Source organism: Bradyrhizobium sp. SZCCHNS3052, assembly GCF_032484495.1.
GTDB lineage: Bacteria > Pseudomonadota > Alphaproteobacteria > Rhizobiales > Xanthobacteraceae > Bradyrhizobium.
Genome location: NZ_JAUETB010000004.1, coordinates 570,241 through 679,758, shown reverse-complemented (window position 1 = coordinate 679,758; position 109,518 = coordinate 570,241). Strand labels below are relative to the sequence as shown.

General features: G+C 65.5%; 98 protein-coding genes and 1 tRNA gene (1 of these 99 only partly in view). 37 read left to right on the top strand and 62 right to left on the bottom strand.

Annotated features, from left to right (window positions below):
* Positions 1-581: 581 nt before the first annotated feature.
* The 5 genes from QX073_RS17965 to QX073_RS17945 all read right to left on the bottom strand — a co-directional run bounded on the left by QX073_RS17965 (position 582) and on the right by QX073_RS17945 (position 4,514).
* The gene (locus QX073_RS17965) at positions 582-1,307 is read right to left on the bottom strand and encodes an alpha/beta hydrolase (RefSeq protein WP_042340409.1); all 726 of its coding nucleotides are present in this window, start codon (positions 1,305-1,307) and stop codon (positions 582-584) included.
* Positions 1,308-1,404: 97 nt separating this feature from the next.
* Positions 1,405-2,295, bottom strand: coding sequence for an alpha/beta hydrolase (locus QX073_RS17960; RefSeq protein WP_316226114.1), 891 nt, complete (start codon positions 2,293-2,295; stop codon positions 1,405-1,407).
* 159 nt (positions 2,296-2,454) lie between these two features.
* Positions 2,455-2,745, bottom strand: a complete 291-nt coding sequence (locus QX073_RS17955) for a putative quinol monooxygenase (protein ID WP_315706373.1) — start codon at positions 2,743-2,745, stop codon at positions 2,455-2,457.
* Positions 2,746-2,815: 70 nt separating this feature from the next.
* Complete coding sequence (locus QX073_RS17950) at positions 2,816-3,487, bottom strand: type 1 glutamine amidotransferase domain-containing protein (RefSeq protein ID WP_015669964.1); 672 nt, start codon at positions 3,485-3,487, stop codon at positions 2,816-2,818.
* A 91-nt stretch (positions 3,488-3,578) separates the two neighbouring features.
* Entirely contained in the window at positions 3,579-4,514 is a 936-nt protein-coding gene (locus tag QX073_RS17945; RefSeq protein WP_015669965.1) for a helix-turn-helix domain-containing protein, read from the bottom strand.
* A 338-nt stretch (positions 4,515-4,852) separates the two neighbouring features.
* On the opposite strand from QX073_RS17945, the gene QX073_RS17940 reads away from it, so the two are divergent.
* From QX073_RS17940 to QX073_RS17915, 6 genes are all read left to right on the top strand, one after another.
* Positions 4,853-5,608 (top strand): alpha/beta fold hydrolase, encoded by a 756-nt coding sequence (locus tag QX073_RS17940; protein ID WP_015669966.1) that lies wholly within the window; start codon positions 4,853-4,855, stop codon positions 5,606-5,608.
* A 55-nt stretch (positions 5,609-5,663) separates the two neighbouring features.
* Positions 5,664-6,671: an aldo/keto reductase gene (locus QX073_RS17935; protein WP_316159289.1), complete on the top strand. Its 1,008-nt coding sequence runs from the start codon at positions 5,664-5,666 to the stop codon at positions 6,669-6,671.
* 202 nt (positions 6,672-6,873) lie between these two features.
* Positions 6,874-9,762 carry an ATP-binding protein gene (locus QX073_RS17930; protein ID WP_315706375.1) on the top strand — a complete coding sequence of 963 codons (2,889 nt, stop codon included), beginning with the start codon at positions 6,874-6,876 and terminating at the stop codon, positions 9,760-9,762.
* A gap of 512 nt (positions 9,763-10,274) precedes the next feature.
* A complete protein-coding gene (locus QX073_RS17925; protein ID WP_083938734.1) occupies positions 10,275-10,505 on the top strand; it encodes a helix-turn-helix domain-containing protein in 231 nt (76 codons plus the stop codon).
* Between the two features lie 73 nt (positions 10,506-10,578).
* Positions 10,579-10,773, top strand: a complete 195-nt coding sequence (locus tag QX073_RS17920; RefSeq protein WP_315752322.1) for a JAB domain-containing protein — start codon at positions 10,579-10,581, stop codon at positions 10,771-10,773.
* Positions 10,774-10,922: 149 nt separating this feature from the next.
* Positions 10,923-11,636, top strand: a complete 714-nt coding sequence (locus QX073_RS17915) for a hypothetical protein (protein WP_315752254.1) — start codon at positions 10,923-10,925, stop codon at positions 11,634-11,636.
* A gap of 11 nt (positions 11,637-11,647) precedes the next feature.
* On the opposite strand, the gene QX073_RS17910 is transcribed toward QX073_RS17915, so the two are convergent.
* Positions 11,648-12,508 (bottom strand): DMT family transporter, encoded by an 861-nt coding sequence (locus tag QX073_RS17910; protein WP_315715304.1) that lies wholly within the window; start codon positions 12,506-12,508, stop codon positions 11,648-11,650.
* An 85-nt stretch (positions 12,509-12,593) separates the two neighbouring features.
* Here QX073_RS17910 and QX073_RS17905 point away from each other — a divergent pair, with 85 nt between their 5' ends.
* The gene (locus QX073_RS17905) at positions 12,594-14,069 is read left to right on the top strand and encodes a PLP-dependent aminotransferase family protein (protein ID WP_315752255.1); all 1,476 of its coding nucleotides are present in this window, start codon (positions 12,594-12,596) and stop codon (positions 14,067-14,069) included.
* Positions 14,070-14,072: 3 nt separating this feature from the next.
* Here QX073_RS17905 and QX073_RS17900 read toward each other — a convergent pair whose 3' ends face one another.
* From QX073_RS17900 to QX073_RS17870, 7 genes are all read right to left on the bottom strand, one after another.
* Positions 14,073-14,402, bottom strand: a complete 330-nt coding sequence (locus tag QX073_RS17900; RefSeq protein ID WP_315715302.1) for a hypothetical protein — start codon at positions 14,400-14,402, stop codon at positions 14,073-14,075.
* Positions 14,403-14,509: 107 nt separating this feature from the next.
* Entirely contained in the window at positions 14,510-16,162 is a 1,653-nt protein-coding gene (locus QX073_RS17895; RefSeq protein WP_316200507.1) for a PAS-domain containing protein, read from the bottom strand.
* Between the two features lie 159 nt (positions 16,163-16,321).
* Entirely contained in the window at positions 16,322-16,918 is a 597-nt protein-coding gene (locus QX073_RS17890) for an AprI/Inh family metalloprotease inhibitor (RefSeq protein ID WP_315715433.1), read from the bottom strand.
* Positions 16,919-17,010: 92 nt separating this feature from the next.
* Positions 17,011-17,994 carry a 2-hydroxyacid dehydrogenase gene (locus QX073_RS17885; protein ID WP_315825482.1) on the bottom strand — a complete coding sequence of 328 codons (984 nt, stop codon included), beginning with the start codon at positions 17,992-17,994 and terminating at the stop codon, positions 17,011-17,013.
* Positions 17,994-18,722, bottom strand: a complete 729-nt coding sequence (locus QX073_RS17880) for an ABC transporter permease (RefSeq protein WP_315715432.1) — start codon at positions 18,720-18,722, stop codon at positions 17,994-17,996. Before QX073_RS17880 ends, QX073_RS17885 begins: the two co-directional genes overlap by 1 nt.
* A gap of 83 nt (positions 18,723-18,805) precedes the next feature.
* Complete coding sequence (locus QX073_RS17875; protein ID WP_315752258.1) at positions 18,806-19,606, bottom strand: ABC transporter ATP-binding protein; 801 nt, start codon at positions 19,604-19,606, stop codon at positions 18,806-18,808.
* 25 nt (positions 19,607-19,631) lie between these two features.
* On the bottom strand, positions 19,632-20,633 hold the full coding sequence (locus QX073_RS17870) for an ABC transporter substrate-binding protein (protein ID WP_315752323.1): 1,002 nt from the start codon (positions 20,631-20,633) through the stop codon (positions 19,632-19,634).
* Positions 20,634-20,755: 122 nt separating this feature from the next.
* On the opposite strand from QX073_RS17870, the gene QX073_RS17865 reads away from it, so the two are divergent.
* From QX073_RS17865 to QX073_RS17840, 6 genes are all read left to right on the top strand, one after another.
* Complete coding sequence (locus QX073_RS17865) at positions 20,756-21,586, top strand: creatininase family protein (RefSeq protein ID WP_316226113.1); 831 nt, start codon at positions 20,756-20,758, stop codon at positions 21,584-21,586.
* A gap of 146 nt (positions 21,587-21,732) precedes the next feature.
* The gene (locus QX073_RS17860; protein ID WP_316226112.1) at positions 21,733-22,014 is read left to right on the top strand and encodes a hypothetical protein; all 282 of its coding nucleotides are present in this window, start codon (positions 21,733-21,735) and stop codon (positions 22,012-22,014) included.
* A 346-nt stretch (positions 22,015-22,360) separates the two neighbouring features.
* Entirely contained in the window at positions 22,361-24,346 is a 1,986-nt protein-coding gene (locus QX073_RS17855) for a carbohydrate porin (protein ID WP_316226111.1), read from the top strand.
* 257 nt (positions 24,347-24,603) lie between these two features.
* Positions 24,604-25,914 carry a hemolysin family protein gene (locus QX073_RS17850; protein ID WP_315752262.1) on the top strand — a complete coding sequence of 437 codons (1,311 nt, stop codon included), beginning with the start codon at positions 24,604-24,606 and terminating at the stop codon, positions 25,912-25,914.
* Between the two features lie 371 nt (positions 25,915-26,285).
* Positions 26,286-28,019, top strand: coding sequence for an ABC transporter permease subunit (locus QX073_RS17845; RefSeq protein ID WP_315825485.1), 1,734 nt, complete (start codon positions 26,286-26,288; stop codon positions 28,017-28,019).
* 15 nt (positions 28,020-28,034) lie between these two features.
* Positions 28,035-29,336 (top strand): nitrate/sulfonate/bicarbonate ABC transporter ATP-binding protein, encoded by a 1,302-nt coding sequence (locus QX073_RS17840; RefSeq protein WP_315752264.1) that lies wholly within the window; start codon positions 28,035-28,037, stop codon positions 29,334-29,336.
* Positions 29,337-29,347: 11 nt separating this feature from the next.
* On the opposite strand, the gene QX073_RS17835 is transcribed toward QX073_RS17840, so the two are convergent.
* The 6 genes from QX073_RS17835 to QX073_RS17810 form a co-directional block, all read right to left on the bottom strand.
* Positions 29,348-29,665, bottom strand: coding sequence for a cupredoxin domain-containing protein (locus QX073_RS17835; protein ID WP_316226110.1), 318 nt, complete (start codon positions 29,663-29,665; stop codon positions 29,348-29,350).
* 9 nt (positions 29,666-29,674) lie between these two features.
* Positions 29,675-30,196, bottom strand: coding sequence for a DUF4142 domain-containing protein (locus QX073_RS17830; RefSeq protein WP_315752265.1), 522 nt, complete (start codon positions 30,194-30,196; stop codon positions 29,675-29,677).
* A gap of 96 nt (positions 30,197-30,292) precedes the next feature.
* On the bottom strand, positions 30,293-30,979 hold the full coding sequence (locus QX073_RS17825; protein ID WP_315752266.1) for an RNA polymerase sigma factor: 687 nt from the start codon (positions 30,977-30,979) through the stop codon (positions 30,293-30,295).
* 81 nt (positions 30,980-31,060) lie between these two features.
* A complete protein-coding gene (locus QX073_RS17820) occupies positions 31,061-32,686 on the bottom strand; it encodes an FMN-binding glutamate synthase family protein (protein ID WP_315752267.1) in 1,626 nt (541 codons plus the stop codon).
* Positions 32,687-32,902: 216 nt separating this feature from the next.
* Positions 32,903-34,468, bottom strand: coding sequence for an acyl-CoA synthetase (locus QX073_RS17815; RefSeq protein ID WP_316226109.1), 1,566 nt, complete (start codon positions 34,466-34,468; stop codon positions 32,903-32,905).
* Between the two features lie 210 nt (positions 34,469-34,678).
* Positions 34,679-35,452: a ferredoxin--NADP reductase gene (locus QX073_RS17810; protein ID WP_315715287.1), complete on the bottom strand. Its 774-nt coding sequence runs from the start codon at positions 35,450-35,452 to the stop codon at positions 34,679-34,681.
* Between the two features lie 288 nt (positions 35,453-35,740).
* Here QX073_RS17810 and QX073_RS17805 point away from each other — a divergent pair, with 288 nt between their 5' ends.
* From QX073_RS17805 to QX073_RS17795, 3 genes are all read left to right on the top strand, one after another.
* Positions 35,741-36,694, top strand: coding sequence for a RimK-like protein (locus tag QX073_RS17805; protein WP_316226108.1), 954 nt, complete (start codon positions 35,741-35,743; stop codon positions 36,692-36,694).
* A 112-nt stretch (positions 36,695-36,806) separates the two neighbouring features.
* A complete protein-coding gene (locus QX073_RS17800; protein ID WP_316226107.1) occupies positions 36,807-37,946 on the top strand; it encodes an FAD-dependent monooxygenase in 1,140 nt (379 codons plus the stop codon).
* Positions 37,943-39,556 (top strand): benzoate-CoA ligase family protein, encoded by a 1,614-nt coding sequence (locus QX073_RS17795; RefSeq protein WP_315715283.1) that lies wholly within the window; start codon positions 37,943-37,945, stop codon positions 39,554-39,556. Before QX073_RS17800 ends, QX073_RS17795 begins: the two co-directional genes overlap by 4 nt.
* Before the next feature lie 38 nt (positions 39,557-39,594).
* On the opposite strand, the gene QX073_RS17790 is transcribed toward QX073_RS17795, so the two are convergent.
* Together QX073_RS17790 and maiA are read right to left on the bottom strand one after the other, a co-directional pair.
* Positions 39,595-40,104: a MarR family transcriptional regulator gene (locus tag QX073_RS17790; RefSeq protein ID WP_315715282.1), complete on the bottom strand. Its 510-nt coding sequence runs from the start codon at positions 40,102-40,104 to the stop codon at positions 39,595-39,597.
* Complete coding sequence (gene maiA / locus QX073_RS17785) at positions 40,094-40,726, bottom strand: maleylacetoacetate isomerase (RefSeq protein WP_316166451.1); 633 nt, start codon at positions 40,724-40,726, stop codon at positions 40,094-40,096. Before maiA ends, QX073_RS17790 begins: the two co-directional genes overlap by 11 nt.
* A 102-nt stretch (positions 40,727-40,828) precedes the next feature.
* Between maiA and gtdA the strand changes: the two genes are divergently transcribed.
* Complete coding sequence (gene gtdA / locus QX073_RS17780) at positions 40,829-41,866, top strand: gentisate 1,2-dioxygenase (RefSeq protein WP_315825491.1); 1,038 nt, start codon at positions 40,829-40,831, stop codon at positions 41,864-41,866.
* A gap of 10 nt (positions 41,867-41,876) precedes the next feature.
* Here gtdA and QX073_RS17775 read toward each other — a convergent pair whose 3' ends face one another.
* The 9 genes from QX073_RS17775 to QX073_RS17735 form a co-directional block, all read right to left on the bottom strand.
* Positions 41,877-42,704: an ABC transporter permease gene (locus tag QX073_RS17775; protein WP_315825492.1), complete on the bottom strand. Its 828-nt coding sequence runs from the start codon at positions 42,702-42,704 to the stop codon at positions 41,877-41,879.
* On the bottom strand, positions 42,697-43,470 hold the full coding sequence (locus QX073_RS17770) for an ABC transporter ATP-binding protein (protein WP_315825493.1): 774 nt from the start codon (positions 43,468-43,470) through the stop codon (positions 42,697-42,699). Before QX073_RS17770 ends, QX073_RS17775 begins: the two co-directional genes overlap by 8 nt.
* Positions 43,471-43,512: 42 nt before the next feature.
* On the bottom strand, positions 43,513-44,514 hold the full coding sequence (locus tag QX073_RS17765) for an ABC transporter substrate-binding protein (RefSeq protein ID WP_315715278.1): 1,002 nt from the start codon (positions 44,512-44,514) through the stop codon (positions 43,513-43,515).
* A gap of 481 nt (positions 44,515-44,995) precedes the next feature.
* Entirely contained in the window at positions 44,996-45,478 is a 483-nt protein-coding gene (locus QX073_RS17760) for a hypothetical protein (RefSeq protein WP_315715276.1), read from the bottom strand.
* A gap of 107 nt (positions 45,479-45,585) precedes the next feature.
* The gene (locus tag QX073_RS17755; protein WP_316226106.1) at positions 45,586-46,278 is read right to left on the bottom strand and encodes an alpha/beta family hydrolase; all 693 of its coding nucleotides are present in this window, start codon (positions 46,276-46,278) and stop codon (positions 45,586-45,588) included.
* A gap of 58 nt (positions 46,279-46,336) precedes the next feature.
* Positions 46,337-48,352 carry a HAMP domain-containing methyl-accepting chemotaxis protein gene (locus QX073_RS17750; protein WP_316226118.1) on the bottom strand — a complete coding sequence of 672 codons (2,016 nt, stop codon included), beginning with the start codon at positions 48,350-48,352 and terminating at the stop codon, positions 46,337-46,339.
* A 35-nt stretch (positions 48,353-48,387) separates the two neighbouring features.
* The gene (locus QX073_RS17745; RefSeq protein WP_409999200.1) at positions 48,388-49,365 is read right to left on the bottom strand and encodes a TRAP transporter substrate-binding protein; all 978 of its coding nucleotides are present in this window, start codon (positions 49,363-49,365) and stop codon (positions 48,388-48,390) included.
* 244 nt (positions 49,366-49,609) lie between these two features.
* A complete protein-coding gene (locus QX073_RS17740) occupies positions 49,610-50,254 on the bottom strand; it encodes a nucleoside-diphosphate sugar epimerase (RefSeq protein WP_316226105.1) in 645 nt (214 codons plus the stop codon).
* A gap of 150 nt (positions 50,255-50,404) precedes the next feature.
* Positions 50,405-52,717 (bottom strand): Tex family protein, encoded by a 2,313-nt coding sequence (locus tag QX073_RS17735; protein ID WP_315752276.1) that lies wholly within the window; start codon positions 52,715-52,717, stop codon positions 50,405-50,407.
* 196 nt (positions 52,718-52,913) lie between these two features.
* Between QX073_RS17735 and QX073_RS17730 the strand changes: the two genes are divergently transcribed.
* Positions 52,914-54,974 (top strand): ATP-dependent helicase, encoded by a 2,061-nt coding sequence (locus QX073_RS17730; protein WP_316226104.1) that lies wholly within the window; start codon positions 52,914-52,916, stop codon positions 54,972-54,974.
* 293 nt (positions 54,975-55,267) lie between these two features.
* Here the strand turns inward: QX073_RS17730 and QX073_RS17725 are convergent, their stop codons facing one another.
* Positions 55,268-56,227 (bottom strand): fatty acid desaturase, encoded by a 960-nt coding sequence (locus tag QX073_RS17725; RefSeq protein ID WP_316226103.1) that lies wholly within the window; start codon positions 56,225-56,227, stop codon positions 55,268-55,270.
* A gap of 14 nt (positions 56,228-56,241) precedes the next feature.
* Positions 56,242-57,273 carry an alpha/beta fold hydrolase gene (locus tag QX073_RS17720; protein ID WP_316226102.1) on the bottom strand — a complete coding sequence of 344 codons (1,032 nt, stop codon included), beginning with the start codon at positions 57,271-57,273 and terminating at the stop codon, positions 56,242-56,244.
* A gap of 543 nt (positions 57,274-57,816) precedes the next feature.
* On the opposite strand from QX073_RS17720, the gene QX073_RS17715 reads away from it, so the two are divergent.
* From QX073_RS17715 to QX073_RS17705, 3 genes are all read left to right on the top strand, one after another.
* On the top strand, positions 57,817-58,053 hold the full coding sequence (locus QX073_RS17715; protein ID WP_315752280.1) for a hypothetical protein: 237 nt from the start codon (positions 57,817-57,819) through the stop codon (positions 58,051-58,053).
* A gap of 147 nt (positions 58,054-58,200) precedes the next feature.
* Positions 58,201-59,238, top strand: a complete 1,038-nt coding sequence (locus QX073_RS17710) for an LLM class flavin-dependent oxidoreductase (protein WP_316226101.1) — start codon at positions 58,201-58,203, stop codon at positions 59,236-59,238.
* A gap of 237 nt (positions 59,239-59,475) precedes the next feature.
* On the top strand, positions 59,476-59,862 hold the full coding sequence (locus QX073_RS17705) for a hypothetical protein (protein ID WP_315752282.1): 387 nt from the start codon (positions 59,476-59,478) through the stop codon (positions 59,860-59,862).
* Between the two features lie 38 nt (positions 59,863-59,900).
* On the opposite strand, the gene QX073_RS17700 is transcribed toward QX073_RS17705, so the two are convergent.
* From QX073_RS17700 to QX073_RS17690, 3 genes are all read right to left on the bottom strand, one after another.
* Positions 59,901-62,006, bottom strand: coding sequence for a tetratricopeptide repeat protein (locus tag QX073_RS17700; RefSeq protein ID WP_316226100.1), 2,106 nt, complete (start codon positions 62,004-62,006; stop codon positions 59,901-59,903).
* Positions 62,007-62,087: 81 nt separating this feature from the next.
* Positions 62,088-62,780, bottom strand: a complete 693-nt coding sequence (locus QX073_RS17695) for a flavin reductase family protein (protein WP_315715264.1) — start codon at positions 62,778-62,780, stop codon at positions 62,088-62,090.
* A 190-nt stretch (positions 62,781-62,970) separates the two neighbouring features.
* Positions 62,971-63,047: transfer RNA gene (locus QX073_RS17690), tRNA-Arg, on the bottom strand.
* A gap of 394 nt (positions 63,048-63,441) precedes the next feature.
* Between QX073_RS17690 and QX073_RS17685 the strand changes: the two genes are divergently transcribed.
* The 3 genes from QX073_RS17685 to QX073_RS17675 are packed head-to-tail and all read left to right on the top strand — an operon-like array spanning position 63,442 to position 65,949.
* The gene (locus QX073_RS17685; RefSeq protein ID WP_315715263.1) at positions 63,442-64,365 is read left to right on the top strand and encodes a fused MFS/spermidine synthase; all 924 of its coding nucleotides are present in this window, start codon (positions 63,442-63,444) and stop codon (positions 64,363-64,365) included.
* On the top strand, positions 64,362-64,979 hold the full coding sequence (locus QX073_RS17680) for a fused MFS/spermidine synthase (protein ID WP_315715262.1): 618 nt from the start codon (positions 64,362-64,364) through the stop codon (positions 64,977-64,979). The genes QX073_RS17685 and QX073_RS17680 overlap by 4 nt, the downstream gene beginning before the upstream one ends.
* Positions 64,980-65,004: 25 nt before the next feature.
* The gene (locus QX073_RS17675) at positions 65,005-65,949 is read left to right on the top strand and encodes a M28 family peptidase (RefSeq protein ID WP_315752285.1); all 945 of its coding nucleotides are present in this window, start codon (positions 65,005-65,007) and stop codon (positions 65,947-65,949) included.
* Between the two features lie 51 nt (positions 65,950-66,000).
* Here QX073_RS17675 and QX073_RS17670 read toward each other — a convergent pair whose 3' ends face one another.
* Positions 66,001-68,103, bottom strand: coding sequence for an NAD(P)/FAD-dependent oxidoreductase (locus tag QX073_RS17670; RefSeq protein WP_316226099.1), 2,103 nt, complete (start codon positions 68,101-68,103; stop codon positions 66,001-66,003).
* A 370-nt stretch (positions 68,104-68,473) separates the two neighbouring features.
* Between QX073_RS17670 and QX073_RS17665 the strand changes: the two genes are divergently transcribed.
* The 3 genes from QX073_RS17665 to QX073_RS17655 all read left to right on the top strand — a co-directional run bounded on the left by QX073_RS17665 (position 68,474) and on the right by QX073_RS17655 (position 70,161).
* Complete coding sequence (locus QX073_RS17665; protein WP_410051881.1) at positions 68,474-69,175, top strand: hypothetical protein; 702 nt, start codon at positions 68,474-68,476, stop codon at positions 69,173-69,175.
* A 100-nt stretch (positions 69,176-69,275) separates the two neighbouring features.
* On the top strand, positions 69,276-69,860 hold the full coding sequence (locus QX073_RS17660; RefSeq protein WP_315752288.1) for a YidB family protein: 585 nt from the start codon (positions 69,276-69,278) through the stop codon (positions 69,858-69,860).
* Between the two features lie 34 nt (positions 69,861-69,894).
* Positions 69,895-70,161: a GlsB/YeaQ/YmgE family stress response membrane protein gene (locus tag QX073_RS17655; RefSeq protein ID WP_315715257.1), complete on the top strand. Its 267-nt coding sequence runs from the start codon at positions 69,895-69,897 to the stop codon at positions 70,159-70,161.
* A 54-nt stretch (positions 70,162-70,215) separates the two neighbouring features.
* Here QX073_RS17655 and QX073_RS17650 read toward each other — a convergent pair whose 3' ends face one another.
* Positions 70,216-70,995, bottom strand: a complete 780-nt coding sequence (locus QX073_RS17650) for an SDR family oxidoreductase (protein WP_315715256.1) — start codon at positions 70,993-70,995, stop codon at positions 70,216-70,218.
* A 233-nt stretch (positions 70,996-71,228) separates the two neighbouring features.
* Here QX073_RS17650 and QX073_RS17645 point away from each other — a divergent pair, with 233 nt between their 5' ends.
* The 3 genes from QX073_RS17645 (at position 71,229) to QX073_RS17635 (ending at position 74,431) form a co-directional block, all read left to right on the top strand.
* Positions 71,229-72,293, top strand: coding sequence for an acyl-CoA dehydrogenase family protein (locus QX073_RS17645; RefSeq protein ID WP_315715255.1), 1,065 nt, complete (start codon positions 71,229-71,231; stop codon positions 72,291-72,293).
* 19 nt (positions 72,294-72,312) lie between these two features.
* Positions 72,313-73,470, top strand: coding sequence for an acyl-CoA dehydrogenase family protein (locus QX073_RS17640; protein ID WP_315752289.1), 1,158 nt, complete (start codon positions 72,313-72,315; stop codon positions 73,468-73,470).
* Positions 73,471-73,624: 154 nt separating this feature from the next.
* Positions 73,625-74,431, top strand: coding sequence for an enoyl-CoA hydratase/isomerase family protein (locus tag QX073_RS17635; protein ID WP_315752290.1), 807 nt, complete (start codon positions 73,625-73,627; stop codon positions 74,429-74,431).
* A gap of 110 nt (positions 74,432-74,541) precedes the next feature.
* On the opposite strand, the gene QX073_RS17630 is transcribed toward QX073_RS17635, so the two are convergent.
* The 3 genes from QX073_RS17630 to QX073_RS17620 form a co-directional block, all read right to left on the bottom strand.
* Positions 74,542-75,315, bottom strand: coding sequence for a hypothetical protein (locus QX073_RS17630; RefSeq protein ID WP_316226098.1), 774 nt, complete (start codon positions 75,313-75,315; stop codon positions 74,542-74,544).
* A 126-nt stretch (positions 75,316-75,441) separates the two neighbouring features.
* A complete protein-coding gene (locus QX073_RS17625) occupies positions 75,442-76,236 on the bottom strand; it encodes an enoyl-CoA hydratase (protein ID WP_315752292.1) in 795 nt (264 codons plus the stop codon).
* A gap of 200 nt (positions 76,237-76,436) precedes the next feature.
* Entirely contained in the window at positions 76,437-77,621 is a 1,185-nt protein-coding gene (locus tag QX073_RS17620) for an ABC transporter substrate-binding protein (protein ID WP_315752326.1), read from the bottom strand.
* A 223-nt stretch (positions 77,622-77,844) separates the two neighbouring features.
* Between QX073_RS17620 and QX073_RS17615 the strand changes: the two genes are divergently transcribed.
* Both QX073_RS17615 and QX073_RS17610 read left to right on the top strand, forming a co-directional pair.
* Complete coding sequence (locus QX073_RS17615; protein WP_315752293.1) at positions 77,845-78,621, top strand: thermonuclease family protein; 777 nt, start codon at positions 77,845-77,847, stop codon at positions 78,619-78,621.
* A gap of 48 nt (positions 78,622-78,669) precedes the next feature.
* The gene (locus QX073_RS17610; RefSeq protein ID WP_315715427.1) at positions 78,670-80,136 is read left to right on the top strand and encodes a M48 family metalloprotease; all 1,467 of its coding nucleotides are present in this window, start codon (positions 78,670-78,672) and stop codon (positions 80,134-80,136) included.
* Between the two features lie 15 nt (positions 80,137-80,151).
* On the opposite strand, the gene QX073_RS17605 is transcribed toward QX073_RS17610, so the two are convergent.
* The 6 genes from QX073_RS17605 to QX073_RS17580 all read right to left on the bottom strand — a co-directional run bounded on the left by QX073_RS17605 (position 80,152) and on the right by QX073_RS17580 (position 87,751).
* The gene (locus QX073_RS17605; protein WP_316193288.1) at positions 80,152-80,565 is read right to left on the bottom strand and encodes a hypothetical protein; all 414 of its coding nucleotides are present in this window, start codon (positions 80,563-80,565) and stop codon (positions 80,152-80,154) included.
* 172 nt (positions 80,566-80,737) lie between these two features.
* Positions 80,738-81,568 carry a CarD family transcriptional regulator gene (locus QX073_RS17600; RefSeq protein WP_315825512.1) on the bottom strand — a complete coding sequence of 277 codons (831 nt, stop codon included), beginning with the start codon at positions 81,566-81,568 and terminating at the stop codon, positions 80,738-80,740.
* 501 nt (positions 81,569-82,069) lie between these two features.
* Positions 82,070-82,408, bottom strand: coding sequence for a ferredoxin FdxA (gene fdxA / locus QX073_RS17595; protein ID WP_315715248.1), 339 nt, complete (start codon positions 82,406-82,408; stop codon positions 82,070-82,072).
* A gap of 114 nt (positions 82,409-82,522) precedes the next feature.
* Positions 82,523-82,828, bottom strand: a complete 306-nt coding sequence (locus QX073_RS17590) for an RNA-binding S4 domain-containing protein (protein ID WP_315752296.1) — start codon at positions 82,826-82,828, stop codon at positions 82,523-82,525.
* Positions 82,829-82,850: 22 nt separating this feature from the next.
* Positions 82,851-86,420: a helicase-related protein gene (locus tag QX073_RS17585; RefSeq protein WP_315825513.1), complete on the bottom strand. Its 3,570-nt coding sequence runs from the start codon at positions 86,418-86,420 to the stop codon at positions 82,851-82,853.
* A gap of 554 nt (positions 86,421-86,974) precedes the next feature.
* Positions 86,975-87,751 carry a DUF3108 domain-containing protein gene (locus tag QX073_RS17580; RefSeq protein ID WP_316166456.1) on the bottom strand — a complete coding sequence of 259 codons (777 nt, stop codon included), beginning with the start codon at positions 87,749-87,751 and terminating at the stop codon, positions 86,975-86,977.
* A gap of 615 nt (positions 87,752-88,366) precedes the next feature.
* Here QX073_RS17580 and rpmB point away from each other — a divergent pair.
* Both rpmB and QX073_RS17570 read left to right on the top strand, forming a co-directional pair.
* Positions 88,367-88,675 carry a 50S ribosomal protein L28 gene (rpmB, locus tag QX073_RS17575; RefSeq protein WP_172114511.1) on the top strand — a complete coding sequence of 103 codons (309 nt, stop codon included), beginning with the start codon at positions 88,367-88,369 and terminating at the stop codon, positions 88,673-88,675.
* Positions 88,676-89,018: 343 nt separating this feature from the next.
* A complete protein-coding gene (locus QX073_RS17570) occupies positions 89,019-90,281 on the top strand; it encodes a DUF2235 domain-containing protein (protein WP_315715245.1) in 1,263 nt (420 codons plus the stop codon).
* Between the two features lie 57 nt (positions 90,282-90,338).
* Here the strand turns inward: QX073_RS17570 and QX073_RS17565 are convergent, their stop codons facing one another.
* The 3 genes from QX073_RS17565 to QX073_RS17555 all read right to left on the bottom strand — a co-directional run bounded on the left by QX073_RS17565 (position 90,339) and on the right by QX073_RS17555 (position 91,325).
* Positions 90,339-90,587 carry a hypothetical protein gene (locus QX073_RS17565; protein WP_315715244.1) on the bottom strand — a complete coding sequence of 83 codons (249 nt, stop codon included), beginning with the start codon at positions 90,585-90,587 and terminating at the stop codon, positions 90,339-90,341.
* Positions 90,588-90,745: 158 nt separating this feature from the next.
* Positions 90,746-90,982 carry a transcriptional regulator gene (locus QX073_RS17560; protein WP_315715243.1) on the bottom strand — a complete coding sequence of 79 codons (237 nt, stop codon included), beginning with the start codon at positions 90,980-90,982 and terminating at the stop codon, positions 90,746-90,748.
* Positions 90,983-91,118: 136 nt separating this feature from the next.
* On the bottom strand, positions 91,119-91,325 hold the full coding sequence (locus tag QX073_RS17555) for a cold-shock protein (RefSeq protein WP_315715242.1): 207 nt from the start codon (positions 91,323-91,325) through the stop codon (positions 91,119-91,121).
* A 458-nt stretch (positions 91,326-91,783) separates the two neighbouring features.
* Here QX073_RS17555 and rpsU point away from each other — a divergent pair, with 458 nt between their 5' ends.
* Positions 91,784-92,107, top strand: a complete 324-nt coding sequence (gene rpsU / locus QX073_RS17550; RefSeq protein ID WP_315715241.1) for a 30S ribosomal protein S21 — start codon at positions 91,784-91,786, stop codon at positions 92,105-92,107.
* A gap of 47 nt (positions 92,108-92,154) precedes the next feature.
* Here rpsU and QX073_RS17545 read toward each other — a convergent pair whose 3' ends face one another.
* From QX073_RS17545 to cobS, 12 genes are all read right to left on the bottom strand, one after another.
* On the bottom strand, positions 92,155-92,343 hold the full coding sequence (locus QX073_RS17545; protein ID WP_315715240.1) for a hypothetical protein: 189 nt from the start codon (positions 92,341-92,343) through the stop codon (positions 92,155-92,157).
* Between the two features lie 259 nt (positions 92,344-92,602).
* Positions 92,603-94,213, bottom strand: coding sequence for an ABC transporter ATP-binding protein (locus QX073_RS17540; protein ID WP_316226097.1), 1,611 nt, complete (start codon positions 94,211-94,213; stop codon positions 92,603-92,605).
* Positions 94,214-94,216: 3 nt separating this feature from the next.
* The gene (locus QX073_RS17535; RefSeq protein WP_316226096.1) at positions 94,217-95,056 is read right to left on the bottom strand and encodes an ABC transporter permease; all 840 of its coding nucleotides are present in this window, start codon (positions 95,054-95,056) and stop codon (positions 94,217-94,219) included.
* The gene (locus QX073_RS17530) at positions 95,053-96,024 is read right to left on the bottom strand and encodes an ABC transporter permease (RefSeq protein ID WP_316226095.1); all 972 of its coding nucleotides are present in this window, start codon (positions 96,022-96,024) and stop codon (positions 95,053-95,055) included. The genes QX073_RS17535 and QX073_RS17530 overlap by 4 nt, the downstream gene beginning before the upstream one ends.
* Before the next feature lie 78 nt (positions 96,025-96,102).
* A complete protein-coding gene (locus QX073_RS17525; protein ID WP_316226094.1) occupies positions 96,103-97,650 on the bottom strand; it encodes an ABC transporter substrate-binding protein in 1,548 nt (515 codons plus the stop codon).
* Positions 97,651-97,972: 322 nt separating this feature from the next.
* On the bottom strand, positions 97,973-98,395 hold the full coding sequence (locus QX073_RS17520) for a hypothetical protein (protein WP_315715425.1): 423 nt from the start codon (positions 98,393-98,395) through the stop codon (positions 97,973-97,975).
* Between the two features lie 181 nt (positions 98,396-98,576).
* Positions 98,577-99,677, bottom strand: a complete 1,101-nt coding sequence (locus QX073_RS17515; RefSeq protein ID WP_316226093.1) for an LLM class flavin-dependent oxidoreductase — start codon at positions 99,675-99,677, stop codon at positions 98,577-98,579.
* Positions 99,678-99,858: 181 nt separating this feature from the next.
* A complete protein-coding gene (locus tag QX073_RS17510) occupies positions 99,859-101,670 on the bottom strand; it encodes a hypothetical protein (RefSeq protein ID WP_316226092.1) in 1,812 nt (603 codons plus the stop codon).
* A gap of 170 nt (positions 101,671-101,840) precedes the next feature.
* Positions 101,841-102,953 carry an NADH:flavin oxidoreductase/NADH oxidase gene (locus QX073_RS17505; protein WP_316203055.1) on the bottom strand — a complete coding sequence of 371 codons (1,113 nt, stop codon included), beginning with the start codon at positions 102,951-102,953 and terminating at the stop codon, positions 101,841-101,843.
* A gap of 103 nt (positions 102,954-103,056) precedes the next feature.
* Entirely contained in the window at positions 103,057-104,133 is a 1,077-nt protein-coding gene (locus QX073_RS17500) for an esterase-like activity of phytase family protein (protein ID WP_316226091.1), read from the bottom strand.
* 66 nt (positions 104,134-104,199) lie between these two features.
* Positions 104,200-106,101: a cobaltochelatase subunit CobT gene (gene cobT / locus QX073_RS17495; RefSeq protein ID WP_316226090.1), complete on the bottom strand. Its 1,902-nt coding sequence runs from the start codon at positions 106,099-106,101 to the stop codon at positions 104,200-104,202.
* Between the two features lie 144 nt (positions 106,102-106,245).
* On the bottom strand, positions 106,246-107,244 hold the full coding sequence (gene cobS / locus QX073_RS17490; protein WP_315715231.1) for a cobaltochelatase subunit CobS: 999 nt from the start codon (positions 107,242-107,244) through the stop codon (positions 106,246-106,248).
* Positions 107,245-107,539: 295 nt separating this feature from the next.
* Between cobS and QX073_RS17485 the strand changes: the two genes are divergently transcribed.
* A complete protein-coding gene (locus tag QX073_RS17485) occupies positions 107,540-108,196 on the top strand; it encodes a DedA family protein (protein WP_316226089.1) in 657 nt (218 codons plus the stop codon).
* A gap of 14 nt (positions 108,197-108,210) precedes the next feature.
* Here QX073_RS17485 and QX073_RS17480 read toward each other — a convergent pair whose 3' ends face one another.
* The gene (locus tag QX073_RS17480; protein WP_316170982.1) at positions 108,211-109,434 is read right to left on the bottom strand and encodes a citrate synthase family protein; all 1,224 of its coding nucleotides are present in this window, start codon (positions 109,432-109,434) and stop codon (positions 108,211-108,213) included.
* A gap of 83 nt (positions 109,435-109,517) precedes the next feature.
* Here QX073_RS17480 and QX073_RS17475 point away from each other — a divergent pair, with 83 nt between their 5' ends.
* Position 109,518 carries a 1-nt sliver of a citrate synthase/methylcitrate synthase gene (locus QX073_RS17475; protein ID WP_316226088.1) on the top strand. The gene runs 1,088 nt beyond the window's last position, so only 1 of the gene's 1,089 nt is visible here; only part of the start codon is in view: it crosses the right edge, with 1 base visible at position 109,518; its stop codon lies off the right edge, out of view.

Sequence of the window (109,518 nt, the reverse complement as noted above, 5' to 3'; positions counted from 1 at the left end):
CACAACGCGCCAATTCGTCCTCGAAACAGATGGCGTTCACGACGAAACTACTGCCGACTTTTTCAACGGAATCGACCCAAAGCCGATCAGCGGCAGCATCCCCGGCGAAAGACTGGTTTTGGTCCAGAGACATCCGCACTTTGTTCAACGGCTCCTTAGCCCACGCGGACGGTATAGAGAAATTTTGGCGAATTAGACCAGCAATCGGTTACTATCACCAGACGATACTGAGCAGCTGCTTCCACACGCTATAGCCGCAACTCGCGAAAGCACTCTGCCAGCGAATGACGCACCCCAGCCTGTTCTAATCAATCCAGTTGCTGAATGTATTTGCAGCGCTGGGCCGAGCATATGCGCGATCAGAATTGCGATCTGTCTGGGCATCGCTGAGAGGACAAACAACCTGCGCCCGCGCTTCGTTGGTTGCGGATAGACGAGCTGTACGACGGGCTTGGCGTACGAAGGCCATAATCCTTCGCGCGCCCCGAGGTTGATGCATCCTGCGCTGACCCATCAGCACACAACCCGCCGTCTTCATTAGCGTCGCTAGGCCTCGAATAAGTTGATCCGTTTTGCGTCGATTACCGGTCGGCAGACTCGATAAACGCGGCCACCTCCCGCGGATGAGACAGCATCACTGCGTGGCTGCTATTTATTTCTTCCACTCGCGCACCGCTTCGCTTAGCCATCTTTCTCTGTGAACTGGGGGTTATCATGCGGTCCTGAGACGGGATCAGGAAGGAACTCGGCTTTGCCTTCCAGCCCACTTTTGTGGTCTTGGCTTCGACGGCTTTCAGTCCCCATGGCACTTGCGCGGCCGCCATGAACTCAGTCAGCGCCGCAGGGGAATCCGCCGCAAAGGAAGTCGGGAACTTCACGGGATCGACCAGCAGGTAACCGTCTTGCGGCGGCAGCAGGGGCGCCTTCGCCTCGCCAGGCTCTGCCGGCCAGTCATTCAGGGATGCGGCAGATTCGCCAGCGTCCGGCGCAAAGGCCGCGATGTAAGCCAGGCTCTTGACCTTCGGATTGTCGCCAGCCTGTGTGATCACCATGCCGCCATACGAGTGGCCAACCAGCACAACAGGGTATTTGGCTGCTGCGATCACGGCTTCCGTGGCGGCGACGTCACCCTCGAGCGTGATGGTCGGATTCTGGACCACCAGCACTTCGTATCCGCCCTTTTTAAGGAGATCGTATACCGCTTGCCAGCCTGAGCCATCGACAAACGCGCCGTGCACAAGGACGACCGATGTCGTTTTCTGTTGCTGAGCTCCCGCGGAGTTCGACGTGATAGCGAGCGCGCACATTGCCAGCAGAGATGCCAAATAGTTCACAGGAATTCCTTTCGTGTTGTGGGGCGTCGTGATAGATCGGCTACCTTTAAGTTCGTGCGAAAGTCTTGCGTCAGGGCCGTTCATTCGTTCGGTCGAGGAAGTCGCTGATCAGCGGCGCCATCACGTCGAGTTGGTCCTCAAGTGCGAAGTGACCGGTGTCGAGGATGTGTAACTCGGCGTCTGGCAAGTCGCGCAAATAGGAATGTGCGCCGGCTTCAGCGAAGACCTTGTCGTTCTTGCCCCAGAGGATTAGAGCGGGCGGCTTCCTTTCGCGGAAAAACGCTTGGAACGCCGGATAAAGCGGGATATTGGTCGCGTGGTCGTAGAGCAGGTCGAGCTGAATGTCCTTATTGCCGGGACGATCCAGCAGCGCTTGGTCTTGCACCCAATTGTCAGGACTTATGCGCGTCAGATCGCGGACGCCATCGGTGTATAGGAATTTAGTCGCGCGGAGAGAGACGAGGGATGAAAGCGCATTCCTCCGCTCCTCCGTTCCTTCCCTCCAATACGCCTTGATCGGGTCCCAAGCTTCCCGCAATCCTTCTTCGTAAGCGTTGCCGTTCTGGATGATGAGGGCAGTCACGCGCTCCGGATGCTTGAGGGCGAGGCGATAGCCGACCGGTGCGCCGTAATCCATGACGTACATGGTGTAGCGTTTCGCTCCGAGTTGATTCAGCAAGGCGTCGATCATCTCGGCATAGTTCGCAAAACTATAGGAAAAGCGGTTGCGATCCGGCGCATCGCTTTGCCCGAAGCCGGGGTAATCCGGCGCGATGATACGGTATCGGTGGGCTAGATTCGGAATCAGATTGCGGAACATGTGTGAGGACGTCGGAAAGCCGTGCAGAAGGAGAACGACGGGCCCATCTGCTGGCCCAGCTTCGCGGTAGAACACGTTCACGCCGCTGATGGCGGCCGTGCGGTAATGAACGGTTAAATCGCCTACGCTGCCGTCGGGCATTGGCCCGCAACGATGAGCGGGCGTTGCCCCCGGTCCACATGCAGAAGCCGTGGACCTCCCGAGCGATGGATGTGCGCTTACAATGGTTAAGGCGATGAGAGTCGCGCAAGAAAGGCGCATGGCAACTCCTTTATACGGTACGTCGTTCCTCAAACCCGATTATCTCACGTCTACGGATTCCGCGATTACTGCCGTACGTTCGGCCAGTTCGGGAACCCTGGCCAAGTAGGCCTGGTAATGTTGCGAGGCGCGATGTGCTTCGACCGCAGTGATATCTCGGTAGAGCTCATCAAGGACGTAACGATGATCGTTCGAAGTGTCGCGCCAAACGTCCCAACGCAGATTACCGGGCTCTGCCCTGCAATGCGGCGCAAGGCCGACCAGAAGTTCTCTCAGCTCATCGCTTTTGCCGGGGTGAGCAACCAGAAGAGCAGTAATCTTCGACGGCATCGCGATCGACCAAAACTTTTCAGAGTGACTGCTGGCTTCAGTTCAGCCAGGCGATGTTCGGCTGCCTGTCTTATAATTTTCTCAGTGCTGCCAGCAGCTCTTTTGCCAGGCGCCCGGCTGAGGCGGGATTCTGGCCGGTGATGAGACGTCCATCGACGACAACGTGAGGTTCCCAGTTTGCCACGGACGTATATTCGGCGCCCTCTGCCCGCAGGGCGTCCTCAAGTTCGTAGGGAACATCTTCGCGCGCGTAGTCGTACTCTTCCTTCTTCGAGAACGAAGTCAGCTTCTTGCCCTGCACGAATGGCTTGCCATCGCCAAGGTCCACCCCGAGAAGCGCGCACGGACCGTGACAAACGGCCGTCACGAATTTTCCCGTGCTCCAGGCGCGCACGACTGCATTTTGAACGATGGGGTTACGCTGGATGTCGACCATCGGCCCGAGCCCGCCGGGCACGAGAATAGCATCAAAATCCGCAGCATCCACCTCGGCAAGTTTGCGGCTGCGATTGAGGCGGCGAAAAGCCTTGCTTTCAAGAAAGGCCTTTTCCGCAGGATCTTTCTCGTCGTAGGCATCGTAGGGCGTCCATCCGCCTCTCAAGGAAGCGAACTCAACGGCGATGCCTGCCTTGTCAAGAACATCGAACGGATGCGCGACCTCGGCGAAAAAGAAGCCCGTCTTACGATTTTGCGGGCCGATCACCGCTGCGTTGCTGACGATAAACAGGACGTGTTGAGTCATGATTCGTTTCCTGGAGGTATCCATAAAGTCGAAGAGCGCCGCAACGACACTACCCGCGCGGCCCAGAACCGTATTTCCGAATCCTGCGGGATCATGAGCAATCCCTGCGGTACTCCGCATCGGAACGATCGGCATTCACCTCGATCTGGCCGCAGCACAACTCGCGATACTGCCCCGGCGTAAGGCTTGCGGCCTTGCGGAAGACGCGCGTGAAGTTTGCTTGCGAGCCAAAACCGAACTCCAGGGCGATTTCGACCAGCGACAGTCGGTTGCGCGCGAGCTCGTGCCGCGCAGCCTGGACGCGCCGATCGGTCACGTATCGGTGCGGTGACAATCCCGTCGCCTCGCGAAACAGCCGGGAGAAATGATAGGGGCTGAGACAGGCCTGAGCCGCCAGATCCTCGAGTCTGATTTCGTCTCCCAGAGACGACTCGATATAATCGAGCACGCGCTGCAGGCGCCGTGGATCGAGCGACGGAGACCTGTCGGGCGCACGCCAGCGGTCGATCGTATAGTTGCCCAGGAGATGCGCTGCAAGCGCGACTTGAATTCCCTCCACGAACAGCGCGTCAGTCGACTGGCGCGGACGATGAAGCAGATCCCGAAGCGGCGAGCAGATGTGGAAGAGCACCTGGTCCGTCAGACCGTGGGCGTAGGCGATCTCGATCCTTGCCGGATCGATATTGAAGTCCGCAAGCGCGCTCTGGTCCAGCAGCGCCGGCGGGAGGTAGAGGTGAAGACACTCCATCCGGTCCGAAAGCTCGAGATGGCTCTCCTGCGTCCCGACCGGAACGAGGTAGCTCATGCCGGGGCGCGCGAGGCTTTTCTGGACTTCACCGTTGCCGGTGCGACACACCATCCCGCCGCCGGACAGTAGCATTACCAGTTCGGTGCAGATAGGCACCGGCGTCGCCTGGCGCCCCGCTTCGAACTTGCGATGTTCGATGCTCAGCCCTGGCCAATCGTTGGCCGCCGCGAGCTTCTCGCTGTTCTGGTACTTCTGATCTCCATGAGTCACGAGTGCCATCACGACCTCCGCAAGTTGCGGCGAATCCCGGCCCCGTATCGCAAGAGAGCGATCATTCCATCCGGTAAATGAGTGCAGCCCCGGCCCGCTGCCACGCCGATCCTGAATTTCTCACAAGGACCGATAGCGAAGTCCAGAGGCGGCACGGTTAAAAGAAGTAAAAGGCAAGCAAAGCAAAAGGTTGGAGCACGCGCACCGCCGCTTCGAAAGCTGCTCTCATCGAAGATGAGCAAGATGCGTCCATCGTCGCGCAGGAATCGGGAATACCGCAACTTCTCAGCTGCGCTAATGAAGCTCATCAAACGGCAATGTCGCCGTATCAAGGATCGGAGCCTGCTATGAAGCCGCTTATTTCCGCGCTTGTTGCAATGTCGATCGCAACGGCCGTCCCCGCGGTGGCCGCCGAGAAGACCGTTTCCATCGTCCTTGTCCACGGCGCTTTCGTCGACGGCTCGGGCTGGAAGGACACCTACGACATTCTCTCGAATGCGGGCTATGAAGTGCTCGTCGTCCAGCAGCCGACGATCTCGCTTCGTGACGATGTCGCGGAGACCGAACGCGTGATCGCCAAGGCGCGGCATCCGGTCATCCTCGTCGGACATTCCTATGGTGGCATGGTCATCACGGAGGCCGGCGACAATCCGAAGGTTCAGAGCCTTGTCTATCTCGCGGCATATGCTCCCGACGCCGGAGAGTCTGTCAGCACGCTGTCGGAAGGCTCAGTGCCCGCCGGCGAGCAAAAGGGTCCGCTCGTCGTCGAAGGCAACTTTATCTTCGTCGACCGCGACAAATTCCCGACCTCTTTCGCCGGCGGCGTCGACGCTGCGACCGCGCGCTTCATGGCTGCGGCGCAATTGCCGTTTGGATTGCAGGCGGTGCAGTCCAAGGTCGACCGCGTGGCCTGGAAGACCAAGCCGACCTATTACATGGTCACGATGGAGGATCACATTATCCCGCCGACCTGGCTGCGCACCATGGCCAAGCGCTCGGGCGCGAAGGTGACGGAGATCAAAAGCGGCCACGCGGTGATGCTGTCGCATCCGCGCGAGGTCGCGGCCTTCATCAGAAGCGCGGATACCTCCGCGACCGAATGAGACGGGCGGCGCCGCGCACGGGCGGACTTGCCTGTCGCAGACGAGGACACGCAACATGGCCCTCAAGAATATTCTGCCGGGAAGATTGGGCTTCGGCGCGGCGCCGCTCGGCAACATGTTTCGCGACATCCCGGAGCAGGAAGCGCTCGCGACGGTGAGTGCGGCCTGGGACGACGGCATCCGCTATTTCGACACCGCGCCCTTCTATGGCGCGGGTCTTGCCGAGATCCGCATGGGCGCCGCGCTCGCCGACCGGCCGCGAAGCGATTATGTCGTCAGCACCAAGGTCGGAAGATTGATCCTGGACGAGATCGAGGATGTCGGCGCCCGCGACCTCGGCGAGAAGGGGGATGTGTTCAAATACGGGCGTCCGAACAAGATTGTGAACGACTATTCCGAAGACGCGACGCTGCGCTCGATCGAAGACAGTCTGAAGCGGCTCGCGACCTCCCACATCGACATCGCCTTCGTGCATGACGTGGCGCAGGACTTCTACGGCGACGAATGGCTTTCGGTGTTCGAAAGCGCACGCAAGGGGGCGTTCAAGGCGCTCGACCGGCTACGCGACGAAGGCGTGATCAAGGCGTGGGGCCTCGGCGTCAACCGGGTCGAGCCGATCGAACTGCTGCTGGCGCTGGAAGAGCCGCGCCCCGACGGCTTCCTTCTCGCGGGCCGCTACACGCTGCTCGACCATGCGAGGGCGCTTCAGCGTGTGATCCCGATGGTTGCGGAGCATGAGCTCGCGATTGTCGTCGGCGGCCCCTACAGTTCGGGCGCGTTCGTCGGCGGCCCGAATTTTGAATATGCGCCGGCGCCCCCGGAAATCATCGACAAGGTGGGGAGGATCAAGGCAATCGCCGACCGCTACGGCATCAGCATGAAGGCGGCGGGCCTCCAGTTCGTGCTGGCTAACCCGGTGGTGGCTGCCGTCATTCCCGGCGCGAGCCGTCCAGGCCGCATTGCCGAGGATCGCGCCGCGCTCGAGGAAGTCGTCCCCGTCGATTTCTGGCGCGAGCTGCGCTCGCAGGCGCTCGTCAACTCCGCAGCTCCGCTCCCCGGTTGAAGTGGGTGTGAGAGGGTGGTTCGCCGAGGTTCCGACCAATGAAGCGTCGAGATTGTGAGCACAGCGGTTCTTCGCAAGCCAAAAAAATAGCCACACCCGCGTGGTTTTGCGCAGCGGTCGTGAAAGTCAGAACGGCTCACTTCAACAAGTTTGCAGTGCATGATAATACCAAGCGATCTCTTCGATCGATTGGCAATGCGAAATGCGGACGGCCAGACGGCAACGGGGCGCACCTCGACAGAAGCTGACATTCAGCTTCGGCCCGTTTCGACTGGTCCCCGGCCGTCAGTTGCTTCTTCTAGACGAGCGCCCCGTCAAGATTGGCGGACGCGCCTTCGAGCTCTTGCGGCTGCTGGTGCAGCGCCGCGGCGAGCTGGTCAGCAAGAACGAGCTGATGGCGGCAGCCTGGCCGGGCACGTTCGTCCACGACAGCAATCTTAAGGTCAATATGTGGAGCTTGCGGCGCTCGCTGGGAGATACCCAGATCGAGCCCATCTACATCGCGACCGTGGCGCGGCGTGGGTACAAGTTCATCGCCGATGTCCGGGTCGGCATCGGCGAGATCGAGGGGGAGCCTGCGCTGGCCGATCCGCTCCCGCTTTCGCATGCGCCATCGCCGCGCGGCATCGTCGGCCGCGAAGCCGATATCGTTGAAATCGCCGATCTGCTCGCCGAGGACAGGCACGTGACCCTGACCGGCGCAGGAGGGATCGGTAAGACGACCGTAGCCCTGGCCGTCGCCCAGGCGTTCGTGTCAAGGTATCGCGACGGCGTCTGCTTCATTGATCTCGCGACAATCTCCGATCCTACTCTGTTCGGCGCGGCGCTCGTGACGGCACTCGGTATCCGAGGCAATACGGACATGGGGCTGGCTGCTGTCCTCGACTATCTGAGGCCGCGGCAGATGCTGCTCATCCTCGACAATTGCGAGCATGTGCTGCCAGCCGCCACGATCTTTGCCAGCAAGTTCATGACGGACACATCGCCATCCCGGCTGCTTGCCACGAGTCGCGAGCCGCTCGGCACCACCACTGAGCACGTCGTGCGGCTTGGCTCTCTATCTGCTCCGAGTTCAGGCCTTGGGCTGTCGGTGGATCAGGCCGTCAGATTCCCGGCGGTGGAGTTGTTCGTTCGACGCGCCGCCGAATGGTCGGATTACGAGTTCGTCGACGAGGATTGCGACGCCATCGCAGCGGTCTGTCATTCGCTGGACGGGCTTCCCCTAGCCATCGAATTGGCTGCCGCCCAGATCGGCAGGTTCACCCCGCGGGAGCTGTTGGTCGTCCTCGATCAGAGGCTTGGCTTTAGCGCGACCGGGGCCGCCGCCGGGCCGCCGCGCCATGAAACCCTGATGGCAACGATCGATTGGAGCTACCGGCTGCTGTCGCAGACGGAAGCCAGGCTCTTCGCCCTGCTGTCAGTGTTCAGTGACGGGTTCGAGCACGAGGATGCGGTCTTCGTCGCGGAAGCGGCAGGTCTCACGCCGATCGACGTCGCGACCGCACTCGGCAGTCTCGTCGCCAAATCACTGTTGAGCGCGCAGGCGCGGGGCGCGAGCCTGCGCTACCGGCTGCTCGATAGCACGCGTCGCTATGCCGCCGAGCGGCGTCGGGGCGATCCGGCGTGCAGCGGGGCGATGCGCCGCCATGCGGAGCGCATGGCTGCGCTGTTCGAGCAATCCGAGGAGGATTGGAAATGGCGCGAGCCGACCGATTGGACCGAGCGCTACCTTGGCCGCATTGCCGATTTGAGAAGTGCGCTTTCATGGTCGTTCGGCGAGCAGGGCGATGACATCCTCGGAATCAGGCTTGCGGTTGCTGCGATCACCCTGTGGTCGGAGACCTCCATCCTGTCGGAGGCGCAAGCGCGGTTGGAGGTCGCACTCGCGTTGGCCAAGCGCGTTCCATGCGACGATCTGTCCAAGGCAAAGCTCGCCTGTGCCCTCGGATGGAGCCTCTTCTACGCCCGCAAGAGTTCGAACGAGAACGAAGTCACCTGGCTTGACGCAATCGCATTCGCAAGGCGTGCTGACAGTGTCGACCTTCAGCAGCGCGCGCTGACGGGTTTTGCGTTCTATCTGCTCCAGATCGGCGAGATCGCACGTGCCATCACTTATCTCGAGGAGGCCACCTCGCTGGCCGACCGAGACCCCGATTCGACGGCGACATCCGAAGCCGACAAGGCCCTGGCCTGGGCCCACGCCTTCGCCGGCGAATTAAGCAAAAGCCGCCCGGTTCTCGATCGTCTCGCGTCAACCCATTCGCTAGTCCGGGGGCGTTCGCGCAAGGATGCGAATGAGGTCTACCGCTTCATCACCGTCCGCACCAACATGCCTTTTGTAGTGTGGATGCAGGGGCAGGCCGACTACGCCGCTCGACTGGCGCGTGAGGCCGTTGATGCTGCGGACCGCGGTGGCCATTGGGTGTCGCAGTCGAACGCACTTGGGCTCGCCGCACTTCCTATCTCGCTTGAAATCGGCGATCTTGACGCGCTCGATATGTTCACGGAACGCCTGCGTCGCAATCTGGAACGCGAGCGCATCTGGCGCTGGGTTTCGGTCGAGCGCTATTTCTCCGCCTGCCTGCGCGAATTGCGCAGCGATCCGCGCGCGGTGGAGGATATTCGGGCCGCGATTGACGAACTGATCGAATGCCGCTTTCTGATGCGGATCGGCAGCTATCTGGCTTTCCTCGCTCGTGCTTATCTGCGGCAAGGGCGGATCGCGCAAGCGCGTGACGCCGTCACGCGCGCCATCGACTATCAGGAAAGGCAGGGCGAGCGCTGGTGCCGCTCGGAACTTCAGCGAGTCAATGCATCTATCCTTCTTGAGGATGGCGAAACAGTCCGCGCTGAAAAGCTATTAAAGGAGGCGCTGGCTGAAGCTCGCGCTATCGGCGCGTTAACTTTCGCGCTTCGGATCGCCACCGACCTCGCCGCTCATTGGGCGGCGACAAACCGCGAGATAGACGCGGTTCAATTGCTCGCTCCGATTTTTGGCGAATTCACCGAAGGGTTTGGTACGCAAGACCTTGTTCGTGCCTCCCGATTGTTGGCTCAGATAGAGAACCGTACAAGTGGCGTAGGACTCTAAAAACATGCCCCCGAGCACAAGTTGGTGCAACTGGCAAGCCATCGGTCAGAAGGGCTACGAGTTCTGATTGGATTTTTACTCGACTTCTGGAGCGCGGCAAATGCCTCGGGCATCCGCTACTCTCGCGGATACTTCCGCTTCTGGTCCATCTCTGACCTTGCCACCGACGCCGGCTGCGTCCGGTGTTGGAGGGAAAGCGGACCAAAACGCGATTGCGCTGTGACGGTCGCTTTTGACCCTAACTCTGTGAAAACGCCGCGGGTCCGAGTTCCGAGCTCGATCCGGGCTGACGAGAAGGATCTTCCGGAGGTCCTTCGGCTCGAGCATGTCCTTCGTGATTTTCACGTGCTCGATCTCGTCGAAATATTCGGCTCGATCTCGGGTTGACGTGGACGATACGCCTTTGCGTGGCCGTTAGCCTTCTCTTTCACTATCGACAATGCATCCAGCTTCCGAGAGCGGTCAGGACCGTGAATTACTGAATTCATGGTCGCGTGATCGGGAGTGCGGCAATGGACGATCGAAAATATCTGACGCCAGAGGAAGTCTCGGAGCGCTACCGTGGCGCGGTCAGCGTCGGGACCCTTCGCAACTGGCGAGCGATGCGCGTCGGACCCGCCTTCGTCAAAATCGGGAAAGCGGTCCTATATCCGGTTGGCGAACTCGATGCTTGGGACAAGAGAAACATGGTGTCCTGCCGTGCGCCAGGACGATCACCGATGACTGGGCCTGATCAGGCGTGATGATCACGATTTGGCGTGCACTACCGTCCCCACTCTCCGTCCCCCGCTTGATGGTCGGCCTGCTAAATCCTTTATTCTTCAATTACATAGCTGCGGCGCTACGCTCATGCACAATCACCCTTCGGGCGATCCGACGCCGTCGCAGGCCGACATCCGGATGACCAAGACGATCGTGGAGATCGCCAAGCCGCTGGGCATCACGGTTCACGACCACATCATCGTCGGAAGGAATGGCCACACCAGCCTGAAGAGCATCGGGGTGATGTGAAGGCGCGACGCCGACGAGACGACGCATGCAGCGTGCTGCGGTCGGAGCTGCCAAAAGATCGCCGCGGGATGGACGAAACGTCGGGCCGGTTTGAACCGGACGTCTTCCCGCGCCGGCTAATGCGGGCGAAGCGTGGAGAGGAATGACGGATGCGCGCGCCCTTCATCGGACTGATCCTGAGCGTCCTGACCGTCACGGCGGCGGCTGCCTACGACGCCAACGATCCCGCCAATTGCAATGGCATCGGCTGGGACGATGCGCGGCCGCTCGTCGTCGCCAAAGTGAGCGGCCAGCCACGCGTGAACTTCGTCAAGAGCCCCTATGACGATGACTTCAAGGCCGCAGGCTGTCCCGCTGCGACCGACGCCTGCCGGAAGAAGGCTTACCTCGTCCGCGACGACCTCGTGCTGATCGGAAGGACCCGCGGCGATTTCGTCTGCGTCAGCTACCAGCAGCCGCATGCGAAGGCCCAGATCTGGACCACCGGCTGGTTGCCGCGCGCAGCCCTCACCGCTGTCGAGCCGATGGCCGCGCCGGCGACGGCCGACTGGTCCGGAAGCTGGGAGCACCCTGGAGGGGGACTGACGATCAGGAAGGAGGCCGGCAACCGGCTCAGGATCGAAGGCGATCAGGTGTTGCCGGCCGGGCGCGAGTTGCGCAACGGATCGCTCGGCGCGACGGCAGAGCCCAAGGGCGGCCTGATCGCCTTCGTCGACGACGGCAGCACACCGTTCGAGCGGCCGAATGCCGGCGACGAGTGCCGCGTGCGCCTGCAGCGAATCGGCGCGCTTCTGCTGGTCGAGGACAACAATGATTGCGGCGGTGCCGGCGTCAGCTTCACTGGACTCTATCATCGCAAATAGCCGCCGACGGCTCATGCCCAGCGGCGCGCCATTGCCACACAGAGGACGACGATTCCGGCTGCGGCAATCATCGTTGCCGACACCGGCTCATGCAGCAGCAGGCTCGCGAAACCGAGGCCGAGGAAGGGCTGCAGCAGTTGCAGTTGGCCCACCGTCGCAGTGCCGCCGCGCGCGAGCCCGCGGTACCAGAAGGCGAAGCCGACGAACATGCTGAAGACGGAGACGTAGGCGAGGCCCAGCCACGCCGCGGCCGTGATGTCGTGTGACGCGCCGGGCAGCGTCAGCACCGCCATCGACAGCATCAGCGGTGCAGACAACAGCAGCGCCCACGAGATCACCTGCCAGCCGCCGAGCCGGCGGGTGAGCATGGCGCCCTCGGCATAGCCCAGGCCGCAGACGACGATCGCAGCGATCATCGCGAGATCGCCGATCGGCGCCGCGACGCCGTCCCGCGACAGGGCGAAGCCCGAGACCGCCGCAGCGCCAAGTGCTGCGAACAGCCAGAACAACGGCCGCGGCCGCTCGCCGCCGCGCAGCACGCCGAACAAGGCGGTCGACAACGGCAGCAGACCGACGAACACGATCGCATGGGCCGAGGTGATGTGCTGGAGCGCCAGGGCGGTGAGCAGCGGAAAGCCGATGACGACACCGAGCGACACGACCGCCAGCGACATCAGGTCGCGCCGGCCGGGAAGCGGCTGCCGCAACAGCGTGAGACAAAGCGCGCCCAGCACGGCCGCGAGCGTCGCGCGTGCGCCCGTCAGGAACAGCGGCGAAAAACCCTCCAGTGCCGCCCGCGTCGCCGGCAGCGAGCCGCTGAAGATCGTCATGCCGATGATGCCGCTCCCCCAGCCTTCGATCGATCCCTTCATGCACGGCTCCTCCTTGCAGATCCCATAGCCCGATCGGGCTTGTTGCGGCAGCGACAGACCGATACAATTTTGACAATCTGTACTGATGCAAAGGGCAACACACTTGGGACCAGGGACGCCCGATTCCCGCCGAGGCGGCTCGCGGACCATCGCCGTGGTCGATGCGATCCGGCAGCGTCTGGCGACGCGCGCGCTCAGCGCCGGCCAGCGCCTGCCCTCGATCCGCGCCTTCGCCGCGGCGATGGGCGTGTCGCCGGCCACGGTGGTCGAGGCCTATGACCGGCTCGCCGCCGAGGGCGTGATCCGTGCCCGGCGCGGCTCCGGCTTCTATGTCGCCGACACGGCGCTGCCGCCGCTGGCCCTCGCCGATCGCGAGCCGCGCCGTCCGCGCGCGGTCGACCCGTTCTGGGTGTCGCGGCAGTCGCTCGACGCCGGACCGGGAACGCTGACGCCCGGCTGCGGCTGGCTGCCGGCCGAGTGGATGCCGCAGGACGCGCTGCGGCGCGCGGTCCGCGCGCTGGCGCGCAGCGCCGGCCCTGTTCTGAGCGATTATGGCGGAGCGCGAGGATCGCCGGCGCTACGACGGCTGCTGCAGGGCCGCCTTGCCGGCATCGGCATCGACGCGTTCAGCGAGCAGTTGGTGCTGACCTCGTCCGGCACGCAGGCGATCGACCTGATCTGCCGCATGCTGCTGCGTGCCGGCGACGCCGTGCTGGTCGACGATCCCTGCTATTTCAACTTCCTCGCGCTGCTGCGCGCGCATCAGGCGCGGATCATCAGCGTGCCGATGACGCCGGGCGGACCCGACATCGCGCAGTTCGAGGCGATACTCGCGGCCGAGCGCCCGCGGCTCTACATCACCAATTCCGGCCTGCACAATCCGACTGGGGCGACGCTGTCGCTGCAGACGGCGCACCGGCTGCTCAACGCCGCGTCGGCGCATGACACGATCATCGTCGAGGACGACATCTACGGCGATTTCGAACCCGAGCCGTCGCCGCGGCTCGCCGCACTCGACGGGCTGACGCGGGTGATCCTGGTCGGCAGCTTCTCCAAGACACTGTCGGCCTCGGTGCGCTGCGGATACATCGCGGCGCGCGCGGACTGGATCGAACCGCTGATCGACCTGCAGATCGCGACCGGCTTCGGCGGTCCCGGACAATTCGCCGCGGAGACCCTGACCCAGGTGCTGACCAGCGGCAGCTACCGCAAGCACGTCGAGGAACTGCGCGCACGGCTTGGGCGAGCACGGCCGCGCGTGGCGGCACGGCTGCAGCGCATCGGTATCGCCCCATGGCTGATGCCGCGCGGCGGCTTTCATCTGTGGTGCAGGTTGCCGGACGGCTGTACGGCAATCGAGGTGGCCCAGGCCGCGCTCGATGAACACGTGGTGCTCGCGCCCGGCGACGTCTTCAGCGCGGCGCAATCCGCCGCGACGATGATGCGCTTCAACGTCGCGCATTGCGAGGATCCGCGCGTCATCAACGCGCTGGAGCGCGCGACAAAGCCACCGGCCGCGCGTTCGTTGCGCCGCCAAGCGGCCGATTCGACCGGCGGATAAGGCTTAGTAGCAGTAGCGCGGGTGTGCGCGGACCCATGAGCCGTCGCCGCGCTGCAAATAGCAGCCATTGCGATAGGAATAATAGCCGCCACGACGGCGCTCGCCATCGGCCGCGATTGCAGCTCCGGTACCGGCCCCGATCACGGCGCCGATCGCAGCGCCCCGGCCGCCGCCGATCGCGCCGCCCAGGATCGCTCCGCCGGCGCCGCCGAGGATCGCTCCGCCGAGTACGTCCTGCGCGGCAGCCTGATGCACCGGCGCGACGACGGCGAGCGTGAGCAGCGCCGCAGCGCCGAGGCGGGTAGCAAAGGGAATCCCCAGACGTCGGATCATGGACAGGCCTCCGTTCCGGGCACGCTAGTCCGCCCGGCGTGGCCGTTCTTGATGCAGATCAAGGCGACGTCAAGGCAGGGCAATCCACGGCCTTGCCACGTGACGCATCATGCCGCCACGCGCTGATCCTGGGTGCGGTCCTCGATGATGCTGAGGAGATATTTCGGCTCGCCCTCGCCGATCGAGACCGGCAGCCGGCGCACGACGATGTCGCGCGGACCGTTCCCGGGTGTGAGGATGCTATGGGCTCGCGGCTCATCGTCGCCGCGCCCTGCGAGCTGGTCGCGGGCGGCTTCCTCGAGGATTGCGCCGGTCGGCGCGGAGAACAGTTCGCCCGGCGTGCGGCCGATGATGTCGGTGCGTGGCACGCCGAACAGGCGCTCGGCGGCGCGATTGACGAACATGTAGCGCAGCGACTGCGCATCCTTGGCCAGCACCGCCTGCGGGATGTTCTCCAGCAATGCGGCGAGGAAATATTCGGCGCGCGCGAGCTTGCGCTCGGCACGGCGCTGCGCGGTGAAATCCTCATGAGTGGCGATCCAGCCGCCGCCGTCCATCGGACGCTCCGAGATGCGGATGATGCGGCCGTCGGCGAGCTCGACCTCGACGATCTCGGCCCTTCGCTCCTTCATGCGCTCCCGTAGCGCGGCGAGGAACTCCGACGGCTTCTCGCGCAGCAGGCCCAGCTTGGCGCGATGTGCGAGAATCTCGCGTACATGCGCACCGGGCTTCGCAACCGAGGCAGGAAGGCCGTAGAGCTTGCGGTACTGCTCGTTGACGATCAGCACATAGCCGAAGCTGTCGAGCATGATCAGGCCCTGGGCCATGTTGGCGACTGCGGCATCCAGACGCTGCTGGTTGCTGAGCGCGCCCTGCTCCAGCCGCTCGTGCTCGCGCAGGATGTCGGCGTGCTGGCGCTCGATCTCGACCTCGTGCTGCTCGAGCTCCTGAATCCGGAAGGCGCCGTTCTGGAAAGTCTCCACCGCATGGGCGACCCGTCCGATCTCGTCATGGCGCCGCGCATGGGGAATCTTGAGCTTGATGCGGCCGGCGGCGATGCGGTCGGTGACGCGGGCGATGTCCAGCAGCGGCATCAGCACGCCCCAGCGCAGCGCCAGCGCCGCGGCCGCGATCAGCAGGATGATCACCGCCCCGAGCGCGCCCAGATAGAACGCGGCCATGCCGCGCGCGTCGGCCGCCTCGCCGAGCTCGCGGGTGCGGTCGGCATAGAGCCGCGACAATTTCTCGAGGTCCTCGTTGAGCGCGGTGCGCACCGCGCGATTCTCGTCATTGTCGCCGAGCTCGCGCGCCACCGACGATCCGACCGAGATCGTCTGCCGCGCCATCTCGGTGCGGAATGCGACGAACTGATCGATCCGCTTCCTGAACGGGGCGAACAGCGCGGCGTCGTCATCTGTGACCCGGCTTTCCCATTCGTCGACCACCTTGCTCAGCTGCGCGATCTTCGCAAGCTGCGAATCGGCGTAGCGCCGCGCGACGGTGCGGTCCAACGACATGTAGATGCCGCGCGATTCCATCACGACCGCGTAGATCAGCGCGTTGGTGCGCTCGATGTTGTGGGCTGCAATGGAAAGCGCTTCGAGCCGATCGTAGAACAGGCGCTGCTCGCGCAGCGCCGACAGCGCGCCCAGTGTCGACAGCATCACCAGGACGGCGAACGCGGCCGCAGCCGCAGAGATCTTGTCGTTGAGGCTGAACGACGGCAGCGACCTGTTGAACCGGCGCAACAACTCACGCATGGCGGTCCCCCTCGATGGAGTACAACCATCAGACGCAAGATGCGTAAACAACAAGTTCCAATCAGTGGAACAGGCGTGTAACCGGCCGTTAACCAAATCCGATGCCGGAAGAAGCTTGCCCGCCGCGCGGCAAGGGCGCTCAACGGCGCGCGTCTCGTCCTACTGCCTGAGCATGATCAGCGGATTGGCGCTGTCGGGCACCAGCCGCCACTGCGCATTGTCGTCCGCCTCGAACCGCCAGGTCTCGCCGCGGTCGGACATCAGCATCATCTGGCCGTGCTCGAGCCGCCACTGGCTCGGCGCGAACGCCGCGATCATGGGGTCGCATTTCGGCTTCACGAACACTTGGAAATTGTCGTGGCCGGCGTCGTTGTTGGTCAGCACCAGGCTGCAGATCGTGGCGCCATTGCCGCGGACCATGGCCCAGTCGCCGATCATCTGGTCCATCGATTTCGCCAGCGACCGCGCCGCCGCCAGGTTCTGCAGGATGTAGACGCCTTCGCCCTGGCGCAGTCCCTCGAAGATGCCGGCCTCGACCTCGGTGAAGTCGATCACCGCTTCGCCATTGGCGGCCTGGAGACTGACGATGTCGAGGCCCTTCACGTTCCAGCCGGCGATGTCCTTGGTGAAGGGCAGCGCGGCGGCGCAGCTCGGCTCCAGCTCGAGCTTCTGCCCGCGCGGCGCCGCGTCCGGCTTCAGGGTCACGACACAGGTCTTGCTGCGCTCGGTGGTCGCAAGCTCCCACTGCCCGATCATCGCTTTCTTCAGGCCGGCGGCGTCCTGCGCGACGGCAGGGACGCTCGCCACTGACGACAGCAGCGCGATCAGCATTGGGAGCGAGCGTTTCATCAGCGGCCTTTCACCGGCGTTTCCGGAACGGGCGTCAGCGGCGGCTTGCCGGCAAACCAGACCTTGAGATTGTCGACCACCAGCTGATCCATCGCGTTGCGGGTTACGATGGCAGCCGAGCCGATGTGTGGCAGCAGCACGACATTGTCCATCGCCTTGAGCTCGTCGGGTACCGCCGGCTCCTTCTCGAACACGTCGAGGCCGGCCCCGAGAATCGTGCCGGACTTCAGCGCCGCGACCAAAGCCTGCTCGTCGATCACCGAGCCGCGGGCGACGTTGACGACGACGCCCCGCGGCCCCAGCGCCTTCAGCACCTCGGCGTTGACGATTTTGTTGGTGCCGGCGCCGCCGGGCACGATCACGATGAGCGTGTCGACGTCCCTGGCCATCGCGAGCAGGTCGGGATAGTGCTTGTTGGTGACGCCCGCCGCCGGGTTGCGCGAGTGATAGACCACCGGCACCAGCGAGGCTTCGAGCCGGCGCGCGATCGCCTGGCCGATGCGGCCCATGCCGACCATGCCGACGGTGCGGTCGCGCAGCGAGCCGACGCTCAGCGGATAGGGCTTCGACGTCCACTCGCCGGAGCGCACGAAGCGGTCGGCCTTGATGAACTCGCGGCAGGTGGCGATCAGCAGACCGAGCGCGACGTCGGCGACCTCCTCGGTCAGCACGTCCGGCGTGTTGGTGACAATGATGCCGTGCTGGCCGGCATGGGCGGCCGCGATATGGTCATAGCCGACGCCGAAGCTTGCGATCATCTCCAGCTTCGGCAGCATCGCCATCACGGCGGCATCGGTCTTCACGGTGTGGAAGGTCACGGCGACGCCGCGGATCCGCCCTTTCACGTCCGCCGGCAGCGCTTCGAGATCGGCCTGCGTCGTCGCATGGTGCACGGTGAAGCCGTCCGGGAACCCTTTCTCCAGGATCGGCCGCAGCGGCCCATAGATCAGAACATCGATCTTGTCAGACGAAGTAGCCGCCATCAGTTGTCCTTTCCAAGCGCGCTCTCGTGCCAGCGCCGCAAAACGAGGTGCGAAACTAGCGCCAGCAAGCCATAGATGACAATCCCGGCGACCGACAGCAGCACCAGCGCTGCGAACATGCGGGGTATGTTGAGACGATAGCCGGATTCGGCGATGCGATAGGCGAGCCCTGAGCCCGCGCCGGCGCTGCCCGCGGCGATCTCGGCGACGACGGCGCCGATCAGCGACAGGCCGCCGGCGATGCGCAGACCGCCCAGAATGTAGGGCAGAGCGGCGGGCAATTTCAGATAGCGCAAGGTCTGCCAGCGCGAGGCGCCGTAGAGCTGGAACAGGCCGGCGAGATTGCGATCGACCGAGTTGAGCCCGAGCGCGGTGTTGGACAGCACCGGGAAGAAGCCGACGATCCAGGCGCATACGACCACCGCGGTCTGCTGCGGCAGATAGATCAGGAGCAGCGGCGCGACCGCGATCACGGGGGTGACCTGCAGCACCACGGCATAGGGAAACAGCGCCCATTCCAGCCATCTCGACTGGTTGAACAACAGCGCCAGCGCGATGCCGCCGAGCGCGGCAGCGATGAAGCCTTCGAGCGTGGTGACCAGTGTCGTCAGCAGCGACTGCGCCAGAATGTCCCAGTCGGCAACCAACGTCTTCAGGATGAGCAGCGGGCCCGGCAGCACATAGGGCTGGATGCCGTTGACGCGCACCACCAACTCCCACGCCGTCATCGCTGCGACGAAAACCAAGGCCGGAAAGGCGAGGCTCGCCAGCCGCTCGCCCGCAACGGATGTCGCTCGCTCGGAGGCACCGCTCACAGCGCATGCACTCCGGTGTAGGCCGGCGCCAACGCGTCGGAGACGCGACGGCAGTATGCGGCGTAGTCCGGCGAGGCCCGGAACGCATCATCGCGCGAGTCGACGTCGATCCGGATTTCGGCACTGAGCCGGCCGGGCCGCGCCGTCATCACCAGCACGCGCTGCGACAGGTAGACCGACTCGAACACCGAATGGGTGACGAACAGGACGGTCATGTTCAGGCTGCGCCACAGCGCCAGCAGGTCGTTGTTGAGGCGAAAGCGCGTGATCTCGTCGAGGGCCGCGAACGGCTCGTCCATCAGCAGGATGTCGGGCCGCGTCACCAGCGCCCGCGCCAGCGAGGCGCGCATCTTCATGCCGCCGGACAATTCGCGCGGGAAAGCATCGGCAAAATCCGACAGGCCGACCTGCGCCAAGGCCGCATCGATCCGCGGCCGCGCCTCCATGGCCGGGACATGCGCAAGCTTCAACGGCAATCCGACATTGTCGCGCACGCTGGTCCAGGGCATCAAGGTCGGCTCCTGGAACACGAAGCCGATGCGATGGCCCGGATGCGTCTCGGACGCGGACGCCGCGACATCGACCGCGCCGCCGCTCGGGCGCGCGAGGCCTGCGATCAGCCGCAGCGCCGTCGACTTGCCGCAGCCGGAGGGGCCCAGCAGCGAGACGAACTCGCCTTTGGCGATGGTCAGATCGATCGGCCCCAGCGCGGCGACGCCGGACTCGTACACCTTGGTGACGCCGCGCAGGCGTACCGCGGTCGCAACGGCGCGCTCGGACGAAAGGGGTGAGCTCATTTGCTGAAAGTGCCGCTCAAGCGTCCTACTTCTTCGGCCGGAGATCGATGCCGACGCTCTTGTTGACGAAACGCAACGTGTAGGACTTGCGATAGTCGATCGTCGACTTGACCACGCCGGCCCGCACCATCTTGTCGAAGAAGCTGGCGATGCGCTCCTCCGTCATGGCGCCGATGCCCTTCTCCACGCTGTCGCCGGAATCGACGATGCCGTACTCCTTCATCTTGGCGACCGAATAGGCCAGCAGGTCGTCTGTCATCTCCGGGTTCATCTTCTTGATCAGCGCATTGCCCGCGGAATTGTCGCCGTAGATGTAGTTGTACCAGCCGATGATCGAGGCATCGACGAAACGCTGCACCAGGTCCGGCTTGCTCTCGATCAAGTCGCGGCGCGTCTCGATCAGGGTCGAATAGGTGTTGAAGCCGTTGTCTGCGAGCAGGATCACGCCGGGCTTGAAGCCGGCGGCGCGCTCGACCGCGAACGGCTCCGACGTGACATAGCCCTGCATTGCGCTCTGCGGCGTGGCGATGAAGGGCTGCGGATTGAACGTGTAGGGGCGGACGTTCTTCTCGGAGAAACCGTATTCCGATTTCAGCCATTGATAGTAGCTGGAGATGCCTTCCTTGGAGACGAACAGGGTGAGCGGCTTCAGCTCGTCGAGCTTGGTGATCCTGGACTCCGGGTGGGTCAGGAACACCTGCGGGTCCTTCTGGAACATCGCCGCGATCGACACCACCGGCACGTTGTTGGCGACCGCGTCGAACGACATCAACGTGTTCGCGGCCATGAAGAACTCGATCTTGCCCGAGATCAGCAGCATGCGGTTGTTCTCGTTCGGACCGCCCGGCACGATCGTCACGTCCAGACCGTAGCGCTTGTAGGTGCCGTCGGCGACCGCCTGGAAGAAGCCGCCGTGCTCGGCCTCGGCAACCCAGTTGGTGCCGAACGAGACCTTGTCCAGGGTCTGGGCATGGGCCGCCGAAATCATCCCGCCCAAAGTCCCGCCGAGGACCAGCAATGCCGCCATTAACGTTCGCGGCAGAAGCGCCTGCGCCATGTCTGGTCTCCCCGGTTCTTTCTGGCTGAACATGTTAAGATCGTTCGGGTGATACCTACCCTGCCCCACGGACGAAGGAAACTGCCCGCGCGATGACCCTGCCGCCCCGCGACTGGACCGAGCTGCACTGGCCCGCTTTGGCAACGCCCGAGGCGGGAACGCCCGAGAGCGCGCGCTGGATCGCAGTGCTGCCGCTCGCCGCCACCGAGCAGCACGGCCCGCACCTGCCTCTCGGCACCGACGTCTACATCGCCGAGGCCTATCTCGCCCAGGTGCGCGCGCTGCTGCCGCCGTCGCTGCCGGTGACGGTCCTGCCGGTGCAGCCAGTGGGGATCTCGACCGAGCATATCGACTATCCGGGCACGCTGACCATGCCGACCGAGGTCGCGCTGCGGAGCTGGCGTGCGCTCGGCGACAGCGTCGCGCGCGCCGGGATCAGGAAGCTCGTGATCGTCTCCAGCCATGGCGGCAACAGTGCCGCGATGACCCTGGTCGCACAGGATCTGCGCGCTGATCACCGCATGCTGGTGGTGACGACGTCGTGGTCGCGCTTCGGTGCGCCCGACGGCCTGTTCTCGCCCGATGAGCTGCGGCACGGCATTCACGGCGGCGCCGTCGAGACCTCGATCATGCTGGCCCGCCATCCCACGCTGGTGCGCAGCGATGCCATCGCCGCTTTTCCCTCGCGCGGCGCTGAGATGGAAACGACCTACAAGGTGCTCTCGACGCAGCGGCCGGCGCCGATGGCCTGGCAGACGCAGGACCTGAATGCGGGCGGCGCGGTCGGCGATGCCACGCAGGCGTCGGCGGAGAAGGGCGAGCGCGTGCTCGACCACGGCGCGCGGGCGTTCTGTGCGCTGCTGGAGGACGTCGATAACTTCGACGTGAATACGCTTCGCCGCGGCCCCCTGCCGGGCGGCTGAGCCAAAGATAACACTCTGGATCTTCTGATGAATCTTCGAACGGCGTCGATCGCGATCAGGCGGTTCGAACCGGTTTCGAAAAGGCTCCGTCCAATTTGGCAAGCGGCCGACGCCGGCTGCCGCAACAACAAACAGGAGCCTTCACCATGTCGATCAAGACCAAGATTGCCGCCCTCGCGCTGACCGCTCTCGCCGTGACCGGCAGCATCGCCGCAACGTCGACGCCTGCCGCGGCCAACGGCTTCCATCATCACCATTGGGGCTGGGGCGTCGGTGCCGGCCTCGTCGGAGCCGCCGTCGTCGGCAGCGCCATCGCCGCCAGCAACGACGGCTACTACTATGGCGGTGGCTATCGGTACTGCCGCCGGGTGCCGCAGTACAACGTCTACGGCCAGTATGTCGGCCGGGTCAGGGCCTGCGGCTATTGATGCTGCGGCGTTCGTCGCGCCCCGCCCAGCCGCGGCCAAGGCTCGCCTCGCCAAATTCGCCAAGGCCGGGCGTCTACCTGCCCCGATCTGCGATCTCGACAGCCCGCCCGGCCGCCCGGGCGGGCCGATTGTTGCGTGGGCGCCACACCCTCGATCAGAAACCGGGTCAGATCGCCCCACGCTTGCTCTTGCGAATTAATCGCAATATAAATCATCCCTGAATTGCCGCGTGTCATCCACACTTCCGATCAAACATCGACGACTCCGTAATCTTCTCGTGACTGTGCGCGGGCAATCAGTTGTGACGTTGCCTGTGTCGTTTGCCTTGCCTTGGGAATCCGCCGCCATGATCCGTTCGAACTGCACCCGGGAAGTGATCGCGGCCGGCGCCATGATCGCCGCGCTCGCTGCCCCCGCCGCTGCCGCCGACCTGCCGGTCAAGGCCCGGATGGCGCAGACGGTGTTCGACTGGACCGGCATCTATGTCGGCGTCCATGCCGGCTATACACGTGACCACGGCCGGGCGACCCTGACGGACCCGAGCGGCACGGTCAGCAGCGGCAGCCCGTTCAGCGGTCTCACTGGCGGCGTTCAGGCCGGCTACAACTGGGTCACCCGCTCCGGGCTGTTGCTCGGGCTCGAGGGCGATTTCAGCTTTCCGAACTATCTCACCTCCAACCACACCGTCGCGATGCTCGGCACGCCCGGCTCGAACGTCTCGGAGCTGTGGGACTATGTCGCCACCGCCCGCGGCCGCGTCGGCTACATCAGGGGCGACTGGCTGGTCTATGCCACCGGCGGACTTGCCTGGACCGGCGGCCGCTTCATCAACACCAATGCAGCCGGCGACACCGAGAAACTGCTGACGACGCGGCTCGGCTGGGCCGCCGGCGCCGGCATCGAACGCAGCTTTGCACCGCATTGGAGCTGGCGCCTCGAATATCTCTACAGCCATTTCGAGAACGGTGGCGTCCGCTTCTCCAACGGCGCCAGCTACAATTCGCAACTCGACTTCCAGACCCTGCGGGTCGGGCTCAACCGGAAGCTCGACTTCGCCAGCGGTCCCGACCTGAAGCTCAAGAGCGATCCGTCCGATCCCGAATCCGACCGCTGGGAGATCCACGGCCAGGCGACCGTGATCGGCCAGGGCTATCCGGCGTTCCGCGCCGCCTATACCGGCGCCAACAGCCTGACACCCGCGCGCCAATTCCAGGAGACCTGGAGCAACAGCCTGTACATCAACGCGCGGCTGTGGGACGGCGGCGAGGTCTACTACAATCCCGAGCTGCTGCAGGGCTTCGGCCTCAGCAACACCGTCGGACTCGGCGGCTTCCCCAATGGCGAAGCGCAGAAGTCCGACTTCCCCTATCCGCACTACAACACCTCGCGGCTGTTCCTGCGCCAGACCTTCGGCTTCGGCGGCGAGCAGGAGCAGCTCGGCAGCGGCCAGCTGCAGCTGTCCGGCAAGCAGGACATCTCGCGTCTCACGGTGCAGATCGGCAAATTTCCGGTGCTCGACGTGTTCGACGGCAACGCCTACGCCAAGGATGCGCGCAAGGACTTCATGAACTGGTCGATCTGGGCGCCCGGCGCCTTCGACTACGCCGCCGACAAGCTCGGCCTGACCTATGGCGCCACCGCCGAGCTGAACCAGAGGAACTGGGCGCTGCGCGCCGGCTATTTCCTGGTCGACGCCACCTCGAACTCCAACAATTTCGACACGAACGTGTTCAGGCGCGGCAGCTATGTCGTCGAGCTGGAGACGCGCTATCAGCTGTTCTCGCAGCCGGGCCACCTGCGCACCATCGGCTTCTTCAACAACACCTTCTCCGGCAGCTACCGCGAGACGCTGGACAATCCCGCGCTCAATGCCGACATCACCCAGACCCGCCGCGGCCGCCCCAAATACGGCTACGTCGTCTCTTTCGACCAGGCGCTGTCAGACGAGCTCGGCCTGTTCGGCCGCTGGAGCTGGAACGACGGCAAGACCGAGATCATGGCCTTCACCGACATCGACAACAGCCTGTCGTTCGGCACCTCGATCAAGGGCACGCGCTGGGGCCGTCCCGATGATACGATCGGCCTCGCCGGCGTGACCAACGGGCTGTCGCGCGACCACCGCGCCTTCCTCGCCGCCGGCGGCCTCGGCCCGCTGATCGGCGATGGTGCGCTGAACTATCGGCGCGAGAACATCATCGAGGCCTACTACGCCTACTCGATCAACAAATACCTGACCTTCACGGCGGACTACCAGTTCGTCAACAACCCCGCCTACAACGCCGACCGCGGCCCGGTGTCGATCTTCTCCGGGCGGTTGCACGGAGATTTCTGAGGGCGACAGGCTGCGCCGCCGTCGAGGCCTGCAGTCGAGCGCCGATGAGAGCCACAATTCGCGCCAAGAATGGGTGTCGTCCGGGCTCAAGGCCGGGACGACAGCGGAGGATGATGCGCCCGTCGGTGCGCCAAGCTGACCTGCCGCCAGGGTGCAGTCCCCCATGCGCTTACCGCAATGCGGCATTGGGCGCTTGCCATCCCCATATGCTAGGACCTGTCTCCATTCCCCGCCCCTTCGGGCGCTCACAGGTCGAAATGCTCTCAGTCGAACTCGCCATCATCGTCGTCCTCATCGTCGTCAACGGGCTGTTGTCGATGTCCGAACTCGCGATCGTCTCGTCGCGGCCGGCCCGGCTGGCCATGCTGGCCGAGAAAGGCGTGTCCGGCGCGCGGCGGGCGCTGACGCTGGCGTCCGACCCGGGGCGGTTCCTGTCGACGGTGCAGATCGGCATCACCCTGGTAGGCGTGCTCTCCGGCGCGTTCTCGGGCGCCACGCTCGGCCAGCGCCTGACGCAATCGCTGCTGGAGCTCGGCCTGTCGGCTTCCGTCGCCGACATCGTCGGCGTCGGCCTGGTCGTCACCATCATCACCTATGCCACGCTGATCGTCGGCGAGCTGGTGCCGAAGCAGCTCGCGCTGCGTGATCCCGAGGCGATTGCCGTCCGCGTCGCGCCGGCCATGCAGGTGCTCGCCAAGGTGTCGCTGCCGCTGGTGGTCCTGCTCGACCTTTCCGGCAAGCTGATCCTGACGCTGCTCGGCCGTTCCGGCGAGGCCGAGGAGAAGGTCTCGGAGGCGGAGATCCATCATCTGGTGCGCGAGGCCGAGACTGCCGGCGTGCTCGAGCCGGGCGAGAAGGAGATGATCGCCGGCGTGATGCGGCTCGGCGACCGCCCGGTCGGCGCCATCATGACGCCGCGTCCCGAGGTCGACGTCGTCGACCTCAACGACGATCCCAAGGCCATTCGCGAGCTGCTCGCCAGGAGCCCGCATTCGCGCCTGCCGGTGTCGGACGGCGAGCGCGACCGTCCGATCGGCGTGCTCCAGGCCAAGGACCTGCTGGCGGCCTATCTGCGCGACGAGACGCCGGACCTGCGCAACCTGGTGCGCGAGGTGCCGATCATTCCCTCCACCGTCGATGCGCGCGACGTGATCGCGATCCTCAAGGTAGCGCCCGTGCATATGGGGCTGGTCCACGACGAATACGGCGCGTTCGAAGGCGTCGTGACCGCGGCGGATATTCTGGAGTCGATCGTCGGCGCATTCTCGTCCGAGCAGGGTCCCCCCGAGCCCGCCTGCGTCCGCCGCGACGACGGCTCGCTGCTGGTCTCCGGCTGGATGCCGCTCGACGAGTTCGCCGACGTCCTCGCCATCGAGGTGCCGCCACATCGCGGCTATCACACCGTCGCCGGCCTGGTGCTGCAGCACTTCGGCAGCGTGCCCGAGGTCGGCCAGAGCTTCGAGCTGCAAGGGTGGCGCTTCGAGATCATCGACCTCGACGGCCGCCGCATCGACAAGATCCTGGCGACCAGGCTCGCGCCGGAGGGCGGCGAGCCGAATGTGGGGTAGCTGAACCCGTGCTGTCGCCGCAACGACAGTGCGCCCCGCCGGAGCATTCTCGCACCCGCATCGCATCTGCCATGCGATGCGACCTCCCTCGCACGCGGCGGAGGCGCAGATCGAGCGAGTGGCGCGCGATCAGGCATACCCCGGACAGCCGATGTCGCGGGAACGTGAAGACGCGGCCTGCGTATCCTTTGATAGGCCGACATGTGGTACCGGATCCCGGCCGCCGCCGCTTGATATCAAACCATCACACAGGGCACTTAGGGTACGGATTCGGTCGGCAGCCCCAGCCGGCGCGAACCAGCCCATACGCCATGACAAGCACCGTCCGCAGCCACCGCCGATGGCTGCGGACGACGAGACGAGACACGCCGATGATGCTTCAGGAGCTCCGGACCACAGTGCTGCGCGACGCCGTCCGTCCCAACATCTGGGACGTGGTCGCGCTGGTGATCGTGGTGGGCGCGATGGTGCTGATCGTCTATGGCGGCGAGCAGACCACCCAGCCGCTGTCGGCGCTGGATACCGCCCCGGTGTCGCTCGATCCGGCCAACCTTCCGCTCTACGCGCTGCGCACGACCTTGCGCATGCTGCTCGCGATCGCGTGCTCGCTCGTGTTCACCTTCGTCTACGCCGCGCTGGCGGCCAAGAGCCGGCGCGCCGAGATCGTGCTGATCCCGCTGCTCGACATCCTGCAGTCGGTGCCGATCCTCGGCTTCCTCACCTTCACCGTCGTGTTCTTCATGAACCTGCTCCCCGGCAAGGTGCTCGGCGCCGAGCTCGCCTGCGTGTTCGCGATCTTCACCAGCCAGGCCTGGAACATGACCTTCAGCATGTACCAGTCGATGCGCAACGTGCCGAAGGATCTGGAGGAGGCGACGCGCAGCTTCCACCTCTCCGGCTGGCAGCGCTTCTGGCGGCTCGACGTCCCCTATGCGATGCCCGGCCTGATCTGGAATGCGATGATGTCGATGTCCGGCGGATGGTTCTTCGTCGTGGCCTCCGAGGCGATCACGGTCGGCAACACCACCGTCACCCTGCCCGGCATCGGCTCCTACGTCGCGCTGGCAATTCAGCAGAAGGATCTCGCCGCGATCGGCGCCGCGCTGCTGACCATGCTGCTGGTCATCACCGCCTACGATCAGCTGCTGTTCCGTCCGATCGTGGCCTGGGCCGACAAATTCCGCTTCGAGCAGACCGCCTCGGGCAATCCGCCGAGCTCGTGGATGCTCGACCTGTTCCGGCGCACCCGCGCGCTGCGCTCGCTGTCCGTCCCGTTCGCCGCGGTCAATCGCGCCGTCTCGAACCTGCGGATCAACTGGCCTAAAACCTGGAGCGGCCCGGTGCGGCACGCGCCACCGTCGCAGCTCGTCGACGGCCTCTGGCTCGCCGTCGTCGTTCTCGGTTGCGCCTATGCCGGCTGGAAGACGTACCTCTACCTCTCGGCCACGCTGGCGCCCGCCGATGTCCTCTCCGCCATCGGCTATGGCCTGATCACGCTGATCCGCGTGGTGGTGCTGATCGGGCTGGCGTCGCTGATCTGGGTCCCCGTCGGCGTCTGGATCGGGCTGCGGCCCAAGCTCGCTGAGCGCATCCAGCCGCTGGCGCAGTTCCTCGCCGCCTTCCCGGCCAACCTCGCCTTCCCGGTGTTCGTCGTGCTGATCGTGCGCTTTCGCCTCGACGCCAATGTCTGGCTGAGCCCGCTGATGATCCTGGGCACGCAATGGTACATCCTATTCAACGTCATCGCCGGTGCCAGCGCCTTCCCGACCGACCTGCGCGAGGCGGCCGCGAGCCTGCACCTGACCGGCTGGCGCTGGTGGTTCAAGGTCGTGCTGCCCGGAATTTTCCCCTATTACATCACCGGCGCCATCACCGCCTCGGGCGGCTCATGGAACGCGGCGATCGTCGCCGAGGTCGCGAGCTGGGGCGACACGCATCTGACGGCGTCGGGGCTCGGCGCCTACATCGCCGCGGCGACGGAGCGCGGCGACTTTCCGCGCGTGGTACTCGGCATTGCCGTGATGTGCATCCTCGTCACTCTGTTCAACCGGCTGCTGTGGCGGCCGCTGTATGCCTTCGGCGAGCGCCGGCTGCGGCTCGGCTGACCGGGAGAGATCATCATGCGCGACCAGGTCAAGGACACATCGCTGATCGAGATCAAGAGCGTCAGCCGGCTCTTCCCGAAGGGCAGCGGCGAGGATCTCGTCGTGCTGGAGAAGGTCGACCTCACGATCCGAGCCGGCGAAATCGTCGGCCTGCTCGGACGCTCCGGCTCGGGCAAGTCGACCCTGCTGCGGATCATCGCCGGCCTGGTGTCGCCATCCTCAGGCGAAGCACGATGCCGCGGCGAGATCATCGCCGGCCCCCCTGTTGGCGTCGCCATGGTGTTCCAGTCGTTCGCGCTGTTTCCCTGGCTCACCGTGCTGCAAAACGTCGAACTCGGCCTGGAGGCGCTCGGTGTCGACAGTGCCGAGCGGCGCAAACGCGCGCTGGCCGCGATCGACCTGATAGGTCTCGACGGTTTCGAATCGGCTTTTCCGAAGGAGCTGTCCGGCGGCATGCGCCAGCGCGTCGGCTTTGCCCGCGCGCTCGTCGTGCATCCTGACCTCCTGCTGATGGATGAACCGTTCTCGGCGTTGGACGTGCTGACCGCCGAGACGCTGCGCACCGACCTCGTCGATCTCTGGACCGACGGCCGGCTGCCGATCAAGTCGGTGCTGATGGTGACGCATAACATCGAGGAAGCGGTGCTGATGTGCGACCGCGTCCTGGTGTTCTCGTCCAATCCCGGCCGCGTCGCCGCCGAGTTCAGGATCGACCTGCCGCATCCGCGCAACCGGCTCGATCCCGCGTTCCGCCAGCTCGTCGACAGTCTCTATGCCCGCATGACGCAGCGGCCCGAGCCGAAGCTGCCGAGCACCGCCAGCGCCGGCGTGGGCATGGTGCTCAACCACGTCTCCTCGAACTCGATCTCCGGCCTGATCGAGACGCTAGCCGGCGAACCCTATAATGGGCATGCCGACCTGCCGGTGCTGGCGGGCCATCTGCAGCTCGAGGTCGACGAGATCTTTCCGCTGGCCGAGGCGCTGCAGCTCTTGCGCTTCGCCCAGCTCAGTGAAGGCGACCTGACCTTGACCGAGGACGGACGGCGGTTCGCCCATCAGGAGACCGACGAGCGCAAGAAGCTGTTCGCGAAGCATTTGATGGAGAACGTGCCGCTGATGGGGCTGATCCGCCGCGTGCTCGACGACCGACCCTCGCACGCCGCTCCGGCTGCGCGCTTCCGCATCGAGCTCGAGGACTACATGTCCGAGCACTACGCCGACGAGACCTTGCACACCATCGTGTCATGGGGCCGCTATGCCGAGCTGTTCGCCTATGACGAGCAGTCAGAGACCTTCAGCCTGGAGAACCCGCATTGAGGCCAACGGCGTCACGGCGCGATGGTCAGTGTCGCCTTCATGTTGGGATGAAAGCGGCAGTAGTAGTCGACCGTGCCCGCCTTCTTGAGGACCGAGCTCACCGTCTTGCTCGGCGGCAAAGTGACATCGAAGGCGCCATCCCGCGCCGTGGCCGTATGAGCCAGCGCATCCTTGTTGACCCATTCGACGGTATCGCCGACCTTGGCCGAAGCCGCGGCCGGCGAGAATTCGAGCTTGTCCACCAAGATCCGGATCGTGGCAGCGCGGGCCGGAACGATCATGGCGGCGAGCACAACCACACTCACGAGAGTGATGCGTCCCGACAGCATCGGATCGTCCTACTTCAGATCCGCCGCGACATGCTCGGCGTGCTGCTCGTGGCCCTGGAAGAGCTTCAGGCCGGTCTGCAGCAACTCCTTCAGCTCGGCGTTGGTTGCGGACGGAATGAGCTGCGTCTCCAGCGCGCCGTTCACCGTCTTGTGGTAGGCGACCTCGTTGGCGATATAGGCCTTGTCGAATGCCGCGCCCTTGAGCTTGCTGAGCTCGTCGAGCTTCTCGCTCGCCTGCTTCGACAGCGCGCGGCTGGTGTCGTTGTCTTCCGGCGTCACTTTCAGCTTCTTGACCAGGGCGAGGGCCTGCTTGTTGACCGCCTCGTGGTCCCGCACCATGCCTTGCGCGAACTCCTTGACCTCCTTGCTGCCGGACTTGTCCAAGGCCTGCTTCGCCGCCTTGATGTCGATTTCGCCGGCAGTGTAGGCGATATGGGCGATCTGCGGATCGCTGAGCTTGGCGCCCTGCGACAGCGCGACACTGCTCGTGAGGCAGAGCGCGAGGGCGATCGTACCGATATGCTTGAACATGGTTCTCATCTCCTGTGCCGCCGGACCTCGTGGCCGGCGGGTGAATGACTGCACAGGGATTGGATGAAAAGCGGGAGCCGACGTTCCCGAGAATCTTCAGGTCGGACGTCGAAGACGATCGAGCACGGCCTCGGTCAGCCGCTCGCAACGCGGGCCGGCGAAGGGAAACGCGTCCAGAAGGACGGGACCGATCTCTTTTTCGACGTTCTCGCGCAGCATACCGCGGGCGCGATGCAGGCGCGTCTTCACGGTCTCGGGCTTCAATCCGAGCAAGTCCGCCGTCTCGTCGATGCTCATCTCCTCGATCACGCGGGCGATGAACACCAGGCGAAACGGCTCGGACAGGTCATCGATCGCCCGCTCGACGACGGCCTGGATCTGGCGCTGCGCCACCGACTTCTCCGGATCGCTCGACGTGGCGGGAAATTGGATCACCTCGGCCCGAGGCTTGTTCTCTCGCTCCGCATCCAGTTGCAGTGCCGGTCGCCGCCCGCGCAGCCGCCCCATCGCCTCGTTCATCGCGATGCGAACCAGCCACGTCGACAGGCTGGACTGGCCGCGAAACGCGTCCAGGTGGGTGAGTGCCCGGACATAGGTTTCCTGCACGACGTCCTCCGCCTCGCTGTCGTTGCGCAGGATGCCGCGGGCGATCCGGAACAGGCGGCGGTTGTTGGCCTGCAGGATGGCCCGAATGGCCGCCTCGTCGCGGGCTTTCGCCCGTCGGATCAGGTCATCCTCGCCGCTCGTCGCCGCGGAGACCGTGGTCGCTGTGGTCCAAGGCATTGTCGATCATCCAAGCTGAGTACACGTGGCTTAGATGGAATTGGAGCCGGAAAGTTCCCAAGAACGATCACGCAAGGCGTTTCACTGCACCGCCGCAAACGTATCGGCTCGCGCCATCGCCCAGGCGTCGCGGAAGCGGACGTCCTGGGTGCCCTCGAGCAGTTCGCCCGGCCGCAGCGATGGATACAGCTTGGCAAAGGAGGAGACATCGGTGGTCGACGTCCGCTGTGAGAAGTGGATGGGCCGCAGATCCTGCGGATGCTCGAGGCCGGCGGCGGCGAGCAGCTCGGCCAGCGCATGCAGGGTCGCGTGATGATAGTTGTAGACGCGGTCGAGCTTGTGCGGCACGACCAGCGCGCGGGCGCGCGTCGGATCCTGCGTCGCGACGCCCGTCGGGCAGCGGTCGGTGTGGCAGCTCAAGGACTGGATGCAGCCGAGCGCGAACATGAAGCCGCGCGCCGAGTTGCACCAGTCGGCGCCGATCGACATCGCGCGCGCCATGTCGAAGGCGGTGGCGATCTTGCCGGAGGCGCCGATCTTGATACGATCGCGGACGTTCAGCCCGACCAGCGCATTGTGCACGAAATTGACGCCCTCGCGCATCGGCATGCCGAGGTGGTCCATGAACTCCAGCGGCGCCGCGCCGGTGCCGCCCTCATTGCCGTCGACCACGATGAAGTCGGGATAGATGCCGGTCTCCAGCATCGCCTTGCAGATCGCAAGGAACTCCCAGGGATGGCCAATGCACAGCTTGAAGCCGGCCGGCTTGCCGCCCGACAGCCGCCGCATCTCGCCGATGAACTGCATCATCCCGATTGGCGTCGAGAACGCGCGGTGCGCCGCCGGCGAGATGCAGTCCTCGCCCATCGCGACGCCGCGGATCTTGGAGATCTCCTCGGACACCTTCGCCGCCGGCAGCACGCCGCCGTGGCCGGGCTTGGCGCCCTGGCTGATCTTGAGCTCGACCATCTTGATCTGCTCGGCGGCTGCGACCCGCGCGAACGCGTCGGGGTCGAACGTGCCGTCATGGCGGCGGCAGCCGAAATAGCCGGATCCGATCTCCCAGATGATGTCGCCGCCCATCTCGGCATGGTACGGGCTGAAGCCGCCCTCGCCGGTGTCGTGCGCGAAGCCGCCGCGCTTGGCGCCACCATTGAGTGCGCGCACCGCATTCGGGCTCAGGGCGCCAAAGCTCATCGCCGAGATGTTGAACACCGAGGCGGAATAGGGTTTTGCGCAGTCGGGGCCGCCGATGGTGATGCGGTATTTTTCCTCCGCACGCGGCTTGGGCGACATCGAATGGTGCATCCATTCATAGCCCTCGCGGTAGACGTCTTCCTGGGTGCCGAACGGGCGCTTGTCGAGCACCATCTTGGCGCGCTGATAGACCACCGCACGGGTGTCGCGCGAGAACGGCATGCCGTCCTTCTCGCTCTCGAAGAAATACTGCCGCATCTCAGGCCGCATCTCCTCGAGCAGGAAACGCAGGTGTGCCGCGATCGGGTAGTTGCGCAGCACCGCGTGGCTCTTCTGCATGAGGTCGCGCACGCCGAGCAGGGTGAGCGCGCCGAAGATCAACAGCGGGATCAGGACGAGATCAAAGATCTTGCGGTCGTAGATGCCGAGGATCAGCAGCAAAGCGGTCGCCGTGGCGCAGATCGTCAGCACGATGAAGCGCGGCGAAAACGGGAGCAGCAGCGTATCCATGGAAGGCCTCGGGGCGGCTCGTGGAAGATCGATGATCACGATACTACTGATATCGCGAAGCAATCGTTACACAAGCGCGCGCAATCGGCCATCGATCATATCACAACGTCGATAGCCGCCTTCTATCGACTGCCGCGCTGCGGGATCGAGCCGCAGCGCCGGGCCGGCCTCCGGGACGCCCAGCGCCGCTACGCGTTGCTCGACGACGGCAGCCGCTTACCCCTGCGCAAACAGCCCCGAATGCGTCTCGCGCAACTGCCGCTTCAGCAGCTTGCCGCTGGGGTTCTTGGGCAGCGCATCGACGAACACGATCCGCTTCGGCGTCTTGAACGAGGCCAGCCTGGCCGAAGCCTGCTCAAGCACGGCCGCCTCGGTCAGCTCACAGCCGGACTTGACCACGACCATCGCCACAACGGCCTCGACCCAGCGCGGATGCGGCAGGCCGACGACGGCGACCTCCGACACTTCCGGGATCAGATAGAGCGCCTCCTCGACCTCGCGGCTGGCGACGTTCTCACCGCCGGTCTTGATCATGTCCTTCTTGCGATCGACGATGGTGATGTAGCCTTCCCCGTCGATGGTCGCGAGATCGCCGGAGTGAAACCAGTCGCCCTGGAAGGCGGCGGCGGTGCGCTCGTCGTCGCGGAAGTAGCCGAGCATCAGATGCGGCGAGCGGTGCACGACCTCGCCGACCTCGCCTGGTGCGACATCATTCATGTCGTCATCGACGACCCGCGTCTCGACGTTGAGCACGGCGCGGCCGCAAGAGCCCGGCTTGCGCAGTTGATCCTCGGGTCCGAGCATCGTCGCCAGCGGAGCGATCTCGGTCTGGCCGTAGAGATTCCACAGCCGCACCTTGGGCAGCCGCTGCGCCAGCTCGCGCAGCACCTCGACCGGCATGATCGAGGCGCCGTAATAGCCCTTGCGCAAGGTGGATACGTCGGTGGTCTCGAACAGCGGCGAGCGCAGGATCGAGATCCAGACGGTGGGCGGCGCGAAGAACGATGTGATCCGATATTTCGCGATCAGCGGCAGCAGATTGTCGGGCGTCGGAAACGCCGTGATGATGTTGGTCGCGCCGACATAGATCGAAGGGCCGAAGAACACGTCGAGCTGCGCGCAATGATACAGCGGCAGCGCGTGCAGGGTGACGTCATCGGCGGCGATGCCAGCATCGACGATACAGCTCACATACTGCCAAATGACGGCGTCATGGGTGAGCATGGCGCCCTTCGGCAGCGACTCCGTACCAGAGGTGTAGACGATCTGCGCGACGTCGCTTCCGGCGATCTCGACGGCAGGCACCGTCGCCGTCGACGCCGCGAGCTCCGCAAAGTCGATCATGTCGCTTTGCCGCTCGCTCGGACCTTCCGACGGCAGCCAGATCATCTGCTCGACCGCCGGCACCAGCGTCTTGGCGGCGCGGGCCACGCCGGCAAAGCCGCTGTCGGTCGCCAGCAGCCGCGCGCCGGCATGCTTGAGGATGTAGGCAACCTCCTCGGGCTTGAGCATGAAGTTGATCGGCACCAGCACGGCGCCGAGCCGCGCCAGCGCGAAGCGCAAGGCCGCGAAGGCATGCGAATTGCGGGCGAGGATGGCCACGCGCTCGCCCTTGCCGACACCGCGGGTGGCGAGGCCGGCCGCGAGGCGGTCGACGATGGCGTTGAACTCGGCGTAGGTCCAGCTGACCTCGCCGCAGATCACGGCCGTCTTTCCCGGCGTGCGCGCCGCGCTCCGCCGCAGGAGGTCACCGAGCGTCTGTCTGCGAACGATGGAATCCATGGCCGTACCCCTTATTGTATCGGGGATGGCCGCCGCTCAGGCAATCCAAGTCCCCTCCCTGTGTCGCGCCGGACGTCTGCAGGTCCGGTCTTGCTGCCGAAAATCGCACAGCCGCTTCGAAACGCGCAAGGAGGATATTGCCAACGAAAAGAGCGCCCCGATTGCGTCGAGGCGCTCTTTCAGAAAAGTCGGAGACGAAGGGGCGACGGCTCAGCGCTCGACGAAGGCCTTCTCGATCACGAAATGGCCCGGCTCGTTGCCGCTGCCTTCGAGGAAGCCGCGCGACTCGAACATGGTCTTGAGCTCCTCCAGCATCGCCGGGCTGCCGCACATCATGATACGGTCCTTGGCGATATCGAGCTCATGCTGGCCGATATCGTTGAACAGCTGCTGCGACGAGATCAGGTCGGTGATGCGGCCACGGTTGCGGAACGGCTCGCGTGTGACGGTCGGATAATACTGCAGCTTGCCGTCGAGCAGTTCTCCGAACAACTCGTCCTCGCGCAGCTTGGCGACGACGCTCTCGCCATAGGCGAGCTCGGCGACCTGGCGGCAGCCATGGACCAGCACGATGCTCTCGAACCGCTCGTAGACGTCGGGGTCCTTGATCAGGCTGGCGAACGGGGCAAGGCCGGTGCCGGTCGACAGCAGCAGAAGCCGGCTGCCGGGCAGCAGGTTGTCGGGGATCAGCGTGCCGGTCGCCTTGCGGCCGACCAGGATGGTGTCGCCTTCCTTGATCTTCTGCAGCCGGGAGGTCAGCGGGCCGTCTTGCACCTTGATGCTGAAGAACTCGAGTTCCTCCTCGTGATTGGCGCTGGCCATGCTGTAGGCGCGCAGCAGCGGGCGGCCCTCGACCTCGAGGCCGATCATCGCGAACTGACCATTCTGGAAGCGGAAGCCCGCATCGCGGGTGGCTCGGAAGGAGAACAGGGTGTCCGTCCAGTGGTGAACGGAAAGAACTTTCTCTTTATAGAACGCGCTCATGTCGTTTGTTTTTTCACGTGGGCTGAAGTTGGAAGAAACAAGTCGTGACGGAGGCAGGACCGCAAAACCCCTATAGATCCAGCGATTTCGGCGCCTGATGTACGTGAAAACAGCGAATAATCAACCCGCATGGACGCACCATTGATCACGATCAAATGCATGCCGGCTGATGCCCGGATTCGCCTCGATCGGCCGTTCGTTCGTACACAAACGATATGGGTAATTTACTTGCCGATATTCCGATTTTCCAGCACTTTAATTCCGCATCCCTGGCCCAATCCTTGAGCAATGATTAACCATCCGCAGGCCCAGCTCGCCGCCATCACCCGCTACTGCGCCGAACGAGGCATCGCGCTCGACGTGCGGGAGGACGGCTGGCTGCTGGTGCTCGAGGATGCCACCCGGCGTCACCTGATCTTCGGCTATGATCTCGGCCTGAACAGTGCGGTGGCGCACAGACTGGCCTGCGACAAGACGGCGACCTCGGCGCTGCTGAGAGCCGACGGGATTGCCGCGGTTCCACACGCATTCTTTCTGGCGCCGGCCCTCGGCGGCCAGTCCGGGCAGACGGCCGAGGCCGCGCTGGCACTGCTCGAAACGCATCCGCGCGGGCTGGTGGTCAAGCCCAACGAGGGGACCTCTGGACGGTCGGTGGTCCGCGTCACGGCGAAGGATGACCTGCTGCGCGCAGTGAACAGCATCTTCGAGACCGGCGCGAATGTCGCGATCGCGCCGCTCATGGACATCGTCGACGAAGTTCGTGTCGTGCAGCTCGATGACGCGTCCCTGATCGTCTACCGCAAGCAGCGCCCCATCGTGGCCGGCGATGGCGTGCAGCCGCTGCTCGCCCTCGCGCTGGCGGCCACTCCGGCCACGGGGCACGCCCAGCTCCTGCGGCGCCTCGATGCGGAATTCGACGCGTCGGCCTTGCGCGCCGTCGTGCCGCGCGGCGAGCAGCGCCTGCTGAGCTGGCGGCACAATCTCGAATTCGGAGCTCAGCCCGTGCTGCTCGAACCAGGCGCGCAGCGGGACCTCTGTGCCGCGCTCGCCACCGCGGCGGCAGGCGTCATCGGCATCCGCTACGCATCGGTCGACCTCGTGCTGGCCGATGGACACTGGCAGGTGCTCGAGATCAATTCGGGCGTGAAGATGGAGGCGCTCGGCCGGCATGCGCCGGAGCTGGTCGAAAGCACATATTTCGCCGCGCTCGACGCGATCTTCGGCAGAGGCCGGTCGGGATGACTTGCGGCCGCCGGCCCGATTTCCAGCAATAAGATTTCCCTGGCCTCGATCGAGATGAGGGATTATTCTCCGATCCAAAATAAACAGTATACTGTCAATGTGGAGGACGCCCTTGCGCATCGCCGTGCTCGGCGGCGGCCCTGGCGGGCTGTATTTCGCCTATCTCTGGAAGAAGCGGCACCCCGCCGCCGTGGTCGATCTGTTCGAGCAGAATCCGGCCGGGGCGACCTGGGGCTTTGGCGTCGTGTTCTCCGATCAGGCGCTCGAATTCCTGCGCGCCGACGATCCCGACACCGTGGACGCGATCGCGCCGCACATGGAGAGCTGGCGCAACATCACGCTCAATCTGCGCGGCGAGACTGTCGAGATCGACGGCGTCGGCTTTTCCGCGATCGGCCGGCTCGAGCTGTTGAAGCTGCTGCAGGCCCGCGCCGAGAGCGTCGGCGTCGTCGCCCGCTACGGCACGACCATCCAGTCGCTGGACCAGCTCGCAGGCTACGACCTCATCATCGCTGCCGACGGGCTGAACTCGCTGGTTCGCCGCAGCTTCGAAGGCGATTTCGGCTTCTCCGTCTCCTACTCCAGCAACAAGTTCGCATGGTACGGCACGTCGAAGACCTTTGCCACGCTGTCGCAGACCTTCGTCGCGACCGACCGCGGCAGCTTCAACGCGCACCATTATCGCTATTCGCCGGACATGAGCACGTTCCTGGTCGAATGCGATCGCGCCACGTGGCACGCCCATGGCTTCGCCGAGATGTCGGTCGATGAATCCCGGCGCGTTTGCGAGCAGGTGTTCGCCGCCACGCTCGACGGTCACGCGCTGGTCTCCAACCGATCGGTATGGCGCAATTTCCCTTGGGTCTGGAATGAGCACTGGTGGCACCGGAACATGGTGCTGATCGGCGACGCGCTGCATACGGCGCACTTCTCGATCGGCTCCGGGACGCGGCTGGCGATCGAGGACGCGATCGCGCTCGCCAAGGCGCTCGATGCCGAGACCAGCCTCTCGGACGGCCTCGCCCGCTATCAGGCCGAGCGCCAGCCGATCGTAAAGAAGCTGGTGACGGCGGCCCGGACCAGCAGCGACTGGTATGAGTCCTTCCCGGCTCACATGACGCTCAGCCTGTTGGATTTTGCCTACAGCTACATCACCCGGTCCGGGCGCATCGATGATACCAGGCTGCGCGCGATGGCTCCGCAGTTCATGGCCCGCTACGAGGCATCTCGGAACACGGGAGCACGCGCATGACGAGAGAGATTGCCGACCAGGTTCCGCGCGACAGCGCCGGCGCGCGCGAGATCGGCTTCGCAATTCCCGCCCGCTACAATGCCAGCCGCGTGCTGTTCGACAACCTCGCCAAGGGCAACGCCAACAAGACTGCGCTGATCGGTCCGGCCGGCCAGCGCAGCTATGCCGAGCTGTGTGCCGACGCCTGCCGTTGGGGCAACGGCTTCACCGCGCTCGGGCTCAGCCGCGGCGACCGGGTCCTGCTGTTCCTCGACGATACACCGGCCTATCCGGCCGCGTTCTTCGGCGCAGTGCGCGCCGGCTTCGTGCCGCTGCTGATCAACACATTGACGCCGCCGGATCTGCTGCAATTCTATCTCGCTGATTCCGGCGCCAAGATCGCGGTCGCCGACGCCGAGTTTGCCGCACGGTTCGATGCACAGGCCTGCGCCGAGACCGCGCTGCGCACACTGGTCGTCGTCAACGGCGAGGCGCCGGCCACCGCCGTCGCAACGACGGTCGCGGTCGATGCGTGGCTGCCTAACTTCACCGATCAGTTGGCGGAGGCCGACACCCACCGCGACGAGATGGCATTCTGGATGTATTCGTCCGGCTCGACCGGACGCCCCAAGGGCATCGTCCATCTGCAGCACGACATGGCCTATAGCGAGCAGGCGTTCGCCCGCAACGTGCTGCGGCTCAAGCCGGACGACATCTGCTTCTCGGTGCCCAAGATCTTCTTCGCCTACGGCTTCGGCAATGCGATCACCTTTCCATTCTCGGCCGGAGCGACGACGCTGCTGCTGCCCGGCCAGCCGAAACCCGCCGCCATCTTCGATGCGATCGGCCGCTTCCGACCGACCGTGTTCTTCGGCCTGCCGACGCTCTACACCGCGCTCACCAAGGCCGAGGGTGCGAAGCAGGCCGACGTCTCGTCACTGCGGCTCGCGGTTTCCGCGGCCGAGGTGCTCTCGGCCGAGGTCTTCAACGGCTGGAAGAGCCTGACCGGCTTGGAGATCGTCGAAGGTCTCGGCTCGACCGAGGTTCTCCACGTCTATCTCTCGAACCGCGAGGACCGCAAGAAGCTCGGCGCCGCCGGACTGCGCGTTCCCGGCTACGAGATCGCGCTGCGCGACGGCGAAGGACGCGAGGTCGCCAACGGCGAAGAGGGCATTCTCTGGGTACGCGGCGACTCCAACACGCCGCTCTACTGGAACCGTCCGGACAAGACCGCGGAGACGATCCGCGATGGCGGCTGGATCTACACCGGCGACCGTTTCGTGCGCGATGCCGACGGCTTCCATTTCTTCCGCGGCCGCGCCGACGACCTGGTCAAGATCTCCGGCCAATGGGTCTATCCGCTCGAGGTCGAGCTCTGCCTCGCCGAGCATCCCGATATCAGAGAATGCGCCGTGTTTGCGCACGAGCTGCCGGATCGTCGCATGAGCCTGAAGGCCGTGGTGGTCACCAACGGCGGATCCCCCGACCAAATCCCGACCGTCAAGGCGCTGCAGGACTACGTGAAGGCGAAACTGCTGCCCTACAAATATCCACGCGAGATCGTCTTCATCGACGAATTGCCGAAGACGGGCACCGGCAAGATCGATCGTCAGGCGGTGATGCGGCTGTGAGCCTACGCCTTGCGCCCGACAACCGCGGAGTTCCGCGATCAGCCGGTCTTGCCGAGATGCTCCAGCGCATCCTCGGCGCGCAGCGGCACCCGCGACACCTCGTTGTTGAGATCGACGAGCTGCGCCAGCAGCGCCATCAGCATCTTGCGATCCGGGGCCTTCAGGGGCGCCAGCATGCGGGCCTGGGCGCGATCGACCGCCGGCATGATCGCACGGAGAAGGGCTCCGCCCGCCCTGGTCAGATAAAGCAGCTTGACGCGCTTGTCCTCGGCCGACGGCCTGCGCTCGATATGGCCCTTGCTCTCCAGCCGCTCGATCACGCTGCCGAGCGTCGAACGGTCGAAGGCGATCACCGCCGACAGCCTGGTGGCATCGATGCCGGGGTGCGTCTGGATCGCGACCAGCGCCGCATATTGCACCGGCGTCAGGTCGAACTCGCGGCACTCCTCGACGAAGATGGACACGGCAATCTGCTGCATCCGCCGGAACAGATAGCCCGGCTTGGTGTAGACTGCGTCCATCGTGATGTCGGCCGGCCTACTCGGCATCGGGCTGACGCTCCGGAGCAGCAGCGGCGAAGGCCGGCAGCGCCTTCGCCGCGGCTTCGGCCTGCAGCAGGCGCGGAAACGCTGCGACATCGACGCCGAAGCGGCGTGCATTGCCGAGCTGCGGCACCAGGCAGAGATCGGCCAAGGTTGGCGCCGCACCGAAGCAGAATGGGCCAGGCTCATGCTTGATCAGCGCTTCGCAGACAGCAAGCCCCTCGCGGTTGGCCCAGCCGGCCCAGGCCGTGACCTTGTCCTCGGGCAGGCCGAGCTCCCGGAGCCGCGCCAGCACCTTCAGGTTCTGCACCGGATGGGTGTCGCAGGCGAGCACCTGCGCGAAGGCGCGGACCTGGGCGCGTCGCAACGGATCCTTCGGCAGCAGCGGCGGCTCGGGATGAGTCTCGTCGAGCCATTCGATGATCGCAAGCGACTGGATCAACGTGGCGCCGCTGTCGTCCTCGAGCGCCGGGACCAAACCCTGCGGATTGAGCGCGAGATAGGCGGGCGCGCGCTGCTCGCCCTTGCGGAGGTGATGCGGCAGATGCTCGGCCGTGAGACCCTTGAGGTTGAGCGCGATCCTGACGCGATAGGATGCGCTGCTGCGGAAATAGCCGTGCAGCTTCATCATGGCAGTCCTCCCGATGCGACAGCTCTGGTTGTATTTGACGGTAATCAAATTGGCAGTATACTGTCAATCAAGAACGACATCTGATCATGGGAGGCGCGCATGGCCGCGGTTTCGACACCGGAGCGCGAGGCGTTCTACAAGAAGATCGACGGCGAAAACATGACGGCGCTGTGGACCGTGATGAGCGATCTCATCACGCCCGAGCCGAAGAGCGCCTGCCGCCCGCATCTGTGGCAGTTCGCGGCGATCCGCGACTACATGGTCGAAGCCGGGCGGCTGATCACGGCGAAGGAAGCCGAGCGGCGCGTGCTGATCCTGGAGAATCCGGGACTGCGCGGGCAGTCCAAGATCACCACATCGCTCTATGCCGGCGTTCAGATGGTGATCCCAGGCGATGTTGCGCCCGCCCATCGGCACAGCCAGTCCGCATTGCGCTTCGTGCTGGAAGGAAAGGGAGCCTTCACGACCGTCGAGGGCGAGCGCACCCTGATGGAGCCGGGCGACTTCATCATCACCCCGTCGATGACTTGGCACGATCACGGCAATGAGACCACCGAGCCGATGTTCTGGCTCGATGGCCTCGACATTCCCCTGGTGCAGTTTCTCGACGCGTCGTTCGCGCAAGGCGCGCAGGAGGACCAGCAGAAGGTCGCGCGCCCCGCGGGCGACAGCTTCGCCCGCTACGGCCACAATCTGCTGCCGGTCGATGCGAAGCGCAAATCCAGGACATCGCCGATCTTCAACTATCCCTACGCCTATACGCGCGAGGCGCTGGAGAACGCGAAGCGGAGCGAGGAATGGGACGCCTGCCACGGGCTGAAGCTGAAATTCTCCAACCCGGAGACGGGTGATTTCGCGATGCCGACGATCGGCACCTTCATCCAGCTGCTGCCGAAGGGCTTCAAGACTGCGCGCTATCGCTCGACCGACGCGACCGTGTTCACCGCGATCGAAGGCAGGGGCCGCAGCCGCATCGGCGACCAGACCTTCGAATGGGGCCCGCGCGACCTGTTCGTCGTTCCGAGCTGGCAATGGGTCAGCCATGAGCCGGACGAGGATGCGGTACTGTTCTCGTTCTCGGATCGCCCGGTGCAGGAGAAGCTCGACTTGTTCCGGGAAGACCGCGGCAACGCCTGACACCGCCGGATCAGCGCCAGCGCAGGAGCCGCGCTTCGAGCATGCTGATCAGCCGGCCGACGGCGAGACCGAACAGCGACAGGATCAGGATCCCCGCCATCAGCTGATCGGTCTGCATCAGATTGCCGGCCTGCAGCACGAAGGTGCCGATGCCGGTCTCGGCGCCGATCATCTCCGCCGAAACCACGAGCATCAGCGCGACCGACGCGGTGATGCGGAAACCGGCGAGGATCGACGGCAGCGCGCCGGGCCAGATCACGCGGCGGACGATGGTCGGGAACGGCACGTTGAAGCTCTGCGCCATGCGGATCAGGTTGCGCGGCACCGCATCGACGCCGCTATAGACCGAGATCGTGGTCGAGAAGAACACGCCCAGCGCGATCGTCGCGATCTTCGGCTGCTCGCCGATGCCGAGCCAAAGAATCAGCAGCGGCAGCACGGCGATCTTCGGAATCGGAAACAGCGCAGAGACGAACGTGATGCCGATGCTGCGCGCAATGCGCCAGAGGCCGATCGCGAAGCCGACGACGATGCCGGTGGCCGTGCCGAGCGCCCAGCCGGATACAATGCGCACGAACGATGCCGAGACATGCTGCCAGAGCGCGCCGCTTTCGGCCAATCGATACAGGGCGCGCAAGATCGTCAGCGGCGCCGGCAGGAACAATGGGTTGGCCAGTGCGAGGCTGCCGATGAGTTGCCACAGGCCGAGAGCCGCCGCGAGCGCGAGCCAGCCGGCCCATCGGCTTGCGGCTGGCGTGAAGCCGCCGCCCCGGAACGGCACTTTCCGGCTCTGCTTGCCGACGACCTCAGGCGTTCCGGCCGGGGAGCGTTCAAGCATTCTGAACCTCGCGCTCGGCATCGATTGCCTCGGTCCGGATCAGCCCCCAGAGCTCGTTCTGCAGGTCCAGCAGTTGCGCGCGTACTCCGGCATCGCCGCGGCTGCGCCGCGTCGCCGGGACGCTGACGACCTTCCGGATGCGGCCGGGACGACGCGACAGCACGACGATGCGGTCGGCGAGCCGCACGGCCTCCTCGAGATTATGCGTGACATAGACCGCGCCCATGGTGCCGTCGGCGAGCAGATCGACGAAGTCCTCCATCAGCAGTTCGCGGGTCTGCGAGTCCAGCGCCGACAACGGCTCATCCATCAGCAGGATCGCCGGGCGGACCGCCAGCGCCCGGGCAATCCCGACCCGCTGTCGCATGCCGCCCGACAACTGCTTGGGATAGACGGTCCGGAAGTCTGCCAGGCCGGTTCGCCGCAACGCATCGTCGACGGCGGCGGCGCGCTGCTGCGTCGACAGGGATGTATGGAGGAGCGGAAAGGCAACATTGTCGGCGACGCTTGCCCACGGCAGCAGCGCGAAGTCCTGGAACACGAACGTCAGGGGATTGAGGCTGCCGGGCGGCGGAGCTCCGCGCAGCACCGCCTGTCCCTTGCTTGGCTGCAACAACCCTCCGAGGATTGCCAGCAGCGTGCTCTTGCCGCAGCCGGACGGCCCAACGAGGGCGACCACCTCGCCGGCTCCGACCGTGAACGACACGCCATCGAGCACATCGAGCGCGTCGAAACGGTGGCTGATGGTCTCGGCGATCAGGTCCATATCAAGCGATCCCGCTGCAGGCCCGCGCTGCGCCTGCCTTCATCAATCCGGCTTCACGAAGTCTTTGGCGATGATCGCGGCCGCATCATAGCCCTGGTCCGCGAACCCCTGAGCCTGCAGCCATTTGATCTGGCTCTCGATGTTCTTCACATCGAGCTTGCCGTCGGGATCGATGTAGGCGCAATTGCCCACGACCTGCTCGACCGGCAGGTTCGTGTACTTGCCGATGATCTCGAGTAACGGCTTGGTCTTGTCGTCGATGGCGGCGGTGCCGTCCTTGACCGAGGCGAGCACGACATCATGATACTCGCGCTCGGCGCGCTGAAGCGACGCCAGCAGCTTGCCGACCAGCGCCGTGTTGGCAAGTGTCTTCGGCCCCGCGAACACGCCGCTGACCTGCCACGGCGTCTCGTCGCCGACCCAGCCAAGATGCTTGACGGCGCCCTCCTCCATCAGCTTGCGCGCCACCGAAACCGGCATCAGCGCCGCGTCGACGGTTTCCCCTTTGATGGCCGCCGACATGTTGGACATGGACTGCAGCGGCACGATCTTCACGTCGGCGAGCTTGAAGCCATATTTATCGGCCAGCAGCCCCACCGAATAGTGAAAGCTCGACCCGACCTGGGTCATCGCCACGCGTTTGCCGGCAATGTCCTTCGGCGTCCTGAGACCTGCCTCATAGGCCTTGTTGCTGGCAAAGTAGCCAATCAGCGGAAAGCCCGGGCGGTCACGGCTCATACCGGCGATGATCTTCAACGCGCCCTTGCCTGCGAGGTTATACAGTCCTGCGGTGAAGGCGGTCACCCCGACGTCGACGTCGCCGGTGGCCGTCGCCACGGCGATCGGTTGCGCTGCATCGAAAAACTTCAGCTCGACGTCCAGTCCAGCTTCGCGGAAATAGCCTTTGTCCAACGCGATGAACACTGGCGCGGACGAGGACAGCCGGAGAACGCCGATCCGGAGCTTGGCGTCGTCGGCCAGCGCGGTGCTGATCGATACGAGGCTCCAGAGCAGCCCCAGGACGACCCCAACGTATCGGAACATCACACTCTCCAAGTTCTGGCGACCCGCACGCCCGGCCTCACCCACGACGCCGACTTGTTGCAATATTTCGCGCTTGATGTCGCGCCAAATTTTCGGGAGTCGGGAGATCGCAGCCTCAGAGGCCGGGCGTCTTGCTCCAAGCCGCCTCGTCCGTCACGGTAACGCGTATTGAGCTAAACGCCCTTGCAATCGGCGGTCCGGTCCTTTGCCGCGACCGTGAGCTTCCTGCAGGGGCCGTGAAACGTCTCGATCCCTTTCAATCCGTCCTCTGCACGGACCGACATGGCCGGCGGCTCGCCGCACCGAGGGCCAGCAGCCAAACGGATGAAGCTGTCTTTTTCATCGCGATCTTCTGACAAAGTGGATATTGCCGAGCGGGCCGGATTTTGCCGCGTGGACCGTACGATCGCGAGTGACGACCGGCGACGCCGCGACGAGCTCTCCTGCTGGCCCATCCTGCTTGTGCGCAGGGGTAACGGCCTCAGAAGGTCTGCATCACCGGCTTCTCGCCATTGGACAGAAATAGCCCTTCAAAACGGCCGATCTCGCTGTCGGCTGTGCATTCGAGCAGGTCGGGTCCCTTGAATGGATTGCCGTGACGGCATTGCCCCTTGGCCGTCACCTTGTTGATCGTCTTGCGACTTTGGCCAATGATCATCATGTCGACCGGCGTGACGAACTTGTCAGGCCCGGGTTGCTCTTGCAGATCGCCGCGGTTCGAGAACGTGACCACGCTGCCGTCGAGCAAGGTGAAGTAGAAGCCGGTGCGCTGATCGTCATAGTCGGTATTGAGCAGCGCGCCCTTGCATTCCGAGCTGCGATCCTTTCCCGCGACGATGAGCTTCTGGCAAGTTCCCTTCACGACCACCATGCCGGTCAGCCTGGCATCGGCGAGCGATGGAGCTGCAGAGATCATCAGCACGCCAAGCGCGCACACCGATAGCGCCACCACTGCTGACTTCATCGAACCCCCTCCCCTACCTTTCAATAGGACTATGCCTCAACCTCCGGCGGCAGAAAAGTTCTATTTTTGTTCTCATGCCATTTTTTCCGAAAGAGGCGCTCGGCGCGTCAGCCGGCACACGCTTCGAGAGTCTCCAGCCACGCCGCAAACGCCTCCGTCAGGTCCTCCATGACGGCCTGATCATTCCGGCCGGAGCGCGCAGGCACGTGGAAGGCGTGGTCGGCCTGATCGATCCAATGCAAGGTCGCGCGCGGTCCCAGCCGCTTCACGACGGGCGCGAGCAGCTCCATCTCCGCCAGCTTGTCGCGCTTCCCCTGCAGGAACAGCATCGGGACCTCGATCGCATCGAGATGATCGGCGCGCGCGATGGAGGGCTTGCCGGCGGGGTGAAGCGGAAAGCCGAGAAAGACGAGCCCGGCCACGCCTGGCAGCGGCGCTGCACTCTGCGCCTGCGACGTCATGCGCGCCCCGAACGACTTGCCGCCCGCGACGAGCGGCAGCCCCGGACAGAGCCGCGCGGCCTCCGCCACGGCAGCCCGCACCGCGGCGTGGGCGAGCGCGGGCGTATCAGGGCGCTTGCTGCCCTTCTCCATATAGGGAAACTGGAAGCGGAGCGTCGCGATGCCGCGCGCGGCAAGGCTTGCGGCCGCTTGGTTCATGAAGACGTGGGTCATGCCGGCGCCCGCGCCATGGGCGAACACGAAACAGGCGCGCGGCCGCGGCGGGGCCATGAACAGCGCGGACACGATGTCCGCGCCGTCGACGGGAAACGCAAGGGAACGCGGCTGGTGCTCGGTCATGCGCCAGAGTGTGAGCCTGCGTCCCCTGCGTCAACTCCACTCGCCACCGGTTTGCGGCTCACGCCGCCGTTCGGATCGTCTGCAGGAAGTCGGCGACATTGCTCTTCAGCGAAGCGGCCTGCTGCTGCAGCGCCGCGGCCGCCGCCAGCGCAGCTTCAGCGCCGGCATCGGTCTGCCCGGCCACGTTGCGCACGTCGCCGATCTCCTGCGTGACCGCCGCCGTACCGCTGGCCGCCTGCTCGACGTTGCGGGCAATCTCGCTGGTCGCCGCTCCCTGCTGCTCCACCGCGGCGGCGATCGCATTGGAGATCTCGGCAATCTCCCGCACGGTCGTGCCGAACTGGGCGATCGCGCCGACCGTCTCCTGCGTCGCACTCTGGATGGTCGCGATCTGGCTCGAGATCTGCTCCGTCGCCTGCGCGGTCTGCGACGCCAGGTTCTTCACTTCGCTCGCGACGATCGCAAATCCGCGGCCGGCCTCGCCGGCGCGCGCCGCCTCGATGGTGGCGTTGAGCGCCAGCAGGTTGGTCTGGCTCGCGATCGCCTGGATCAGCTGCACGATGGTGCCGATCCTCTCCGCCGCGCTGGACAGCCCGTCGATCAGCTCGGATGTCCGCTGCGTCTCGTGCGTCGCCCGGGTCGACACCGTGACCGAGCGCTGGACCTGGGAGGAGATCTCCCTGATCGAGGCCGCGAGCTCCTGGGTCGCCGAGGCCACGGTCTGCACATTGACGGAGGCCTGCTCGGCCCGGCTGGCGACCGCTTCCGCAAGGCCACGGCCGCGTTCGGCGACGCGCGCCAGCTCGCTAGCGCTCTCGCCCATCTCGGTCGCACGCCCGCCGACGCCGGTGATGACACCCTGCATGCCCTGCTCGAATCGACCAGCCAGATCGGACATCATGCGGGCGCGCTCGGCCTCCGCAGCTTCACGCTGTGCCGCAGCCTCCTGCTCCATGCGGCGCACGGCAAGCGCGTTGTCACGGAAAATCTCCACGGCGCGCGCCATCCGGCCGATCTCGTCGCGCTGCTCGCCGCCGGGAATCGGCTGATCCAATTCGCCGGCCGCCAGCGACTGCATGCGGTCGGTCATGCCGCGGATCGGGGTCGACACGCTGGCGCCGATCAGCCAGGCCAGCACCGCTCCGAATATCACCGCTGCGGCTGCGGTCACGATCACGGTCTGCTTGGTATCTTCGACCGCGACGCCGGTCCTCGCGGCCTGCTCTGCACGCGCGGTACCAAGCTGCCGGTTGATCTGGCTGACCTGGGTATCGATCGAGGCACTCGCCTTGGCGAGCTCCGCCTGCTTGGCGCGCAGGTCAGCGGCCACCTTGATCACCTCCTCGAGCGCGGCGGCATCCGCCGTGAGAGCCTCTTTCAGCGCAGCAACCAGCGCCTTCAGCTTGGCATCATCGACACCCGCGATCTCGGCCTCCGTATCGGCAATCGCGAGCTTCGCATAGACGAAGGTGAGCCTGGCATCGTCGGCATCGCCATTCGATAACGTGTTGGTATAGCGCATCACCGCGATGCGAACCGCGTCGACGACGCTGGCCAGACGTAACGGATTCATCAGCGGCTCGCTGCCCGCACGATTGGCAAGGGCAACCTGGATGCCGCCCATGTTGATGCCGGCAACGGCGCCCAATGCGTCGGTCTTGGTCGTCGCCGCCCGCAGGCGGTCCACGGCCTCGGCCGCGGCGGCGAACGATGAGCGGTAGGCCGCCAGCGCGCTCCGTACCGGCCCCACGCCGTCAGCCAGCACCTTCAGGCTGCCGGACTGCTTCTCGACCTGATCGGCGAGACCGCCGACAGCGTCGATGGCCTTGCTGGCCGCATCCTTGTCACCGACGTTCCAGGTCCGGACGAATCTCTCGACCGCGCCGTTGGCGCCGAGCAGCGCGGCACGCACCTGCGACATGCCGGCGTCCCCGGCCGCGCTGGTAACGAGTTCATCCACGGTGCCGCCGATGCGGCCGACCTGGACCATGGCGAAGCCGCCGAGCAACACCAGGAAGCTCAGGATCAGGGCGAAGCCGCCGAAGATGCGCGGGCGGACGCCGATCCAAGACATCAGAGAAGACAATTTCATCGATTTGCCCGGCTGTTTCACGGAGTGGACCTGATGGTGGCGAGCAGCTCCTTGCCGAAGCGCTTCTCGAAGTCGGCATCGAGCGGGCTGACCGCATCGACGAAGGTCTTGCGGTCGAACGTCTCGATCACCTCCATGCCGGTCTTGCGCAACTCATCGAGCTTCTGCGCATCGAGCTGGGCCTGCCAGGTGACCTCCGCAGCCGCCTTGGCGGCGGCAACCAGCGCATCACGATCCGCCGCATCGAGATGGTCGAACATCGCGCGGTTGGCGACGAAGGCGATCGGCGCGAAGAAATGCCCGGTGAGCGTCAGATATTTCTGCACCTCGTCGAAGCGATTGGCCGCGATGGTGGCAACCGGATTTTCCTGACCGTCGAGCCGACCGTCCTTGAGCGCGGCATAGACCAGCGGGAAATCCATCGGCATCACGTCGGCGCCGAGCGCCTTGAAGGTCATCTGGTAGACCGGATTGGGGATCACGCGGATCCTGAGTCCCTTGACGTCATCGACGGTACGGACCGGGCGCTTCGAGTTGGTGAGATTGCGAAAGCCCTGCTTGCCCAGCGCCAGCAGCACCAGTCCCTTGTCGGCGAACTTGGCGCCGATCGCGGCGGCGACCGGCCCTTGCGCAACCGCCTTGGCATGCGCAGTGTCGCGGAACAGGAACGGGATGTCGAAGACGCCAAGCTCGGGGACCACCGCGCTGGCGATGCCGCCGGACACCACGGCCACGTCCACTGCGCCGCTCCGGGTTGCAGCCAGCACCGCCGCCTCGCTGCCGAATGCGTTGCCCGCACGCTCATCAATGATGAGCCGCTTGCCGGCCAACGCCTGCAGCTTCACGCGAAATTCGTCCGACCCGACCTGCTGCGGGTTCTGAATCTGCGAGTTGTAGACCAGCGACACCATTCGCGGAGACGCCGTCGCCGCTTGGGATCCGAGCAGGGTTCCCATCAATGCCAAGAAGCAAAATTCAAGCAGCTGTCTGCGCATGAAACACCGGGCTGTTTTTCCTCGATGCACAACTAACAGCGAGATATGGTTAAGATGTTAAGATGCGATTCCCGTCTTGCCCGCTCCAGCCATTCACTCGCTGATAGTCGCATGCGAGAGAGCCGTAAAACTACGGGGCGGGTGTGTCGACCAGTCGATCCGAGCTTGAGGCGCGGCGCGATATCAGATTTCGATTTATCGTAAATAGCGAGACCGGGCCGCTACGCAAGAGCCGCAGGCTCGATCATCGGCGCATGGCCCCTGACAGCATCACTCGCTTGCCGGCAACCGTAGGAACAGCCATCAGCAGCGCGTTGGCGACGTCCGCCGCCGCGATGGGCTTGTAGTTCGCCGGGATCAGGAAGCCGATGATGTTGTTCAGCCTGTTGCCCCATTCCTCGCCCGGACGACTCGGCTGTCCGAGCTCCGCCCGCGGGCCGACCAGCAGCGAAGGCCGCGCGATCACCAGTCCCTCGAAGGGCAACGCGGTCAGATCGTCCTCGAGCTCGCCTTTCACCCGGCTGTAGAAGACGCGCGACCTGCTGTCGGCGCCCATCGCGCTGACCAGACCAACGCGCCTGGTGCCGCTCGCGAGCGCGGCCTTGGCGACGGCGAGGTTGGCGTCGTGATCGATGGCGCGGAAGGCGGCCTGGCTTCCGGCCACCTTGATCGTGGTCCCGAGAGCCAGATAGAGCTCGTCGGCCGGCGGCAGAGGCGGCAGCGCGGTGAAATCCACGACATGCGCCGTCAGCTTGGGCGAATGGTCAGGCGGCGCGCGGCGGCCGACGACATGCACATGATCCACGGCCGGGTCGGCAAGCAGACCGCGAAGCAGCTCCCGTCCCACCAGCCCAGTCGCGCCGGCAATGATCACGGTCCGGTTCGTCATGCGCGGTCCCCACTCACAACTCGCCGCCCAAGGTAAGCATGGCCGCGGAGATAGGGAAGACGGCAACGACACGACGCCGAATGCCATGGCGCCGCAGATATGACGCCGCAGACGAGACATTCCCTCCGCAGCGCCTCGTCACCATCCGCCTCAGGCGCCCTTGCGCCGCTCTGCGGCCTTGGCCATCGCCGCGGCGAACGCGCCGCCGCCAGACGGCTTCTCCTCACGCGAGGTCATGCGCCCCGCGGGCGGCCGTGCGCTGGTCCGCTTCTCGCCCTTGGCCGGCAGCGGATCGGACAGCCGAAGCGTCAGCGAGATGCGGTTGCGCGGCACATCGACGTCGAGCACCTTGACCTTCACGACCTGCCCCGGCTTCACCACCTCGCGCGGATCGTTGATGCGCTTCTCGGACATCGCCGAGATGTGGATCAGGCCGTCCTGGTGCACGCCGATATCGGCGAAGGCGCCGAAGGCCGCGACGTTGGTGATGGTCGCCTCCAGGATCATGCCGGGCTTGAGATGGGTGATCTTCTCGACGCCCTCCTGGAAGGTCGCGGTCTTGAACTCCGGACGCGGATCGCGGCCGGGCTTCTCCAGCTCCTTGATGATGTCGGTCACGGTCGGGACGCCGAAGCGCTCGTCGGCGAATTTCGCCGGATTGAGCGTCTTCAAGGTTTTGGTGTCGCCGATCAGCACCTTGATGTCGCTCTTGGTCGTCTCGAGAATCTTCTTCACGACCGGATAGGATTCCGGGTGGACGCCGGAGGCATCGAGCGGGTTGTCGCCATCGCGGATGCGCAGGAAGCCGGCGCACTGCTCGAACGCCTTCGGTCCGAGCCGCGGCACCTCCTTGAGCTTGTCGCGGGTCGGGAACGGACCGTTGGCGTCGCGATGCGCGACGATGTTCTGCGCCAGGCTCTCGCCGATGCCCGACACCCGCGCCAGCAGCGGCGCCGAGGCGGTGTTGAGATCGACGCCGACGGCATTCACGCAGTCCTCGACGGTGGCATCGAGCGCGCGGGCGAGCTCATACTGGTTGAGGTCGTGCTGATACTGGCCGACGCCGATCGAGGCCGGCGGCACCTTGACGAGTTCGCCGAGCGGATCCTGCAGGCGGCGCGCGATCGAGACGGCGCCGCGGATCGAGACGTCGAGATTGGGGAATTCCTTCGCAGCGAACTCCGAGGCCGAATAGACCGACGCGCCGGCTTCCGACACGATCGCCTTGGTCAGCTTGAGATCCGGCTTCAGCTTCATCAAATCGTTGACGAGCTTCTCGGTCTCGCGCGACGCCGTGCCGTTGCCGATCGCGACGAGATCGATGCCGTGCTTCACGCAGAGCTGCGCCAGGGTCAGCATGCTCTCGTTCCACTGCCGCTGCGGCTCGTGCGGATAGATCGTGGCGTGATCGACGAACTTTCCGGTGCGGTCGATCACCGCGACCTTGACGCCGGTGCGGAAGCCGGGATCGAGTCCGAGCGTGGCGCGGCCGCCAGCGGGAGCAGCGAGCAGCAGATCGCGCAGGTTGGCCGCGAACACGCGCACCGCCTCCTTCTCCGCCTCCTGCCACAGCCGCATGCGGATATCGAGCGCCAGCGAGGTCTTGATGCGGGTGCGCCAGGCCCAGCGCACGGAGTCCGACAGGAACTGATCGGCCGGGCGGCCCTGGCGCGAGATGCCGAAGGTCACCGCGATGCGGTTCTCATACAGCGTCGGGTCCTTCGAATCCTCCGGCTCGCCATCGCCGAAATCGAGCTGCAGCACCTCTTCCTTTTCGCCGCGCAGCATCGCCAGGATGCGGTGCGACGGCAGCTTGGTGAACGGCTCGGAGAAATCGAAGTAGTCGGCGAACTTGGCGCCCTCGGTCTTCTTGCCGTGTCGCACGGACGATTTCACCGCGCCGCGGGTCCACATCTCCTCGCGCAGCGAGCCGACGAGGTCGGCATGCTCGGCGAAGCGCTCGACCAGGATCGCGCGGGCGCCGTCGAGCGCGGCCTTGACGTCCTTGACCGGGTTGTCGCCGTCTTTCTTGATGAATGCCTTGGCCTCGACCTCCGGCGCCTTCATCGGATCACCGATCAGCATGTCGGCGAGCGGCTCGAGCCCGGCTTCCTTCGCGATCTGCGCCTTGGTGCGGCGCTTCTCCTTGAACGGCAGATAGATGTCTTCCAGACGCGCCTTGGTGTCGGCGGTCGCCAGCGCCAGCTCGATCTCGGGCGTCATCTTGCCCTGCGCCTTGATGCTCTCGATGATCGCGGTGCGCCGTGCATCCATCTCGCGCAGATATCGCAGCCGTTCCTCCAGCGTACGCAACTGCGTGTCGTCCAGCATGCCGGTCGCCTCCTTGCGATAGCGCGCGATGAACGGCACGGTCGCGCCGCCGTCGAGCAGGTCGATCGCGGCCTGGACCTGGGCATCCTTGACTGAGAGCTCAGCAGCGATGATGGAGGCAAAATTCGACACGGTGTTCTTCCGAGATTCGTGACGGGGCTGATTGGATAGGAGTGCAAGCGCGCCAGCGCAAGCGGCTGGCAGACGCTCTGTGGGCAACCGTGACAAAAAAGACCGGTTGCGAATCATGTAAAACGCTGCCGCGACCGGGCCATCGCGTTGCACATGCGGCGCAAATCACTGATTCTTGCAGGCTGAGGGACGATTCGTGCAGGCCACGGCTGCGACATATCTCGACGATCTCAATCCGGAGCAGCGCCGCGCCGTCGAGCATGGCGGTGCCTGCGCCGCGCCCGGCCCGCCGCTGCTGATCATTGCCGGCGCGGGCTCGGGCAAGACCAACACGCTCGCGCATCGCGTCGCACATCTGCTCGTCAATGGCGCCGATCCGCGCCGTATCCTGTTGATGACGTTCTCGCGCCGCGCGGCGAGCGAGATGAGCCGCAGGGTCGAGCGCATCGCCCGCAAGGTGCTGGGCGGCAAGGCCGAGCCGATCACGGCCGCGCTCACCTGGGCCGGCACGTTTCATGGCCTGGGCGCGCGGATGCTGCGCGACTACGCCGAGCGCGTCGGCCTCGACCCTGTGTTCACGATCCACGATCGCGAGGATTCCGCCGACCTGATGAATTTGGTGCGGCACGAACGCGGCTTGTCCAACACGCAGCGACGCTTCCCGACCAAGGGTACCTGCCTTGCGATCTATTCGCGCTGCGTCAACGCCGACATGCCGCTCGACGAGGCACTGGTGCGGCATTTTCCGTGGTGCGCGGAATGGGCCGGCGAGCTGAAGGGCCTGTTCGCGGCCTATGTCGAAGCCAAGCAGGCCAATGCCGTGCTCGACTACGACGACCTGCTGCTGTACTGGGCGCAGATGATGGCGGACGAAACCATCGCACGCGAGATCGGCGATCGCTTCGACCACGTGCTGGTCGACGAATATCAGGACACGAACCGGCTGCAGTCGCAGATCCTGCTCGGCTTGAAGCCCGACGGCGCGGGACTGACGGTGGTCGGCGACGACGCGCAGTCGATCTACGCCTTCCGCGCCGCCACCGTGCGCAACATCCTGGAATTTCCCGATCAGTTCAGTCCGCGCGCCGACATCATCACGCTGGACCGCAACTACCGCTCGACGCAGCCGATCCTCACGGCGGCCAACGGCGTGATCGGGCTGGCGCGGGAGCGCTTCACCAAGAATTTGTGGACCGACCGCACGAGCTCGCGCAAGCCGCAGCTCGTGACCGTCAGCGACGAGACCGATCAGGCGCGCTACATCGTCGAGCAGGTGCTGGCGAAGCGCGAGGAAGGCATCGTGCTGAAGCAACAGGCCGTGCTGTTCCGCACGGCGTCGCACAGCGGTCCCTTGGAATTCGAGCTCACGCGCCGCAACATCCCGTTCGTGAAGTTCGGCGGGCTGAAGTTCCTCGATGCCGCCCACGTGAAGGACGTGCTGGCCTGCTTGCGCTTCGTGGCCAATCCGCGCGACCGCATCGCCGGCTTCCGCGTGCTGCATCTGATCCCGGGCATCGGCCCGGCGTCGGCGCAGCGTCTGCTCGATGCCATCAGCGCCAGTGCCGATCCGATCGCGCGCCTCTGCGAGCAGTCCGCACCGGCGCGCGCCGGCGATGACTGGACCGCGTTCGTGCGCACACTGGAGCAGCTGCGCGTCTCGGAATGGCCCGGAGATATCGAGCGTATCAGGCACTGGTATCAGCCGCATCTCGAGCGCGTTCATGAGGATGCGGAGGTGCGAACCGCCGACCTGCTGCAGCTCGAGCAGATCGCGAGCGGCTATCCGTCGCGCGAGCGTTTCCTCACCGAGCTGACGCTCGACCCGCCCGACGCCACCTCCGATCAGTCCGGCGTGCCTTTGCTCGACGAGGACTATCTGATCCTCTCCACCATCCATTCCGCCAAGGGCATGGAGTGGAATTCCGTGCACATCCTCAACGTCGTCGACGGCTGCATGCCCTCCGATCTCGGCGCCGGCACGAGCGCCGAGCTGGAAGAGGAGCGCCGGTTGCTCTACGTCGCCATGACCCGCGCCAAGGACGATCTGCATCTGCTGGTGCCGCAGCGCTTCTTCGTCCACGGCCAGCCGGTGCGCGGCGATCGTCATGTCTATGCCTCACGCACGCGGTTCATTCCGGAAGCGCTGGTGCCGCTGTTCGAACGCACCAGCTGGCCCCGGGTGCAGCCGGGGTCGGCATATGCGCGCTCCGGGCCGCGCATCGATCTCGGCGCGCGGATGCGCGAGCGATGGCGGTGAGCCAGCGTCGCTGCGACCATATCAACACGACGCCAATCACTGCACTTCTCCCACAAGGGGCGTGCCGGGAGGAAGCGCACCGGTCGGGCACGATGGCTTGCTGACATCCCTGGCGACGTGGTCGGTCTGCGCCTCCCCCGCTTGCGGGGGAGGTCGCATCGCATCGAGAGATGCGATGCGGGTGGGGGATGCTCTGGAAAGACTGCCGTTGTGGCGCCCCCACCCCAGCCCTCCCCCGCAAGCGGGAGAGGGAGCGCACCGGCCGAGCCGGCGATAACTCGGATCCAAACTCATCATGGATGAGACTTCGTTTCCTTCCACTGCGCGCGAAACCACGCCCAGGTCTGCCGCGTCACGGCGATGTAGCCCTGCTCGCGATACTTGATCTCGCCGTCGACGATCGCGTGCAGCTTCGGCAGCGCGTGGAACGGCACCGCCGGATAGGCATGGTGCTCGACATGATACGGCATGTTCCAGGCGAGCCAATGCACCGCCCGCGTGGTAAAGGTAGTGCGGGTGTTCTGGAAGGCGCTTCGGGTGTGATCGCAGCCGGTGTGCTCGGCGTAGAGATAGGGCCGCAGGATCAGTTGTCCGACGAGCAGCGGCAGCACCCAGACCCACAGCAGCAGCGCGCTGTGCAGCGCCAGCGAGGCGATGAGCAGCAGTGCATAGCCCGCGACATAGGCGCGCGCCTCCCGCACGACGATCGCCCGGCGGCCCGCGGGGACCCACGGCACCGTCACCTCGCCGGTCACCGCATGCTTCAGCAGCAGCCTGAGACGGCCGGCCACCTGGACTAGGCCGGAATAGGCAATCGCGAGCTGCGTCTCCGAACGCGGCTTGGGGCCGACGATCAGCTCCGGATCGCGCAGGGGATCCTGGGTGTGGCGGTGATGCTCCCAATGGAACAGGCAGTAATATTCATAAGGCAGTCCGATCAGGAAGCCGGAGAGATAGCCGACCGCGAGGTTGAGCCTGCGGCTGTCGAAGGCGGTCTTGTGCGCGGTCTCGTGCACCGCCATGAACAGGAACGCGATGAGCACGCCCTGCACCGGCAGCAAGGGCAGCGCCCACAGCACACCATGCGTCGATGCGATCGCTCCGATCAGCGCACCCACGCCGATGATCGCGCCGTAATGGCTGAGCGTGCGTAGCGCGCCCTGCAGGTTGGAGCGCGTGCAGAGCTGCTGCAGCATCGGCGGTGTCAGCAGCTTCGGACGGGGCGCGAATTCGTCGGTGGGCACGTCGGTCATGTCGAACTCGGGTGTCAGCTCTGGAGAAGGGCGGAGACGTTGGCGTTGATGAATTCGCGGTCCGCCGGGATGCGGATCGGATTGCCCGCGCGGTGGCCGTGGATCGAGGGGATCGGCCGCAGCGCCGCGGAGCGGGCGTTCACGAGCTTGGGAAGTTCTCGCTCGTTGTCGCGCCAATCGAAGTAGCGGTCGGTCTGGCCCGGCATCAGCAACATGCGGGCGGTGATCGCGCCGAGCGCTCGGTCGAGATCGCCGCCGAACGCCGCGCAATTGCTGATGTCGCCGCCCTGCCAGATCGCGATCTGAGTCAGCAGGTTGTTCGCGTCGCGATGCGCGAAGGCCAAGTCCCAGGTGGCGGCGAGATAGTCCTCCTGCGAGCCAAAGCCCTGCTCGCGCCAGACCTCGTCGCGGTAGAACTCGTAGGACATCGCCCAGCCCGCATAGATGCGCCCCATCGCGCGCAGGCCGGCCATCGGCTTCTCGGCAAAGCGGCCGTTGCGAAACGCGGGATCGGCCATCAGCGCCGCCTTCACCGCATCGAGAAACAGGTGATTGTAGGGCGAGCAGCGCGTGCTGCCGCACACCACCGCCGCACGCTCCACCATGTCCGGATGACAGGCGGCCCAGTGATAGGCCTGCATGCCGCCCATCGACCAGCCATAGACCAGCGCGATCCGGCTGATCCCGAACTGTTCCTCAACGAGCCGGCGCTGCACCGCGACCGCGTCGTGATAGCTGATGGCCGGGAACGGCGCGTCGCCGAACAGCTCGCGCGTATTCGAAGGCGACGACGACAGCCCATTGCCGAACAGGTTGGGAATGATGATGAAGTAGCTGCTCGGATCGAGCGCGCCGCCGGGCGCGATCAGCCACTCGGTGTCGACATGCTGGGCGCCGAACGAGGTCGGATAGAGGATGACGTTGTCCTTGGCCGCGTTCAGCGTGCCATAGGTCTTGTAGGCGAGCCGCAGCGACGGGAACGTCACGCCCGATTGCAGCACGACGTCGCCCGCCTCGAAGATCTGATAGTCGCTGCCCGCCGCCATGCACGTCATCCCGTGTGATCGATGAACGGAGCCTAGGTGATGCGCGGCCGGGCCACACGCCCATTTTTTGGCATGGCATGACCGCGCAGGAGGCGCGGGCGGCAATCGCATCAGCCGAGGCCATGGGTTCGTACCCTCGCGGCCGCTCAAGCCCGAGCTTTGTCCGGATCGCGTGCCCTCTGAAACGTGAGGGCGCAGGGAAGACCGGGAGCTCGCCGCCCCCATGGCCCGCCTGCGAAAAAAATGCAGGCGGCAGGAACCACAGGTTCGGCTGGAACATCCCGGCCTTCCCTGCGCGATGGTCTTAACAGCTGCTTCGCGCTCTCCCTGGGGACCGGCTGTGTTGCCCCCATCGTCGGCGTGATGCGCTTCCGCACCATCATCCGGCTTGACCTCAGCATCGGGAGGCCAGGACCACGCGACTTGACTGTCCGCATCGGATCGTTCGTCGGCGCGACACCGCGCTGCGACCCGCTACGGCCACCGCATCCCTGCCTCGCGTCTCGTGACGACCGCGCGTACGCCCCTCATCGATGAGGCAGGATGGGCGCAGTAGAGCATACTTTCTGGAAAAACGAAAGAAAAAATTTTTGCCGGTCGTCCGGACCGTCTGATCCGCTCGGTATCACGACCACCGTCATTCCGGGGCAAGGCCGAGAGGCCTTGAACCCGGAATCTCGATATTGTCTTGCGTCCATTCTGAACGACTTCGAGATTCCGGGTTCAATCGTCAACACGCAGCCGCTCCGCGCCTGCGCATCGACGATTGCCCCGGAATGACGGAGAATGGCGACGGCCCAACCTTCTCGTGATGCGCTCAAGCTCACGGAAACCTTGTGTTTCGCTTTCCTCCGCTTGCAATCCGGTGCGGCCCCTTCCAGCTGACGAGCAGAGGCCGTATGACGGCCCGACGCAACGGAATGAGACATGAGCACAGCGATCGAATTCGGCCTGGACACGTTCGGCGACGTCACCCGCAACGCGGAGGGCGTGATGGCCGCCCATGCCCAGGTGATCCGCGACGTCGTCGCGGAGGCGATGCTCGCCGACCAGCTCGGGCTCGATTTCATCGGGCTCGGCGAGCACCATCGCGGCGATTTCGCGATCTCGGCGCCGGAGGTGGCGTTGGCGGCGATCGCCGCGCGCACCACGAAGATCAAGCTCGGCTCGGCGGTGACGGTGCTGAGCTCGGATGACCCGATCCGCGTGTTCCAGCGCTTTTCGACGCTCGACGCGGTGTCGAACGGCCGCGCCGAGGTCATCCTCGGCCGCGGCTCGTTCACCGAGTCCTTCCCGCTGTTCGGCTTCGATCTCAAGGACTACGAGGCGCTGTTCGAGGAGAAGCTAGATCTGTTCGTCAGCCTGCTGCCGCAGCAGCCACTGACCTGGCAGGGCCAGTTGCGCCCGCCGCTCAGGGATCAACTGGTCTATCCGCCGGTCGAGCATGGGCGGCTGAGGGCCTGGATCGGCGTCGGTGGCAGTCCCGAGTCCGTGGTGCGCGCCGCGCATTACGAGCTGCCGCTGATGCTCGCGATCATCGGTGGCGATCCGAAACGGTTCGCGCCCTATGTCGAGCTGTACCATCGCGCGCTCAAGCAGTTCGGCCGCGAGACGAAGCCGATCGGCGTGCATTCGCCGGGCTACGTCGCCGACACCGACGAAGTGGCGCGCGAGGAGCTGTGGCCGGACTACAAGACCATGCGCGACCGCATCGGCCGCGAGCGAGGCTGGCCGCCGATGGGCCGCGACGAGTTCGTCCAGGAGGCCGATCACGGCTCGCTCTATGTCGGCTCGCCGGAGACCGTGGCGCAGAAGATCGCCGCGACGATCAAGGCGCTCGGCCTGTCGCGGTTTCAGCTGAAATACTCAGCCGGTCCGCTGCCGCATGCGAAACTGATGCGGAGCATCGAGCTGTATGGCAAGGTGGTGGTGCCGAGGGTGAGGGAGTTGCTGGCGGAGCAGTAGGTCGGCTACGCGGTCCTTCACCATGTCCGCAACCGCGCCCGGCCCTTGCATCACGGGACCTGGATCAAAGGCGCGAGCAAAACGGCTCGTTCAGGACAATCCAAGCGAGCCGATTAACAGAGCCTTCGTGACACGCATCGTAGGCTCGATGTCGCGCATGCCTGCTCCGATCAACGGGCGCAATCCGATCGGTTGCCCGGAGGCAGACGATAAGCTCGCGAGCCTGGGAACGAACTGATGTTGCTGAAGATCGTCGCGGTGGTCTACGGGCTCTGGTTCGTCCAGGCCGCGTTGGAGCCCGGCTTCTACGACACGCCGTCTCACATGGCGAGCTCGACGCTCGCGCTCGGCGGATTGCTCGCGCTGTTCGATCACGCCTTCAGGATGGGCTGGCTGTCCGCCAACATCTGGCGGACCGTTGCGCTTGTCTACGTCGCCGACGGCCTGGTCCACGTGGTCCCGAGCGCCAAGGCCCTGATCGAGGCACAACGTTTCGAGGTGCTGGCGGGCGCTGCGGCGATCAGCTTCGTTTTCCAACTCCCGATGCTCTTCAGCTTGTGGCGATTGTCGTTTCCGTCCACGCGCTCGGATCAGACCGGTCTCGCACGCATGGCCATGCGATAAGCGTCAGGCCCTGTCAGCCTTCGACATCGCTCACCGCCTCATACCAGCCCGGGCAACAACGGCCCGCGCTCACCTGCCGCCAGCCGCGCGAGCTCCCCTGCCGTCCGCGCCAGCACACCGTCCCAAGCCATGGGCTTCTCCTGCCTGAATAGCCGCATGGTCGGATACCACGGGGTGTCGGCGCGATCGCGCAACCAGCGCCAGTCGAGCGCATAGGGCAAGAGCACCCAGACCGGGCGGCCGAGCGCGCCGGCGAGATGCGCCACCGACGTGTCGACGGAGATGACGAGATCGAGCGCGGCAACGGCGGCCGCGGTCTCGGCGAAGTCGCTCAGCAACGGCGCGAGATCGATGACGTCGGTGCCAAGCTCGGCGAGCCCTAGCGCATCGTCCGGCCGCGGCTCCTTCTGCAAAGAATAGAGCTGCACGCCCGGCATCACCAGCCGCGGCAGCACCGCCTGCGCGGTGAGCGAGCGCTGGCGGTCGCCCTTGTGCCTGGGATTGCCGGCCCAGACGACGCCGACTTTCAACGACGGAGCGCGCCCGAGCACGTTGCGCCACGCGGCCATCTTGATCGGATCGGCCGCGAGATAAGGCACCTCGGCCGGGATCGTCTCCAGCGTGGTGCCGAAGATGCGCGGCAGATCCATCAGCGGTGCCTGCAGATCGAATGGCGGCAGCGGCGCGCCGCGTGGCACCACGGTCACGCCCTCCAGACGGCGCAGCAGCGGCGCGATCGCCGGCTGCACCTGCAGCACGACCGGTCCCCCCATCATCCTGACGCGATCGATGTAGCGCACGAATTGCAGCGCATCGCCGATGCCATATTCGGCGAACAGCAGCAGCGTGCGTCCGTCGAGCGGCGCGCCCTGCCATTGCGGCGCGTCGAAGCGCGGCATGCCCGCGGAGAGGTCCGGACAGTCGCGGCCCCAGCGATGCTCCGCAAAGCCGTTCACGAGGTCGCCGCACATCAGCAGGAAATGCGCGTGATTGTAGCGGGCGAGCGCATTGTCGGGCGCCAGCGCGATCGCACGATGCGAGGCGGCCAGCGCCGCGTCGATGTCGCCCGCGTTGCGCAGCGCCACCGCGAGGTTGGCGTGACCCTTGGCGTAACCGGGATCGGAGGCGACGGCGCGGCGATGCGCCGCGACGGCCTCGATGGTCTCGCCGCGCATCTCATGGATGATGCCCAGATTGGTATGCGCCGGGGCGTGATCGGGCTGCAGCGCCAGCGCGTGCTCGCAGGCGGCAATCGCCGCATCGAGCTGGCCCGTCCCGCACAGGCAGGCCGCGAGATTGCTGAGCACGACCACATCGGTGGGATCGAGCACGGCGGCGCGCCGATAGGCCTCGACGGCCTCGGCCGGGCGGTCGGCCTCATGCAGCGCGTGCCCGAGCAATCGCGCGGCATTGGCATCGCCGGGCGCGAGATCGCAGGCCTGACGATACTGTACCGCGGCCTCGGCAAAGGCGCGCTGCTTGTAGAGCACATCGCCCAGGCTGAGATGCAGGCCGGCATCGGCCGGCTGCGCCGCCAGCGCATGCAGATAGGCCGGCACGGCCTCGTCATATCTGGCCTGGTCGGCGAGCACATGCGCCAGCGCCCGGCATGCACCGGGATAGGAGGGCTCGCGCTCGAGCAACGCGCGATAGGCTGCTTCCGCCTCGGCAAGCCGCCCCTGCCGGTTGAAGGCGAGCGCGAGATTCCAGCGCGCGTGCAACAGCGCCGGATCGAGCGCCAGCGCGTGGCGATAGGCGGCCTCGGCCTCGGCGAAGCGCGACAGCTCGAGCAGCGCGCTGCCGAGCCTGCTGTGAATCGCCGCATCGAGCGGCCGCAAAGCCGCTGCGCGCGCGAACGCATCGGCGGCGCCCTTGCGCTCGCCTTTCACGGCGAGCGCATCGCCGAGCGTGACATAGGCCGGCGCATGGTGGGGATCGCGGGCGAAGACGCGCCCGAGCAGCTCCGCACCCTCCGCCATGCCGCCGTCGGCGAAGGCGAGGATCGCGGACAGATGCAACGCCGGCAGATGATCCGGCACCGCTTGGAGGATGTCGCTGCACAGCGCCTTGGCCGGACCGGCGCGCCCCGCATTGTAATGATCAGCCGCCTCGATCAGCAGCCGGTCGACAGCCACAGCCCCCATGATGTCCCCACCTCTCGCACTCGAATGCAAGCTTCAACGTGCGGCCGGGCGATTCCAGGCGAGACTCCAGGCCGAGCCGGCTCAGCCTGCCGCCACCTCCATTCGCATGGCCGCCTCGCGGGCGCGCTCGACGTCGGGCGTGCGATAGGCCGCCTCCGGAATGGTGCCCAGCCGCGACTCGTGAAGGCGCGCGCCCAGGCCATAGAACTGCTGGAAGCTCATGATCAGCGGCCGCCATTTGTCCGGGTCGATGCGGTCACGCGTACCGTCCATCAGGATGGCCTCATCGACATGGACCCGCTGCACCCGCACCTCGAAGCACTGGATGTGCCCCTTCAGGATCGCGTCGTCGTCGGCGATGCCATGCACCGACTCGATGCGGGCTTCGAGCTGCACCGCGCATTCCGCGACGCGCGGAGCCGCAACGGTTTCCGACGCCGTTGCGGTCAACCCGGCGGCGGCGAACTTGTCGGACACGTGGCGGTAGCCCTTGCGCTGCTTCATCGCCGGCACCGGGTCCGATCCCGTGGTCAGCGCCAGGCGATCGACGGCGGCGACGAGATCGACCGACGGCAGGTTCAGCACGCACTCGCCGGTGCGGCGCATGTTCTGCGGCGTCTTCGATCCGGCGGCGAGGCCCAGCATGCAGCGCCAGCCGAGCCAGAATGCCGACGACATCGGCGCGAGATTGAAGCCGCCATCCTCGTTGACGGTGCTGATGAGGACGACCGGCGTCCCGAAATAGAGGATGCCCGGCTCGATAGTCGTATGCATGGAAAGCTCTCCAGGGTGATGCATCTCGGCGGCGATTGCGCGCGCCGCGCGGACGGGGCTCAGGCCGCCGTCTCACCCGAAGAAGTTCCTCGATGGCAGCGAAGCGCTCCACCCGATTCCCGAACGGGCCGGATCAGGCGCGCCCTGGGTTTGATCTGGAGATTGTCTGCGCGTGCAAGGCTGCGGCAGATGGCGATCCCGGCATGACTCGAACATGCGACCTACGGTTTAGGAAACCGCCGCTCTATCCAGCTGAGCTACGGGACCGGAGCCTGCACCGAAGTGCACCTGCTTCGCCGCCTCCATAGCAGACCCGGCCACCGACCGGAAGCCTCTCCGGTCGGAGCCTGGACCGGGCGGCCGACCGGGGCACAACGATGTTCGGGTCCCCTGAGGGGACGGCGACGGGAACGCAGCCGCGCGATCCCGGTTAGAGCGGGGCCGCTCATGCCCGATCACACCCCCGTTTGGGAGGGGCGGTTTGACTATCCGGACGGCAGCCGATGGTCTAAGAGAACGGCGCCAATCCGGAACCCGGCCTCGGGATTGCCGTATTGGTCGTGCCTGAGCGCATCTCGTGGCCGGGCCAGGCGCCCGGCGCCACGAGATCCGCTTGATTCAGCGCGCCTGCCCATTTCAGCCGAGGGACACAGACAAGTCGATGCTCATCCGGTCGGTCATTTCAGGCGTGTTCGCAAGCTTCCTCTCCATCGCCGCCGCAAGCGCGCAGGACACCCGCCACCTGCTGGAGTCGAAGGAGTCGCTCTACAACAACATCTATGTCTATGAGCAGGCGCCCTACCGCAGCATGACGTTCGGTCACAACCGGCGCATCTATACCGAGAGCGTCTACAACACCCAGGACGAGCTCGATCTGCCGGTCGACTATACCCGCTTCATGACCGCGAGCGTCATGTACGCAAAGAATGTCGGCTCGGTCCTGGAGATCGGCTTCGGTGGCGGCCGCACCGCCTGGTACCTGCACCGCTTCCTGCCCAAGGTGCAGGTGACCTCGGTCGAGCTCGATCCGACCGTGCTGGAGCTCGCCAAGAAGTATTTCGGCATCAAGGAGGAGCCGAACTTCCACGTCGCCAACCGCGACGGCCGGCTGTTCGTGCAGGAATCCAAGGAGCGCTACGACATCATCCTGATCGACGCCTATCGCGGACCGTTCGTGCCGTTCCACCTGCTGACCAAGGAATTCTACCAGCTCGTCAAGGAGCATCTCGCCGAGGGCGGCGTGGTGGCGCAGAACGTCGAGCCGTCGACCATGCTGTTCGACGCCGCGGTCAAGACCATCCACAGCGTGTTCCCGCAGGTCGACTTCTACGAGGCCGGCGGCAACATCGTGATGGTCGCCTATCCCGGCGACGAGCGAAAGCCCGAGGATCTCGCCGCCATCGCGCAGGAGCGCGACAAGGAATTCGGCTTCCGCTACAAGCTCGCCGACATGCTGGCGCAGCGCAAGCGCATCGACATCGATAACGGCCAGGTGATCGACGCCAAGGCCAAGGTGCTGACCGACGACTTCGCGCCGGTCGAGGCGCTGAAGAGCATCGAGCGCCACAACAAGAAGCTGCCATGAGCGCGCCGGTGTCCCGCGCCGGCATGCTGGCGATCTATCTCTGTTCGTTCCTGGTCGGCTGCGTGCTGATGGGCTTCGAGATGCTCGGCAGCCGCTACCTCAACCCGTATTTCGGCAGCGGCATCGGCGCCTGGGCCAGCCTGATCTCGACCGTGCTGTGCGCGCTCGCGATCGGCTATTTCGCCGGCAGCGCCATCGTCGATCGGCAGCCGACGACGCGCACCATCGGCACCATGATCCTGATCGCCGCCGCCTACATGGCGCTGGTTCCGGCGACCGCCGACACCGTCATGGCCGACATCCTCGACAGCATCGGCGACGGACCGATGGCGACGCTGATGGCCTCGACCGCGCTGCTGCTGGTGCCGCTGACCCTGCTCGGCACCTTCTCGCCGATCGCCGTCAGCCTGTTGACGCGCTCGGCCGGCGAGGCCGGCCGTGTCGCCGGATTGGTCTATGGCGTCTCGACCATCGGCAACGTCGTCGGCACGCTCGTCACGACGTTCGCGCTGATTCCGACGATCGGCTCGCGCGCGATCACCTATTATTTCGCCGTGGCGCTGGCTGGCTGCGCCGGCATCCTGTTCATTCCCTTCGGCAAGAAGACGTCCTGATTTTCATCATTGAAGAGCTTTGCGGATGACTGAGTTCTGGCCTCGCCTCGCCGCCACCGCGACAGCGGCCGTATTGCTGCTGATATCGCCGACCGCCTACGCCGCGGACGCGCAGATCGAATTGTGGGACGGTCAGCGCGCAATGGCTGTCATCGCCGATCTGCTGCGGTTCACGCCGCGATCGATGGGCGAGCCGGGACATCAGAAAACGATCGACTACATCAAGGCAGCGATGGCCAAGAGCGCGGCGGACGCCGTGCTCACGCAGAGCTTCACCGCCAAGGGCGATGACGGCAAGGCGATCCCGCTGACCAACATCATCGCCCGCTTCCAGGTGCAGAACCCGCGGCGCGTCATCGTCGCCACCCATTACGACAGCATCATCAAGGCCTATCGCGATCCCAAATCGCCGGACGCACCGATGCCGGGCGCCAACAACTCCGCCTCGGCGGTGGCGCTGCTGCTCGAGACCGCACGCGTGCTGTCGCTGTCGCCGAAGCCCGACGTCGGCATCGACATGATCTTCTTCGACGGCGAGGAGGGGCCGAAATCGCTCGGCGCCGGCGATCCGACCTGGCGCCCGCTGGGCTCGCCGCATTTCGCGGCCAACCTGAAGACCTATTATCCGACGCACAAGCCGGAGAAGGCAGTCGATTTCGACATGGTCTGCGACAAGGATCTCAAGCTGCAGCCGGAGCCGTCGTCGCTGGCCTCGGCGTTGCCCGAGGTCAAGAGGTTCTGGAGCATCGGCAGCCGTATCGCGCCATCGGCGTTCTCGCCGGAGCCCACGGCGTATCCGATCAGCGACGACCACACGGCGCTGCAGCAGGCCGGCATTCCGAGCTTCCTCGTCATCGACTTCGACTACGAGCCCTATTTCAACACCACGCAGGATACGATCGAGCAGTGCTCGGCGCAGAGCCTGGAGACCGTCGGCCGCACCCTGCTGCGCTACCTCTATACGCCTTGATACGCCCGAGCTGCGGCAGGCGCCGCGCTCAGGCCGCCCGCGGCCGCGCCGTCACCGCGTCCGACGCGACTGCCGATGCGCGCCCAGCAGACCCGGCACCAGCGCCTCGGCCGCCTCCGCGCCCGAGATCACCACGGCCTCGACGCCCGCTCCGGCATTGCCGCCGCCGGCGATGACGAGATTGCGCACCGGCGCCTTGGCGCCCTTCAGCCGTCCCGACTGCGCCACGCCATAGATCGCGCCGGCGCTGGCGAGATCATAGCGTGCATAGGTCACCGGGCTGGCGTCGGTCCGATAGACGATATGCCTGGACAAGTCGGGAATGACGGTCGCGGCAGCAGCAACCATGGCATCGCCGAGCTGCTGCTTGCCGGCCTCGTAGTCCGGCGAGCGCCGCCACGCCTTCCAGTCGTCGCCGCCCTCGCCCGGAAACCAGCGCGTGGCCTGATCGTGCGGCACGAGGGTGATGATCGTCATCGTGGCATGGCCTTCGGGCGCCGCCGACGGGTCGAGCTTGGACATCACGGCAAGGCCGATTCCCATCGGCGTATCGAGATGCGTGGCGGGCGCGATGTCGGGCACGATGTCGAGGCCGAGATGCACCGAGAAGCACGACGTCGCCGGCGCGAGGGTGCGGGCACGCTCGCGAAAACCGGCGGGCAGATCGTCGGGACTCAGAAGCTCGGTGAAGGTACGGCCGAGATCGGCATTCGAGACCACCGCCTGCGCGCGAACCGTGCGGCCGTTGCCGAGCACGACGCCAACGGCGCGGCCCTCCTCGACCAGGATGCGCGTGACCCTGGATTTCAGATGCACCTCGCCCCCCCTGGCGGTGACCGCCTCGGCGAGCACGTCCGCGAGGCGGCCGGAGCCGCCGACCGGATAGAAGCCGCCCTTGAAATAGTAGCCGAAGATCGGGACCATCTGGGCGCAGCTCAGCGTCTCGCTGCCGTCGCCGAGATAGCCCGACAGCGCATTGAGATAGGCGATGAGTTCGGGATCGGAGACATGGGCGGCGACGAGCTCGTCGAACGGCCGGTTCATCCACCTGAACGCCTGCGGATGCTTGCGCGGGAAGGCCAGCATCTCCTCCAATGTGGCGGGCATGCCGGGAATGCCGCTGCGACCCTGCCCCGTCGCGTACATGCTTTCGAAAATGGCATGGATGGTGTCGAACAGCCGGGTGAGCCCGTCCGCGCTGGCGGGAAACATCTCGCAGAGCAGTCGGACATAAGCACGCCAGTCCGCTGGCACGTCGATGCGGCGGCCGGCGAGACGGTAGGAGTGGGTGACCCGCCGCCACTGGATGCGGTCGGCGACGCCGAGCCGGCGCAGCACGCTGTCGACAGGCCCGCCCGGCCAGACGCCGGAGAAATCGTGCGGCCCTGCATCGAAGCGATACAGCACCGGCTTGTTGTCGTGGTGAGCCTTGCGAAGATAAGTGTGGCAGAAGCCGCCCGGCACCACGTGGTGATCGAACACCTTCACCTTCAACCCGGACTCCGCGAGCAGGGCGGCGGCCGTCAGCCCGCCGATTCCGGCGCCGATCACCGCGACGTCGCAGTCGACGCCGGCCGCGGGGGTGAAGCCCGGTGCCGGCCAATGGCACTCCTCGCGCACGGCCCGCATGCGCAGCAAGGCCTGGCGAATTGCGAAGCGCGGGCCGAAGATCGAGATCAGCGCGCCGCCGACGACGATCATCGTCGCGATCCAGGAGGCGACGCCGGCCCAGCGGCACAGGCCGAGGACCAGGAACAGGACGCCCCAGAGCCCGGTCATCATCATGTTGATCAGGTGGAATTGGGGCGTCGAGGCGCTGTCGGCATAGGCCGAGCGGGAATAGTCCGCGGTCCAGGGACGGCCGACGGCGAGCGAAGCGAAGCTGATGAGGCCGAGCCCTGCGAAGGACAGCCACAGCGCGTTGCCGGCCGTCCAATTCGGCGCGACGTCGTTGGCGATCGCCAGCACGACGAAAAGGGCGAGGCTTCCGAGCTCCAGCAGCGCGAGCTCGCTCCGGGAGGCTCGCCAGACGTTGGCGGCGAGCGCCAGGGCCAGCGCGGACCACACCGCCCATGCCGGCTGATGCCAGGCCAGCAGGGTCCAGAACGCGACGAACGGCAACAGCGCCAGCTTGACCGTGAGGAACACTTTCATCGCAGCCTCTCCTCCGCACTTGGCGGCACAGCTCATCTTTCCATTGTCAAGATATTCATAGGAGCGCTTGCCCGGTCTCGTCAACACCAATCTTTCCAACGTCAAGATTAGTTTCGTCAACTACGGCGGGATGAAAATGGTGGAAAAATGCTGCGTATCGTTCCGGCGCCACAGCAAGGCGCGATTCACGAACGGCGCTGCCGTCATTGCCGGCCCGACTGTGGCAACGAGATCACGGAACCACGGCAGATAAAGAAGAAAGTCTCAATTTACGCAGCATTGGAGTCACACCCCGCCGCAAAATGGCGACAATCTCCCGTCATCTGAGGCGGGGAGCCGCTGAGGATTACCGTTCGTGTACCCACCCCGCCTGCCAGTACTGGTCTTTGCAGCGATCACCTGCCTGCCCGCCGTGCAACCTCAACGCGCGCATGCGGAATGGTGGAGCCGCTCCCCGACGGATTTCGAGGAGTGTGCCGACGCCGCCGAGAAATCCGCCTCCAAGGAGGAGAAGACGGCGGCGCTGGCGCAATGCAACGCGAAATTTGCCGGGAGACGGAAGCCGGGCGGCGGCTACGTCTATTACGACTTCATGCAGGATCGCAGCTTCGACATCGCCGGCCCCAATCCCACGGCCGAAGAGCAGAAGTTCATCGACCAGCAGTATACGCAATACCTCGAGCGCCAGCGCCACGCCAACATGAGCTCGGCGATGATGTCGCGGCCGCAAACGCAGGACCTCCAGCCCTCGCTCCGGGACATGACGGCGCGGGCCGCGATCGAGCCGCCGAAGCCGGCCATGCCGGCCCCGCCGCCGCAACGGCCGAACAAGCCCCCGGCCGCGACCGCGCAGGGCGGATTGCCACCGCCGGCGTCGAACGTGGAGGCACGCGCCCGCATCAAGGCAGCGCAATGCGCCAAGGACGGCTGGCGCCGCGATTCGTTCTCGTGCAACTTTCCGGTCCTGTCGGAGAAGCTCGACGAGCTGAAGCGGATGTTCACCGGCCCGAGCCAGGCCGCAGCCGCACCGCCCGGAGCCAAGGCGCCGAAACGGGCCGAAGCCCGGAACTGAGCCGCGCGCGACACGTTCCCCTGTGCGACGAATCTGACCGCGGCTTGTAACGCCGCGTGCAAGCCCATAGGTTTGTCGGCGCGGGGCGCAGGAGCAGGTCATGGGTCTACTCGATATCCTCAACGGCATGCAGAACGGCCCGAGCGGGCCGAGTCATCCGACCACGCAGAAGAACGGCGGCATGTCGCCGATGACGATGGCGATCCTCGCTTTGCTGGCGTGGAAAGCGGTGAAGCATTTCTCGCAGAATGGACAGCAGCCGAACGCGGCGCCTGCGCCAGTCCCGCCGCCCCAGCCGACCGGGAATCAAGGCGGACCGCTCGGCGGTGCGCTTGGTGGCGGCCTCGGCAACATCATCGCCGGCGGCCTGGGCGGCCTGCTTGCGGGCGGCGCGGCCGGCAGCGTGTTGTCGGGCGGGCTCGGCGATCTCCTGCGCCAGTTCCAGGACAAAGGCCATGGCGACACCGCGAACTCCTGGGTCTCCCCCGGCGAGAACAAGCCGATCTCGCCCGGCGATCTCGCCAATGCGCTCGGCGCCGATCAGATCGATCAGCTCACCGCGCAGAGCGGGCTGTCGCGCGACGAGCTGTTGAACGGGCTGAGCCAGTACCTGCCGAAAGTGATCGATCAGCTCACGCCGGACGGTCGGCTGCCGACCGAGCATGAGTTGGCGGGCCGGATCTGACGCTCCGCGATCGTTGACGGGAAGGACGAGACTCATGCTGCACATTCTGATCGTCGGGCTGGTCGCCGGCTTCCTGGCGCGGCTTCTATCGCCGGGTCCCAACAATCCCTCCGGCTTCATCCTGACCATCGTGCTCGGAATCGTCGGCGCGTTCATCGCCACCGCCATCGGGCAGGCCATCGGCCATTACAGCCCCGACCAGGGCGCGGGCTACGTGACCGCAACCCTCGGCGCGATCGTGGTGCTGTTCATCTGGAACAGGCTGGTCGCGAGCGGCACGATCCGCGATTTCAATCGGTAACGGCCTCGCGCCACTCATCGCGAGCGACCACAGCGGCCGCTCGCCATGACGATTTCACCCCAACAGATGCATCCCCGCATCCATGCGCACGACCTCGCCGGTCATGTGGCCTGACGCCGGGCTCGCCAGGAACGCCACGAGCTGCGCGATGTCCTCAGCGGATGAAGCCGCGCGCAACGGCACCCGCGCGACCACCGCATCGCGCACCTGCTTGGCACCGGCCTCGCCGCGGCCCTTGGTGAACCAGGGCGTATCGATGTAGCCGGGGCAGACGGTGTTGACGCGGATCGCAGGCGCCAGGGCGCGCGCCAGCGATAGCGTCATCGTGTTCAGCGCGCCCTTGCTGGCGGCGTAGGCGACCGACGAGCCGATGCCGCTGATGCCGGCTACCGACGAGACGTTGACGACCGCGGACGCACGCGCCGTCGCCTTGGCCGCCGCTTCCAGCAGCGGCCGCGCGGCGCGCACCATCTGGAAGGGGCCGATGGTGTTGACTGCGAAGATGCGCTGGAAATCCTCCGCCGAAAGGCCATCGAGCTGATCGTGCGGCACGTGCTTGGTGGTGCCGGCATTGTTGACGAGGGCATCCAGCCGGCCCCAAGCCGCAGCGGCGGCGACGATCTTGCGGCAATCCTCATCGCGCGACACGTCGCCTTGAATGACGACGACCTCGACTCCTTCCTTGCGGCAGAGATCAGCGGTCTGCTCGGCTTCACTCTTGCTGTTCGAATAGTTCACGACGATGCGCATGCCGGCCTTCGCCAGCAGCAACGCGGTCGCGGCTCCGAGGCCGGACGCCGACCCCGTCACGACCGCGCACAGACCTTCAGCCATTCCGCACCTCCCTGTTTGCCTTGCTTCTTCTTAGCCAACATCGCTGCATCTGCAAAATCGGCACAATCTCCGCAGCGCGGAAATCGCTCGCCTCCATGCGGCGAGCGGACGGGGCCCTGCAGCGGGCTACGCTTGTCAGGGCCGTCGCTTGCGCTCATCATGCCGGCAAAACATCGCCGGCGCGCGCAGGACATGGCGCGCCGAGACCGACGACAACGAGGGCGAGGAGCGCTGTGGCGGAAGCTGAGAACATCGTCGTTGCGACCGCGGAAAGGATCTTCGCCGATCTCGCCGACCCGCAGACGATCAACCACGACAAGGACGGCCGCTGGACGGCACCGCTGTGGCGGGCGCTGAGCGAGGCCGGCCTGACGCTCGCCTGGGTGGGCGAGGAGTTCGGCGGCGCCGGCACTGACCTCGCCGATGGCTTTGAGATCATCAATGCCGCCGGCCGTTTTGCGATTGCGGTGCCGCTGGCCGAGACGCTGCTCGCGGGCTGGCTGCTGCAACAAGGCGGCATTGCCTCCCCCGACGGCGCCATGACGATCGCGCCGGCTCATCCGAGAGACCGGATCACGCTCGACACTGACGGCACCTTGTCCGGCCGTGCCCGCGGCGTGCCGTTCGCAAGGACGGCGCAGCACGTTGCCGTGCTCGCCGAGGGCGGAGACGGCGTGTCGATCGCGCTGGTCGAGACCGCGCGGCTGCGCATCGACGCGGGCCTCAACCTCGCCAACGATCCCAGCGACACGGTGACGTTCGACAAGATCATGCCGCTGGCATGCCGGCCGGCACCGGCCGGCTTCGACGCCACCACCTTGATGCTGATGGGCGGCGTCGCCCGCGGACTGCAGATCGCCGGCGCGCTGGATCGGCTGCTCGCGATCAGCGTCAACTATGCGGGTGAGCGCGTCGCCTTCGAGAAGCCGATCGGCAAATTCCAGGCGGTGCAGCACAACCTGGCACGGCTGGCCGGTGAGAGCGCCGCCGCGAGCGCGGCCGCGACATCCGCCGCGGATGCGATCGCGCGGGCCGCCGCATTCGACGAGGCGGTGTTTCTCGAAGCCGCCGCGGCCAAGATCCGCTGCGCCGAGGCCGCCGAGAAGGGCGCGGCGATCGCGCATCAGGTCCACGGAGCCATCGGCTTCACCACCGAGCACATCCTGCACCGCTTCTCGCTGCGCGCGCTCGCCTGGCGCGACGATTTCGGCTCCGAGAGTCATTGGGCCGTCGAGCTCGGCAAGCGCGTCGCTGCGCGCGGCGCCGATGAGCTGTGGCCGCTGGTCGCCTCGCGCTGACCACGAAGAGGATTGTTGCATGAGCGCACTTCGTTTCGATCCGATCCGGCTGCCGAGGGAATGCGAGGAGCTGCGCAAGGAGGTGCGCGCCTTCCTCGCTGATGAGATCGCGGCCGGCACCTTCAACCCGTACCAGCCCAAGCGCGAGGACGCCGACGCGCGCGAGTTTGCAGCCCGCGTCGGCGCGCGCGGCTGGATCGGCATGACCTGGCCGAAGCAATATGGCGGCCACGAGCGCTCGTTCCTGGAGCGCTACGTCGTGACCGAGGAAATGCGCGTCGCCAACGCGCCGGTCAGGCGCTTCTTCGTCGCCGACCGGCAGAGCGGGCCGATCCTGCTGCGCTACGCGCCCGAGCATATCAAGATGGACATCCTGCCGCGCATCTGCCGCGGCGAGCTGTGCTTCGCGATCGGCATGAGCGAGCCGAACTCGGGCTCCGACCTGTTCGCCGCCAAGACACGCGCGACGAAGACCGAGGGCGGCTGGCTGATCAACGGCTCGAAGATCTGGACCACGTCGGCGCACATGGCCGACTACATGATCGCGATCTTCCGCACCTCGCCGTCGACCAAGGAGAACAGGCGTCATGGCTTGACGCAGTTCCTGGTGAACATGAAAACGCCCGGCATCAAAGTGAACCCGATTGGGCAGATCACCGGGCAGAAGGAGTTCAACGAGGTCGTCTTCACCGACGCCTTCGTGCCGGACGATCATCAGCTCGGCGAGATCGACGGCGCCTGGAAGCAAGCGACCTCCGAGCTCGCCTATGAGCGCTCGGGACCGGAGCGCTTCCTCGAAACCTATTACGTGCTGACCGAGCTGGTGCGCGCGGTCGGTCCCAACCCCGACACGCGCAGCGCGGAGGGCATCGGCCGGCTGGTGGCTCAGCTGCACACGATGCGGCGGATGTCGGTGTCGGTCGCCGGCATGCTGCAGGCCGGCAAGGAGCCGGTGGTCGAGGCCTCGATCGTCAAGGACGTCGGCACGATCTGGGAGCAGCAGCTGCCGCACCGCGTCCGCGACCTCGCCGCGTTCGTCGAGGAGAACGCAGGAAATCGCGAAACCTTGGAGAACCAGCTGACCTTTGCGATGCAGACCGCGCCGAAGCTGACGATCCAGGGCGGCACCACCGAGGTGCTGCGCGGCATCATCGCGCGCGGGCTGGGATTAAGGTGAGGGTCGACGACACGCCGCGATCGTCGCAGCCGCGCCCACGGGCAAGTAGCTCCGTCATCGCGAGCGCAGCGAAGCGATCCAGGACCGCACCAACAGTCTGGATTGCTTCGCTACGCTCGCAATGACGCTGGAGAAGCAGAATCGGAGACCCACCATGACCCACTTCCCTGACATCGGCGTCGAGATCCACGGCCATGTCGGCCTGATCGAGATTCGCCGGCCGCCGCTCAATTTCTTCGACATTGCGCTGATCAACCAGATCGCCGACGCGCTCGAAGGCTTCGACCGCGACATCGAGATCCGCGCCTCGGTGCTGGCGGCGCAGGGCAAGGCGTTCTGCGCCGGCGCCAATTTCACCGATCCGGCGCGCCAGGCGCAGGAAGCGGCCGGCGCCAAAGGCGATCCGGCCGACAGCCTCGGGGCGATCAACCATCTCTACATGCAGGCGGTGCGGATCTTCCGCTGCAAGAAACCGGTGGTCGCCGCCGTGCACGGCGCCGCAATCGGCGGCGGGCTCGGCCTCGCCGTCTCGGCCGACTTCCGCGTCACCTGTCCGGAAGCGCGCTTCTCCGCCAATTTCACCAAGCTCGGCTTCCATCCCGGCTTCGGGCTGACGGTGACGCTGCCGGAACTGGTCGGCAAGAACAACGCCGAGCTGATGTTCTACACCAGCCGCCGCGTCACCGGCGAGGAAGCGCTGAGGATGGGCCTCGCCAATGAATGCGTGCCGCAGGACCAGGTGCGGACGGCTGCGATGAAGCTCGCCGCGGAAATCGCCGAATGCTCGCCGCTCGGCCTGTTGTCGACCCGCGCCACGATGCGCGCCAATCTCGCCGACCGTGTGATGGCAGCAACCGAGCACGAGCTCGCCGAACAGACCCGGCTGCGCGCGACCGAGGATTTCAAGGAAGGCGTCAAGGCAACGGAGGAGCGGCGCTTCGCGAACTTCAGGGGGCGGTGACGAACCGCGAGCTTCGATCGACGTCATGGCCGGGCTCGTCCCGGCCATGACGTCTTGATACGAGGAAAGACGAACGTGGATGCCCGGTCAAGCTCGGGCATGCCGATCGACTATTTGGCGACCGCCCCCTGCAACGCGAAGGCAACGCCGCCAGTTGTGAAGCGACCGCCTGAAACCGCATAGCCACGGGCGCGCGCAGCGTCGGCCACACGTGCAGCATCGGCGACGCGGAACGTCAGGCCGCTCATGAGTTCGCGCTCGGCGGGTTCGACACGGATACGGGCGTTCGGCAAGTACAACTGCTCAACACCATCGCTGCCGGCCGCCGGCACCACATCGAGAATGCGCCCCCAATGTGCGGCAAGTGAAGCCGGCGCGGGGCTCTGCAGCACCACCTCGGTCAGCGCCGACGTCACGTCGCCGCGGATCGCTCGCGTCCAATCCGGCCCGGCGGGCGGATACGGGCCGAGCACATCGTCGCTGCCCTCGGTGTGATTGAGCTCGATGAAGGCGGCGCGGCAGTCGCGGGGATGCAGTTGCACCCCGTGATAGGGCGGATGATCGATGACGTTGGCGGTCCGCACACCCATCTCGTTGGCACGGGCGGCACGGCCATCGGGATCATCGCAGGCGAAGATCGCCATGTAGCCGCCGCGGCCGCCGGTCTTGTCCAGGAAGCGTCCCGCCGCGGTGTCCTCGCGGGTCGGCGCGATCACCTCGAGCAGGATCGGCCCGACCGGCAGCAGCGCATTCTCCAGCCCGTATTTGCCGACATGCGGATCGCGGTAGCAGACCTCCAGCCCCATGATCGCGGCGATGTCCGAGACCACCGGCTCGAGCCGGGGCGCGACCAGGCAGATCTGACGGAGGTGGAGGTAAGCCATCGCAGCCCTCTTTGCGGAATCCCCTGTTCACACGAGCCCGCGGCGTCATTGCGAGCGACGCGAAGCAATCCAGAGCTCAGGCCATAACCCTGGATTGCTGCGCTCGCAATGACGGAGAACGCGGAGCTATCGGCCCTGAAACACCGGCGCGCGCTTCTCGACGAACGCCCTGGCCGCCTCTCTGTGATCCTCGGTGTCGCTGCAGCGCGAGTGATGCATCGCCTCGGCGTCGAAGCAGGCCTCCAGAGCCATCGTCTCGGCATTGTTGATGTTGCGCTTGATGTAGCCGAGCGTCACGCTCGGCCCCTGCGCCAGCGACATCGCCAGCGCGCGCGTGGCCGCTTCGACCTGGGCGTCGGGCACAACCTTGGTGACCATGCCCAGGGTGAGCGCCTCCTGCGCCGTCAGGACCGGCGAGGTCAGATACAGCTCCCGCGCCTTGGCGCTGCCGAGCAGTTGGGTGAGGAAATAGGTGCCGCCGAAATCGCCCGACAGCCCGACCTTGGCGAAGGCCGTCGTGATCTTGGCCGACTCGCCGGCCACCCGCAGATCGCAGGCCAGCGCGATCGACAGGCCGGCGCCGGCGGCCGCGCCGTCGATCTGCGCCACCACCGGCTTCTGCATCTGGTGCAGCAGCCGCGACACCTCCATGCGCTCGCGCAAGGTCGTCACCTTGGTCTCGAACGAGGGCGCGGTCTTGGCTTCGGCCATCGCCTTGACGTCGCCGCCGACGCAGAACGTGCCGCCGGCGCCCTTGAGCAGCACCGCGCGCACCTCCGGATCATTGGCCGCACGATGCGCCGCCTCGACCAGGCCCTTGGTCAGGTCGCTGTTGAGCGCGTTGCGCCGCTCCGGCCGGTTCATCGTGATCGTGAGCAGGCCGGAGTCGAGGTGCTGCAGAACTGTGGTGTTGGTGGTCATGGCCGGCGCTCCTTGTTGTTTCCCGGTGTTATGTCTCCGTCATTCCAGGGCGACGCGTCAGGGTCGAACCCGGAATCCCGAGCTGATGGACTCACATCGAGGTTCCGGGTTCAACGCTGCGCGTTGCCCCGGAACGACGGATGTCGCGGCAGAGTTTGCGCCTTGCGCAGGCGCGCCCCGGAATGCCGTCGCCCCGGCCGTCACTTCTTCACCAGCGGGCAGCGCGACGCTTCCAGCGGCTGGAACGCCTCGTTGCCAGACACGGTCGCGAGCAGCTTGTAGTCGTCGGACCTGGTCTTCGATTCCGATGGCTTCTTGACCTCGAACAGATACATGTCGTGCACCATGCGGCCGTCCTCGCGGATGCGGCCGCCCTTGGCGAACATGTCGTTGATCGGGGTCGCCCGCATCAGCTTCATGACGGCGTCCGCGTCCGTGGTGCCCGCGGCCTTCACGGCTTTCAGATAGTGCGTGACGGAGGAATACACGCCGGCCTGGGCCGAGGTCGGCACGCGCTTGGTGCGCTCCATGAAGCGCTTGGTGAAGGCGCGGGTGTCGTCGTTGAGATCCCAGTAGAACGCTTCCGCGACCAGCAGCCCCTGCGCCGTCTCGAGCCCGACGCTGTCGATGTCGGAGACGAAGGCGAGCAGCGGCGACAGCTTCTGGCCGCCCTTGGTGAGGCCGAATTCGGCGGCCTGCTTGATCGCGTTGATGGTGTCGCCGCCGGCATTGGCGAGCCCGATCACCTTGGCCTTGGAGGCCTGCGCCTGCAGCAGAAAGGAGGAGAAGTCCGAGGTGTTGAGCGGATGACGCACGCTGCCGAGCACCTTGCCGCCCGACTTCACCACCACGGCGGTGGTGTCCTTTTCCAGATCCTGGCCGAACGCGTAGTCCGCGGTCAGGAAGAACCAGCTGTCGAGGCCAGACTTCACCGCCGCCAGGCCCGTGACGTTGGCCTGCGCAAAAGTGTCGAACACGTAGTGCACGGTGTACGGGCCGCAGGCCTCGTTGGAGAGCCTGACAGAGCCGGGACCATTGAAGATGATGATCTTGTTGCGCGCCTTGGCGATCTCGCCGGCGGCCAGCGCGGTGGCGGAGGCTGCGACATCCCAGATCATCTCGACGCCCTGGTTGTCGAGCATGTCGCGCGCGATGTTGGCGGCGAGATCAGCCTTGTTGAGATGGTCGGCCGCGATCACCTCGATCTTGCGGCCCAGCACCTCGCCGCCGAAATCCTCCACCGCCATCTTCGCCGCGGTCTCGCTGCCGGGACCGGTGATGTCGGCGTAGAGGCTCGACATGTCGAGAATGCCGCCGATCTTCAGCGGCGGCTTGCTCTGCGCATGCGCCACGCCTGCGGACAACGTCAGCGCCGACGCCAGCATGAACAACGACGCCGCCGCGCCGCGGATGGTTCTGCTCATCGATATCCTCCCTGCCGGGCGCATCGCTACATGGCGACGGCCTCTTTGATAGTTCGCATCATGGCGCAGGCTTTCGCATGCGGCAAGCGCTCAGCACGCTCATCAAAAGCGTCGCCGGTCGCCGCTTTCCGCTCAGTGGAATGGAAATTTCGTGCGATGATGCAGCATGACGAGAGAGCGCAGGATGCGGAGCAGACGGAGGCTGATTGCGCTCGGCGCGAGCGTCGCGACCATCGCGATGATGTCGGCGAGTCACGCCACACCGTGCATGTTCGCGGAGCTCGGCGAAGGCCACGTCAGCGAGATCATCGATGCACGCAGCTTCCGTCTCGACGACGGTCGCGAGGTCAGGCTCGCCGGCATCGAGGTGCCGCCGGAGGAGCAGCGCGCGACGTCGATGGATGCGTTGGGCGTGCTGCTGCGCGGCCGCGACGTCGTGCTGCGCGGAGAGGACGACACCCCTGACCGCTATGGCCGGCAGCGGGCCTTCGCGTTCGTGGCCGGCGCAGACCAGCCAGTGCAGAGCGAGCTGCTCCGGCAGGGCGCCGTGCTGCGCGGGGTCGACCTGCCCGACCGGGATTGCGCCCTCAGCCTGGGCGCGGCGGAAGCCGAGGCACGCAGCGCCGGGCGCGGCCTCTGGAAGATTGGGACCGTCATAAAAAACACGGAAAGTCCAGACGATATTTTGTCTCGCGTAGGGCTATTTACGGTTGTCGAAGGGAAGGTGTTGTCCGTACGACAGACGGGGACAACAACTTATCTGAACTTCGCTCGTAGCTGGACACGGGGCTTCGCGGTGATTATTCCAAAGCGTATGATGGCGGTATTGGAAGGTGCCGGTATCGACGTCAAATCACTTGCGAATCGGCAGGTTCGCGTGCGCGGTTGGGTTGAGGCGCATGCGGGTCCGAGACTGGAACTGACACAGACTGCCCAGATCGAGATTTTGAGCGGGAATTGACCGCTGAGGTACGTGAGTAGCGACGTGAACCTGTCTGTTCGAAAGCGCATGACGGTGATGAACTGCGGTTCGCGGATCGCACCGGCGCTGCTGTGCCTGGGACTGGCGTTGGCCGGTTGCAGCGACATGGGCAAGTTGCAGCAGGCGACGGCGCCGATGCCGACGCCGCGGCCGAAGCCGGCGATGGTGCAGACGACGCCGGCGAGTGATCGCGAGCACGAGCGCATTCTCGCAACCTATGGCGGCGCCTATGAGGATCCCCAGCTCGAGGGCCTGATCGGCAAGATCGTCGACCGGCTCGTGGCCGTGTCCGATCGCCCCGACCAGGGCTACAAGGTCACGATCCTGAATTCCGGTGCGGTCAACGCCTTCGCGCTGCCGACCGGCCAACTCTACGTGACACGCGGCTTGATTGCGCTCGCCAACGACACCTCCGAATTGTCGTCGGTGCTGAGCCACGAGATGGCGCACGTGCTGGCGCGCCATGCCGCGATCCGCGAGGACCAGGCGCGGCAGGCCGCCGTGGTGACCCGCGTCGTCTCAGATATGGGCAACGATCCGGACCTGACGGCGCTGGCGCTCGCCAAGACCAAGCTGACGATGGCGAGCTTCTCGCGCACCCAGGAGTTCGAGGCCGACGGCATCGGCGTCGGCATCTCCGCCAAGGCGAAGTTCGATCCCTACGGCGCGGCGCGCTTCCTGAGCTCGATGGAGCGCAACGCCGAGTTGAAGGCCGGTAAAGTCGCAATCGACCCGCGCGCGCAGGACTTCCTGTCGTCGCATCCGGCGACGCCGGAGCGGGTGCAGAACGCCGCCGCCATCGCCAAGCAATACGTCTCCCCCGAGGCCAGGGAGCATGACCGCGAGACCTACTTGGCTGCAGTCGACAACATCGTCTACGGCGAGGACCCGAGCGAGGGCTTCGTGCGCGGCCGGCGCTTCCTGCATCCGAAGCTCGGCTTCACCTTCCAGGCGCCGGAGAACTTCACGCTCGACAACACCGCGCAGGCGGTGATCGGCGTGCGCGAAGGCGGCGCGCAGGCGATGCGCTTCGACGTGGTGCGCGTGCCGGCCCAGCAGACGCTCGGCGACTATCTGAATTCCGGCTGGATGGAGAACGTCGACAAGTCGGCGACCGAGGAGCTGACGATCAACGGCTTCCCGGCGGCCTCGACCACGGCGAGCGGCGATCCCTGGCAGTTCAAGGTCTACGCGTTGCGCGTCGGCAGCGACGTCTACCGTTTCATCTTCGCCTCGCGGCAGAAATCCACCGAGAGCGAGCGCAATGCGCGGGAGACGGTGAACTCGTTCCGCCGGCTCAGCCTGGAGGAGATCCAGTCGGCCCGGCCGCTGCGCATCAAGGTGATCACCGTGCAGCCGGGCGATACCGTCGAATCGCTTGCGCACCGCATGACCGGCGTCGACCGCCCGGTCGAGCGCTTCCGCGTTCTCAACGGCCTCGACGCCCGCGCCCAGGTCAAGGTCCGCGACCGCGTCAAGATCGTGGTGGAGTGACGGGGCTGCGGCGGCTCAGCTCGGCCAGCTTTCCGGAGGACGTCGTTCCAGCTGGGAAGTAGGAAAAACCGGCTCACGGCGCCGAATGTAGCCTATCATCTTTACGAGACGAGCAAGCGCGCCGACATCGCAGCCGGAGCCGTGGCCGACCACGAATTCGTCGAGGCGATGTAGAACATCCTGCTCTTCCGCACTGCCTATGGCCACCGGCTGGAGATCGTCCGGGTCCTGCTGTCCGTCGTGGACGAACAGCTCCCGGTGGTGCAGCCCCTCAGCATCGGGCATCCTCGATCGCTGCAGCCAGAGCGCGATCGGCTGACCGTCCACGGTCTCGAAACGGGCATCGTATGAACCGCCGTCGCGATACACGTCGACGAATACGAGCTCAGCAAGAGGGCTGGATGCCAGTCCAAACACCGGATTTGACATGGCGTCCCCCTATGTCGAGGCAAAGCATGGGACGCCCGCTGCGCAGACACCCCCGCAGCTGACGATCCAAGAACAGTAGCGGGACGTCGTCAAGGCGACACGCCCAAACAAAAAAGCCCGACCTTGCGGCCGGGCTTTCGTAAGCAACTAATTCGAAAACGCAAACGGTCGATCAGGCGGCCTCGTCGGCCACGGCGGTGTCGTCGCCATCGATGTCGTCACCCTCGCCTTCCGCATCACCTTCGGCGACCGCATCGGCTTCGGTCTTGGCACCCCGGCGCGGGCTCTTGGCGAGCTGCGTCTCGATCTCCTTGACAGCCTCGGTCTCGGTCGAGTGCTGCACGACGGCGATCTCGCGCGACAGACGGTCGAGCGCCGCTTCGTAGAGCTGGCGTTCGCTGTAGGACTGCTCGGGCTGCGACTCCGAACGGTAGAGATCGCGCACGACCTCCGCGATCGCGACGATGTCGCCCGAATTGATCTTCGCTTCGTATTCCTGGGCGCGACGCGACCACATGGTGCGCTTGACGCGGGCACGGCCCTTCAGGGTCTCCAGCGCCTTCTTCACCAGCGCCGGGTCGGACAGCTTGCGCATGCCGACATTGGCGACCTTGGCGGTCGGCACCCGCAGCGTCATCTTGTCCTTGATGAAGTTGATGACGAACAGCTCGAGCTTGGCGCCCGCGATCTCCTGCTCCTCGATGGCCAGGATCTGGCCGACGCCGTGAGCCGGATAGACGACGAATTCGTTGGTCTTGAAGCCCTGGCGCTGGGTCGGCAGCTTCTTTTCCTCGACGCGCGGCGCGGCCGCGGCGGGAACAGCCGGCTTGGCGGCGACGGCAGGCTTGGCAACAGGGGCAGCGGCCGCGGGAACGGCGGTCTTGGTGGCAGCCTTGGGCGCAGCGGCGGCCTTGGCAGGCGCAGCCTTGGCAACAGAGTCCTTTGCAAGAGTGGTCTTCGCGGCGGATGCTTTCGCGGCAGTCTTGGCAGTCTTTTCAGGCATTGCGCTTCTTTTGTTCTTGGTGGACTTGGCAGCCGAGGCCTTCGCGGCAGCCCGAATCTCCTTTACAGGAGCCCGGGCACGGCCCTTGGAAACGCTGCGGCTGGCCGCGGCGGCTTTTTTTGTACTCTTGGAAGCACTCTTTTTACGCGTTTTCTGTGACACAGCCTGCGCGCGGAACTGCCACGCCCCTGTTTGATGTTGCGGGAACCTAAAAGGGCGGCCAAAAAAGGTTACGCATGGCCGGGTTCGGCTCTGAGAATGTGCTATATATAGCACATTTGCCGCAAAAATCAATGATTTAGAGGCCGCAGGGGCGGTATTGTGACGGATCCACGAAGTTAGGGTTAAGTGCAACGTGCCGGAATAGAACAACTCATGCAGCGGTTCCCGCTCACCGCATGAGGTGTTCTAGGCCATTGTTTCCGCGCAACGATTTCGATCGGCGCGATGGCGCCCCGCAGGACGGGGCGCGCTGGTGCCGCGCAGGTAGCGAGACGACCGTCAGTCTCCGGCGCCGGGCTTCGACGAAAAATATTTCTGGAACTTTCCATCCTCGCCGTCGTGCTCCTTGGCGTCGGCCGGCGGGTCCTTCTTCTGGGTGATGTTGGGCCAGGACTTGGCATATTCGGCGTTCACGCCCAGCCACTTCTCCAGCCCCGGCTCGGTATCCGGCTTGATCGCGTCGGCCGGGCATTCCGGCTCGCACACGCCGCAATCGATGCATTCGTCCGGATGAATGACCAGCATGTTGTCGCCCTCGTAGAAGCAGTCTACCGGGCAGACCTCGACGCAATCGGTGTATTTGCACTTGATACAGTTTTCGGTGACGACGTAAGTCATCCAAGGCTCCGGAACGGATCGACAATTCGGCTGGCTTGGACTAGCGCAGGACGTGGTGTGCCGCAAGTGAAGCGGGGCGAAGAACTGAACCGGACATTGCTCTGGCGCAATCGATCAGGATCGTCCGCCATCCAGATCATCGTACAGTCCGCGCACCGAGGCGGCATCGCCGCGACGCTCGGCAAAGCCGGTCACCTTGAGCACGCGCACGCTGCGATCGAGCGCGATGGTCAGCACATCACCGGTCTTCACCCCATGGCCCGGCGAGGTCTCGCGCACACCATTAACCCGGACATGCCCCGACGACACCAGCGCCGCGGCGCTGGTGCGCGCCTTCACCAGCCGCGCATGCCACAGCCATTTGTCGAGGCGCTGGCGCTCTGACGGGGTGTCGGACGTCGGCGTTGTCCTTCCAACCAATCTTGCCAACCGATCTTGCCGCTCAGTCCTTGCGGTTGTTCCCCGCGAGTTGCTCCTTGAGCGCGGCGAGCTTGGCGAACGGCGAATTGGGATCGACCGGACGGTCGCGATCCCGGCCGCCGCCGCTGCTCGATGCGTAGGGCCGCAGCGCCGGGCCGCTGTCGCGCTTGTCGCGGCCGCCCTTGCCGAAGTCGCGGCCGCCGCGCCCCTCGCGGTCACCGCCGAACTTGCCACCCTTGTTGCGATCCCGGTTCTGGTCGCGCCCCTTGGCATCATGATCGCGGCGCGGCCCGCGATCCTCGCGCGCCGGCGCCGATGCGCCCTCGGCTGGTGGAGCCGCACCAGCCTCCGGCGGGCCCTTGCGGAAGTCCTTGCCGAACTCCTTCATCCGGTCGCGCCGGCCATGGCCGCGGTGATGGCGCTCGCGCGCCTCGCCGCCCTCGGCCGGAGCGGTCCCGGCCGGTGCCTGGCCGCCGCCGGCGGCCTGCCCGCGCTCATGCTGCGGACGGTTGGGCCGGCCGCGATGATGATGGTCGTGGCGCGGCCGGCGCTCCTCCGAACGCCCGCCCGGCCGCCAGACCTCGACCAGGACGGGCTCGGCAGCAGGCGCGGCCTCGGCGGGAGAAGCCTCGGTAGCGTTCGATCCAGCAGCAGTTTCCGCCGCGGCGGCTTCAGCCGAAGCGTCGCCGATGCTCGTTGCCTCGTTCGCGACGGCCTCAGCGGCTTCGGGCTGCGGCGCATCCGCAGCGACGGCGGTTTCCGCCTCGGCGACGACGCTTTCGGTAGCCGTCTCGGCCACGGACGCCTCGTCCGCCACATCCGGCGTGACGAAATCGACGGTCGGCAGCGATGCCAAGGCCGACACCGACGCGGCTTCCGCCTGCTCCTCACCGACCACCGCGGGCACGGCGACGGCCTGCTCGGTCACCGGAGCGACGGCGGCCTCCGCGACGGTGGGAACCTGCTCGTCGGCCGGCTCGCCGGCGACAACTGCGAGGTCCTCGGCCGGCACGGCCTGCGCATCTGCCGGCTCAGCCGGAGCGGCTTCCGCAGCGGCAGCCTCTGCGACGGCAGCAGCCTCGACGGGCTTCTCAATCGGCTTGGGCGGCAGCGGCGGGCGCTTCTCCATGCGATAGCCGAGCGCGCGCAGGATCGAGGCGAAGTCCTCGCCGGCCGAGCCGGTGAGCGAGGTCATCGCCTGCGTCACCACGAAGCCGCGGCCGTCGAAGGCGCCGGCCGGCTTTTCGCCCGGTGCATTGTCGCGCCAGGCCAGGGCGGGACGAATCAGGTCGGCCAGCCGCTCCAGGATGTCGACGCGCACGGCGCGCTCGCCCGCCTGCTTGTAGCCGAGCACGCGATAGGCATCGCGCGGCAGCGCCTTGTCGACCGGGAACGAGGTCCGGCCCGAGCTCGCCAGATGCTGCGCGCCGGTCAGCGCGGACATGTCGACATTGCCCTGCTTCTCGGCCCACAGCAGCGCAGCGAGCGCGCGCGCGGCGGGCTTGAGCAGCGCCGGGACGTAGATGTGGTAGGCACCGAAGCGCACGCCGTACTTGCGCAAGGTGGCGCGCGACGGCTGGTCCAGATCCTTCATCTCGGCGGCGATCTTGGCGCGCTCGATGACGCCGAGCGCCTCCACCAGCTGGAACGCGATGCCGCGGCCGATGCCGGTGATGTCCTCGGCCTTGGACAACTCGAACAGCGGGCCGAGCAGCTTCTCGATATGCGTCTTCAGCCACAGATCGAGTCGCGCCTGGACCTTGTCGCGCGCAGCACCGGTCAGCCGCTCGTCGGCGATGATGCGCAGGCGCGGATGCAGCGCGTCGTCGGCCGCGACCAGCTTGGCGACCGCGTCGCCGGTCCAGCGCACCGTGCCGTCGGCGGTGAGCACGATGTGCTCGTCAGGCGCGCTGGACAGCTTCTCGGCGCGCGCCTCGATCTCGCCGGCCAGCGCCTTCTGGGCAGCAGCCTGCAAGGCCTTGGCCTCCGAGCCGGCTTCGGCGGCGTCGGGCGCGAAGGTGAATCCATCCAGGCGGCCGATCGCGTGCCCTTCAACGATCACTTCGCCAGTCTTGCCGATTTCCGTATTCAAAACACTGTTCTCCCGCAGGCGCCGCATCAATACACTGGTACGACGATCAACGAAACGCTCCGTGAGCCGTTCATGAAGGGCGTCTGACAATTTATTTTCGAGTTCGCGGGTAATCCCCTGCCAATAATCAGGGTCGCGCAGCCAGTCGGGCCGGTTGGCCACGAAGGTCCAGGTACGGATCTGTGCAATCCGCCCCGACAGCGTATCGATGTCGCCATCGACGCGGTCGGCCTGATCGACCTGGGCCGCGTACCAGGCGTCCGGAATACGCCCCTTCTGCATCAGGAAGCCGAACACGGTGGTCACCAGCTCCGCATGGGCGGCCGGCGACAGCCTGCGATAGTCGGGAATCTGGCAGGTTTCCCACAGACGCTCGACCGCGGCCGCGCCGTGAGCGATGTCGCGCACCTCGGCATCGCGCGCGGCGTGATCGAGCACGCGCAGGTCCTCCGCAATCGGCGCGCGCGTCAGCGCCTCATGCGCCGGCGCGACCGCCAGCGAGACCTGAAGCGCGCTCAAGGACGCGAAATCAAGCCGGGAGTTGCGCCATTGCAGCACCTTCACGGTATCGAAGGCATGGTTCTGGAGCGCATTGACCAGCTCGGGCTCGAATGGCGCACAACGTCCGGTGGTGCCGAACGTGCCATTGCGCGTCGCGCGTCCGGCACGGCCGGCGATCTGGGCAAATTCCGACGGCGTGAGCCGGCGGAACTGATAGCCGTCATATTTGCGGTCGGACGCGAAGGCGACGTGATCGACGTCGAGATTGAGCCCCATGCCGACCGCATCGGTGGCGACGAGATAGTCGACGTCACCGTTCTGGAACATCGCCACCTGCGCGTTGCGGGTTCGCGGCGACAGCGATCCCAGCACGACAGCGGCGCCGCCATGCTGGCGGCGGATCAGCTCGGCGATGGCGTAGACCTCGTCGGCCGAGAACGCCACGATAGCGGTCCGGCGCGGCTGTCGCGTGATCTTGCGATCACCGGCGAATTCGAGTTGCGACAATCGTGGCCGCGTCACCATCGACGCGCCCGGCAGCAGACGCTCGATGATGGGGCGCATCGTCGCAGCACCCAGCAGCAGCGTCTCGTCGCGACCGCGGCGATTGAGGATGCGGTCGGTGAAGACGTGGCCGCGCTCCAGATCGGACGCGATCTGGATCTCGTCGACGGCCAGGAACGACACGTCGAGATCCCTGGGCATCGCTTCGACGGTCGACACCCAGTAGCGCGGATTTTTCGGCTTGATCTTCTCCTCGCCGGTGATCAGCGCGACGGCCTCGCTGCCGACGCGATCGGCGATCTTGTTGTAGACCTCACGCGCGAGCAGCCGCAGCGGCAGTCCGATGATGCCGGAGGAATGCGCGAGCATGCGCTCGATCGCCAGATGCGTCTTGCCGGTGTTGGTGGGGCCGAGCACGGCGGTGACGCCGCTTCCGGGAGCGCGGTCGGACGTGCGCTCGAAAGGCGAGGCAGCCGAAGAGGACGGAAAAGCCATTCGTTAAATGTGGGTCTCGAAGCCGGCGTTGGAAGCGCGCCGTTCACGCGCGACGGATGCGGAATAATCGTGTGTCTGGAGAGGCTGCGATGCTGACCCCTGTCTCACATTGTGACGCATATAGTGACGCAGCTTAAGCTTCGGAACGCCTTGAGAACGAATCGCGAAGGAATCGCTGACTCCGTCGGCTTTCCGGCTTCGTTCACCGCAACATCTCGCGCTCTGCCATCAAGCCAGCACTAGATCAAGTTTTCGCGGGCTCCACAAGCAACGCTTTCGCGATGGAACTGGCGCGCGTTCAGCGCGTCCCGAGTCGAATCAGAATCAGGGAAGAGTCAAACGGATTCACGCGCAGCAGACAGCATCCATAGGGGGTACCGACAAATCGGAGCTCATGAGCCCGTCAGTCCGGAGATCATGCAGCGCGAACCCGGAATCTCCATCGGATTCAAGCGATAGCGGACGGCATGCCGTCAGACCATCACGCCACGGCCGCTGACGGGGCTGTGCCGCAACGACGAGATTCCGATGTGGAGGAGCAGAGAAACGACGCACTACTGGGTCTTGGCGACGTGCGGCGCCGCCTGGGTGATGAACGACGTCGCTTCCAGCATCGCGGTCCCCAACGGGGTCGGGATCACCATCTTGAACGGCACCAGCACACGGGTGCCGGCGATCGGCACGAAGAAGATCTCCATGTTGCGGGCCTGAGCCAGATATTTGATCACCGGCCGGTCCGGGATGTAGCCCGCGACTGGCGTGAAGTAGATCGCGCAGACCAGCGCCGGGCCACGATAACCCTTGTCTGCCTTGACGTTCTCCATGCGCTTGTAGTCGAGCTTGAGCTCGTAGCGCATGCGGCCGTCGAACACGGGCGCAGCGCCGCGGCACGAGTCCGGCGACAGCAGCTCGCCGTTGCCCGGCACGCGCACCAGAGAGGCCGTCATCGGATCGAGCACGCCACGCTTGTGGGCATCCGTCACCGGAATGCGGTCGGGATCGACCGGAGGCGCCGGCTCGATGGCGAAGTCCTTCACAGTACCGTTCTGCAGATTGATGCGGATCTGCTCGGATTTCTTTCCCGTCGTGGTCGAGGCCTGGTAGCTCTGGCCGACCAGGGCGCCGTTGACGACGCGCCCCTGCACCGAGCCGGTGCCTGATCCTTGCGAGAAGCTCTTGAGCAGGCCGGCGGTGCCGCCCTGAGCCGCGGCACCATACTGATCATCCCCGATCTCGACCGCCCAGGTACCCTTGCCGACGGGGATGCCAGCCAGGGAAGCCTCGTATTGAGCGTCCAACCGAGCCTGCGCCTGGGCGTTTTGCGCCAGCAACAACAGGCAGAGCGCTGCCCCGGCCGCGGCCAGGCGACAGCAGAGAAATGAGGGAACCGAGATGATGGTCACGTGACGAATGATCCTACCGATCCGCCTGCCTGAGCGCCGGACCGATCCGACGCGCCGTCCCTGCTACTTAAGCCAAAAACGCCTTCAAACAACGCGAACCGTCCGACAATGGCGGTTTGTCCAGCGCTTTGCAGCTGAACAGCACTCAGACCGTCATCCGCAGCTCTGCCGGAACCGAGCCGCGAACCTCCGACCGCGCCAGCATGCCGCCATTCCGGCATTTCGGACTGTTCGCGGGATATCCATCCATCACGTCCGAATGCGCCCTTTATATGGTCTAAACTATCGGCTATGCTATTGATTATACGCCTGCTTTTCTGCTGGTTGGCGATTTCGGCCCGACCAGGAGGATGCACGGGTCGCGCCCTTCGGGTTCGCCGGCCCGGCTCCCTCTATTCGCTGCGGCCTTCAAAACCTTGACGAAAAGCCGCATCCCCCCTATACGACCGCATCTCCCAGAGACGAGCTGGACGAGTTTTGGACCCCCGCGGCCCGCCGACACAGGCGGACGAAGGGTGCGGGGATGAGAGAGGATTTATTGCCATGTCGCGGCGCTGTGAACTGACGGCCAAGGGTCCCCAGGTTGGCCACAAGGTCAGCCACTCCAACATCAAGACCAAGCGGCGCTTCCTGCCGAACCTGTGCAACGTGACCTTCATCTCGGATGCACTCGGCCGCAACGTGCGCCTGCGCGTCTCCACCAACGCGCTCAAGAGCGTCGACCACAATGGCGGCCTCGATGCCTATCTGCTCAAGGCCAACGCCGCGACCCTGTCGCCGCGCGCGCTGGAGCTGAAGCGCGCCATCGAGAAGAAGGCGGCGGACGCTGCCCCGGTCGCCAAGGCGAGCTGAGAGAGCGCGCCGAAATTCAGGATTGATGCAGAAGCCGGACGCGTCACGGGCGCGGCTTCAAGCTGAACGAGATGTCGAAACGGCCGGGTCGAGAGATCCGGCCGTTTTGCTTGCGGATGCCGTGACCAACTGACAACTCTGGACACGGGCAGCAGGCGTGGGGCGGCAGGACTGGTCGGGTGACCATCCGTTCGTACAACGGCGCCCCGCAGTCACTTCGCGATGTCCGCCGCGCCGCGCGCAACAGCGACCCAGACGAAGTGCCATAGGGAACCGACCTCCCCAACACCAGCCGGATGCTCTACACTCGTTGCGGTAGCATTATTGCGGACATTCCTTTGCCATGAAGAATATTGTCATCTGCTGCGACGGCACCGGCAACGAGATCAGCGAGAACATCTCGAACGTGCTCAAGCTTTATCGGTGCCTGCGCAAGACCGACAAGACGACACCGCATCAGGTCGTGTTCTACGATCCCGGCGTCGGCACGTTGACGCAGCCCGACAGCTGGCATCGCTTCAAGGCCAATTTCAACATGGTGCTGGGGCTCGCGACGGGCTACGGCCTCGACGACAACGTCATCAACGCCTACTCTTTCCTGGCCACGCAGTACCAGGACGGCGATCGCATCTTCCTGTTCGGCTTCTCGCGGGGCGCCTACACCGTGCGCGTGCTGGCCGGGCTGATCCACAAGATCGGGCTGATCTCGCCGGGTCAGATCAATCTCGTCGGCCCGGGCGTGATTGCCTACAAGAAGTACTCCTCCGACAATCCGAAGGCCGGGCGCGGCATCACCAAGGAGCTCGAGAGCACCGAGGAGGACGGGCCGATCCCGGAGAGCCGCGCCGACCAGGCCGCGCAGTTCGCGCGGATCACCTCGACGCGCTGGCCGACGATCCATTTCGTCGGCGTGTGGGACACGGTGGCGAGCGTGATCGTGCCGCGCACCGACCGGCTGTTTGCGCTGCCGAGCCTTGAGGAGCTCGCCTTCACGATCGAGAACCCGAGCGTGAAGATCTTCCGTCAGGCTGCGGCGATCGACGAGCGCCGCTGCATGTTCCGGCTGAAGCCGTGGGGGATGCCGCAGACCTTCACGCCGAACCGCTTCAACAAGGCGCAGGCGCGACCGCAGGACGCCAAACAGGTGTGGTTCGCCGGCGTGCATTCCGACGTCGGCGGCGGCTATCCCGAGGTGCGGTCGGCGGCTTCGAAATATCCGCTGCTGTGGATGATCGACGAGGCGGTCGAGGCCGGGCTGACGGTCAATCCGCGCACGGTGAATCAGCTCGCCTGGGGCGTGCAGCGCAAGAACAGTCCGTTCTCCTATGTGGCGCCGAGCGTCCAGGGCCCCCTGCACGATTCGATGACGCCGGCCTGGCGGCTGCTGGAATGGCTGCCGAAGAGCGCGACGTACAAGGAGTGGCCGGAGCGCAAGGCGCATTTCGGATTGTACGTTCCGAATTGCGAGCCGCGCTTCATTCCCGAGGGCGCGTTCATCCACGAGAGCGTGCTGATGCGGATCGCAGAATCGCAGGACTACCGGCCCGTCAATCTGCCCGCGTCCTATGAGCGCGTCCCGCTTCCGGTCAAACAGAAGGCGGAGTAGCAACGGCGCGTTGCGCGTCGGGCAGCGTCTTCAGAGGCCCGCGTGTGGCGGATCGCCTCAGATCATGCGCAGATGGATGACGCCGTCGGTCACCTCGCCACGGGCGAACTGCTCGCGCGCCATCTGCTCGAACGCCGTGCGGTTTCGCTGCAGATAGGCGAACGCCTGGTTGCGGGTGCAAAAGCAGGTCTCGAGATGACAGACCTGCCGCGTGGCGCCGATTGCGAGCGCGAATGCGATCGTCTGGCCTCCACGCTGCGTCTCGTCCTTGGCGATGCGAACGTCTGTAGCTGTCGACTTGGCCACGTCAGCCTCCTCGGTACGAAGGTCGGGTCTGTACGCGGGACGCGGTTGAGACGTAATGATCAGGCATGGATCGCCCGTCTGTTCGAGCACCGGCAACGGATCTGAAGTTCCGATAGTTCCACCGGGCAGCCGACGTCGGAAGGCGAGACGAAACCGCCCTAGCGAGCGACCTTCTTCCGCCGCTTCGGCGCAGGCGCCGCGTCAGAACCCGCTTGCGCAGCTTCCGCTTCCTTGGCGAGCCGCAACACGCGCAGCCGCTCCATGTTCTTGCGGACCGCGGTCGCGCGCTGATCCCATTCGGCGCGCGCCTTCGCCCCGTCCTCGGCGGCGACGCGCTGGCGCTCCGACCGCGCAATGCTTTCGGGGGAGCGTTCTGACATCTTCTTGGTGGCCATCGACCGATCCTTCCGGAAATGCGGGTTACCGTCGAGACGCAGAAAGCCCGCTCAATACAGGATCGAGCGGGCAAACCGGCCATTTCAGTACATCCGTGAAATGGCCCAAGACGTCAGAGACGTCAGATCAGTGCGATCAGACCAGCGCGAGATTTTCTGCGCTGGTTTTACCGCGCATCTTGTCCGTCTTGACCTCAAAACTGACTTTCTGGCCTTCAGCCAGACCGGCGAGACCAGCGCGTTCAACAGCGCTGATGTGAACGAACACGTCGTTCCCGCCATCCTGCGGCTGAATGAAACCAAAGCCCTTCTGGCCATTGAACCACTTGACCGTACCCTGCATGTCTATCTCCAAATCATTCACCGCGCGACCATCACGCGATCTCATTCAACTGAGCGATGACTTTTGGAAATAGCCCACAGGCACATTCAGAAAGGCACAGCGGCTAATCGAACTACCTCAAGGTAGAGATTTTCTGGGGGATTACAAGGCCGCGCAGCAAATATAGTTTGCCGAGGGCCGGAACCGTTGAGTCGGCTCGCGCTGGCAATATCAGCAGATTGCCCCTATCTTCACAGCACCATCGGTAACGGCATGGCCATCGATGGCTGAGAGACACTCGTGCTCCCGCCTTCCGACGAAGGGGATCACCGTGTCTCGCACGTATCGTGACTCATAACATTGTGAGCAACACGTTTCATTGACGCCGCTCTGCTGAGCGCGCCGTTCGCCCCGCCGCAGCGCCGCTCGGCTTTGCCAACCGAATTTCATCGATAGAGATGAAGACAAGGAGGACACTTTTGCAGGTTCTTGTTCGTGACAACGACGTCGAGAAGGCGTTGCGCATCCTGAAGCGGAAGATGCAGCGCGAAGGCGTATTCCGCGAGATGAAGCGCCGCAGATCCTATGAGAAGCCATCGGAGCGCAAGACGCGCGAGAAATCCGATGCGATCAGGCGCCATCGCAAAGTCGCGCGCAAGCAGGCCATCCGCGAAGGGTTGCTGCCGGCGCCGGTCAAGAAGGTACCCGCAGCGCGGCCGGGCGCGCTCCCCTCAACGACCTCGACGCACACCGATCGTGAACGGCCGCGGGACCAGCTTACCGCTACGCCCCCGCGCAGCTGAGCAAGCGACGGCATGCCCGCCGAAATCGACGGGAAGAGGCTGGCGGTTCACGCCAGCTTCTTCGGCTGTTTGCCGGCGCCGTCAGCCGCTTCACGCGCCAATCGCTCGGCCTTCAGTCGCTCGCGGTTCTGATCGAAGGCGCTCTGCGCCTTTTCATAATCGCTTCTCGTCGGCTCGGCCGGCTTGAAGGCTTTTTGAGCCTCGCGCACGGCGGCCGTTGGCTTGCGCTCCGACATGATGAGAGTCCTCGTTGGGATGGTGAACGCCGCTGCGACATCCTGTCGAGACTGGCGCAGCACGGCACGGTTCAATGAAGGCCGCGGGTAGAGGGAGCACGAGCCCGCTGTCTTGGCGCGTACCAGCTCGGGCGACCACCCTGCGGCCCCATCGGGGTCCAGTCTTATTATAATCCAAATACGCCGAAGATGTTGCAAGCATTTGAACCCGACCCGGCACGATGCTCCATGGTTCCGACCGGCGGCCGGCTTACGCAAATCACGCCGTACCGTGCTTGCGGCCGGGAACGGCAGCGAGCAGCTCGCGCGTATAGGCGTGTTCGGGATTGGCGAACAGCGCCGCGGTCGGCTTCAGCTCGACGATCTCGCCCTTTTGCATGACGGCGATCCGATCGCAGATCTGCGCGGCCACCCGCAGGTCATGCGTGATGAACAGCATCGACAGACCAAGGCGCGCCTTCAAATCTTCCAGGAGCCGCAACACCTGCGCCTGGACTGACACATCGAGCGCCGACACTGCTTCGTCCGCTACGATGATCTCCGGATCCAGCGCGAGCGCGCGCGCAATGCCGATGCGCTGACGCTGGCCGCCGGAGAACTCGTGCGGATAGCGGCCGATGGCGCCGGCGTCGAGCCCGACCATGCCGAGCAGCTCCTGGGCGCGCTTCAGCGCCGCGTCGAGCGGCGTGCCGCGCGCGACCATGCCGTCGGCAATGATGCGGCCGACCTTGCGGCGCGGGTTGAGCGAGGCGAACGGATCCTGGAAAATCATCTGGATGCGATGACGCTGCGCGCGCAAGGCGCGCCCCTCCAGCGCCGTGAGATCGACATCGCCGATCCGCACCGTGCCGCGATCGGCCTCCATCAGCCGCATCACCAGACGCGCAACGGATGACTTCCCCGAGCCGGACTCGCCGACGAGTCCGAGCGTCTCGCCCTGGTGGATCGCGAAATTGACCGCATGCGCGGCGCGCGTCTCGCGCTTCGGGCGGAACCAGCCGGTCGGCGTCACATAGGTCTTGTCGAGGCCGATCACCTCCACCGCCCGAGGAGCAGCCTCGCGTGATTGACGCGGTGGCGGGTCGAACGACGGCACGGCCGCGAGCAGCGCCTTGGTGTAGTCGTGCTGCGGCTGGCCGAGCACGGCGGCGGCCGTGCCCTCCTCCACCACCTTGCCATGGCGCAGAACAACGACCTGGTCGGCGATGTCGGCGACGACGCCGAAATCATGGGTGATGAACATCACCGCCATGTTGTGGCTGGCCTGCAGGTTGCGGATCAGCTTGAGGATCTGCGCCTGCGTCGTGACGTCGAGCGCGGTGGTCGGCTCGTCCGCGACGAGCACCGCAGGCTCGAGCGCGAGCGCCATCGCGATCATCGCACGCTGGCGCTGGCCGCCGGAGAGCTGATGAGGATAGGCGCGGATGATCCGTTCGGGATCGGGCAGGCCGACCTCGCGCGCCAGCGCCAGCGCCTTGGCGCGGCGCTCGCGGGGGCTCAGCAGATCATGCGCCTCGAACACCTCCATCAGTTGCTCGCCGATCCGCATCAAGGGATTGAGCGCGGTCATCGGCTCCTGGAACACCATCGCGATGCGGCGGCCGCGCAGATCGCGCCAGCCGTCCTCATCGACGGCAAGCAGGTCGCGCCCCTCGAAGCGCATCTCGCCGCTCTCCACTTTCACCGTATCGGGCAGCAGCCCGAGCAGCGCATGCGCGCACATCGACTTGCCCGAGCCGGATTCGCCGACCACGCAGACGATCCTGCCCGCGGTAAGATCGAAGGAGACGCCGTCGACGGCGTGGGCGCGCTCGGCGCCCGGCGGCAAAGCGATACGGAGGTTGCGGATGGCAACGACGGGATCAGCCACGGCTCACCTGCCCTCGCGCGACAGGCGCGGGTTGAGCGCATCGTTCAGGCCCTCGCCGATCAAATTGAGGCCAAGCACCGACAACAGGATCGCGACGCCGGGAAACACGGTGATCCACCACGCCTGACGAATGACGGTGCGGCCGGCGCCGACCATATAGCCCCAGGAGATCAGGTTGGGATCGCCGAGGCCGAGGAACGACAGCGAGGACTCCAGGAGGATCGCGGTCGCGACCATCAGCGAGGCCAGCACGATGACAGGCGACAGCGCGTTGGGCAGGATCTCGCGCCAGATGATCCAGGCATTGCTCTGGCCGGTGACGACCGCAGCCTGGACATATTCGCGGGTCCGCAGGCTCAGCACCTCGCCGCGGACCAGGCGCGCCACCGGCGGCCAGCTGACGAGGCCGATCGCGGCGATGATCGAATAGATCGACGGCTGCAGGATCGCGACCAGCACGATCGCGAGCGCAAAGCTCGGGATGGTCTGGAAGAACTCGGTGAAGCGCATCAGCGCGTCATCGACCCGGCCGCCGAAATAGCCGGCGATGGCGCCGAGCGGCACGCCGACGATCAACGCCACCAATGTCGAGACGAGGCCGACCAGCAGCGAGACGCGCGCGCCGAAGATCAGGCCGGCGAGCACGTCGCGGCCGAGCGCATCGGTGCCGAGCGGGACCTTCGACAGCGTGAACGGCGGAACGAACGGCCGCTGCGCCATGCGCCACGGCGAGTTGGGAAAGTAGAACGGGCCGGCCACCGCGACGACGATCGCCAGTGCGAGAATGATCAGCCCGATGATGCCGCTCGGGCTGCGCAGCATGGTTCGCCAGAACTGCCTCATGACGCGTACTCGATGCGCGGATCGACCAGGCGATAGACGAGGTCGGTGACGAGGTTGAAGATCAGCACCATCGCCGAGGAGACCACGAACACACCGAGCAGGAGATTGTAGTCGCGCTGGATCAGCGCGTCATACGTCAGCCGGCCGATGCCGGGCCACGCGAACACGGTCTCGGTCAATACCGCGCCGCCGACCAGCGTGCCGGCGTGGACGCCGGCCAAGGTCACCACCGGCAGCAGCGCGTTGCGCAGCACGTGGCGGCGCAGGATGACGCCGTCACGCAGGCCCTTGGCGCGCGCGGTCTTGACGAAGTCGAGCCGCTTGACCTCGAGCATCGAAGCGCGGGTCATGCGGGTGTAGGTCGCCATGAAGAACAGGCCGAGCGTCGCGGCCGGCATCGCGAGATGTGCGACGACGTCGAGCGCGTGGCGGACTCCCGTATAGCCGGCACCGACCGTTTCATAGCCGAAGCTCGGCAACCAATCGACCCAGACCGAGAACAGCAGGATCGCGATCAGCGCGATCCAGAACAGCGGCGTCGCGTAGAAGATCAACGCGAGCACGGTAATTGCAATATCGAGGATCGTGCCGGCGAAGCGCGCGGCGAGCGCGCCGAACAGGATGCCGAGACCGAGCGAGATCGCGAACGCCGTGAGCGTCAGCAGCAGGGTCGCCGGCAATCGTTCGGCGATCAGCCTGGCGACCGGCGCCTGCTGACGGAACGAGAAGCCGAGATCCAGGCTGGCGATACCCTTGACGTAGATGAGGAGCTGCTCCGGCAGCGGACGGTCGAGGCCGAATTTTTCGCGCAACTGCGCCACGAAGATCTGGTCCGAGGCACCGGCCTCGCCGGCCATGACCACGGCCGGATCGCCCGGCGCCAGCCGGATCAGGAAGAAATTCAGCACGATGATGGCGAGAAGGACGATGACGCCTTTCACGACGCGCTGGGCGATGAGGGAGAGCATGAAAGGTCCGTGAAGGTCAGCTCGGCGGGACAGCGAAACACCGGAGCGGGGGTCATGGCCGCGCCCCGGAGTGCACCACTATTTGTCGAGCCAAGCGTCTCGGAAGCCGTCGTTGACGCCGATGCCGGTGGTGATCAGGTTCTTCACCTTGCACTTGGTGATGGTCGGGAACTGGAGCTCGAGCAGCCAGGCCACCGGCACGTCCTCAGCCAGGATCTTCTGCACCTTGTCATAGGCCTCCTTGCGTTTGGCGTCGGTCGGCGCCGTGGCGCCCTCCGCGAACAGCTTGTCGACCTCCGGGTTCGAATAGCCCTCGACATTGTTGAAGAGCTGGCCCTTGGCGATCGCCGAGGTGATGTAGTTGCGGGACACGCCGAGCGCGGGATCGCCGTACTGATACAGATAGGTGAAGGCGATGTCGTAGTCCCACTCCATGATCTTCTGGTTGCCGCCGGGCACGTCGGTCGCGATCGTCTCGATGTTCATGCCGACGTCCTGAAGGTTCTGCTTCACCGCCTCGCCCCAGCGCTGCCAGGTCTCGCCATAGGCGAGCGGCAGCATGCGAATCTTCTCGCCCTTGTAGCCGGCCTCCTTGAGCAGCGCCTTGGCCTTGGCCGGGTCGTACGGATATCTCGGCACGTCGTCGGAATAGAACTTGATGGTCGATGCCGAAGGTCCGGTTGCGACCTTGCCGAGGCCGTTCCAGATCACGTCCTTGGCGAAGTCGCGATCGATGGCATACATGATGGCCTGGCGCACCTTCTTGTTGGCCAGGATCGGGTGGCGGTTGTTGAGCCACATCCACGACAGCGGCGAGAAGAACTCCCAGCCGGCCCCGGTGACGCAGGCGCCCGACAGCTTGGAGACGCGCGGCACGTCGAAATTCTCGATCGAGCCGCCCGGCAGCACGTCGACCTTGCCGGTCTCGAAGGCAACCGCGCGCGCGGCGGCGTCGGGAATGATCTGCCAGTAGACCTCGTCGAGATAGGGCTTGCCCTTCTCATGGTAGTTCGGATTTTTCACCATCCGGATGAAGGATCCCTTCTGCCATTCCTTGAACATGAAGGGGCCGGTGCCAACAGGCGCGTTGTTGTTCGGATTGGTCTTGTAGTCGGTGCCTTCATACAGGTGCTTCGGCACCATCGGCATCGAGCCGACCTCGAAGATGCCGATGAAGGGACCGAACGGCTCCTTCAGCCTGAACACCACCGTGAGATCATCCGGCGCCTCGACCTTCTCGACAATTGCGAGGTTGTTGCGAGCGCGCGCATGCGTCTGCTTCAGCATGTCGATCGAGAACAGCACGTCGGCCGACGTGAACGGCTTGCCGTCGTGCCAGGTCACGCCCTTCTTGAGCTTGAAGGTGTAGACCTTGGCATCCGGGCTGATGGTCCAGCTCTCGGCGAGGCCGGGCAGCGGCTCCAGCTTGGGACTGTAGCGCAGCAGGCCTTCGAAGATGTTGCCGGACACCATCTGCGTCGGGCCGTTCTGGACCATCGCCAGCATCAGGCCGGGCGGCTCGGGCTGGATCACCGCGTTGACCACGCCGCCGACCTTCGGCTCCTCCGCTTGCGCCGCGGACAGTCCGCAGCCAATGACCACACCCAGCAGCACCCGTTTCAACATGATGAACTTCCCAAATGTCATTGCCGGCCGCGATGCATCAAGCGCGCCAAGGTGCGCGATATCGCCATGCAGCTTCTGATGTGATGCCTGCTCTGGGCGCATGGACTGTTGGATCGTCCGCGCGCAGCGCTGTAGAACGGCTCCAATACGACTGCGGGCAACGCTTTGGAAACGTCGCCAGGACCTGTGTCGGTCGCGCAATGCGCCCACGAACGACGTGGCATCACAGGTCGAGCCCCTGATGCAGGAGCTCACACGACCGCGATCGCCGCCGCAAGATGAAACTCGCGACAGCGTTAGCCCAAAAATTGAACAGGGAAAATCAGCGCCGCAGACGGGCGATCGCGCCGGAAACGATCTGCATGATCACGCCGATGATCCAGCCGACCATGATCAGCGACGTCCAGACGATGTGCGGATCCTCGCGCAGGATGATGATGGCAACGGCGAAGAACGCCGTGAGGGTTGCGAGGAAGGTCCCGAAGGCGCTCAGAAATTCGGCCGTATCGATCTTCGCCTCCGGCGAGTTCTCCTCATGAGGATGAAAAGGCAGTTGCGGCGTGTCGATGCCGAGATAGAAGCCCAGTGCCCCAGACAGCATCATCACGATCAGGAAGCCCTGCGTGGTCAGCAACGGAACGCTGGAGCCGACATGGGCCCCGACGAAGACGCCGCAGGCGGCGCCCGCCAGAGCCAGACCCGAGCGTTCGAGGATATGGGCAAACTTCCTGACGCGAAACCGCATGACCTGCCCCCAATGTCAGACCGCCACACGCATGCGGCGGATTCGGCGCCTGGATCCGTCCTAACGGCAAGACCGTCACCCAAACGTCAAATCTGAAGCTGCACTCGCGCGAAAATTTTAGCTACATTTCTTTTGACGCCAGCATTGCCCGAAAGGGAGGGTCAATGCTGGCGCCAAGAGACTAGGCGGCCTTGGTGAGGCCGGCATTGAGGTGGCTCAATCTCGGCATCACCTCCTGCTTCAACAGGCGCAGCGAGTTGTGCCAGGCTTCCGGCTTGTGCTTGTAGTCGAAGCCGAACACGCACAGGGTGCCGAAGCCGCCGACCTCATGCCAGATCTTCTCGATCTTCTCGGTCACCGTCGCCGGCGAGCCGACGATCCAGTTGCGCCTGGCGCAATAGTCCACCGTCACGTCGGAATCGGGCACGTCGGGTGAGTGCTTCAGATAGTCCTTGAAGCCGAAATGACCGAGCAGGGGCAGGAAGTACTCGCCCATCATCCGTCCCATCATGTCGCCGGAGGACAAACGCCAGGCTTCCTCGTCCGTATCGGCGACGAACACCTCGCGCACCAGCCGCCAATCGCTGCGGCTGGGCTTGCGACCGGACTTGGCGGCGCCGGCCTCGACCGAGTCCCAGTGCGACGACACATAGGCGGGGTTGAGGTTGAGGCTCATCGGGATGAAGCCACGCTCACCGGCGAGCTTCAGCGTATCGGAGTTCTTCGACAGGCCGGCGACGCCGATCGGCGGATGCGGCGCCTGCACCGGCTTGATGTGCGGCTTGAGGAAGTCGAACATCACGTCGGGCTTGGTCACCGTCCAGTACTTGCCCTTGTACGTCCATGGCGCGTCCTCGGACCACATCTTCAGGATGATCTCCAGCGCCTCGCGCGTCATCTCGCGGTTCTGGCCGCTCATGCCGTCGACGTTGAACATCGCCCAGTCGCTCGGCAGGCCGGATGCGGCAATGCCGAAATTGAGCCGGCCGTCGGAGAGGTGATCGAGCATCGCGACGCGATTGGCGAGCTCGGCCGGGTGACGATAGGGCAGCAGGAAACCGCCGGGCCCGAGCCGGATGTTCTTGGTTTCACGGAAGGCCTGCGCCAGAATCAGGTCGGGCGCCGGATGCGGCTCCCAGGGCGCGGTGTGATGCTCGCCGATCCAGGCTTCCTGATAGCCGAGCTCGTCGAGCCACCGCAGGACCTGCAGATCCCATTCCTGCCCCTCCTTCAATCCGCACTCCGGCGGATGCGAGGGCATCGTGAAATATCCGATTTCCATGGCGCTTTCCTCTCGCGTTTGTATTGCGGCGCATCTTCGTGATGCGCTCATCGTCACGCGAGACGAAACACGACCAGACGAGTCGGCATCGCCGCACGTGGTCTGCGAAGTCTAGCACGTCATGAGACGCCGACAATCACCGACTGTTTGAGGGGCGAGCACACGTCAGCGCAGCTCGCGGCTATTTGAGGCCCGTCATGGGTGATGGAAAGCGACCGGGAGGTTTCTCCGACTGGAGTCGCTGCACGAGGTCCGGCGGCAGGTAAACCGTGGGCCGCGGCGGGGCAGGTGCGGCCGACTGCTCGCTGTTCGGGGCGGCGCCATCCACCGCGATGGTTCGAACCTTCGTTGCCGACGCAGCCGCGGCAGTTGCGGTCGCAGGCACGAGGCGGGTCGCGACATGCTCCCTGAGCAGTTCGGCATGGTCAGGAAACCACATCGAGCTCGGCTCCGCCATATTGGCGCGTTCGGCAAAGGCGCGGGACAGCCCCAGGTTCTGCAGCCGCTCCTCCTCGATCGCTATGGTCCGGCTGCGCTCGGCAGCGGTGATTCCGCGATAGGAGGGCTGATGGAAACCGAGCCGTGCATCTGACACGACGATGCGGTCCTTGCCGCCCAAGAAGACAATGGTGCAGGCCGACAGGCATTGCTTCTCGACCAGGGTCGACAATCCGCGCGCCTTGATCAGGTCGGACATCCGTTGCGCCTCGCGGATGCGGCCGCCGGCTGAATCGAGCCGCACCGTCTTGACCTCCGACATCGCGTTCAGGAAACCTTCGAGCTCCTTGGCCGTGCCGTACTTGATGCCACCGGTGAATTCCAGCATTTCGCCAGAGGCGAGGACCTTGAATTGGTGCGGTCCCAGAGAGCTGTCGCCGGCGACGATTTCGGCAATGCCTGCGATCCGCGGCAGGCCTTGCGTGAAGAAATGCCAAACCGAGATTCCGACGCCGAGCGCGACCATGATCTTCGCCAGGCCGCCCCACGCGCCGTTGTCGCCACCGCTATAGCGCGTCGACGAGCGCCAGATGCCAACGGTCTGCCAAAGCGTGAACAACAAGATGCAGAGCCATATCACGCACATCAGGACGAGCGCCGGCAGCGGCTGCGCATCGAATCCCTGCTGCGCGACCAGCGCGGTCACGACTTCGATCGCGAGCGTCGCAATCACCCCGAGCAGTGCTCCGTTGACCCAGTACGACACGGGCAAGGACAGCTCACCGCGCCAGTGCCGGGCGAGGTAGCTCCGCTGCGGGCTCAACGGCGCGGGCGAGAGCGGAGTTGACGGCTCGGCACTTGCCCACCCGCGATCAACGCAATAGACGGCAGTGGTTGCGAACTGGTCGTACCAGCTGTCCCTTCGCATGTAGACTTGCCGCCATGCAGCGAGGCCGACGATCAGCAGCGGACAATACGATGCGAGCGTCACGCCAATGAGCAAGGATGCCGGCAACGCGGCGATGTCCAGGAATGATACCACGACCGACCAGATCAGCGCTGGACTCACGACCAAGAGCAGCAGGCCGTAACGCCGCCCGGCCGCGGCATTCGTCACTGCACTGCAATCGGCGCTCGCCAGACGAATACGACAAATCCTTCGGCCGGGCGTGCCGGCGGCCGTGTCGAATATGGCGCGCAGAACCAGCAACAGCGGCAGCAGGAAAATCCCGAGCGAGAGTCCCTTGACCGGAGTGCCCTCCGCATCGAGCATGCTGTCGACGTGGACTTCCTTGGTGAACGGACCGTCCCGCGTGACCTGCGCGACCCGCACCATGCGGGCAGAGGGCAGGCCGAACACGCTGTTTGTGCAATCGACGATCCGGTTGGGCTTGAGATCGGCGGGCACGGGGACCCCGGGCGGGATCGCGTCAAGCTTCCTGCAGCTGATGGCATAGATGCCGTCGGCAAACTGAACGCGGCCGTGGCTCAGCGGAAAAAGGACCAACGCGCAGACCTGCAGAATGGCCGCGATGGCCACCATGTCGATCAGCAACGCGCCAAGCCGGCGCCAGACTCCGGCGCTTGGAGGTGCTACTGAGATCCTGGTCTGTCGCTAACCGCTCGGCGAACATTGCTTGCCATGACCCGCCACACGCGGCACCGCCTTCGCACGCTACCTGGAATTGACCGCCGGGGCAAGCGATCACACCCGGAAGCGAGCGGTCAGCGTGCACCGAACGTCGTCTTGCCGAACAGCTCCTTCTGCGTCGACGGCTGCGAGCGCCAATATTGCGGAGGTGCGGCGACTTGTCCGCCGAGCTCCGCTGCCGCGTGCCAGCCCCAGCGCGGGTCATAGAGCATGCCGCGGGCCAGCGCGACCATGTCAGCCTTGCCCGAGGCCACGATCTCCTCGGCCTGCTGCGCCTGCGTGATGAGACCGACCGCAATGGTGGGAAGCCCCGTCGCCTGTTTCACGGCCGCGGCGAACGGCACCTGATATCCGGGTCCGAGCGTGATCTTCTGCAACGGCGACACGCCGCCCGAGGAGACGTCGATCCAATCGGCGCCGCGGTGCTTCAGCGCTTGCGCAAATATGATGGTCTGATCGAGATCCCAGCCGCCGTCGACCCAGTCGGTGGCCGAGACACGCATGCCGACCGGCTTGTCCGCAGGGAAGACGGCGCGCACCGCATCGTAAACTTCGAGCGGAAAGCGCATGCGATTCTCCAGAGACCCGCCGTAGCTGTCGGTGCGCTGGTTGGCGATCGGCGACAGAAACTGATGCAACAGATAGCCATGCGCGCCGTGGAGCTCGATCGCGTCGATGCCGAGGCGCGCCGCCCGTTGCGATGCGGAAACGAACGCATCGCGGATGCGGGCCAGGCCCGCGAGATCGAGCGCCTCCGGCGCGAGCTCGCCCTCCTTGTGCGGCAAGGCCGACGGCGCGACCGTCTGCCATCCGCCGTCCGCGAGCGGAATCTGCTGTCCGCCATCCCACGGCTTGTGGCTGGAGCCCTTGCGGCCGGCATGGGCGAGCTGCATCGCAACCGCAGCCTTCGCATGTTTGCGAACCGAGGCCAGGATCGGCTTCAGCGCAGCTTCCGTCACGTCGTCCCACAACCCGAGACAGCCGGGAGTGATGCGCCCGATCGGCTCGACATGCGTCGCCTCGATGCAGAACATCGCCGCGCCCGACAGCGCCAGCGTGTTGACGTGGGTGAAGTGCCAGTCATTGGCCGCGCCATTCTCGGCCGAGTACTGGCACATCGGCGACACCATGATGCGGTTGGCGAGTTCGAGACTGCGCAGCTTGATCGGAGTGAACAGGGCGCTCATGCTGAGTTCCAGGTTGTGACGGTTGACGCGATGATCTGATGGCCGCGAGTGTCGATCATGGACGAGCCGCGGTCAACGCGAGCCGCCGCAGCGGCGTCGCAGCTCACTCCATCAGCGTGAACTGCAGCAGGAGCGTGCGCTGGATCATCGAGAAGTTGTCGTCGGACACCAGCGTCAGCACGGTCTCGCCCTCCGGCGTCACATGCGCATCGATGCCCTCGAGATTGTCGATCTCCTGGCCGAGATCGGCGGAGAAGATCGCCGGACCATCGACCAGCGCGCCCGGCGCGATCTGCGCCAGCGTCAGCCGGCGGATTCGAATGCCGACCCCGTTGAACAGCGAGAACTTGCGTTCGAGTACCAGAAGATCGCCCGACGGCAGCAGCACGGCATCGCTGACGTCGAAGTCGTTGCTGCGAACGATGCTGAACTGTCCCGCGGCCGGTCCGCCGATCAGGAAGGCCAGCAGATTGCCGTTCGGGTCCAGACCGCGCTCGGAGAGCGCGATCAGGGTGCCGGCGAGCGGCAGGCCCTTCGGCACGACCACCAACGCCTCCAGTCCCTTGTTGTGGGGCAGCCGCTTGGCGGCTGGCGGCAGCGGCACGATCTCGCCGCGCGCGCCGGTTCCACCCTTGGCGAAGTCGTAGCGCAAGAGCTGGTTGACGCGTTCGAGGCCGACATAGACGATGTCTCCGTCGCGCGCGAGCGACTCGGAATCATACCAACCGCGATCGGTGATGGGACGTCCGTCCAGACCAAGCAGCGGCGCCGCTTCGACATCGGCGAGCCCCGCGATCTCGCGGCCGGAATAGGCAATGCGGCCAGTGAACCAGCCGCCCTTGTCGCTGACCGCGAGGAAGCGTTCACCCTTGGCATCGAGCCGGATGCCGGACAGGCCGCCGAAGCCGGGAAAAGACGAGGTCAGCGCCACGCCGCTGCGATATTGCAGCATCCCGAAGCGCAGATGCGTCCGATCGCGGAGGTCGAACGAGGGCAGCGGTCGCGCGTTGACCTCGATCTTGACCGCCGATGTGACGGAGTGCTCGTCGATGGTGACGCGTCTGCGAACCGGCGCCGGCGCAAGCTGCGCAAAAGCCGCCCTGGACCATGCGAATGCCGACACTCCGCCGATGGTCAGCGCGAGAAAGCGCCTGCGGTCGGCAATCGCCTGCAGCGACATCGTTAGCGGAGCCCCCTCCCCCACCTCCTCCGAGCCGGAGGAGGGACGCAGCCGGCCGACGGCCGCTTACGAATGCAGCCTGCGCTTTTGCCCCGGCGCAGGCTGCGGCGCCGCGTGGGTCTCGGTGAACAATTCGGCGAGCTTCTCGGTGATGGCGCCACCGAGCTCCTCGGCATCGACGATGGTCACCGCGCGCCGGTAGTAACGCGTGACGTCGTGGCCGATGCCGATCGCGATCAGCTCGACCGGCGAGCGGGTCTCGATCTCCTCGATGATGTGGCGCAGATGCCGCTCGAGATAGTTACCGGGATTGACCGACAGCGTGGAGTCATCGACCGGCGCACCGTCCGAGATCATCATCAGGATCTTGCGCTGCTCGGCACGCCCGAGCAGGCGCTTGTGCGCCCAGTCGAGCGCCTCGCCGTCGATGTTCTCTTTCAACAACCCCTCGCGCATCATCAGACCGAGATTCTTGCGCGCCCGCCGCCACGGCGCATCGGCCGATTTGTAGATGATGTGGCGGAGGTCGTTGAGGCGGCCGGGATTGGCCGGCTTGCCGGCGGCAAGCCACGCCTCGCGCGACTGTCCGCCCTTCCACGCCCGCGTCGTGAAGCCGAGGATCTCGACCTTGACGCCGCAGCGCTCCAGCGTGCGCGCGAGAATGTCGGCGCAGGTCGCGGCCACCGTGATCGGCCGCCCACGCATCGAGCCGGAATTGTCGAGCAGCAGCGTCACCACGGTGTCGCGGAAGGTCGCTTCCTTCTCACGCATGAACGACAACGGCTGATAGGGGTCGATGACGACGCGCGACAGCCGCGCCGGATCGAGGATGCCCTCCTCGAGATCAAACTCCCAGGCGCGGTTCTGCTGCGCCATCAGCCGGCGCTGCAGCCGGTTGGCGAGCCGCGCCACGATGCCCTGCAGATGCGCGAGCTGCTTGTCGAGATAGGAGCGCAACCGCTCCAGCTCGTCATGGTCGCACAGGTCTTCCGCGGCAATGACCTCGTCGAATTTCGGCGCGAAGGCGTGATATTCGGGGCCGCGCGGCTCATTGGCGCCGCCGCGGTTCGGACGCGTCGCCTCGCCCGGCGTCTCGTCGTCGCCGAGTTCGCCGTCGTCGAGCGTGTCAGACGCCGAGGCCTGGGCCGCCTCCATCGCGCTCTCCGACATCTCGTCCGACGTCGTCTGCGCCTGGTCGGCGCTCATCTCCTGGGCAGCGTCGGAATCCGGCGAGCCCTCGGCGCCGGACTGCTCATTGTCGCTATCGCGATTGTCGTCGTTGTCCTCGTCCTCTTCCGAATCCGCGTTGCGCTCGTCGCCGAGATCCAGCGCCGAGAGCAGATCGTGAACCAGGTCGCCGAACTTGGCCTGGTCCTCGGTGAAACGGCCGAGCTCATCGAGGCGCTGGCCGATCCTGTCCTCGAGGAACGGACGCCAGAGATCGACCACCTTGCGCGCCGCGTTCGGCGGCGCCATGCCGGTCAGCCGCTCGCGCACCAGCATCGCCAGCGCATCCGACAGCGGTGCGTCGGCGCGGTCGGTGATCTCGTCATACTTGCCGCGATGGAAGTGGTCATCGAGCATCGCCGTGAGATTCTTGGCGACGCCGGCCATGCGTTTTGCACCGATCGCCTCGACACGCGCCTGCTCGACCGCCTCGAACACGCCACGCGCCTGCGGATTGCCCGGGATCAGCTTGCGATGAATCTTCGGATCATGGCAGGCGAGCTTCAGTGCGATCGAGTCGGCATGGCCGCGCACGACGGCGGCGTCGCGCTTGGTCATCTTGCGCGCCGGCTCCGGCAGCCGGGCCTTGCCCGGCGCGAGGCCGGGACGCTCGGCCGCGAAGGAGACTTCGAGCTCAGGCGCCCTGGCGATCGCGCGCAGGCACCCCGTGACCGACCTCTTGAAAGGTTCGGTCGGTGCTTCCTTGACGCCAGGACGGGGCTTGTTGCTCGGTGTGGTCATCTGATTCCTGCGGCTATCGTCCCGGCGAACGCCAGGCCCGATAACCACCGGCGTTCGTTTGTTCGCACTCGCTCTCCCGCATCACCCGACGAGAGAGGCCGCGGCGTATGGGTCCCGGCCCGAGGCCAGAACGACGCCGGTGTGTCAGCTCAGCGCCACGTTGATGGAGGATTCCGGCAGCTCCGCATTGAAGCAGCGCTGATAGAATTCCGCGACCAGCGGACGCTCGAGCTCGTCGCACTTGTTGAGGAACGTCACACGGAAGGCGAAGCCGATGTCACTGAAGATCTCGGCGTTCTCGGCCCAGGTGATCACCGTGCGCGGGCTCATCACCGTCGACAGATCGCCATTGGCGAAGGCGTTGCGCGTGAGGTCGGCGAGCCGCACCATCTTGTTGACGGTGTCGCGACCCTGCGGGTTCTGATAGTGCTTGGCCTTGGCCAGCACGATCTCGACCTCCTCGTCATGGGCGAGGTAGTTGAGCGTGGTGACGATCGACCAGCGGTCCATCTGGCCCTGGTTGATCTGCTGGGTGCCGTGATAGAGGCCCGAAGTGTCGCCGAGCCCGATGGTGTTGGCGGTCGCGAACAGACGGAACGCCGGGTGCGGCTTGATGACCTTGTTCTGGTCGAGCAGGGTCAGGCGGCCCGACACTTCGAGCACGCGCTGGATCACGAACATCACGTCGGGGCGGCCGGCATCATATTCGTCGAACACCAGCGCGACGTTGTGCTGCAGCGCCCAGGGCAGGATGCCGTCGCGAAATTCGGTGACCTGCTTGCCGTCCTTCACCACGATCGCGTCCTTGCCGACGAGGTCGATGCGGCTGATGTGGCTGTCGAGGTTGACGCGCACGCAGGGCCAGTTGAGTCGCGCCGCGACCTGCTCGATATGGGTCGACTTGCCCGTCCCGTGGTAACCAGTCACCATCACGCGGCGGTTCTTGGCGAAGCCAGCCAGGATCGCAAGGGTGGTGGCGCGGTCGAAGCGGTAGTCGGCGTCGACTTCGGGAACATGCGGGTCGCTTGCGGAAAAGGCCGGCACCTCAAGGTCGCTGTCGATCCCGAACACCTGCCGCACCGACACCTTCATGTCGGGCACACCGGTCATCTCCTGCGCATTGGTCGTAGCGGCGGTCGTCATTCATCCTCCGAGGTCCCGGGCATTCCCGAAACCAGATTTCATGTTTGGCTGCGGTTGAAGGGCTTCGACGCCAGCCTAGCAGAGAGCACGCGCGGGCAGAAGCCTAAGCCTTGATCAAAGTTCCGTCGTTATATCATCGAGATAGGCATGAGTGGCCGTTTTCGAAAGGCTGCCCTGCGAATCGTGCCACCTTTTCGCCCACCGGCTCTTCCCAGGATCTCGACGTGGCACCCCGAGCCGGGGTTCCTACTTATCGAGGAGCTCCCCGCCCACCCTCTGCACCAACAGGAACCGCGTGGCCCATCTGCTCGATCCCCTCATTGCCTTCGTCTCAGCGCATGCGGGACTGGCTTATCTCACCCTGTTTCTGGCCGCCCTGCTGGAGGCGATCCCGATCGTGGGCTCGGTGGTTCCAGGCACGACCATCATCCTGGCGCTGAGCGCATTGATTCCGGGCGGCGAGCTGACCCTGCAATGGGTGCTGGCGGCGGCGATCCTGGGCGCGGTGCTGGGGGACGGCGGGGCGTTCTGGGTCGGCCATCGCAGGCAGCGCGAGATCTTGACGAGCCGGCCGTTCTCGAACTATCCGCGCCTGGTGGCGCAGAGCGAGGCCCTGTTCCACCGTTTCGGCACCCTGGCGATCTTCTTCGCCCGCTTTATCGCGCCGATCCGCGCCGTCGTACCGATCACGGCCGGCGCGCTCGACATCCCTCCGCCCCGCTTCTACGCCGTGAACATCCCTGCCATCGTGCTGTGGGCCTGCGCCCATGTCCTGCCCGGAGTATTCGCCGTGCAGCTGTTGCACCGTTATGGCGGCATTCCGCATCATAGCCATATCGCCAAGTCCACCTGGATCATCGCGACTGTCGCGGGCACGATCGTGGTCTGGCTCGTGCTGTGGCTCGTGCGGAAGCGACGCGAAACGCAGCTGGCGGCCGGCACGGCGGAATAGGCGGACGGCGGTCGCTAGAGCGTCTCCAGGGTAGCGCCGCGCCCCGGGATGGGTCCGGTGTAGCGGGCGCGCGGCCGGATCAGGCGGCCGAACTGCAGCTGCTCGCAGGCATGGGCGATCCAGCCGACGCAGCGCGCCATCGCGAACAGCGCCAGCTCGCTTCCCGGGGGCAGCCGCAGGCTGTGAACCAGCACGGCCAGCGCGTAATCGATGTTCACGAATTCGCCGGTCGCTTCCGCGATCCGCTCGGGCACCTCGCGGGTGAATTTGCGCGGCGCACCGGCGCGCGTCAGGGCCTCCAGCAGCGAGATGGCGCGAGGGTCGCCGTGCTTGTAAACGCCGTGGCCGAAACCGGCGAAACGCTCGCCGAGCGCCACCCGCTCGCGGATCAGCGGCGCGACATCGCGATCGATGAGTGCCTTCACCAGTTGCGACGCCAGCACGCCGGCGCCGCCGTGCTGCGGTCCCTTGAGCGCCGCCAGACCCGCGATGACGGCATCGTAGAGGCTGAGGCCCGTCGACGCCGCACAGCGGACGGTGAAGGTCGACGCGTTCAGCTCATGATCGGCCAGCAGCACCAGGGTGCGGCGGATCAGGTCCGGCGCATGTTCATGTCCGGGCGCCCAGCTCCGCGCGACCTGAACATGGAGCGGGTCGGCTGACGCTGGCTGGTTCAACATGGTTGCAACCACAAGCCGAACGATGCGCGCGCCGACAAGCGCCCGCCCGTCGGGAGCGCGGTTGAAAGCCGCGGGATCAGCATGTGTCGCCAGCGCCAGCACCGCGATGGCGCGGTCGATCGGCGCCGCGCGCCGCGCAGCATCGGCGATGAAACCCATCTCCTCCGACACGGCCGGAAGGTTGCCCGGCGCAAACGGATCGAGCGCGGTCACGTCCCACAGCAGCGTCGCAGCATGTTCCAGCGTGCCGCGCACGGCCAGGTCGACGCAATTGACGCCGCGATAGATCGGACCGGCTTCGGTGATCGTCGACACGGCGGAATCGAACACGGGGAGGTCCGCATCGAAGCTGCGGAAGGCGCGCGGCTCGGGGGCCGGTGCGCGCCTTTCCTTCAGGGCTCGGATGTCCTCGGCGCGATAGCGGTTGCTGCGCGAATTCGGAGACGGCTCGGAGCGGACCAGTCCGCGGCTGACATAGGCGTAGAGGGTGGCCGGCGAGATCGCGAGTTCCGCCGAAGCTTCACGGGCAGATAGGTAAAGTCCACTGTCTTTTTTCATATTGATCAGCTTAATCAAGATTGATCAAGTTGTCGACTGGGCGGATCTTGTCAGCGTGATCATTCTCGAAGGAGACCCTCGCCA

Excerpts from the sequence above, each read along its gene's own strand:
- QX073_RS17965 (WP_042340409.1), bottom strand. The coding sequence starts at position 1,307 with ATGTGCGCGCTCGCTATCACGTCGAACTCCGCGGGAGCTCAGCAACAG.
- QX073_RS17960 (WP_316226114.1), bottom strand. The coding sequence starts at position 2,295 with ATGCCCGACGGCAGCGTAGGCGATTTAACCGTTCATTACCGCACGGCC.
- QX073_RS17955 (WP_315706373.1), bottom strand. The coding sequence starts at position 2,745 with ATGCCGTCGAAGATTACTGCTCTTCTGGTTGCTCACCCCGGCAAAAGC.
- QX073_RS17950 (WP_015669964.1), bottom strand. The coding sequence starts at position 3,487 with ATGACTCAACACGTCCTGTTTATCGTCAGCAACGCAGCGGTGATCGGC.
- QX073_RS17945 (WP_015669965.1), bottom strand. The coding sequence starts at position 4,514 with ATGGCACTCGTGACTCATGGAGATCAGAAGTACCAGAACAGCGAGAAG.
- QX073_RS17940 (WP_015669966.1), top strand. The coding sequence starts at position 4,853 with ATGAAGCCGCTTATTTCCGCGCTTGTTGCAATGTCGATCGCAACGGCC.
- QX073_RS17935 (WP_316159289.1), top strand. The coding sequence starts at position 5,664 with ATGGCCCTCAAGAATATTCTGCCGGGAAGATTGGGCTTCGGCGCGGCG.
- QX073_RS17930 (WP_315706375.1), top strand. The coding sequence starts at position 6,874 with ATGCGGACGGCCAGACGGCAACGGGGCGCACCTCGACAGAAGCTGACA.
- QX073_RS17925 (WP_083938734.1), top strand. The coding sequence starts at position 10,275 with ATGGACGATCGAAAATATCTGACGCCAGAGGAAGTCTCGGAGCGCTAC.
- QX073_RS17915 (WP_315752254.1), top strand. The coding sequence starts at position 10,923 with ATGCGCGCGCCCTTCATCGGACTGATCCTGAGCGTCCTGACCGTCACG.
- QX073_RS17910 (WP_315715304.1), bottom strand. The coding sequence starts at position 12,508 with ATGAAGGGATCGATCGAAGGCTGGGGGAGCGGCATCATCGGCATGACG.
- QX073_RS17905 (WP_315752255.1), top strand. The coding sequence starts at position 12,594 with ATGCAAAGGGCAACACACTTGGGACCAGGGACGCCCGATTCCCGCCGA.
- QX073_RS17900 (WP_315715302.1), bottom strand. The coding sequence starts at position 14,402 with ATGATCCGACGTCTGGGGATTCCCTTTGCTACCCGCCTCGGCGCTGCG.
- QX073_RS17895 (WP_316200507.1), bottom strand. The coding sequence starts at position 16,162 with ATGCGTGAGTTGTTGCGCCGGTTCAACAGGTCGCTGCCGTCGTTCAGC.
- QX073_RS17890 (WP_315715433.1), bottom strand. The coding sequence starts at position 16,918 with ATGATCGGGCAGTGGGAGCTTGCGACCACCGAGCGCAGCAAGACCTGT.
- QX073_RS17885 (WP_315825482.1), bottom strand. The coding sequence starts at position 17,994 with ATGGCGGCTACTTCGTCTGACAAGATCGATGTTCTGATCTATGGGCCG.
- QX073_RS17880 (WP_315715432.1), bottom strand. The coding sequence starts at position 18,722 with ATGACGGCGTGGGAGTTGGTGGTGCGCGTCAACGGCATCCAGCCCTAT.
- QX073_RS17875 (WP_315752258.1), bottom strand. The coding sequence starts at position 19,606 with ATGAGCTCACCCCTTTCGTCCGAGCGCGCCGTTGCGACCGCGGTACGC.
- QX073_RS17870 (WP_315752323.1), bottom strand. The coding sequence starts at position 20,633 with ATGGCGGCATTGCTGGTCCTCGGCGGGACTTTGGGCGGGATGATTTCG.
- QX073_RS17865 (WP_316226113.1), top strand. The coding sequence starts at position 20,756 with ATGACCCTGCCGCCCCGCGACTGGACCGAGCTGCACTGGCCCGCTTTG.
- QX073_RS17860 (WP_316226112.1), top strand. The coding sequence starts at position 21,733 with ATGTCGATCAAGACCAAGATTGCCGCCCTCGCGCTGACCGCTCTCGCC.
- QX073_RS17855 (WP_316226111.1), top strand. The coding sequence starts at position 22,361 with ATGATCCGTTCGAACTGCACCCGGGAAGTGATCGCGGCCGGCGCCATG.
- QX073_RS17850 (WP_315752262.1), top strand. The coding sequence starts at position 24,604 with ATGCTCTCAGTCGAACTCGCCATCATCGTCGTCCTCATCGTCGTCAAC.
- QX073_RS17845 (WP_315825485.1), top strand. The coding sequence starts at position 26,286 with ATGATGCTTCAGGAGCTCCGGACCACAGTGCTGCGCGACGCCGTCCGT.
- QX073_RS17840 (WP_315752264.1), top strand. The coding sequence starts at position 28,035 with ATGCGCGACCAGGTCAAGGACACATCGCTGATCGAGATCAAGAGCGTC.
- QX073_RS17835 (WP_316226110.1), bottom strand. The coding sequence starts at position 29,665 with ATGCTGTCGGGACGCATCACTCTCGTGAGTGTGGTTGTGCTCGCCGCC.
- QX073_RS17830 (WP_315752265.1), bottom strand. The coding sequence starts at position 30,196 with ATGTTCAAGCATATCGGTACGATCGCCCTCGCGCTCTGCCTCACGAGC.
- QX073_RS17825 (WP_315752266.1), bottom strand. The coding sequence starts at position 30,979 with ATGCCTTGGACCACAGCGACCACGGTCTCCGCGGCGACGAGCGGCGAG.
- QX073_RS17820 (WP_315752267.1), bottom strand. The coding sequence starts at position 32,686 with ATGGATACGCTGCTGCTCCCGTTTTCGCCGCGCTTCATCGTGCTGACG.
- QX073_RS17815 (WP_316226109.1), bottom strand. The coding sequence starts at position 34,468 with ATGGATTCCATCGTTCGCAGACAGACGCTCGGTGACCTCCTGCGGCGG.
- QX073_RS17810 (WP_315715287.1), bottom strand. The coding sequence starts at position 35,452 with ATGAGCGCGTTCTATAAAGAGAAAGTTCTTTCCGTTCACCACTGGACG.
- QX073_RS17805 (WP_316226108.1), top strand. The coding sequence starts at position 35,741 with ATGATTAACCATCCGCAGGCCCAGCTCGCCGCCATCACCCGCTACTGC.
- QX073_RS17795 (WP_315715283.1), top strand. The coding sequence starts at position 37,943 with ATGACGAGAGAGATTGCCGACCAGGTTCCGCGCGACAGCGCCGGCGCG.
- QX073_RS17790 (WP_315715282.1), bottom strand. The coding sequence starts at position 40,104 with ATGCCGAGTAGGCCGGCCGACATCACGATGGACGCAGTCTACACCAAG.
- maiA (WP_316166451.1), bottom strand. The coding sequence starts at position 40,726 with ATGAAGCTGCACGGCTATTTCCGCAGCAGCGCATCCTATCGCGTCAGG.
- gtdA (WP_315825491.1), top strand. The coding sequence starts at position 40,829 with ATGGCCGCGGTTTCGACACCGGAGCGCGAGGCGTTCTACAAGAAGATC.
- QX073_RS17775 (WP_315825492.1), bottom strand. The coding sequence starts at position 42,704 with ATGCTTGAACGCTCCCCGGCCGGAACGCCTGAGGTCGTCGGCAAGCAG.
- QX073_RS17770 (WP_315825493.1), bottom strand. The coding sequence starts at position 43,470 with ATGGACCTGATCGCCGAGACCATCAGCCACCGTTTCGACGCGCTCGAT.
- QX073_RS17765 (WP_315715278.1), bottom strand. The coding sequence starts at position 44,514 with ATGTTCCGATACGTTGGGGTCGTCCTGGGGCTGCTCTGGAGCCTCGTA.
- QX073_RS17760 (WP_315715276.1), bottom strand. The coding sequence starts at position 45,478 with ATGAAGTCAGCAGTGGTGGCGCTATCGGTGTGCGCGCTTGGCGTGCTG.
- QX073_RS17755 (WP_316226106.1), bottom strand. The coding sequence starts at position 46,278 with ATGACCGAGCACCAGCCGCGTTCCCTTGCGTTTCCCGTCGACGGCGCG.
- QX073_RS17750 (WP_316226118.1), bottom strand. The coding sequence starts at position 48,352 with ATGTCTTGGATCGGCGTCCGCCCGCGCATCTTCGGCGGCTTCGCCCTG.
- QX073_RS17745 (WP_409999200.1), bottom strand. The coding sequence starts at position 49,365 with ATGCGCAGACAGCTGCTTGAATTTTGCTTCTTGGCATTGATGGGAACC.
- QX073_RS17740 (WP_316226105.1), bottom strand. The coding sequence starts at position 50,254 with ATGACGAACCGGACCGTGATCATTGCCGGCGCGACTGGGCTGGTGGGA.
- QX073_RS17725 (WP_316226103.1), bottom strand. The coding sequence starts at position 56,227 with ATGACCGACGTGCCCACCGACGAATTCGCGCCCCGTCCGAAGCTGCTG.
- QX073_RS17720 (WP_316226102.1), bottom strand. The coding sequence starts at position 57,273 with ATGGCGGCGGGCAGCGACTATCAGATCTTCGAGGCGGGCGACGTCGTG.
- QX073_RS17715 (WP_315752280.1), top strand. The coding sequence starts at position 57,817 with ATGGGCGCAGTAGAGCATACTTTCTGGAAAAACGAAAGAAAAAATTTT.
- QX073_RS17710 (WP_316226101.1), top strand. The coding sequence starts at position 58,201 with ATGAGCACAGCGATCGAATTCGGCCTGGACACGTTCGGCGACGTCACC.
- QX073_RS17705 (WP_315752282.1), top strand. The coding sequence starts at position 59,476 with ATGTTGCTGAAGATCGTCGCGGTGGTCTACGGGCTCTGGTTCGTCCAG.
- QX073_RS17700 (WP_316226100.1), bottom strand. The coding sequence starts at position 62,006 with ATGGGGGCTGTGGCTGTCGACCGGCTGCTGATCGAGGCGGCTGATCAT.
- QX073_RS17695 (WP_315715264.1), bottom strand. The coding sequence starts at position 62,780 with ATGCATACGACTATCGAGCCGGGCATCCTCTATTTCGGGACGCCGGTC.
- QX073_RS17685 (WP_315715263.1), top strand. The coding sequence starts at position 63,442 with ATGCTCATCCGGTCGGTCATTTCAGGCGTGTTCGCAAGCTTCCTCTCC.
- QX073_RS17680 (WP_315715262.1), top strand. The coding sequence starts at position 64,362 with ATGAGCGCGCCGGTGTCCCGCGCCGGCATGCTGGCGATCTATCTCTGT.
- QX073_RS17675 (WP_315752285.1), top strand. The coding sequence starts at position 65,005 with ATGACTGAGTTCTGGCCTCGCCTCGCCGCCACCGCGACAGCGGCCGTA.
- QX073_RS17670 (WP_316226099.1), bottom strand. The coding sequence starts at position 68,103 with ATGAAAGTGTTCCTCACGGTCAAGCTGGCGCTGTTGCCGTTCGTCGCG.
- QX073_RS17660 (WP_315752288.1), top strand. The coding sequence starts at position 69,276 with ATGGGTCTACTCGATATCCTCAACGGCATGCAGAACGGCCCGAGCGGG.
- QX073_RS17655 (WP_315715257.1), top strand. The coding sequence starts at position 69,895 with ATGCTGCACATTCTGATCGTCGGGCTGGTCGCCGGCTTCCTGGCGCGG.
- QX073_RS17650 (WP_315715256.1), bottom strand. The coding sequence starts at position 70,995 with ATGGCTGAAGGTCTGTGCGCGGTCGTGACGGGGTCGGCGTCCGGCCTC.
- QX073_RS17640 (WP_315752289.1), top strand. The coding sequence starts at position 72,313 with ATGAGCGCACTTCGTTTCGATCCGATCCGGCTGCCGAGGGAATGCGAG.
- QX073_RS17635 (WP_315752290.1), top strand. The coding sequence starts at position 73,625 with ATGACCCACTTCCCTGACATCGGCGTCGAGATCCACGGCCATGTCGGC.
- QX073_RS17630 (WP_316226098.1), bottom strand. The coding sequence starts at position 75,315 with ATGGCTTACCTCCACCTCCGTCAGATCTGCCTGGTCGCGCCCCGGCTC.
- QX073_RS17625 (WP_315752292.1), bottom strand. The coding sequence starts at position 76,236 with ATGACCACCAACACCACAGTTCTGCAGCACCTCGACTCCGGCCTGCTC.
- QX073_RS17620 (WP_315752326.1), bottom strand. The coding sequence starts at position 77,621 with ATGCTGGCGTCGGCGCTGACGTTGTCCGCAGGCGTGGCGCATGCGCAG.
- QX073_RS17615 (WP_315752293.1), top strand. The coding sequence starts at position 77,845 with ATGCGGAGCAGACGGAGGCTGATTGCGCTCGGCGCGAGCGTCGCGACC.
- QX073_RS17610 (WP_315715427.1), top strand. The coding sequence starts at position 78,670 with ATGACGGTGATGAACTGCGGTTCGCGGATCGCACCGGCGCTGCTGTGC.
- QX073_RS17605 (WP_316193288.1), bottom strand. The coding sequence starts at position 80,565 with ATGTCAAATCCGGTGTTTGGACTGGCATCCAGCCCTCTTGCTGAGCTC.
- QX073_RS17600 (WP_315825512.1), bottom strand. The coding sequence starts at position 81,568 with ATGCCTGAAAAGACTGCCAAGACTGCCGCGAAAGCATCCGCCGCGAAG.
- fdxA (WP_315715248.1), bottom strand. The coding sequence starts at position 82,408 with ATGACTTACGTCGTCACCGAAAACTGTATCAAGTGCAAATACACCGAT.
- QX073_RS17585 (WP_315825513.1), bottom strand. The coding sequence starts at position 86,420 with ATGGCTTTTCCGTCCTCTTCGGCTGCCTCGCCTTTCGAGCGCACGTCC.
- rpmB (WP_172114511.1), top strand. The coding sequence starts at position 88,367 with ATGTCGCGGCGCTGTGAACTGACGGCCAAGGGTCCCCAGGTTGGCCAC.
- QX073_RS17570 (WP_315715245.1), top strand. The coding sequence starts at position 89,019 with ATGAAGAATATTGTCATCTGCTGCGACGGCACCGGCAACGAGATCAGC.
- QX073_RS17560 (WP_315715243.1), bottom strand. The coding sequence starts at position 90,982 with ATGGCCACCAAGAAGATGTCAGAACGCTCCCCCGAAAGCATTGCGCGG.
- QX073_RS17555 (WP_315715242.1), bottom strand. The coding sequence starts at position 91,325 with ATGCAGGGTACGGTCAAGTGGTTCAATGGCCAGAAGGGCTTTGGTTTC.
- QX073_RS17545 (WP_315715240.1), bottom strand. The coding sequence starts at position 92,343 with ATGTCGGAGCGCAAGCCAACGGCCGCCGTGCGCGAGGCTCAAAAAGCC.
- QX073_RS17535 (WP_316226096.1), bottom strand. The coding sequence starts at position 95,056 with ATGAGGCAGTTCTGGCGAACCATGCTGCGCAGCCCGAGCGGCATCATC.
- QX073_RS17530 (WP_316226095.1), bottom strand. The coding sequence starts at position 96,024 with ATGCTCTCCCTCATCGCCCAGCGCGTCGTGAAAGGCGTCATCGTCCTT.
- QX073_RS17525 (WP_316226094.1), bottom strand. The coding sequence starts at position 97,650 with ATGTTGAAACGGGTGCTGCTGGGTGTGGTCATTGGCTGCGGACTGTCC.
- QX073_RS17520 (WP_315715425.1), bottom strand. The coding sequence starts at position 98,395 with ATGCGGTTTCGCGTCAGGAAGTTTGCCCATATCCTCGAACGCTCGGGT.
- QX073_RS17515 (WP_316226093.1), bottom strand. The coding sequence starts at position 99,677 with ATGGAAATCGGATATTTCACGATGCCCTCGCATCCGCCGGAGTGCGGA.
- QX073_RS17505 (WP_316203055.1), bottom strand. The coding sequence starts at position 102,953 with ATGAGCGCCCTGTTCACTCCGATCAAGCTGCGCAGTCTCGAACTCGCC.
- QX073_RS17500 (WP_316226091.1), bottom strand. The coding sequence starts at position 104,133 with ATGTCGCTGCAGGCGATTGCCGACCGCAGGCGCTTTCTCGCGCTGACC.
- cobT (WP_316226090.1), bottom strand. The coding sequence starts at position 106,101 with ATGACCACACCGAGCAACAAGCCCCGTCCTGGCGTCAAGGAAGCACCG.
- cobS (WP_315715231.1), bottom strand. The coding sequence starts at position 107,244 with ATGACGACCGCCGCTACGACCAATGCGCAGGAGATGACCGGTGTGCCC.
- QX073_RS17480 (WP_316170982.1), bottom strand. The coding sequence starts at position 109,434 with ATGAAAAAAGACAGTGGACTTTACCTATCTGCCCGTGAAGCTTCGGCG.